The sequence below is a fragment of the Flavobacterium frigoris genome, from assembly GCF_900111075.1.
GTDB classification, from domain to species: Bacteria; Bacteroidota; Bacteroidia; order Flavobacteriales; family Flavobacteriaceae; genus Flavobacterium; species Flavobacterium frigoris.
Genome location: NZ_FOFZ01000013.1, coordinates 1 through 92,249 on the forward strand (window position 1 = coordinate 1; position 92,249 = coordinate 92,249).

Here is a 92,249-nt window from a genome sequence, read left to right on the forward strand (position 1 = left end):
TGCTTTGTATGCTGCGATGTTTTTGGATAGCGGGTACGGATCAATCATTGACCAAAAACAAAATGAGTCCTTTGTAGGTTATAATCCAACATCAGTCACTGATAGAAAAGCAAACGGATTGTATAGCACGGACAAAGATGCAACAATCAAACCCGTTGCATTTGGTTTAACATTGGGATTGAATTTTCAATAAAGGAACATACTTTTTTAAATAGGTTTTAAGGTCTTGAGCAATCAAGGCCTTTTTTGTTTTTGACAAGCATTAGACGACTTAAATAATGCGCCATAGATTTTTTATAAATTTTACGTAATCACATCAAAAATAAAATGGCACTTAGGTAATTCAGGTTTTGGCTTTATTGTAAAGAAATATAGTTTTTTTAGAAAAAAAATTCTGATAATACTCTGTTTTAATAAGTTTAAGCTTTGTAAGACTCTTGATTTAGTTTTTACATCCATGGTAAATGCTGCACTTAGGTTTAGGTTTTTAAATGTGATTTTGTAAAGTGTTGTTCCAATTACGTAGGTAAGGAGATTAAAGAAATGATCCTGATTTTTTTAACTGTAAAGACACAGCATACTGAGTAAGATATCCTCTCTCGAAGTTCTTTTAATACGCTGTAATTGGGGTTGTTTTTAATAATATTTGAAGTTGCTATAGTGCGTAATTCATAAAGATTGTTTATACATTGTATAACAAATATAAATAAAAATTTATGAATTTAATGTATAATATTTGCCCTAGAATTAAAAGTCTAATCATTAATACAGCAATTATGGATACAAATGCATTAACAAAATCGGAAAAAATTAAGCAAAAATTTCAATTGGTAAAAGGAGATTTTACTCCTTCTGAAGCTTCAGATGTAATGATGTCTTTGATTGATGAAAAAATTAATTTTCATCAAAAACAAAGGCTTCAAAAATGGGAACAAAATCACAAATCTAATTCAGATGAAATAGATGACCGCATCAATCAGCTTGAAAAAGAAAAACAAGCTATCAAAGAGTTTATTACTAGCGCCAGAAATTCAAAAAGCAATTTAAATATAAATGGGATTCTTGAAATCACAATCGTAGATAATCAACAATAAAAACTAAAAAAAATGATATTAAAAAATCATCTATCCCTATTTGTTAACAAGATAACCAACTACTTATTATGGTTATTGTTTTTAGGTAATCTGACTTATTTAATATACAACTTTCCAAATGTTCCAGAATGGTACTATGGGAATGTTTTAAAAATTAATGGCTTTACTATACTTATTTGGACACTTGTAACATTCTTTAGTGCGATTATAAGTAGCTATGGAAAAAATTATTTAAAAGGATTTGAATATCACTCTAAATTTTCACTGTTGTGTTTAGGGTTTACGTTTTCCATCATGATTTTTGTAATGTCTAATCATGTATCACTTTTGTTAACGATGTGGCTATTAATGGGGATTTTTATGTCTCAGTTAATAGGAGTAGATTCTCGATGGGGTGAAGCAAGAGAAGCGTCAAAATTTGCTCTTAAATATTTTGTAGCTGGGAGTTTGTTTTTAGGTGCTGGAGTGTTATTATTGGCTTTTCAAACGGAAGCTTTTACCCTAAGCGAGATTATTTCTAAGTTAAGCGATGTGCCTCAAAGCATCACCCTTATCGCGGGTTTGTGTATCATTACGGCCGCTATAATTCAATCGGCAATATATCCTTTCCATCGTTGGTTGCTTTCTGCGATGACAGCACCAACTCCGGCCTCGGCATTGATGCATGCTGGTTTTGTAAACGGTTCGGGAATTTTATTGGCCTTATTTTCCACTGTATTATTTGCTTCGAATACTTTAATTATCCTTTTTATTATTGGAGGTTTGACCGCAGTTATTGCCCAATTTACTAAACTGCTTCAGGTTAATGTGAAACAAAAATTAGCCTGTTCCACCATTGCCCAAATGGGTTTTATGATTATGCAATGTGGTTTGGGATTTTTCAATGCGGCCGTTGTTCACTTACTACTTCATGGGTTCTATAAAGCCTATTTATTTCTATCTGCAGGTGAGGAAATAGGGCATTCGAAACCGCAAAAACCAACGCCAATTAAAATCAAACCGTTACAGGCTATAATTGTACTTTTCTTTGGTATTCTCGGCGCTTTTCTTTTTGCCTATTTAACAGGAAAAGGCACGGAATTGAATAGCAGTATTTTTCTAACACTTATTGTCGCTATTACTGTTGGTCAGGCTACTTACAATATTGTTAAAGAACAAAGTCTAAACCTGTTCCAAAAATCATTTTTGCCGCCACTTTTGTTTGTCTCTGGTATGGTAACTTACGCCTTAATCTATAAGGGAGTAACAGTATTAATGAGTGATATGCCAATGGTAGTTGTGCCTTTATCATTATCTGTATTTGAAATAGCGTTTGGGATTCTATTCTTAGCAGGCTTTTTTATAATGAAGTTAGGTGTCTACCGCAACTATCCATGGCTTTATGCGAAATTGTTAAATATATCTCAACCCTACAAAAAAACTGTTTTAATGTATAAATCGAAATCATTATGATCAATCCAATCATTCAAAAAAGTATAGAAGAAGCATCTCAAGTCGTAGGAAAGACTTGGCCTTTGTATTCTTTTGTAACTTCGAATCCGTTATCAGGTTATGAGGGAATGCCTTTTAAAAATGCAGTAAATCAAGCACGAAAATTTCTTAATGCTAATGTATTTCCAGAAACCAATTTATTCCGTCAAGCATGGGAAAAGGGTGAAATTGATGAAAAGGTACTTTTAGAATTGCTTAAAGAAAACCAACTGTTAGAATCTCCTGAGTATTACTTAAAACAGATGGCAACTTACAAAAAAAGCGATGCTACAAACAACCATCATGATTTAGATAGAATCATGGCTAAATGGCTCGCCGCCTTTATGGATGAAGGTTTGGCAGAATGGGAAATGCCTAATAAAAGCGAAGGGTTTTATAGCGCTTGGCGCAAACTGGCGGTATATGATACTGATCTGCCCAAAATGACAATTGGAGAAATCCCAAAAACAAATACTGAGGCACTAAATGAAGTATTGAATGGTTATTCCGCTGCTGATTTCACTAAAATATTTACCTACCACTTAGCTGCATTACCAGGCTGGACGGGATACATAAACTACCGAAGCAAATCCAATTCACAATGGCAACAAGAATATCCTATCACCTTAGAAGATTATCTAGCAGTTAGATTGTGGATCGCCCAAAAAATAGGGGCTGAAATTTATCCGGAAGGCAATGATAGTTTAACAATTTCATCCCTATCTAGCTTGCAATACATTTGGTTAAAAGCATGGGAAAAAAGCTGGCAAAAAGAACTTATAAATGTATTAGACAACCAACAGATAAGTAGTTCAACTGCCAAAAAAGAAGAACAAGTTCCAGACGCTCAACTCGTGTTTTGTATTGATACTCGATCAGAGTTAATACGAAGACATGTAGAGAGTAAAGGGCATTATGAAACTTTTGGATATGCTGGTTTTTTTGGGATAGCAATGGATTATGAAAGTTTAAAAGATGGTTTAACACGCAAATCATGTCCTCCTATTTTAAACTCTGCCTACCATGTTTCAGAAGTTCCGCAAGTGAGTCATACTGAGAAAGCACAAGCATACAAGCAAAGCAATGATGTTTCAAACTTCAAGGAATATTTTCTAAAAAGAATGAAAAACATGCTTCCTTCTGCCTTTGGATATGTTGAAGGCGCGGGATTCTTTTATGGGATGTCTTTAATAGCAAGAACACTCATGCCAGGTTATTTATATAGACTTAATAATAAGAATAGAGCTGATTATGAAGCTGTTTTTGAACCGCAGATTAGGAATACGTGTACTACTGAACAGGCACATATTACGATTCCTCTAGAAGAAAAAGTAGCGATTGTAAAAGGCGCTTTTGATTTAATGGGATGGGAAAAACTTGCGCCATTAGTTCTTTTTATAGGTCATGGAAGCCATTCTGCAAACAACCCTTTTGGTTCCAGTTTAGATTGTGGAGCTTGTGCTGCAAGTCCTGGCAGGCATAATGCAAGAATGCTAGCCAAAATAGCAAATATCCCCAAGGTGCGACAAGCTTTGAAAGAGAATCATAATATTGAAATCCCAAACAGCACCATTTTTATTGGAGGCGAGCACAATACCACTACAGATGCCATTTTGCTGTTCGACTCAGAGATTCCAGACTCTCACAAAGAACAATTGCAAAAATTGAAATTAGATTTGCTAAAAACACAACAAACGGCAACACAAGAAAGGCTGGGTGTTGCCAATAACAGTGTTTCTTTTGCTAATAAAAAAGCGAATAACTGGGGAGAAACCAGACCTGAGTGGGGCTTGGCTAAAAATGCAGGGTTTATTGTTGGACCGCGAGAATTAACAAAAAACAACAATCTAGACGGGCGTTGCTTTCTACATTCGTATAATTGGGAGACAGATAAAAGCGGGAAAGCACTAGAAGCCATCATGCAAGGACCCATGGTAGTAACCCAGTGGATAAACAACCACTATTATTTTTCAACTGTTGATAATGAAGTTTTTGGCGGAGGATCTAAAATAACCCATAATATCACAGGAAAATTTGCGGTGGTTCAAGGAAATGGTGGCGATATAAAAATGGGACTTCCGCTGCAATCTGTAAAACAATCTGATGAAGAAATGTACCACCAACCTTTAAGATTATCAGTCATAATAAATGCGCCATTAAAAAGAGTGAGTGAAATTCTAGAAAGAAACGAACACCTCAAAAACTTACTCGATAATGAATGGATTTATTTGATGGTGATGGATCCATTAGATGGAAACAAGATACAGCACTATCAACAAAACCTCAATTGGGATTCTACTAGTCAAAAAAGTAACACTAACAATGTAGTAGAAATGATGACTACGTAGTAATTCACTATCAAACAAATAAAGCCGTTTCATAATTTGAAACGGCTTTATTGTTTTTATCAACCCCTCTTTTTTCAAAGGAGTCAAAATAGTTATCTTTAAATTTCTTAATTCTAAGGTAAATAAAAGACTATTTAAAAAAAAACGATAAAGTTGAATATATAAAAACAGGTCTAAAGCCAAATTTATGATTTGAATTTGGTACGTATAGAAAAGAATAATTCTGTTTATATTTCTTTTGATTGTTGATAACTTAGCTATTTATTTACCCCAAAAAAACCTAAATTTGGAGTTCTATTTTTGCGATTACTACTAATTTTAAAGTGTTAAAAACCAGTTAAATACACGGTTTAAATTTAAAGATTTAGACTCCCTCCCCTTCGGGGAGGGTTGGGGAGGGAACTTATGTACTTAATATTCGATACCGAAACTACAGGATTACCAAAGCGTTGGGATGCACCCATCACTGATACTGATAACTGGCCGCGTTGTATACAAATTGCATGGCAGCTGCATGATGATATGGGGAAACTCGTAGAGCATCAGGATTATTTAGTAAAACCAGATGGATTTAATATTCCGTATGATGCAGAACGAATTCACGGTATTTCGACTGAATTAGCGGCAGAAAATGGAATTTCCCTAGCGGAAGTTTTGGAGAAATTCAATGAGGCATTGGGTAAAGCGAAGTTCATTGTAGGTCAGAACCTGGGTTTTGACTTGAATATTATGGGTTGTGAGTTTCATCGTTTAGGGGTAGAAAGCCAAATGAGTACTATGCCAGTTCTCGATACTTGTACGGAAGTTACTGCTTCCTTATTAAAATTACCTGGTGGTCGTGGAGGTAAATTTAAACTACCTACGTTAACGGAATTACATAGTTTTCTTTTTAATAAAGCATTTGGAGAAGCGCACAACGCGACTGCCGATGTTGAGGCAACAACACGTTGTTTCTTAGAATTAATTCGAAGAGAAAATTATACCAAAGAGCAACTGGATGTGCCAGCTGGTTATTTTCAGGAATTTCAGAGTAAAAATCCAAGGGAGATTCAGCTTATTGGGTTAAAGCACATCAATTTAAAAGAAGCTTCTGATGCCATCCGTCAGCAATTTGGCGAAAAGCAAACAGCCACGGTTTCAAAACAGGAACTTTCAGAGAATAAAAAAGTACTGGTTGATACGGATTTTGTCCATTTACACAACCACACTCAATTCTCTGTTTTACAATCTACAATAAGTATTGCGCAGTTGGTAAAAGCAGCTTCGAAAGAAAAAATGCCTGCAGTTGCAATGACGGATCATGCTAACTTGATGGGGGCTTTTCACTTTGTTCGTGATGTTTTAAACCATAATAAAGCGGCTGAAGCCAAAAATGCAGCCTTGGTTGAAAACGGTGAGGAACCTACAGAAGTTTCGATGAAACCTATAGTAGGGTGCGAGTTTTTTGTTTGTGAAGATCATAAAGACAAATCCCGTAAAGATAATGGCTACCAAATAGTACTTTTGGCGAAGACCAAAAAAGGCTATCATAATTTGGCTAAAATGTCTTCAATAGCCTATACTCAGGGTTTTTATTATGTGCCCAGAATCGACAAGAAAGTTATTCAGCAATACAAAGAAGATATCATTGTGTTGTCTGGAAACCTTAATGGAGAAATTCCGAATAAGGTTTTAAATCTTGGTGAAAACCAAGCCGAAGAAGCCTTGTTGTGGTGGAAAGAAGAGTTCAGGGAAGACTTCTATATTGAAGTGATGCGTCACAATCAAGAGGATGAAAACAGAGTGAATACTACTTTGATTTCTTTGGCTAGAAAGCACGAAGTGAAAATAGTGGCTACTAACAACACTTTTTACATCGATAAAGAAAATGCCAACGCACACGATATTTTATTGTGTGTTCGTGATGGTGAGAAACAAACTACGCCTATAGGTCGTGGTCGTGGATATCGTTTTGGGTTGCCCAATCAAGAATACTATTTCAAGACAGGCGATGAGATGAAGCAACTCTTTACGGACTTGCCTGAAGCGATTTCAAACTTGTCTGAAATTGTCGATAAAATCGAAATATACAATTTAGCAAGGGAAGTTTTGTTACCCAAGTTTGAAATCCCTGAGGAGTTTTTCGTTCCAGAAGATGCTTTAGATGGCGGAGTGAGAGGAGAAAATTCCTATTTACGTCATCTTACTTACGAAGGTGCAAATAGAAGATATCCTGAAATTACAGAGGAAATACGAGAGCGTTTGGATTTTGAATTACTGACTATTTCTAACTCCGGTTATCCGGGATATTTCTTGATTGTACAGGATTTAATTGCCGAAGCCCGAAGCATGGGTGTTTCGGTAGGGCCAGGGCGTGGATCTGCTGCAGGATCAGTAGTGGCTTACTGTTTGAAAATTACAAACATTGACCCATTGATGTATAATCTGCTTTTTGAGCGTTTCCTGAATCCCGATCGTGTGTCACTACCCGATATTGATATCGATTTTGATGATGAAGGACGAAGCAGTGTAATGGATTATGTGATCCGGAAATACGGTTCAAAACAAGTGGCACAAATTATCACTTATGGTAAAATGGCGACTAAATCTGCAATTAGAGATACGGCCCGTGTACTAGATTTACCTTTATTTGAAGCTGATAAAATAGCCAAATTAATTCCGGGGATGATGCCTGGAAAATGGAATCTAGCCCGATTTTTAAATGAAGACGAAGCATTAATAAGGAAAGCGGTTCGTCCAGAAGAGTTTGATAAAATTAAAGAATTAATCGCTCTAGCTGGTGAAGATGATTTGGGAGGCGAAACCATTCAGCAGGCTAAAGTGTTGGAGGGGAATTTAAGAAATACAGGAATACATGCCTGTGGGGTGATTATTACGCCTAGTGATATTACTGATTTTGTTCCTGTGGCTACCGCCAAAGATTCTGATTTGTATGTGACACAGTTTGACAACTCGGTGGTGGAAACCGCAGGTTTGTTAAAAATGGACTTCTTGGGTTTGAAAACACTAACACTTATTAAAGACACGGTCAAATTAGTAAAATATAGAAATGGAATTGATCTCGATCCAGATACCTTTCCTATTGATGACTTAAAAACGTACGAGCTTTTCCAACGTGGAGAGACAGTGGGGATTTTTCAATATGAATCTGCCGGAATGCAGAAATACATGAAGGAATTGAAGCCAACGGTTTTTCCCGATTTGATCGCCATGAATGCGTTGTACCGTCCGGGTCCGATTGCTTATATCCCAAGTTTTGTAAAAAGGAAAAATGGAGAAGAGGAAATTATTTATGACCTTGATGCCTGTGAAGAATTATTGAAAGATACTTATGGGATTACCGTTTACCAAGAACAGGTAATGCTTTTGTCCCAAAAACTGGCTGATTTCTCAAAGGGTGATGCCGATGTTTTGCGTAAAGCGATGGGGAAAAAGCAAAAAGATGTCCTTGACAAAATGAAGCCTAAGTTCATTAGTCAGGCTGCGGCCAAAGGGCATCCGGAGGACAAGTTAGAGAAAATATGGAAAGACTGGGAAGCCTTTGCTGAATACGCGTTTAATAAATCGCACTCTACTTGTTATGCGTGGATTGCCTATCAAACGGCTTATCTAAAAGCCAATTATCCTGCTGAATATATGGCTGCGGTATTGTCTAATAATATGAGTGACATCAAGCAAGTTTCTTTCTTTATGGAGGAATGCAAGCGTATGGGACTAGAAGTATTAGGTCCAGATGTAAATGAGTCCTTCTATAAGTTTACTGTAAACGATAATTATGCCGTTCGATTTGGGATGGGTGCCATCAAAGGAGTAGGAGCAGGAGCAGTAGCTACCATTGTCGAAAACAGAAAAGACGGAAAATACAAGTCGGTTTTTGATTTGACCAAACGTATAGATTTGAGAGCTGCTAATAAAAAAGCATTAGAAAATCTTATACTAGCAGGAGGATTTGACTCCTTTTCGGGCACCTTGCGTTCGCAGTATTTTCATGATGATGGCGACGGAATTACCTTTTATGAAAAGGCGATAAAGTATGGCGCTAAATTTCAAGAAAACGAGAACTCGTCTCAGGTGAGTTTGTTTGGGGAAAGTAGTGATGTGCAAATTGCTGAACCTATCATTCCGCCTTGCGAGGACTGGAGTACGATGGAAAAATTGGCAAAAGAGAAAGAAGTTGTAGGAATCTACATATCAGGACATCCATTAGATGATTACAAATTTGAGATGAAGTATTTTTGTAATGCCAAGTTGGAAGCACTAAGGAGTTTAGAGCTTCATGTGGGCAAGAGCCTGACTTTTGGCGGAATTATAAATAATGTGCAGCACAGGGTAGCTAAAAACGGAAAAGGCTGGGGAATATTCACTTTAGAAGGATATGACGAAAGTTATGAGTTTAAGATTTTTGGAGAGGAATACCTAAAGTTCCGTCATTTCTTTATTCAGAACAATTTTACCTATATGAAAGTTTTGGTCAAAGAAGGATGGGTGAATCAAGACACCGGTAAAAAAAGTGAGCCAAGAATACAGTTTATGTTGGTGCAATATTTACAGGACGTATTAGATGATTTTGCAAAAAAACTAATTGTTTTACTAAATATAAGTGACTTGGATCCTGATTTTATTCATAAGCTGGGGCATCTTTTTTTCGAAAATAAAGGAGATGATCAGGTGACTTTTGAAATCATGGAATTAGAAAAAGTCAAGAAAATAGTTGAGGCTACACCAATTACTGCAGATGGTGAAACGGACGATTTTATTGATGAAGCTGATGCATTGGAAATCTCTGAATCTGTAGAAACAGAAACTGCTGCTGTTGTGGAAGTCGAGGAAATTAAAGTAGTCACTAAATTAACGATGGCAAGTAGGAAACTGAAAATAAAGATTTCAAATGAGTTGTTGTTTGAATTAGAGAAAATGCAAATTAACTTTAAGCTGAATTAAAGTATTAAAATTCGAGATTTAGAATCGCATAAATGGCCGCCTGAATTGAGCGCGATAACGTTTGAAAAACGTCTTTTTCTGTAATGAAAAGGACATTTTTTTATTTTTAAAACTGGTTTTTAAAACTTTAACAGTTTGTTTTTTCTTTGTAACTCGTTGATTTTTATATGCATGCATAATATTTTTTTAATAAAGCATAATTTGTTAGTAAATACAGAATATAAACACAGTAAAACCTTGTATTTTTGTTAACATTAACAAAAAAAAATATTATGAAAAAGAACCTATTTTTATTAGGATTAATGGCTTGTTCTATGACTATGATGGCGCAAACTGACAAAAATGAAAGCAAGAAAGAAAGCTGGTATTTCAAAGCGGGTGGGTCGTATTTTACTCAAACTGCTTCAACTGAATTTCCAGTTGTTGGAGGTCAATTGCCAAATAGAGATGTTTATGTTGGGACTTTAGGAGCTAATAAATTAGCTTCAAGAGAAAGTGTAACTGGTTCTTTTGGGGAAGGTTTTAGAACTGGAATCACTGCTGGTTATAGATTTAATACTCGTTTGGGTCTTGAAATGGGAGTTAATTATTATTCTAGTAATGATAAAACTATGGCGCAAACAACGAATAGACTTATTTCGTATAATCCAGCTACTAGCCCAGCAGCAACGTATTTAAATTTTACTGCTAAAGGACAAATTACTGCTTTTGATTTAGCTCCGGCTTTGGTTTTGTTTTTAGGTGAACATGCAGGTTTTGAGCCTTATACTAAAGTTGGTGTTATTGTTCCAGTTCACGGTACATTAGATATTGAGACAAATCGAGAATACATAACATTTGTAGGTGCTAATCAAGTAGCAAAAACGGATGCTTATTCAAAAGATGTAGTTAAACCAAATCCAACTCTAGGTTTTATGTCAGCGATAGGTACTTCATACAAACTAGGAAAACATATTTCTGCTTATGCGGAGTTAGAGTATCGTAACTTTACTGTACATGGGAAAACTAAAGAAACTGAAGTTTATACTGAAAATGGTGTAGATAAGCTTAATGCTACTACATCTTTTAGAAAAGCATCATATGCTGCAATCCATACTGATTATGTGAGTAGTTTAAATGGAAGTTCGAACAATGAAACTTACAATAGTGCTGGTTATGATGAAACAAAACCAATGAACGAACTAAGTTCTTACGTAGGTATTAGTGGTTTAGGATTAACTTTAGGATTGAAATATAGCCTATAATTCTAACAACCATAAATTATATAAAGACCTTCTGAAAAGAGGGTCTTTTTTTTGGGTCATAAGTTTTATGATAGTCGAATTGCCCTAGCCCTGATCGTAGCGGCATCCTTTTTATGCTGAATTTTATTCAGGATAAAAAGATATAGCGAAGAGCGGGAATAGCTTCTAATTAAAAAAAACATTATTTTAAACTGTTTTTTATAAATGTTGACAATGCACTTATAGCCAAAACTAATTTGGGAATAGTGTTTCATTTGGTTTTAATGCTTAAATTTGTATCCAAGTTTTGAATGAGATTAGAACTTTAAATTTTAAATATAAAAATTATGGCTTTAGCAATAACAGATGCTACTTTTGAAGAAGTAGTTTTGAAATCAGATAAACCAGTAATGGTAGATTTTTGGGCAGCATGGTGCGGACCTTGTAGAATGGTTGGACCAATCATTGACGAATTGAGTACTGAATACGAAGGAAAAGTAGTTATCGGGAAAGTAGATGTTGATGCAAACCAAGAATTTGCTGCAAAATACGGTGTGAGAAATATACCAACAGTATTGGTTTTTCATAACGGTGAGGTAGTAGGGAAGCAAGTAGGAGTGGCTCCTAAGCAAACTTACGCAGATAGTTTAGACGCGTTGTTGTAATCAGTAGATTGCAATTTATATAGAATTTATTTTAAATTCAGATTAAAGGTTTGGCGAAAGTCAAACCTTTTTTTTGTTTTAACTTGATTTTTTTGAGCTTTTAAATTGTGATTGTGTTTTGTAATCTTTTAATTTTTAAATCATTCAATCTTTTAATAACTTTGAAAGATGAAGATTGAATCGCAAATAGAGAAAGTTTCGAGTTTCCAACATCTTGAATTGTTGGCAAATCAGGTTGTGGAAGGATTTATCTCCGGGATGCATAAGAGTCCGTTTCATGGGTTTTCGGCTGAATTTGCAGAGCATAAAGTGTATAATGTTGGCGAAAGCACGAAGCATATCGATTGGAAGTTGTTTGCTAGAACAGATCGCTTGTATACAAAGCGTTTTGAAGAAGAAACTAATCTAAGGTGTCATATCATTATTGACAACTCCTCCTCCATGCATTACCCTGAGTTAAAAGCGAATCAAAATTTTTATGAAAATAAAATTGGCTTCTCAGTTTTGGCTTCTGCGGTTTTAATGAATCTCCTTAAGAAACAACGAGATGCCATAGGGCTTAGTGTGTTTTCAGATACCTATGAGTATTATGCTCCTGAAAAAGGCAGTGATCGCCATCATAGAATGGTGTTGGATGCTCTTGAAAATACTTTGATTAGACCTGTGGTTAAAAAAAACACAGATACCATAACTTTTTTGCATCAGATCGCAGAGAAAATGCACAGGCGTTCTATGATCATATTGTTTACAGACATGTTTCAATCAGGATCAGGAGATGAAGCATTGTTGAGTGCGCTACAACATTTAAAGCATAACAAGCATAAAGTAGTTTTGTTTCATGTTGTAGACGCTAAAACAGAACTCAATTTTGACTTTGATAATGTTCCCAGAAAGTTTATCGATGTGGAGACTGGGGAGTCGATTTCAGTTTTTGCAGATAATGTGAAGAAAGAATATGAAAAGCAAGCTGCTTTGTATTTTAAAAAACTAGCGTTAAGTTGTGCTCAAAATAAGATTAAGTATGTTCCAGTAAATGTTAGTGATAATTTTGAAAAAGTTTTACTAACATACTTAGCTGAAAAACAAAACTTTGGATAATGAATTTAAAAAAATAGCTTTTTTTAATTGCAAACGCTTGTGTAAGTCGAAATGAATTGTATCTTTGCAACCGCAATAACGTTGAGGTCTGGTAGTTCAGTTGGTTAGAATACCTGCCTGTCACGCAGGGGGTCGCGGGTTCGAGTCCCGTCCAGACCGCAATATTGGGGAAAGCCTTTCTTAACGGAGAGGCTTTTTTGCCCCTTTAAAGTATCTAAAGTTAGTTGTGTTGTTTGGTCGAGTTGGTAGCAACGAGACCGGGTTTAGTAGTTAGACCAATGAAAAGCTTTCCATGTTTCTGAATTTATTCAGAACCTACGGATGGCTTTTTTGATTTTCTACAAGTTGGGTTTGTTTGTTGGGAATCATAGGATTAAGTCGAAAACCTGTGGCCTAGGTATACAATTTAGCTAATTTAAAAACAATGTTCTACGTTTATATTTTATACTCAGAATCACTTAATGTGTACTATAAAGGCTTTACTTCAAATGTGGAAGGAAGACTAGAGTCTCATTTATTGGGTAAAAGTGATTTTACTTCTAAGGCAAAAGATTGGAAATTGGTTTACACTATGGATTTTGAGACAAAGCGCTTGGCTTTGGTTGAAGAGAAACGACTTAAGAAACTCAATAGGGCTTCAATAGAGAAAATAATAGCGAAGTAAGTAGGTTTCGAGTCCTCTCGTTCCAAAAAACGAGACAATATTGGGGAAAGCCTTTCTTAACGGAGAGGCTTTTTTGCCCCTTTAAAGTATCTAAAGTTAGTTGTGTTGTTTGGTCGAGTTGGTAGCAACGAGACCGGGTTTACTAGTCTCGTCCGTAAGACGAGATGAAAAGCTTTCCATGTTTCTGAATTTATTCAGAACCTACGGATGGCTTTTTTGATTTTCTACAAGTTGGGTTTGGTTGTTGGTGTCTAAAAAATGGGATTAAGTCGAAAAAGTTCGATTTTTACCATACAAGGTATCGTGATTATTTATAAGAGCGACTTAAAAAATTTGATTCAGATAGAATTTATAGGGATAGTAAAACCACTAGGTTGGAGATTTTTTCGTTCTAATTCCAAGTTTTTGCCGAGTAGAAAAGAGGGAATAGTGAATTTATAGGGCGACTAAACTTATAATTTTTTAAATACTAGACTGATGTTTAGTATTTTGTAAAAATGTCACTTTATTAAGGATATTTTTTTAATTTTAGTGTTGGTTTTAAAGTAAAATGTGTTGTATATTTGCAACCGCAATAACGCTGAGGTCTGGTAGTTCAGTTGGTTAGAATACCTGCCTGTCACGCAGGGGGTCGCGGGTTCGAGTCCCGTCCAGACCGCAATATTGGGGAAAGCCTTTCTTAACGGAGAGGCTTTTTTTATTTTATAATTGATTAACTCAGGAATCTGTGGAGTCGCAAAAATTACGATTAGAATCAAAGCAGCTCTAATCGATATTGCCATACTATTGTGATAAATAATCCAAAAAATGCTATAGAAATTAAAAACTGCATAAAAGTGGAAGCAAGGAAACCAATAAAAGAGCCTGTGGCAGCTTTTAAAGCGCGTTTGTGATTTTTAGAATCATACATAACTCTCCAATAAAAGCACCTGCAAAAGCACCAATAAGAAATCCAAAAGGAATGGGAGAAAGAAGGCCAATAACCAATCCGATATTTGTTCCCCAAATTCCATATTTACTTCCGCCAAATTGCTTAGTTCCCTTAGAGGGAATTATATATTCCAATAATGAAATGATAATGGTAACCGTAAAGGTGATGCCAAGAATCCAATAGTTATCAGGAACAGCGTTGGTAAAATAAAGAAAAACAAGTCCGAGCCAACTAATCCCAGGACCTGGTAAAACAGGAAGTACACTTCCTAGAATTCCAACAAGCATGCAACAAAAGCCAAGGATTAACAGAAGAGTATCCATAAAATTTTATTTTTGTATTTTTGAAAAAATAAATGCAGCAGTCATTTATCAAATGAATATGAGAAATTTAGTTTCAATGCTTTTTATAATCCTTTTTTTGAATTCGGCTTTGGCTCAAGACAAGGGTGATGTCAACTTGAAAGAAAAAATATATAACGAGAACAAAGCAAAAGTATTGAATTTTTCGATGAAAGATTTTGACCGCCTCTTTTTTGAGTTTTTAGATAAAAAGGCAATGCCAGATTTGATCCTTACAAAGGAAGAATTTTATAAATTTACAATTCAAATTGCCGCTTTTTCAGATCGATTAGAGTCTTTGTATCCAGATCAAAAAGAAATGGCTGAAGCGAGCAAGAAAAAGTGGTTTGTTGAAACCTACGAAGATTATTTGCTTTCGAAACAATCTCAAAAATAATAATTGTATTTTTATAGCATATTATTCCAATTCAAAAACAAAACATTGAAGCACTATTACTTTTTTTTAGTATTCTTACTTTTTAATTCCTGCCAGTACTTCGAAAAGCAAGTGCCTTCGGAAAAGGAATTATTGCAAAAAGAGTTGAAATCAATCAATTGGAAAGAAGTGGATGAGTACCCTTCGTTTGTCGATTGTGATAAATTAGACAATAAAACAAAACGGCAACGATGTTTTTTTGAGTATTTAACCGAATTAATTCAGCAAAAATTGAGTAGTGATACGCTTTCGATTCTGTATCCTGAATTGGACACCATCGAGGTTAAAGTGACCATTTTTCCTAATGCAAAAATGCAATTTGAGCCGCAATTTCCCAAAGATTCAGTTGCTTACGATACCATTAAAATCGATAGTATTCTACATGCCAGATTGATTGATTTTCCAAAAGTCAACCCTGCCATCAAGCGCGGAATTCCAGTAAAAACACAGTTTATACTTCCTGTGATTCTTAAAGTAGAATAATTTAAAATAAAATAATTTGTACTAAGGAGCTATTCCTACGTTCCTTTTTATCTTATGTACAACTCTGGTACGCAAGGATGTCATTTCCATTAGGGCTGTGGCTTTAGCGTAAATAGTATATTTTGTTCAGACAACCATTTAAAAGCTAAAATGATCTTCCTTTCCACTCATATTTTCCAAACAAAGAATACAAGGCCACACTAACGCTAAAAAAGGGATATAAAATACTGCTCAAAATCACAAAACGCATTCTCATAGGAGTTAAAAAGTGATTTGACTGTGAAAGTAAAATAAAATCAACTAGAAATTTTATTACTACCAAAAGAGCAAAATCCAACAACGAAATCAGGCCAAAAAACCAAAATAGGAATCCTAAAACCCAACACAAATTTCCAGCAAAAACAATCAATCCTAATGCTTTCCCGAAAGTACTTTGATAAGAAGTTGTCTTTGACGCCCAGCGTGCTCGTTGGTAAAATAAAGATTTCCAGTCATCTAAAGGTTTTGTTGTGATGATGTTGCTTTTTGATTTCACATAATGCACATTGTCAGGAAACCGCGCCATCGCTTTTTGCAGCAGGAAAACATCATCTCCGCTTGCGATGGTATCATTGCCGCTAAAACCATTCAGCTCTTTAAACAGCGATTTCGTATAAGCTAAGTTGGCACCGTTGCACATAAAACCTTTTCCAATTCCAAAACTACCTATGGTAGCTCCTTGCAGACTCGCTAAATCTAATTGTTGGAAATGATTCAAGAACGTATTTTTGCAGTCATACGTTACTGCTCCAGCAAGCATACTTACATTATGGTTTTGAATGTAGTTGTCCAATGTTGCAAGCCAGTTTTCGGGGACTACACAATCTGCATCGGTGGTGATGATCCAATCGCTCTTTACGATTTGCATGGCGGTGGTGATTGCATCTTTCTTTGGAGAATTAGAAGCTCTAATGTTGTCTATTATTCGAACTGAAAACTGAAAGCTAGAAACTGAAAACTGTTCTTCTGACTCGTCATCGACTAAGATAACTTCAAATAATTGATTTGGGTAATTCAACTTAGAAAAACTGTCTAAAAGTAGCGGTAGGTTAGTCGCTTCATTTCTAAAAGGAACTACGATAGTGAATTTTGTACCGATGACTATTGGGATTGGCTTTAAGCCAATAATTTCAAAGGAATTAATTTTTGTAAAACCATAACTAAGCCACACAATAGTAATGCAGTAAATAATTATAATAATTATGAAAACATATAGCATAAACACACTTTTAGGTTTCGTCTCCCTCTTTTTTGTAGAGGGCTGGGGTGAGGACTTTAAAATTCAGCACATAATAACTTCCTATAATAACTGGCAGAACGACATTTAGAAACCACATTAAGGTCGAAATAAAAACGACAATCCACTCGTTGACCCCTAGAATTCCAAACAAATAAATAGCTACGCTCCCTTTAACAGCAAAGTCTAGAAACTGAAATGTAGGCAATGAAGAAGCTAAAAAATAAACGCAAGTTACTGCAGAAATCAATGTTAAATAGGGTAAATCGACATCAAAAGCGAGAAACAAAAAGTAGTACTGATGCGAAAAAACGAGATAGCGAAAAATGCCTAAAAAGATATTTTTTTGGTGAATCCGTTTTGGAATCTCATTGATTTTATGAATTAGTTTTTCAATCGAATAACCTTTTATTGTAATTTTTTTTATGGAGAATAATATAATAAAAGTAAGGATTAAAATGCCAAAAAGGATTGCGGCTGTTTTTGTTGTAATCACATGATATTGTGCATTAAAATACAATAAACCAAATAGTCCGATGATTACGGTTAACACCATTTGGATTCCGTTGCAAATCAAGTTTAGAAATACCACTGTTTTAGTTTCTGACTTATCAAAGAACATGGCTTTTCCGGCATAGTCGCCTACGGCATTTGGGGTAAAAACCCCTCCTGTTAGTGCTGATAGAACTTGTTTAGTCGCTTCGCTTACAGAAATGGGTTTGAGATAAGAGACTAAGTTTTGCCATTTTAAAATTTCTAAATACCTATTGATTACACTCAATAATAAAATGAAACCAATTCCGGCAACCGACTGATTTTTCTTAAATAAAACGAGAAACTGAGCCCAATCGAGTTTGTCGTTATTTGCCAGCTGGTTGTAAATAAAATAAAAGGCACCGCCTACAATCAAAAGTTTGATTAGAACTACGAGGAATTGCTTAGTTTTGTGAGGAATCGAAATCATTGAGGCAAAGAAAAGAAAACTATTGTGAAAATGCTATTTCGTAATGGTTTGCAAATACTTTGTGTAACGCGAAAAATCTTCCGCAAAGATTCGCTAAGTTATTAAAGTAATTTTGCGATTCTCTGAGACTTCTTTGCTAGGCTCTGCGTAAGGAAAAAAACTTTGTGTCTTTGCGCCTTCGCGGCAAAAAAAAACGAACTAAAAAAATGGCAAACGAACGCATCATATTAGGAATTGACCCAGGAACCACTATAATGGGTTTTGGTTTGATACGAGTTATCAATAAAAAAATGGAATTTATTCAGTTAAACGAATTGCAGTTGAATAAAATGGACGACCATTATATGAAACTGAAACGTATTTTTGAACGCACCATTGAATTAATAGATACGCATCATCCAGATGAGATTGCGATTGAAGCTCCTTTCTTTGGTAAAAATGTACAATCGATGTTGAAGTTGGGTCGCGCGCAAGGTGTTGCTATGGCAGCGGGACTTTCGAGAGATATTCCCATTACCGAGTACGAACCGAAGAAAATAAAAATGGCTATTACCGGAAACGGAAATGCAAGCAAGGAACAAGTCGCCAAGATGCTACAACAATTGTTAGGTTTAAAGGAATTACCTAAAAACCTAGATAGTACTGATGGATTGGCAGCTGCTGTTTGTCATTTTTTCAATTCTGGAAAAGTGGTTGGAACGAAAAGCTATACTGGTTGGGATGCTTTTGTGAAACAAAATGAAGAGAGAGTGAAGAAGTGATGGGTATTCAGATTTTTAGTGGTCAGTAGGAACTATAAAAAAGACAGGATTTAGTTAACAGTTCTGAGTTCTGAGTTACAGTTTTAAAATAATATTCAGTGATCAGTTTTTTAGTAATCAGCGTAAGTAATTAAAAAATAGTATTCAGTTTATAAAATGTAAATATGAGATTTCAAGATTTATTAGCTTATAAAAAATCATTTGCATTAGCAATGAAGATTTTTGAAATTACAAAAGCTTTTCCAAAAGAGGAAACCTATTCGTTAACGGATCAAATTCGGCGATCATCTAGAAGTGTTCCCGTTACAATGGCCGAAGCATATAGAAAAAGAATTTACCCAAAACATTTTTATAGTAAATTAACTGATTCTGACGGAGAAAACTCAGAAACACAAGTTTGGTTAGAATTTGCTTTGTCTTGTAAATATATTTCAGTTGACATTTATCAGGAACTTATTTCTGAAAGTATTGAGGTTGGAAAGCTAGTTAATTATATGATTTTAAATCCCGAGAAGTTTGGAGTAAAAAAAGAGTAGTTAGTAGATATAGCTGAATACTAAAATTCTGCTCACTGAACACTTCTCTCAGACTGAACACTAAAAACTGAATACTATTTATGAGCGGAATCTACATACATATTCCTTTTTGCAAGCAAGCTTGTCATTACTGTGACTTTCATTTTTCGACTTCGATGAATAAGAAAGAAGAAATGGTTTTGGCTTTGGCCAAGGAAATTCAAATGCGCAAAAGTGAATTTAAAAACGATACAATAAGGACTATTTATTTTGGTGGAGGAACACCTTCGGTATTGACTTCAGACGAAATTAATTTTCTGATTGATGCAGTTTATGAAAATTATGAGGTTGCGGATAACCCAGAAATCACACTTGAAGCCAATCCGGATGATTTGTCCAGTGAACGGATTTTGGAACTTTCGAAAAGTAAAATTAATCGTTTGAGCATCGGAATCCAGTCTTTCTTTGAAGATGATTTGAAGATGATGAATCGGGCGCATGATTCGGCGGAAGCCCAAAACTGTTTAGAAGAAGCCACGAAGTATTTCGATAATATTTCGCTTGATTTGATCTATGGAGTTCCGGGAATGAGCAATGAGAAATGGAAGCAAAACATTAAAAAGGCGTTGTCTTTTGGGATTCCGCATATTTCTAGTTACGCTTTGACGGTAGAGCCTAAAACGGCTATGAATAAAATGATTCAAACCGGAAAAATGGAAGCACCCAAAGACGAAGTGGCTCAGGAACATTTTGCGATTTTAGTAGAAACACTAGAGATGAATGGTTTTATTCATTACGAATTATCAAATTTTGGAAAAGAGAATTACTTTTCAAAAAACAATTCTGCTTATTGGTTAGGGAAAAAATACATGGGCATTGGCCCTTCGGCACACAGTTATGATGGTGTATCCCGCAGTTGGAATATTGCGAATAATCCTTTGTATTTAAAAGCAATTCAGGTTGGTAAATTACCAAACGAAATTGAAATCTTATCAGAAGCGGATCGTTATAACGAATATATTATGACCGGTTTGCGAACCATTTGGGGGGTTTCACTGGATAGAATTCAAGCGGAATTTGGACAAATGTATTTGGATTATTTGATGAAACAAGCTCAGAAATTCCTGAATGATGAGTTAGTTTTTATTGAGAATAACATTTTGAAACCAACAAAAAAAGGAAAGTTTCTGACAGATGGTATAGCGTCTGATCTATTTTTGGTAAATTTGGAATAATATAAATACTAAGCACACAAAGGAAGCGGCATGCTCACAAAGCTTTGTGGACTTTGCGGTTAAGGAAACTATGATAGCAACAATAAATAATTTTCAAGTAGACTTATCAAAACCCATTGATATTTCGATTCCGTTATCTAATACAGATGCGAACCCTATTGCTTGGTATATTGAAAAGCCAGTAATTGACCCCGTTCGTTTTGGAGAATGGGTCGGAAAAGTATCCGAAGGGATGTCTTCGACTAATTTTAACAACATTCTTTTTAATCCGCACGGACATGGGACCCATACGGAATGTCTGGGTCATATTACACGTGAATTTTACAGCATCAATCAATTGTTGAAACAATTTTTTTTCATTGCTGAACTAGTTTCGATAGAACTGGAAGATCAGGATAGGGATTTTGTTGTTACCAAAGAGGCTCTTGTTAGTGCTTTAGAAGGGAAAACGCCGGAAGCAATAGTTATTCGAACCTTACCAAACGCCGAGGATAAATTATCCCGAAAATATTCACATACAAATCCGCCGTTTTTGGATGAAGATGCTGCTTTGTTTCTTCGCGAAAGCGGAATCCAACACTTACTAATCGATTTGCCTAGTGTAGATAAAGAAAAGGACGAGGGGAAACTCTTGGCACATAAAGCATTTTGGAATGTGACTCACGTGAATAATTTAAATTCAGATGCCCGATTAGACGCTACTATAACTGAGATGATTTACGTTTCAGAGGATATTCCAGACGGGACTTATTTACTAAATTTACAAATTGCTTCTTTTGAAAATGATGCGAGCCCGAGCAAACCTGTTTTATATGCTATTGTGAATACTGAAATTTAGATATGATAACTGTTTCTACCGATAAAAGTAAATTAGACATTTCTTTTATTCAGCATTTTCTAAAAGATATTTATTGGGCAGCTGGACGAACAATCGAGGAGGTACAGACTACAATTGACCATTCATTTTGTTTTGGAATATATCTTGATGAGCAACAAATTGGCTTTGCAAGAGTAATTACAGATTATGTAGTTTTTGCTTATGTGATGGATGTATTCATTACTGAAGAACATCGCGGAAAAGGATATTCCTCCATTTTAGTTGATGCAATGATGAAGGAGCCGCAATTAAAAGAAGTTCAAATATGGAGATTGGCAACTGCTGACGCACATTTTTTGTACAAAAAATTTGGGTTCACTGTTTTGGCAAAACCAGAGAGAATGATGGAAAAAACCAATAAATAATTTTTTAACGGAATTATACATGAACCTAGAAACCTATTACGAATATTGTCTTTCTAAAAAAGGAGTGACTGAACACTTTCCTTTTGATGAAGATACGCTGGTGTTTAAAGTAGGAGGTAAAATGTTTGCTTTGACTTCTTTGACAAAATGGGAATTAGGAGCGCCCGCTATTAATTTAAAATGTGATCCTGATCGTGCGCAAGAACTTCGGGCACAATGTGATGACATTAAGCCAGGGTTTCATATGAGTAAAATACATTGGAATACCGTTTCTATAAATAAGGACGTCCCAGATTCACTTATTAAAGAATTGATCGATCACTCGTATAAATTAATTTTTAAAAGTTTAAAAAAGAAAATACAACAGGAGATAGAGAACTCTTAACGCCATTCGTCGACACTTATCGTCGACTCAACTATAGCAATAGATTAATTACCGAATAAGGAATTGTTTTTATTATATTCGGAATATATTTATTTGTAAAAATTATATCCCAAAAAAACATGAGCAAGGCGCTAAATATATTGTTAATTGAAGACGACGAAATTGAAGTGATGAAGTTTAATAGGGTTTTGAGTGCCTTAAAATTAAGTCATAAAATTTTTGAAGCCAATAATGGAGAGGAAGCTATTGAAATATTAAAAGTGAAAGAGGTTGTTCCAGATATTATCGTTTTAGATTTAAATATGCCAAAGATTAATGGAATTGAATTTTTGAGAATCTTAAAAGCAGATGATTATTTGAAGTATATTCCAGCTATTATTTTAACTACTTCAAGTAATCGTAAAGATATTTTAGAATGTTATAGAATAGGGATTGCGGGTTATGTTATCAAACCTTTGAAATACTCTGATTATGTCGATAGAATCACGAAACTAATTGAGTATTGGAGTTCAAATGAATTAATTACCAACTAGAATATATGTACGGAATAGTAAATAAATCAATAGAAGACTTAGTTATTGCTAACTTTGGAAGAGATAAATGGGAAGCTGTTCGCGAAAGAAGTGGTGTAGACATTGATTTTTTTTTAAGCAATGAAATCTATGATGATGAGGTTACCTACAAAATAGCTACTGCCGTTTCTGAGGAAATGAATATGACATTAAGTGAAGTTTTGATTGCCTTTGGTGAATGGTGGGTGGTCAAAACTACAAAAGAAAAATATCCCGGATTAATGGAATCTGGAGGGAATAATTTACGAGATTTTTTAATAAATTTACCTAACTTCCATAACCGAGTAATGTTGATTTACCCTAAACTCACTCCGCCAGAATTTAAAGTAAGTGATATTTCTGCAAAAGGGTTGAATTTGCATTATTTTTCAAAAAGGGAGGGTCTTCAAGATTTTGTTAGGGGTATTATTCAAGGATTAGGAATTGTTTACAAAACCCCTGTTGTCCTTGAGTTAATTCAATCTAGAAATGAGGGAAGTTCACACGAAATATTCAAAGTAAATTGGTAGACAGATGAGTGGATTAGGACTATATTTTAATGAAGAAAGCTTTAATAGATTATTTCCCTTTTATTTCCAGTTAAGTCCCGATTTTCGGATATTAAATTTTGGAAAAAGCCTTGCTAAAGTATGTCCAGACCTTGAAAAAGAAAATTTATTTACAGATTTTTTTGAAATAGTGAGGCCTCATATAAAAACTATTTCTTTGGAAGAAATTATTAAAAATAGCGACCAACATATTTTATTAAAGTATTCCAAAACGGAGCTCTTGCTAAGAGGTCAGTTTGAACAAACGGGAGACAGCTTGTTATTTGTTGGCTCGCCCTGGTTCACTTCTATGAGTGAAGTAATTGATAGGAAATTGACCTTCGAAGATTTTGCTCATAACGACGCATTGTTAGATTTGCTCCATGTTCTAAATAATGCAGAGAATACTTCAAAGGAGTTGAAGGAGTTGTTACTCACAATCAATACTCAGAAAAATCAGCTTAAAAAAGATAAGGAGGAACTCAATAGACTTTCTTATGTAGCTAGTGCTAATAAAAACGGTGTTGTTTTTACTAAATTAGACGGAAGTATTTTTTGGTGCAATGATGCTTTTTTAGCATTAACGGGCTACTCTAAATCAGAAATCATAGGAAGAACCCCCATTGAATTAGGGAGAACTATGGATACAGATAAAGAGGAAATAAAAAAGATGATTGATTCGTTTTATGCAGGTAAGTCCTTTGAAGTCGAGTTACTACATGCTCGAAAAAATAGTACCCCTTTTTGGTCACGAGTAAAAGCACAGCCTATCACTGATTCCCAAGGAAATGCTATGCAATATTTTGCAATGCTGGAAGATATTTCACTTAAAAAGAGATATGATGAAAGCCTAGAGATTGAAAAAGAAAAATACAGAGGCATTATTGCTAATATGAATTTGGGTTTATTAGAGGTAGATCTCAACGATAAGATTCTCATGGCAAATCAAAGTTTTCTAGACATGAGTGGTTATGCTATTGAGGAAATGGTAGGGCATAAAGCAAGTGGATTGTTTTTGACCCAAGAGAGTAAAAAAATACTTCAATCAAAAGATCGGTTGCGATCTGAAGGCATCTCTGACTCATATGAGATGAATGTCAAGGATAAAAATAATGAAGATAAAACTTGGCTCATCAGTGGAGCGCCTAATTATGATGTTCAGGGTAATTTAATAGGCTCAATAGGAATTCATCTAGATATTACGGATCAAAAAGAGCAAGAGCAACAACTCTATCTTCTTTCTTTAATAGCTGAAAAAAATATAAATGCAGTAATTATTTGCGATCCTAGTGGCAATATTGAATGGGCTAACACCAGTTTTCTGAAAATGTCGGGCTATACAGAAAACGAAATTTTAGGTAAAAAACCAGGAAAATTACTTCAAGGAGCCGACTCTAATAATGAAACAGTGACTTACATGAGCGAACAAATTGCGAAAGGCTTGCCGTTTAATTGTGAGCTTGTCAATTACTCTAAAAACAAAGAAAAATATTGGGTACGAATTCAAGGGCAAGCCTTGTATGATAAAAACGGAGTTATCATTAAATTTTTCGCTATTGAAGAGGATATAACAGCTTGGAAAGTACTTGAGGAGCAAAAAGAAAATTTAATAAGCGATTTAGCAAAAACTAACAAAGAATTAGAAGATTACGCGCAAATTGTTTCGCATGATTTAAAATCGCCTTTGCGAAGTATCAATTCGTTAATTTCATGGATTAAGGAAGAGAATGAAAAAGATTTTGATGAACAAACAATGAAATATTTTTCATTAATTGAACACAAGGTTGAAAAAATGGATCATTTGATTGAAGGGATTTTAACCTATTCAAAAATTGATAAAGAAGTGTCTAAGGGGGAGAATGTGAATACCAATGATATTGTAAAAGGTATTATTGATATGATTCATGTTCCAGAACATATAAAAGTCACAATTAACAACCCACTACCCATTATAAAAGCAGATCGATTTAGAATTCAACAGTTGTTTCAAAATTTAATTGGAAACGCAGTGAATTATATCGATAAAGAAAGTGGATTGGTTGAAATAGCCTGTGAGGAATTCAGCTCTCACTATGTATTTTCCGTAGCAGATAATGGAGTAGGAATGGCAAAAGAAATTCATTCTAAAATTTTCGAAACTTTTAAAGCATATACTACTAGCAAACACTCAACGGGGTTAGGATTGTCTATTGTGAAAAAAATAGTTCTCTTCTATAAGGGAGAAATTTGGCTAGACAGTGAAGAAGGAAAAGGGACTACCTTCTTTGTGAAACTAAAAAAATAACTATGAAAATTATTCAAGCTTATAAAGAAGCCAATAAAGATTGGCAGTATTTTCAAGAAAAAGCAATCCTTAAGAATCCTTTAGTTTTGATTTTTGGGAATAGATATTTATTAGAAAACCAGGAGGTAATTGCAGCTATTAGGAAAGAGTTTCCTTATCAAGATCTTGTATTTGGATCTACTGCTGGTGAGATAATTTGTTGTAATGTTTATGATGAATCTATTTCTGTTACTGCCATTGAATTCGAAAAATCAAGTTTTATCGTAGAGCGTGAAAATATAGTGCACTATGGTAAAAATGCTAGGGATTTAGGCGAAGCACTGTATAATAAAATACCTAAAGACAATTTAAAACACTTGTTTGTTCTGTCAGAGGGGAGTTTTGTTAATGGAAGTTCTTTGATCAACGGTTTAGAAACTAATATTGATTCTAAAATATCAATTACAGGAGGAATGTGTGGTGATGATGCTCGTTTTGAAAAAACGCTTGCTTCTTATAAAGAAGATCCTAAAGAAGGGGAAGTGATTTTGATAGGTTTTTATGGAGATAGTTTAGAAATCTCGTATGCCAGTTTTGGTGGCTGGATTCCTTTTGGACCAGAACGGGTAATAACGAAATCAGAAGGTAATATTTTATATGAAATTGACGGTCAACCCGCTCTGGATTTGTATAAGAAATATTTAGGTGAAAAATCGAATGAATTGCCTCAGGCTTCACTGTTGTACCCATTAAGCGTGACTCCCGATGGTAAGACGGAACCAGTAGTACGTACTATTTTGAATATTAATAATGATGATCAATCGATGATTTTGGCGGGAGATGTTCCTGTGAATTCTAGAGTACAATTAATGATGGCCTCTGTTGACGGAATTGCGCAAGGAGCTCATACTGCTGCAAAATTTGCCATGGCAAATAGAAGCAGCAAACCTGAATTGGCTCTCTTAGTGAGCTGTATTGGTCGTAAATTAGTGATGAGTCAAAGAGTAGAAGAAGAAGTAGAGCAGGTGCGGGAAGTTATTGGAGAGCGCGTGCCTATGGCGGGCTTATATTCCTATGGGGAAATGGCGCCTTTTAACGGAAGTACTTCTTGTGAATTACACAATCAAACTATGACATTAACCCTAATTAGCGAATAATGCATTCATTATTAAAAAGGCAGATCGATAAAAAACTCAAAGGCGGTTTGAATGATTTAGATATTTTTTTGGACGCTGTAAATGAGTCTTATGGAAACTATGAAAGTCAAATTGAGATGCTTCAACGTGCAATGAAATTAAGCTCAGATGAATTATTTGAAGCTAACCAAAGATTACGAGACGAAGCAGAGAGTTTGAAAGATGTTAATAAAAACTTACAATCTATATTGGAATCTATGAGTTTAGATCCAGAATTAACTTCAAAAAACGAGAATTTTGATTCCTCAGAATATATCAAACAACAATCCATTGAAATTATTAAAATTAATAAGCAGCGGGAAGAGCTCTTAGTCAATTTAGAGAAACAAAATATTGCATTGAATGAATATGCGCACATGGTTTCGCATGACCTTAAAGCACCATTAAGGAGTATTGATACGCTTATCAACTGGTTTATTGAGGATAATCTGGAAATGATGAATGAGAACAACCTGAAATCTTTAAATCTAATCCTTTCTAATGTTGAGAAGATGGATTTATTAATTAAAGGAATTTTGAATTATTCGTCAGTTGAAAGCCAGCCAGGTGACGAGAGGCTAATTGATTTGAATGTCTTGATTCAAGATGTTTTAAATATTATTGAAGTTCCTGATCATGTTGCAGTTACTGTGAAAAATAAGTTGCCTAAAATTGTTGGAAATGATTTTAGATTCAAACAACTGTTCCAAAATTTAATTCAAAATGCGATTAAATACAATGACAAAGAAAAGGTAATTGTCGAAATAGGGTGCTTAGAAAATGAAAACGAAATTATTTTTGACGTCAAGGACAATGGAATAGGGATTCCGAAGGTGTATCAGAATAAAATTTTTGATGTTTTTTCTAAGTTACACAATGATGGGAAATCATCAGGCATAGGCCTTGCGATAGTAAAAAAAATAATAGAATTTTATAGAGGAAAAATTTGGCTTGAAAGTCAAGAAAGCATTGGAAGCACTTTTTATTTCACAATACCAAAAGACAATGGAAACACCTAATTTAAATTACATTAATGAATTATCAGGAGACAATGAAGAATTCAAAATTAAAATCATTGATATTCTAAAAAGAGAGCTTCCAGTGGAAGTGCAAGTTTATCAGGAAGAAATAGAAAAGGCTAATTATACGCAAGCTGCAAAAGCAGTTCATAAATTAAAGCATAAAGTTTCTATCTTAGGTCTCGAAAAAAGTTATTATATTGCTTCAGATTATGAAGATAATTTAAATGGTAACTCAGTAGCCTTAAAAAATGATTTTGAAGCAATTCTAAAGGCTATGCAAGAGTTTGTTATACAATTGTAAAAAACAGCTTTAAATGAATTGCATTATTATAGACGATGAGGAGATGGCAAGAGCCATAATGATTCAATTCATAGCCAACTATACAGATATTGAAGTTGTAGCTGATTTTTCTAATGCTATTGAAGCAATTAAATTTTTAAATCAAAACGAGGTTGATTTGATTTTTTTGGATATTCATATGCCTAATTTTACCGGTTTTGATTTTATTCAAACGATAAAAAACCCACCTCATATCATTTTAGTAACTTCCGATAGAAATTTTGCTATTGAAGCATTTGAATATGAATGTATTGTGGATTATTTAGTAAAACCCATTACCAAAGATCGTTTTATTAAAGCAGTTCAAAAAGCAATTTTTATGAAAACAAACGCTTCTTCAAAAGAAGTTAACCCAAAAGGAGAGGACAATGTGAATGAATTTTACATCAATATTGATCGAAGGTTAATAAAAATTGAAATGGCCTCAGTAAATATTGTGGAAGCAAAGGGAGATTATATTCATATCAAAACAGACGGTAAAAATTATATTGTTCATTCTACCCTCAAGAAGATCGAGGATAAATTACCTAAAGATTTATTTTTAAAAGTGCATCGTTCTTTTATTATCAATACTAAAAAAATTATTGATATCGAAGATAACAGCGTCTTAATTGCTAAAGATGTAATTCCCGTAAGCCGGGCAAATAGACCGGAGTTAATGAAGAGATTGAATTTGCTGTAATTATAAGTAAAATCTTATAATAGTTAATAAAGATTGTATTTCGTCGATTAAAAATGTATTTCGTCTAAATTATTACTACTTTAGTAATGTGTTTAAAAACGATAAGATGGAGCTAAAATTACCAATTACAGATTCTACAAATATAGATTCTATCGCAGATGAAATTACAGGTTGTTATTTAGTGTCTGCGCGATGGACTATGATAAATGATAAGAATGTTACTTTTGTAAGAAATAAAGCATTTGGCTACTGTTATAATCTAAAATGGGCAGGGCCATTGAGTAAATTTGATGCGGATATAGCCTGTCAAAATAGTAAAACAACTTTTGTTATAAGTCATTCATTGTTAGAGCCATTTTTAGTTCATTTAAATGATGAGCTCAGCTTGCCAAACTCGATTGAAGTTCGTAAACTTATTGGACTGGATGATAATGAATTACAATTAGCCAAGTAGAAATCATAAAAAAACCTAAACATATAAATTAACTGTTTTTATCGCTCTAATATAACCATTGGTCGTAGGGAAATTGAATCTCACCGAAAATTTCTGATTACCTATACACTTGCAAGTATATTTGGACTGCGAAACAAAATAAAACAACTCTGTTTCTAAATAAAAAAAGAATACGATTAGTCTTTGAATTTTATGGCGGTTTAGCTGTTGTGAATTTAGAGATAGTAAAACAAATTTTTCTAAAACAAATTTTCTGATACCTTAAGTTTAGTTAATACAAAAAACTGCTACCACGAGCAGTTTTTTTTTGTTATGAATATAGAGTTGTAATTTGAAAAGCGTTCGTTGTATTTAAATTTCTTTTATACCTTATTTTTAAATCCTGTAATTTCAACGTTTTAGTAGGAAGAACCTCTGTGTTAATGCTTATTTGTATCTGAATTTGCCAATGGTATTCCAGCATTTAAGGTCTAATTAATTTTTGGATGGAATTTATATTTCGCTCTTGCTGAGAAATTATAGGTTTTGCGGCGGTCTTAGGGGTTGTGTCTTCCGTTTTCCTGTATTGTAACTCGTGTTATAACGCGATTAAGTAGATGTGGGAATTCAAATTGATGTAAGAGTTGCTAGGGCAGTGGCTTTAAGTTTATAAAACACATAATGAATCTTTTCTTCAACTGTAGGCATTTGTTCTTTCTTTGTTTTTTTATAGTTTATGGCCTAATTTGGATTTTTAGAAATTCCAATGCTTTATCAAACATATTTTGTGATTTATGTCTTTCTCTACCTACATAATTAAGTTCTTTTTCAAGTTTACTAGGGTAGTCTTTTTTTTTAATTCAATATTGGTGTCTAATATTTTTTTAGTTCGAATGTTAAGGCCATTGGCAGCTTTGCACTACAGACATGCTGTTTTACTTTTAGGATAGTCTTCTTAGATATTTTAAAAAAGAACAACCTTGTTAATTAATTTAATGTTGTTCAAGTTATTGATTTATATAGAGATACAAGTTGAGGTTAAAGGATTGATGTTTCATCTACACTAACATGCAGTTCGTCGAAGAATTAAAGACAATCAAATCAAAACTGAGGATATTTGCATCAGTATTAACAACTAAATAGAAATAGTATGGCGATTCAAATAACTTATAATACAGGTATTTATGAAATTAAGGGTTTGTTGAATTCTCAAAACAGTGTCTATTTAGAGAATCATTTGAATACTTTGATGGCAGACTCAAGTGGTATCGTAGTTTCATTAGAAAAACTGATTGCCATTGACCAGTATGCTGCCAAAAGTGTGGTCGCACTTCAAGTAAAAGCAGAAAAAAAGCATAAAATGTTTTATATTATTGGAAGAAAGAATAAAAATGTTGTAGATCAATTTGATGCCTTACACCATAGTGACCTGCTACTTTAATGGGTTTTTTTATTAAAGAAATCAAAGACATAAAGATTGCGTCAAATCTAATTGGTTAAATAATTGAGAAACATAGGGACTGAATCGCTCTAATTATTTACCATTTTATGACGAGTGTGAATTAAGGTTCGTATTAGGTGCAAAGTGTTCTTAACTAACGGGTTGCATTGTCTCTATTTCCTGATGTAGCTAGTTCAATTATCGTAGCTCTAGGGATTGTGTTTTGGGTGTTCTTCCTTTCCAAAACAATAACTTTTAAAGGGAATGAGCATTTAGAATTGCTGAGATAGATACTCGTTCTACAACCACCTTTTCCCCCTATTTGCTTTCTATGAATAGCGTCTCTAATCATTAGAGACTATAGTGATATCATTTAGTGAAAGACTTTATGAAAAAAAATGAAGTTTCAGATTTTTTTCTCAGATAAAAATTCCAGAAGCAAAGGAACTTGATTATGAAAATAATCATAAGATAAAGATTAATGAATGTTGGTCTTTTAATAGTTTGACCATATTTTGTCTTTTAATTCACTCATTCGAGAAGAAAAGCCAGATGCAGTAGCGATTAATCTATAATTCATGAAATTGGGAGATAAGAAAATACCAGATGTTTTAACGCTTGTTTTTTGATGTTCATAAATTTCATAATAGAGTATGTTTTAAAAGCTTAATCTTTTTTTTGTAAAAAAAATAAATAAAATAGGCTTGTCTATATATCGTAATTTGGTATTACTTTTGTATCAGAAAAAACAAAGTTGCTGCATAAAGCTCCGTATAATAAAGTTCAGTACAACATGAAAGAACAGATCAAGAAATTTTTAAACGAGGAACAAGATCCTAAAGCAATTGAAAAGATTACTTCAAAGCTGAATGATCTATTGATGAGAAATGAAGAAATTGGGTATATAGCGGTTCAGAAAAAACCGGCGCTTACCGTTTTTCCGGATAGTATCGTTTTGACAAATAAGCGAATTATTATTTGTCAGCCTAAAAACTTCGGGCTTTCTATGGATTTTACAGACTATACCTGGGATCAAATCGAAGGAACTTTTGTAAAAGAAAACATATTAGGTTCTGAATTTTCGTTTTCGACGAAGACGGATATGGCTGTTTCCATCGATTATATACCAAAAATTCAAGCTAGAAAAATCTTTACTTATGCTAAGGAACAGTTGGATATTCTGAAAAACGGTGCGGTGTCAAATGCAATGGCGATTGATGAAATTTCAGTTGAGGATACTGATGAATTTGAGATTATTGAAGAAATGGAAACGGAAGAAGTGACCAGTTTTAGTGAGTTAATGCCTGTCACTCCGCCGCCTTTGCCTATTAGGAACGCCGATTTTGCAACTCCTTCTGAAACACCCAAAGAAAATGGATTAGCTGGATTATCTCAAGATGAGTTGTTTGAAAAATTACAGAATTATAAGAAGCTACTGGATAACGGACTTATTCTGCAGGGTGAATATGATAATTATAAAAAAGAGATTTTAAGCTTTATGTAATAAAGTGTGTATACAAAGTAAAAAGGTCAAATGGTAGTTCTTATCATTTGACCTTTTTTAGTATTATAAAGTGCTCTTTTGCTTTTCTACAAAATTAGTAGCTTGTAATTCCAGTAACTCTGTTGCTTTTTTTCGTTGTAAGTCATAGAGACTTTTGTCTTGCGCAATGTCTTCATAGACCTTATCATGCATCATGGCGCTTGTTTTGACTAATAAATTGCGCTGGTATTTGTCTTGTTCTAAAGTAGCTTTTAAGGCTGTCTCTAGATCTTCGAGTTTAAAATCGTACTCTCCTTTTGGAGACAGCAATTTAGCGATAATAGGAGACGTTTCAATTGCTAAAAATAATAGCATGATAAAGAATGAGGGAAGCGACGGCAATTTGTTTAAGGCATTTATACGCGCCATCAAACCGTCAAATCCATCAATTATCGGTTGTGTTTCGGTTACTTTTTTATCTAAATCGGCTTGAAGTACTGCTGCCGTTTTTTCTTTTTCGGCAATTTTTTCCAAGTTGTTTTTTCGAATGGTATCCAGTTGTGCAGAAGCAAGATTGTGTTTGGCTATTTTCTCTTTAAAAACGGGGCCTTTGCCAAGTTTTAAGGTGCCTTTTGTTCCTTCTGCTTCGGTGATATAAGTTTCGTACAAGGTATTGACCTCTTTTTCTTTTTTCGAAATATCCGATTTTAAGCTTGCAATTTCGGCTTTATTTTTATCTAAATCCGATTTGAAGTAATTAGCTACTTCTTTTTTGTTTTCGAGTGCCATAGCGTTTTTCTCTTTCAATAGAACGGTGTTGATTTCTTTCTCAAAAATTTTAATTTCTAATGGCTTCGATATTACGATGGCAATAATAATGGCTAAAATAATTCGGGGAGTGGCCTGTAGAAACTCACTTCCAAATTTGTCTCTTTTTCGAATAGTAGAAACAATGAATCGATCCAGATTGAAGATGAGTAAACTCCATACTAATCCAAAAAGTAGGGCGGGGTAAACACTATCGAAAACAGTAAATAGGGCATAAGCACTGGCGATAAAGGCCATGACTGCAGTAAAGAAAACGGTGGCGCCAATACCTGCGTATTTGGTTTGTTCTCCTTGGGAACAGCCTTCCAGAATCTCATTGTCAGCTCCTGAGCAGAGGATGAAGAATTGTTTTAACATGATTGATTTTTTTGATTGATGGATGATTGCAAATTTAACGCCAAAAAATCAATAATGTTATAAATCCCTCATGTGTTTTTCGTTAGGAGGTTTTTAAAATCAAAAAGAGCTGTTCGGTTAGAACAGCTCTTTTCTTTTTTGAATTATAATTAACTTATGCGTTTGGTGCGCCTGCCATAATTTCGGCATTGGCAAACTCTTCAAATTTGGCAAAATTAGCTTTGAATTTCTGTCCTAATTCGATTGCTTTTTGATCGTATAAATCTTTGTCTTCCCAAGTGTTTCTAGGATTTAATATTTCGCTAGGTACGTTAGGACAGTTTTGCGGAATAGCAATTCCAAAGACAACATGGTTTCTATAATCTACTGCATCCAGTTCGCCGTTTAAAGCGGCAGTAATCATGGCGCGAGTGTATTTTAATTTCATTCTGCTACCTGTTCCGTAAGCTCCACCGGTCCATCCGGTATTAATTAACCACACTTTCACATCCGCTTCTTGAATTTTTTTACTCAACATTTCAGCATATCTTGTTGGGTGAAGCGGCATAAATGGCGCTCCAAAACAAGCAGAGAAATTAGGTTGAGGTTCTGTTACTCCAGCTTCAGTTCCAGCTACTTTTGCGGTATATCCTGAGATAAAGTGGTATGCAGCTTGTCCTGGTGTTAATCTTGAAATAGGAGGTAGAATCCCGAAAGAATCTGCCGTTAAGAAAAAGATGTTTTTAGGATTTTTTCCAATAGAACCTGGTTGAATGTTGTCAATATGGTAAATAGGGTAACTGACTCTTGTATTTGGTGTTATCGAAACATCGTCGAAGTCAACTTCATTTGTCCCCTGTTTAAAAATAACATTTTCTAAAACTGCTCCTTTTTTAATTGCTCTAAAGATATCTGGTTCGTTTTCTTCAGAAAGATTGATCACTTTAGCATAACATCCACCTTCAAAATTGAAAACGGTATTTTCGTTAGTCCAACCATGTTCATCATCTCCAATCAATTTTCTTTGTGGATCTGCTGACAAAGTTGTTTTTCCCGTTCCTGACAAACCAAAGAAAATAGCGGTATCTTCTTTGTCTCCTACATTAGCGCTACAATGCATAGGCAATGCATTTTTGTCTACAGGCAAGATGAAATTTAAGGCAGAAAAGATTCCTTTTTTTACTTCACCAGTATAACCGGTACCTCCAATAAGAACTACTTTTCTTGTGAAATCCAATATAGCAAAATTGCTTTGACGCGTTCCGTCAGTTGCAGGATCTGCCATGAAACTTGGAACACATAATAAGGTCCATTCTGGTGTGAATTCCTCAAGTTCTTCTTGTTCTGGTCTCAAAAACATATTGTAACAAAATAAATTTGTCCAAGGTGTTTCAGTAACTACGCGAACATTTAATCTGTAATTAGGGTCGGCACATACATAGGAATCTCGAACGAATATTTCTTTATTAGACAAGTAAGAAGTTACTTTTTTGTATAATGCTTCAAAAGCAGTAGGCTCAAAAGGAATATTTACTTTTCCCCACCAAACTTGGTTCTCAGTAATGCTATCTTTTACAATAAATCGATCCAGAGGGGAGCGTCCTGTGTATTCTCCAGTATTCACGGCTAAAGCACCAGTCGAAGTTTCGATTCCTTGGCCTGACGCGATGGTCATGTCATGTAATTCGTTGGCTGATAATTGATAATGAATCTTTGCGTTTTCGATTCCCAAGTCTTTCAACGAAATCGATTGCGTAAACGGTGTGTTATTATTCATAAAATTATGTATTGTGTAGTTAAATTATTCGAATACAAAAGTAGAGCTAATATTTTAGATACGATTTAATTATCTAATTTTTGTTGGCTTTTTCTTCAAATAGTGTGACAGTAATACGCCCCAGGCTAGTATTAGCAGGAGTCCACCGATAGGTGTTACAAAACCGATGACTTTAAAATCAAAAGAAGTTAAGGTGTTTGTAGCCAATAAATAGATGGATCCAGAAAATAAAGTGACACCAAAAACGACTAAATAATTAATAATGTTTTTTGTTTTAGCACTTAAGTCAGTTAACATTCCAATAAATAGTAAAAACAAAGCATGGTACATTTGATAGCGTACTCCTGTTTCAAATGTAATTAATTGTTCAGGCGGTAGTACTTTTTTTAGGGCATGTGCTCCAAATGCACCTAATATTATTGCAATCATGCCAAAAAGGGCTGCTGTTGAAATTGATTTATTATTCATTATTCAGTGTTTTTCTTTGTAAAAGTATTCTTTATAGGATTAACAGAAAAGATTTTTGGTTATAATATTTATAGTTTTTGCTCAAAGAAAAATGGGGCTATGCCTCTGTATTTATTTTGTTGAAAACATAAAATGGTTTTTAACAAAGAGTACTTGTTATAAATATAACAATTATATATATTTGTGTTATATTTATAAAACACATGAGAACCATTTTAATTATAGGTGCGGGTAGGTCAGCATCCTCGTTGATACACTATCTTTTAAATAAATCAGAAAAGGAGAACTTACATCTTGTTATTGGTGATTTATCGTTGGCTTTAGCCCAAAAGAAAACAAATAATCATCCCAATGCTACTGCAATAGCTTTAGATATTTTTGATGCCAATCAAAGAAAAGAAGCGATAGTAAAAGCAGATATCGTTATCTCGATGTTGCCAGCTCATTTGCATATTGAGGTTGCCAGAGATTGTGTTGTTTATAAAAAAAACTTGGTTACCGCTTCTTATGTTAGTGATGCCATGCAAGAACTGGATGAAGCTGTAAAGGAAAATAATTTGATTTTCATGAATGAAATTGGTTTGGATCCTGGCGTGGATCATATGAGTGCCATGAAAATCATTGATGAAATAAGTGATAAAGGCGGAAAAATGCTTTTATTCGAATCGTTCTGTGGAGGTCTTGTCGCTCCAGAATCAGATACGAATCGTTGGAATTATAAATTCACTTGGGCTCCTCGTAATGTGGTGCTTGCTGGACAAGGTGGTGCTGCTAAATTTATTCAAGAAGGAACGTACAAGTACATACCCTATTGCAATTTATTTAGAAGAACAGAATTCCTTGAAGTAGAAGATTATGGCCGCTTTGAGGCTTATTCTAACAGAGATTCATTGAAATACAGAAGCGTTTATGGTTTAGATGACGTACTAACCTTATACAGGGGAACTATTCGCCGAGTTGGTTTTTCTAAAGCGTGGAATATGTTTATTCAACTGGGAATGACAGATGATAGCTATGTGATGGAAGATTCGGAAAACATGAGCTACCGACAATATGTAAACTCATTCTTGCCGTATCACCCTACAGATTCGGTTGAAATTAAGACACGCTTGATTTTAAAAATTGATCAGGACGATATCATGTGGGATAAACTATTAGAGTTGGATTTATTCAATGACAATAAAATAGTGGGTCTTAAAAATGCCACACCAGCACAAATATTGGAAAAAATATTAAGTGATAAGTGGACGTTGGAGTCAGACGATAAGGATATGATAGTGATGTACCATAAATTCGGGTACGAATTAAATGGTGTTAAAAAACAAATCGATTCAAAAATGGTTTGTATTGGCGAGGATCAAACCTATACAGCGATGGCAAAAACTGTTGGTTTACCAGTTGCAATGGCAACTTTACTTATCTTAAACGGTAAGATTACTACGCCCGGCGTACAACTTCCTATTCGTAAAGAGGTGTATTTACCAATATTGAAAGAGTTAGAAGAATATGGGGTTGTTTTTAAAGAACAGGCCATGACTTATTTTGGTTATAAACCAGATGCTACTATTTAGATAATAGTTTTTTAGTTTGTAGTAAAACAAATCCGCTTCGTGAAGAAGCGGATTTGTTGTTTTTACATTGTCCTTATGGCGTAGATTGAATTGTTATAGGTAAACTGTACATTACTCGGGCGACTTCACCATCAACTGTTCCGGGAGTCCAATTTGGACTTAGTTTTAATACACGAATAGTTTCTTCTCCCGTTCCATATCCCATGTCTCTTAAAATGGTAAACTCTGAAAGGGAACCATCTTTCTCAACCATAAAGGTTACATACACTTTGCCCTTTATTTTGTTAGCTGTAGCCTCTTTTGAAACTTTAAAATTTGCAGCGACAAATTTGTAAAACTCATTCATTCCTCCAGGAAATGTGGGTTGTGTTTCAGTATCCGCAACTTTGTACGCTTTATTGTCTTCCTTGTCATAAGCACTTAATTCAACCCATTTTGGGCCTTCTGCCTCTTTGAGATTGGCAGATTGTTCGCTTGTTGCTTGTTTTGCTACTGGAGGCGGAGGAGGCGGAACATTTTTCTTCTCTTGATTAGATAGTTCGCTGAATCTCTTTTCCGCTACAATTTTTCCTTTTTCATCGCGGATCTTAAAAATAGTATTTTCAAAATATTTCTCCACTCCGGTAAGTTGATTCTTCGTCTGCTCAGCCTTTACTACTTTTTGTTCTTGTGCTACTACCTTTGTGCATAATGAAAATAGCAATACAGTCAATAAAGGAATAATAAGTCCTTTTTTTAATAATGCTCTTGATATAGATGTGGTTTTTGTCATCATAATTAATCGTTTTTTAGTTACTGAATAGTTTAAATTACTGGCCAAGTAATAGGTTGGGTTCGCGTTTGCCTTCGAGATTAATAAATTCTGGTAAAACGGAATATTATGGTGTGCTTTGACCACTTTCTCATCCGCTAAGAATTCGTGATTGAGTTGGATTGCTTTTTTGTAGAAAATGAAAATAGGGTTGAACCAAAACAGGGCTTTGAGTGTCTCTATAACCAAAACGTCTAGCGTGTGTCTTTGGGTTACATGTATTAACTCATGTGTGTATAGTTCTTTTTCAATTTTCCTGTTGTAATACGCTGCTTCGTTGATAAAAATAGTGTTCAGGAAGGTGTAGGGCAAGGTTTCCTCTTTTAATAAAACTAATTTAGAATTTTTATAATCTATTGCTGTATTCGATTTTGTTTTGGTGTTCAACTTTATAATGTTTCTTGCAAAACGAAATAATAGGATTGCTGTTACCAAGGCATAAATGCTCCAGATTGAAAGTAACCAATAATTTGTTGCGTCTTGCACAACGGCTAAAGTTTCTCCATCTGTGTTAAGGTCGTTTTGTGCTAGTATTGGACTGGAATTTCTTGAATCACTTCAATAGTGATAAACGGAATCGAAAGTGAAAACACGATACTAAACAATAAGTAAAACCGGTTGAACTGATGCATTTTTTCTTTTTCCAATGCTAAATGGTAGACGGCTAAAAGTACGCACAATGAAATGGTCGATTTGAGGAGGAAGTCTATCATTTTTTCTTTTTTTGAATTGCGTTATCTACTATTTTTTTGAGTTCTTGTAATTCCTTTTCAGACAGATTGGTCTCATTGGTAAAGAAAGAAGCAAATTGCGAAGCGGAATCGTTAAAGAAATTCTTTATCAGTCCGTTGACGTGTTTTGAGAAATAGTCCGTTTTGGGTACTAAAGGGTAGTATTCCCTAGAGTTTCCAAACTCGGTGTAGGCGACAAAATCTTTGTCGATCATTCTTTTTAACAAAGTAGCAACGGTGGTTGTCTTGGGTTTTGGTTCTGGAAATGCTTCTAGTAAATCCTTCATAAAGGCTTTCTCCAGTTTCCATAGGTGTTCCATTAATTGTTCTTCGGAGTTTGTTAACTGTTGCATTTTTTATTTTTTATAGGTGTTGTGTTCTTCTGAGATTAAATCTCCTTTATTATAGTGGCGTGTTGTTGTTAAGTTGCCTTTGTTGTCATAATATTTCCATGTTCCGGAATAATACCAATGGATTTGCTTTTTGTCGTCTTCGATTTTTGTTGCTCCTTTTGCTTGTATTTTTCTGTTGTTATGATAGGATTTAGTAAAGCATGTATTGCCTTTGTATTTCTCTTTCTTGATTAATACGCTGTCTAAATAATAGCGCCACTTTTTTATAGGATCGTCATTTTTATATTTTCCAACTGATCTGTAATGGGCGCTGTCGATTGAATATTTTTCTATCCAAAGTCCTTCCCTTTTTCTATCTAAGGTTTGATTCATGGATTTGGTTTTGCACGAAAACAAACTAAAGATACAAATTAAGCTGATCATTAAATTTTTCATATGCTTTTTACTTCTACAAATACAAATCTTGCTCTACAAATGTAGAGATATATTTTAAATAAACAAGTTTTAAAGTGATTTATTTGAATTATAGTCATTTACAGCAGCGAAAGTCTGTATATAAGTACCGAGTAAGTACATCTAAGATGGTATAGAATCTGAGTTTTTATGAAGTGCCCGCAATCAGCTAGCGGAAATTCTTGTTGGATTCTGTTTTTGTGGTAGTAACTTAATGTTGTTGTATTTGCGTTAGGGTTAGCAGTGGAAATCCTCTTTTGTCTCGTTCTTAAAACGAGACAAAAGAGATTGAAGCGAATAGCCCGCCCTTGTTGCTGCAGTAGCGTGAGGGTTGAAATAGCTGTTGCTGCAACGAGGTAACGCCCAAAAAAAAATCCGCTCATTGCTGAACGGATTTTGTAGATGGATGTGGAGTGCGTTTATTTGCTTAACTCCACAAAATATTTGTAAAACAACGGAATAGTTTCGATTCCTTTAAGGTAATTAAAGATTCCGAAATGTTCATTTGGCGAGTGAATTGCATCGCTGTCTAAACCAAATCCCATTAGGATCGTTTTGCTTTTTAATTCTTTTTCGAATAAAGCGACAATAGGAATACTTCCGCCAGAACGAACTGGAATGGCTGGAACTCCAAAAGTTTCCGTATAAGCCATGTTAGCGGCCTTGTAGCCAATGCTGTCGATAGGGGTCACATAACCCTGACCTCCGTGATGCGGCGTCACTTTTACGGTTACTGAATCAGGAGCGATACTCATGAAATGTTTTGTGAATAATTCAGTGATCTGTTCCCATTCTTGGTTGGGTACTAAACGCATGGAGATTTTAGCAAACGCTTGACTTGCGATAACCGTTTTAGCTCCTGCACCAGTGTAACCTCCCCAGATTCCGTTTACGTCTAATGTAGGACGAATGGAGTTTCTTTCGTTAGTCACGTAGCCTTTTTCGCCATAGACGTCTTTTAAATCGAGTGCTTTTTTATATTTTTCTAAGCTAAAAGGGGCTTTTGCCATTTCGGCTCTTTCTTCAAGAGATAATTCTTCAACGTTATCATAAAATCCAGGAATGGTAATATGATTGTTTTCATCATGAAGTGAAGCGATCATTTTTGCCAAAATATTGATTGGATTGGCCACCGCACCACCGTATAAACCGGAATGTAAATCACGATTTGGTCCTGTAACCTCTACTTCTACATAGCTTAGTCCACGAAGACCTGTTGTAATAGAAGGTTGTTGATTTGAGATCATTCCAGTATCTGAAATTAAGATCACATCATTTTTAAGTTTTTCGATATTGTTTTCAACGAAGGTTTTTAGGTTTACACTTCCTACTTCTTCTTCTCCTTCAATCATGAATTTCACGTTGCAAGGCAAAGTATTGCTTTGAATCATGTATTCGAACGCTTTTACGTGCATGTACATTTGGCCTTTATCGTCACAGGCACCACGAGCAAAAATGGCTCCTTCTGGGTGAATATCGGTAGTTTTTATCACTGGTTCAAATGGGGGAGAAGTCCAAAGTTCCATTGGGTCTGCCGGCTGTACATCATAATGACCGTAAACTAATACTGTAGGCAAGTTTTTGTCGATTATTTTCTCACCATAAACAATAGGGTAACCATCAGTTTCACAGATTTCTACGAAATCGCAACCTGCTTTTTCTAGGCTTACTTTTACCGCTTCCGAAGTTTCGATAACATCTTGAGAGTAGGCTGCATCAGCACTTACAGAAGGCATTTTTAATAATTCAATTAATTCGTTGATGAAACGATCTTTGTTTTCTTGAACGTATGACTTGATATTTTCCATTTATTAACTAATTTTTTATAGTTTCAAAAGTACAAAAAATAGAATGAAAAAATTTTTAAAAAAAATACTTTGAAAGTTCAAACTTATGTCTATATTTGCACCCACAATTGCACGCGGATATGGTGAAATTGGTAGACATGCCAGACTTAGGATCTGGTGCCGCAAGGCGTGTAGGTTCGAGTCCTATTATCCGCACATCTTAAAAGACTTAAACAGCTGATTATCAGTTTTTTAAGTCTTTTTTGTTTTTTTACTTCTCAAAAAGTCGGGTAACATAAGACAATAACAACCCATATTGATAAAGTACTTGTTCCTATTTGCACTCAAACAGTCACTTAAATCCGTTTTTAAATTAAAATAAAAATAAATAATCTTTCGCCACAAAATTGATTACCCTCCTTAACCCTAAATTTATTTGCGTTATTTTTCTCTTCTATTCTTCCATTTACGGTTTTCCTGATGTAGGCCTGTTTTTAAAGTTGTTGAAAGGAGACATACCTATTTATTAAAGAAAAAATCAAAAAGGAGAAGTGTTTTGACTGCTTTTTAAACCAATAATCTCACTAAAACTGGGTATTGCCTAATCCTCAAAATCAGTGTTATTTTACATGTTAACTAAGAAAGAAACCCAAGCAGATAGAGCGTAATAAAATAAAACGGCCTAAAAAAGCAAAAAACTACGAATTACCTTATCTTACACCATATTAAATAAATTTGATTAATTACAATTAATGGCAGCCGAACAAAAACAAAAATTAGAACAACAACTCTGGAACATCGCAAACACCCTACGTGGTAAAATGGATGCCGACGATTTTAGAGATTACATACTAGGTTTCATCTTCTACAAGTACCTGAGTACTAAAATGGATTTGTATGCCAACCAAATACTACAACCAGACGGACTAACTTTTCAGGAGATTGAAGGACATGCTGATGAAGCATTGCTAATGCAGGAAGTAAAACAACTTGCCATTGATAAATTGGGTTTTTTCTTAGAACCGTCAGAGCTGTTTTCTGAATTGGCGCATAGAGGAAATGCCGGTGGAAAAAACAATTTCATTCTGGGCGACCTTGCCAAAGTACTCACGCACATTGAGCAAAGTACCATGGGATCTGAGAGTGAAGAAGATTTTGGAAACTTATTTTCTGATCTTGATTTAACCTCTCATAAATTAGGGAAGTCGGAAAGTGATAAAAACGAATTGATTGTAAAAGTGCTTACTCATCTGGACGAAATTGATTTTGATTTAGAAAATACAGACAGCGATGTTCTGGGTGATGCTTACGAATACCTCATTGGACAATTTGCCAGTGGAGCAGGTAAAAAAGCGGGAGAATTCTACACGCCACAACAAGTAAGTAGTGTTCTCGCCCAACTCGTAACCGTGGGCAAAGACAAACTAAAAAGTGTCTATGATCCTACTTGTGGTTCTGGTTCGTTATTATTGCGTGTTGCCAAAGAAGTCAAAGATGTTAGCGCTTTTTATGGTCAAGAAATGAATCCTACGACCTACAACTTGTGTCGTATGAACATGATTATGCACGATGTACACTACAAACGTTTTGACATCAAGAATGAAGATACCTTAGAACGCCCACAGCATATTGACCAGCGTTTTGAAGCCATTGTGGCCAATCCTCCTTTCTCGGCTAACTGGAGCGCGAGCCCTTTGTTCATGACTGATGAGCGTTTCTCGGCTTATGGAAAACTAGCCCCAAGTTCTAAAGCTGATTTTGCCTTTGTACAACACATGGTACATCAGCTAGACGATAACGGAACCATGGCTATTGTCCTGCCACACGGCGTTTTGTTTCGTGGCGGTGCCGAAGGTCACATTCGTAAATACTTGATTGAAGACAAGAATTATCTCGACGCCGTGATTGGATTACCTGCGAACATCTTTTACGGAACTTCGATACCGACTTGTATTTTGGTCTTGAAAAAAACACGCCAAAACCCCGAAGACGTCTTGTTTATTGATGCCAGCCAACATTTTGACAAGGTAAAAACCCAAAACGTATTGCTAGAAGAGCACATTGACAAAATCATAACGACCTACAGCAGCCGCAGCGAAGAAAATAAATACAGCCGTATTGCCACGCTAGATTTCATGGCGTCACAGGATTACAACCTGAACATTCCTCGTTATGTAGATACGTTTGAAGCTGAAGCAAGTATTGATATTAATGCTGTTGCAAAAGAAATAAAAGCCTTGGATACGCAAATTAACGAGACCGATAAAAGGATAGCCGCTTTTTGTACTGAATTAGGAATAGAAATGCCTTTTTAACCATGGAAAAACTAATACCACAAATACGTTTTCCTGAGTTTAGAGGGGAATGGGAGAATAAGAAATTAGGAAATGTTGCAGAATTCACTTCTAGTAAAAGAGTTTATTTGACTGATTATGTTAATGAAGGAATACCTTTTTATAGAGGTAAAGAAATATCGGAATTAAAATTAGGCATCACACCAAACGATATTTTATTTATATCCGAGCATTCTTATGAAATGTTTAAGAAAAAATATGGAGTTCCTCGAATAAATGATCTTCTAATTACTGCAGTGGGGACTTTAGGGAATGTATTAAGGATAAAAGACAATTCTAGATTTTACTTCAAAGATGGAAACCTAATTTGGATTAGAAAGATTAATCAGTTGTCGACTTTTCTGGAAATAGGATTCAATGTTTATAAATTAGATATTGAAAAAACATCAATAGGTTCAACACAAAGAGCATTAACAATGGTCGAATTGAGAAAACTTGTTTTTCCATTCCCATCCCTGCCAGAACAAACAAAAATCGCCACATTCCTAACCGCAGTCGATGAAAAACTCACCGCCTTAAAACAAAAGAAAACCCTTTTAGAGCAATACAAAAAAGGCGTGATGCAGCAAATTTTCTCGCAAGAATTGCGGTTTAAAGATGATAATGGGAATGATTTTCCGGATTGGGAGGAGAAAAAGTTGGGGGAATTGGGGAAATTTTCTGCTGGAGGCGATTTAATAAAATTAGATTATGAGAAAGAAAAAAACGGGAAATATATTTATCCAATTTATGCCAATGGAGCTGGAGAGGGAATTTATGGTTATGCAACAACATTTCAGTATCAATCAAATTGTGTTACAGTGAGTGGTAGAGGTAACTTAGGATTTGCTAATGCTCGTAAAGAAAACTTCAATGCGATTGTCCGGCTAATTGTTATAATTCCTAAACAAGAAGTTAATTCAAAATTTCTAGAAGAAGCAATTAACAATGTCAATTTCGCAATTGAAAGTACAGGTGTTCCACAATTAACAGTTCCACAAATTTCAGCTTATAAAATTTTTATTCCTTCTATAAAAGAACAAACCAAAATAGCCAATTTTCTATCGGCAATCGATGAAAAAATCAATCATTGTCAAGAACAAATAGAAAAGGCAGGGATTTGGAAAAAAGGGTTGTTGCAACAAATGTTTGTGTAAATACGTCCGTAGAGACGCGATTAATCGCGTCTCTACGGAATAAAACCAAAATATGAAAAAATTTCAAAATAAATACCGCATCCCATCCGCCCGATTGCAAAATTGGGATTACGGCAGCAATGGCGCGTATTTTATTACGATATGCACCCATAAAACGCAGCATTTTTTTGGTAAAGTAGCCACGCGATTAATCGCATCTGCACCTGACGACAGTAATAAAAAAAACGAAATGCAATTAAATGAATTGGGGAAAATTGCCCATTCGATTTGGGCAGAAATTCCCAATCAGTTTCCGTATGTCGAATTGGGAAATTTTGTTATTATGCCCAATCATATGCATGGGATATTAATTATTAATAAAAATGGCATCGCGATAAATGCGGCAATGGATCCCGCAATCAATGGTGGATTTGCAGGCAATCATAATCCGATGTTGCAAGAAAATATATCCCGTATTATTCGATGGTATAAGGGAAGATGTAGTTTTGAAATGCGAAAAATCCATGCCGATTTTAATTGGCAAAGTCGTTTTCATGATCATGTCATCCGAGATTCAAAAGCATTCGAGAATATTCAGAATTATATAGAACAGAATCCTGCAAAATGGGCAGCAGATAAATTTTATAATTTAAAAATATGAGCCATCAATCTGAAGCACAATTAGAAAACAACTTAATCAAGCAATTGCTGGGCGTAGGCTATGCCTCTGTGCGAATTCAGGACGGAGACGCCTTGGTAGATAACCTGAAAAGCCAACTGGAATTGTTTAACCAAACTAGCTTCAGTACTAAGGAGTTTGATGCCGTTTTGAATCATCTCGCCAAAGGTAATGTGTTTGAAAAAGCCAAAACCCTACGCGACCGTTTTCAATTGACCAAGGAAGATGGGACTTCGTTTTATGTTCGTTTTTTTAATAGTGAAGATACAACTGCTAATTTATACCAGGTAACCAACCAAATTAGTCTCGAAGGAAGCTACAAGAACCGCTTTGATGTGACGCTTTTGGTCAATGGTCTGCCTTTGGTACAAATAGAACTCAAACGTTCCGGTATCGAAATCAAAGAAGCCTTTAACCAAATTAATCGCTACCAAAACCATTCGTTCTGGAGCAATCATGGTTTGTTTCAATACGTACAACTTTTTGTAATAAGTAATGGTATAAATACCAAGTATTTGGCTAATAATAAATTGCAATCGGTCAAACAAACGTTTTTTTGGGCCGATGCCAATAACAAAAATATAACCGAGTTAAAAGAATTTGCAGCTTCCTTTTTAAACGCTAACCATTTGGGCAAAATGATAGCGCATTATATTGTCATCAACGAGACGCACAAAGTCATGATGGTGTTGCGTCCGTACCAATATTTTGCTACCGAAGCCATTATTCATCAGGTCAAACATGCTAGCGATAACGCTTATATTTGGCATACTACGGGTTCGGGTAAAACCTTAACCTCTTTCAAAGCGAGCCAAATTATAATGGATTTGCCAGCCGTGTACAAAGTGGTATTTGTAGTCGATAGAAAAGATTTAGATTACCAAACCATGAACGAGTTTAACGCCTTCAAGAAAGACAGCGTTGATGTGACAGACAATACACAATCCTTAGTACGACAACTCACGGATAATACCAAACTGGTTTTAACTACGATCCAGAAATTAAACAATGCCGTTTCAGATCGATTTAAGCACAGTATTGAACCACTGCGACACAAGAAAATTGTTTTTATTTTTGATGAATGCCATCGGTCTCAATTTGGGGAAACCCACGAACGCATTACTAAGTTTTTTGATAAAAGTCAACTGATTGGTTTTACCGGAACACCTGTTTTTGCCGAAAACGCCTCCAAAAACGACAAAGGAAAACGAACCACCAAAGATTTATTTGGCGACTGCCTGCATAAATATGTAATTACTGATGCGATTCGGGATGAAAACGTATTGCGTTTTGGAATCGAATATGTTGGGAAATACAAGAATAAGAGCAAAGCTTTTATCGATATTGAAGTAGAAGATATCGACAAGCAAGAAGTATTGGATTCGCCCAAGCGTATTGATAAAATTGTCGATTATATTATTGCCTATCACGGACAGAAAACATTTAACAAACAGTACTCGGCATTATTAACGGTGAGTAGTATTGACAATGCCGTGCGGTATTATGATTTGTTCCAGCAAAAGAAAGAAGCGGGAGAACACGATTTGCGCATAGCCACTATATTTACCTATGGTGCTAATGAAGATTCCGCTGAAGCACAAGATTATCTTCCTGATGATTCTGATTTTGATATGGCTGCCGAACCACAAAGCAGTTACTCCTTAAGTCACAGCAGAGACAAACTAGAAAGTTATATTAAGCATTACAACAAAATGTTTAACGGTAGTTTTACCACCAAAGACCCTAAATTATTTGAATCGTATTTTAAAGATATTTCCAAGCGATTAAAAGACCGCGAGAAGGAAAACTTTAATGACGAGAAAGACCGTTTAGATATTGTCATTGTCGTAAACATGATGCTTACGGGTTTTGATGCCAAGAAAGTAAACACCTTGTATGTAGATAAAAATCTAAAACAACACGGCCTAATTCAGGCGTTTTCAAGAACAAATAGAATACTAGGAGAACAGAAGTCACAAGGCAATATTTTATCTTTTAGAAATCTCAAAAAAGCCACAGACGAAGCTATTACTTTGTTTTCTAATAAAGAGGCGATAGAAGTAGTCACTATGCCAGATTATGACAAAATTGCGGAGAAATTTGATGAAGCTTTAAAAATCGTACGCGAAATTGCACCAACCTATCAAAGCGTAAATGATTTAGAAGATGAGAATGCCGAAGCACTATTTGTTCAGGCTTTCAGGAAACTGATGCGTACCATGAATGTGCTTCAATCGTACACTGATTTTGATTGGGATGATTTGCCAATTGATGAACAAGAATTTGAGGATTACAAAAGCAAGTACTTAGACTTGTACGAAAAAGTAAAGCGAGATACTGAAGTACAGAAAACATCGATTCTGGACGATATCGATTTTGAGTTGGAGTTAATTCATCGAGATAAAATTGGCGTTGCTTATATTTTGAAACTATTGGCACAAATGAAAGGAAAAAACACTCCCGATGCCAAAGCGCAACGAAAAGCCATTATCGATTTATTAGGTGGAGACATCAAACTAAGAAGCAAACGCGAATTGATCCAGAAATTCATTGACGAAAACATGCCACTCATAAAAAACGGTGATGACATCGAAGAAGAATTTGAAAAATACTGGCAAGAACAAAAGGTATTAGCCTTAGGCAAACTCTGCGAGGACGAACACCTAGATAAAGCCCAATTCAAAGCCCTAATCGATGCCTACATTTATAGCGGAAGAGAACCTATAAAAGATGAGGTTTTTCAATGCTTGGACAATAGACCAAGTATTCTACAAGCCAGAGTAATAGGGGATCGAATTATTGCGAAGATGAAAGAGTTTGTGGAGTTGTTTGAAAAGGGAATGGTGGCTTAATAATAAGTATTAGAATTTATAAATATTGACCAAGGAAATAAAAACCACTACACAATACGGTAATTCAACACTATATTTACCGCAAAAATGCGGTGCTATGTATATTTATCAAAAGAAAGATTGGCCAAATTTTATCTGGGATGCAGCTATCATTACGCCATTGCTCGGTAAAGTGAGACATCAGCAGGGTATTATACTTGGTGTTATGCAAGGTCTTGGATTTCGTCTTCAAGAAGAAAGAGTACTTCAAACACTGACTCTAGATGTAATTAAGTCAAGCGAGATTGAAGGGGAACAACTCAATCATGATCAGGTGCGATCTTCAATTGCAAAGCGGCTAGGTATTGAGATCGCCGCAGCGGTACCAGCTGATTATAATGTGGACGGTGTTGTAGAAATGTTGCTAGATGCCACACAACGGTACGACGAACTGCTAGACGAGGAGCGTTTATTTGGATGGCATGCAGCTCTTTTTCCAACAGGTAGAAGCGGAATGTATAAAATAAAAACTGCAGACTGGCGCGATGGTGCTATGCAAGTAACATCAGGTGCAATGGGGAGAGAAATAGTTCGCTTTGAAGCACCAGTAGCGGATAAAGTCCCCCATGAAATGGATGTCTTTTTTGACTGGTTTAATTCAGATCAATCACTTGATCCGGTATTAAAAGCGGCTTTTGCTCATTTATGGTTTGTTACCATACATCCTTTTGACGACGGGAACGGTCGTATTACCCGAGCGATTACTGATATGCAGTTAGCACGAGCCGATCAAAGTAAAAAACGATTTTACTCCATGTCAGCACAAATTCAAATTGAGCGTAAAACATATTATAGTATATTAGAAAAAATACAGAAAGGGGATCTAGATATAACAGACTGGTTGCAGTGGTTTTTAGACTGTTTATTGCGTTCTATGAAGCAAACAGACGAAACTATTGCAATGACTTTAAAACGTGCTCAATTTTGGGAAACTAATCACGCTATTGACTTTAATCATCGTCAACAGAAAGTTACTCAATTGTTACTTGATAACTTTTTCGGAAAATTGACCGTTTCTAAGTATGCAAAGACAACTAGCGTTTCTACTGATACTGCGTTAAGGGATTTACAAGATTTGATATCTAAAGGTGTTTTATTGCAGGAGGGTGCAGGAAGAAGTACTTCTTATGCATTAATTCATATAGCGTAAAAATTTGTTATTAAGCGAATTATCCTAATCAGTAATTAATACTATTGTAGTACTGCGTCTGAAGAATAAAAATATTCATTTTATATTAATGTCAAGTTTTTTGCGCCAAAAACTTGACATTTTTAAATTGATTAGCAATCGGTTTATTTTAGAAATATTTTGAATTCTCAAATACATCATCGATAATTTTATCAAGTTTCTTATTTATTAAGGTAGGCCTGTGTAGTTCTGATGTCTGTGTGGCCTAGCATTTCACTAAGAGCGTCAATTGGTGTATTTTCAAATTTTAAAAATGTTGCAAACGTATGTCGAGCAGTGTAAAAAGTGATACGCTTGCTAATTTTTAAAACCTCCATCATTTGTTTCAGAGCTGGATTTATTTGTCCACGTAATTTATGACCCCATTTGGCACTCGTTTGTCCTCTCATTCTGGTGCTTGCCTGCGGTGAGGATCCCCTTCAATTGAAAAGACAAATCCTAGCGTTTGCAAGGCGGTTGCATAAGAGTAATCCTTTCTTGACGTGCTAACTTAGCCCTATAGCTTGCTTGAACAGGCGAATCAATTACAGTTGCTAAAAGCTTCTTCAAAACTTTCAAAACAGAACAAATTTATTGAAACAAGATTAAGAATAAAGAACAAATGAAACTTGAGATCTGTGACTGTTTTGAAATTTGGCACAACAGAAAAAGAAGACATTCCTATGTAAAATACTGAACCATAGAATATTTTTGGAATCAAAAAAATAATTTTAAAAATGTAGCTTAGCTTTTTGTGCGGATTTCATTTGCATATCCAACCTGAGTAATTGTAAATCATTAACCTAAGCAAAGATGTATTTTCTTCATGTTTATTTATTCTACGAAAAATAGATATGATGTATTTGTAAGATATTAGGAAAATTGCACTTTAAGTGAGTATGCTTAAAATCAAGCTTATAGATTCCGAAAGGGCTTTACGAGCCATTTTGGAATCTATAGAGCTACAAATTTCCAATTTTTATTTTATTTCTAGCTTTGGTTTTATGGGTCTCAAATAGAGTTTAAAACTATGCACTTTTAGTGCATCTCGCTTTAGCTTCTAAAAATTTTATTACCGCAGATTCATAGATTTTAAAATATTTGAAATTTGGATAATTTGCGAATCTGCGGTGAAAATTTGCAATCCACTTTTGCAGACTTTTATTTTGGTCAGATGCTAATAAATATTTACAATTTATACTTCTGATATATAGGTTGTTGTATTGACTCTTGAATTTACTATAATTTTTTTATCTTTTTTTATTTGTATTTAGTCTAAATAAACATATATTTGTAAAAATTTTACATCACATTATATGTCATTTTCTCACCGTTTCATCTTTTTTTTATGCCTTCACTTTAGCGTCTCTATTTTCGCACAGACCTCTAAAATTAACGGTAGAATAAATTTCGAAGACAAGAAACCTGCAACTAGTATTTTACTTTTGCTCCAAGGAACACAAAATTCAGCGGTATCCGATACCAACGGAAATTTTGTTTTTGAAAATGTTCCCTATGGAAAGTATATTATTGAAACTATTTCTACAGAGACAGCTAAAAAAACTGTGGCTATTGAGGTAAATGGTAGTAATGTAACTATAAACATTATTGTAAATAAGGTTACAAGCGTTGACTTAAATGAAGTTGTAATAAATGTTAAAACTGAGAAAAATAAAATTGAAACAGAAGGTTTTGCAGTAAATATTATCGATACCAAAAAAGCTGCTGTGCGAAATATGCAAACTAATGAACTATTGAGCAGGACTGTTGGTGTTCGTATTCGTCAAAATGGTGGTTTAGGTTCTGATGTGAATTATAATATTAATGGAATATCGGGTAATTCCGTTCGAATTTTTATTGACGGTATCCCGATTTCAACTTATGGATCCTCTTTTGATCTAAATAGTATTCCCCCCTCAATCATTGAGCGTATCGAAGTTTATAAAGGTGTTGTGCCAGGTCATTTATCTGACGATGCTTTGGGTGGAGCTATCAATGTTATATTGAAAAAAGGAGTTAAAAATAATTTTAATGCGTCTGCTTCTTATGGTTCGTTTAACACTTCGCAGGTAAATTTTAACGGTTTATATCGTTTTAAAAAATCGGGTTTTACTATTAAAAGTTCTTTTTTTAATAATTATTCTGATAACGATTATGAGGTGTGGGGAAAAACAGTTTACAATATTTTACCTAATGGGAGATACGACTACATAAGAGCTAAGCGATTACAGGATGCATTTAAATCAACTGGAAGTATTACTGAGGTTGGATTTACAGACGTTAAATGGGCGGATAATATTTTTATTGGTTTCACCAGTTCGGACTCGTATAAAGAAGTGCAACATGGAACCTTTATGTCTACTCCATATAAAGGTAGATTTTTACAATCAGATGCAGCTTTAATTAACTTAACCTATAATAAGAAAGATCTCTTTGTAAAAGGTTTAGAGTTTAATTTTCATGGGATTTACTGTGAAAGAAATCGAATGATTAATGACACCGTCAAATGGAATTATGATTGGAATGGAAATCTAAGTTTAGATTTAAACGGGCAGCCAATTCCACGACCGTTAGGTGCGCAACAAGGTGCTCCGACACTAGCCAACATTAAAAGGAAAGTTGCTAGTATAAGAACTGGTATTTCTTATAAGATTAATGACAATCATAAATTTTTGTTGAACTACTCACTTTCAATTGTGAATAGGGAAGATGATGATGATCTGAAATCGGTATTAGAACGAAAATTTCTTGGAACAAGAGACTTAAATAAAAACATTGGGGCTTTGACTTATGAATTGACTGCTCTCGAAAGTAGATTAAAAGCTAGTGTTTTTAGTAAGTATTATCAACAACGCATTGAACGTATGAATCCGATAGTTCAAAATAATAATGGTATTGCAAGTAGGGTTGAAGATATTGTTACTAGTAATAAAGATGTTTTAGGTTACGGTGGTGCATTTTCTTATGCTATTTTGCCTTCTGTTACGCTCTTAACATCTGCAGAAAAAGCGGTCCGATTACCTAGCGAAAATGAAGTTTTTGGAGATTCGGGAGATAACATATCAGAAAATCCTAGCATTAAGCCAGAAATCAGTAAGAACTATAATTTGGGCTTTAGATTTGGAAAATTTAAATTGAGAAAACATGATATAACGTTTTCTACTAATGCTTTTATCAGAAACATAACGGACAGAATTGGTACACCTGTACAAACAGCAATTAATACTAATGTTCAAACTCTTCCTTTTTTAAATCAAGGTAATGTGAAGTCAAAAGGTATAGATCTAGAGGTAAGCTATTCCTACAATAATAATCTAAATATTACAATGGGTGTTTCAAAATTTGAACTAACAACGGTGACAGGTGGTGTCAAATATGACTTGCCAAATGAGCCTTTTTTTAATGCTAACTTAAGTACACAATATTCCTTTAATGATGTGTTAGCTGATAAATCACAATTGAATATATTTTATAACTTCATGTTTGTAGATACTTTTAATTACAACCGAAAATTATATAGCAACACAGCAGGAACAGATTTTTTCAATATCCCTGAACAATTTATACAAGATGCTGGTTTAAGTTATGTTTTTCCAAAGAAAAATTTCATAGTCAGTTTTGATGCGAAGAACATGTTTAATAAGCAGAATTACGACAATATGGGAGTGCAAAAGCCGGGAAGAGCATTTTACCTAAAAATTAATTACATAATCAATAACTTTTAAATACATAAATAAAATGAAAAATAGATTTTTAAAATTAGGGGCTTTTGCCGTACTTATTGGAGCTATCTCTTTAGCATCAAGTTGTAATAGTGATGAAAATAACACTAGTGGAACTTCTGAACCAGTGATTACGGAAGGCAGGTACATTACAGTAGCTGGTGCCGTTATGGGAACTACAAATCCTACGCCTGGTGATGGAAATGGAGGAACAATTGTATATGCTATAAGTAAAGAAAATGCGAAAGATCCTTCTAAAACTTATGATGTTTTTGAAAATGGATTCGCAGTACCTTCTAACAGAACAGCACGTTTGCAATCTTCACAAGACGGTTCTACGATTTTTAATATTGCTTATACAGGAACAAATGGGGGTGAATTTTCTAAATATACAGTAAATGGTGGACAAAATTTTATTCCAACGGGTGGTGTTGTAAACATCTCACAATATGCAGGAACAAGCCCAAGATGGGCAAAATTATTTGATGGTGACAAAACAGGAGTTTCTGTGAATGTAACGTCTCCTTTAATAATGACTAATGCAGATGCTTCCTACAAACATACAAGAGGAACCGCTACAGTTTTGACATTAGATTTAGTTAATTCCTTAATTGCACAAACGAAGTCATATGAGATTCCCTTAACTAATACGGAGGAAGCACAAGGACATCATATTTTTAGATTAGATGCTCCTGTCTTGAGTCGTGCAGGTAACAAATTAATTATTGGGACATGGATGCGAAAAACAAATCCAGAAACGGGAACCAACGAAAGTACTTTTACTCGCTTAGGAGCTAAATCAGTTGTTGTAGATTACCCTTCATTGGAAAACCCAATAGTAATCACCTCTACTGTAGGTTTTGGAGATACTAGTGGTTATAGAAGTTTTAATAGTTTCGTAGGTGATGATGGTAATATTTACCAAGCAACCCAAAGAGAAGCTTCTGGATCGCATATTTTAAGAATTAATTCAAGTAATCAATATGATAATTCTTATGTGTTTAATTTAGATACTGCATTAGGCTTATCAGGAACTTATATTGAAAACTGGAAGTATGCTGGTAACGGAAAAGCAGTAGTGGCTTATACCCATAGTGGTTCAGCAGTTTCTGCTCTTTCGGGACAATCTCAAAGTTTTTTGGCGCTTGTGGATCTTAACGCAAAAACAGCCAAAACATTAGATTTACCTTATAACGCAGATATGTATTTCTTTCAATATCAAGGTTATGTGGTTGATGGTTTTGATGTTTATGTAACTGCTGCGCCAGTAGGTCAAGATGGACGTATTTATATCATTAACAGTGTTACAGGAGTTGTTACTCTTGGTGCTAAGTTAATAAATAAACCAGGGAACCATTTTATTGGAGCATTTTAAGGACTGACAGAAAATTTCGTGCTATTATTTTTTAGCACGGAATTTTTAAAATTTTATTGAGCATATTTATTTATCACAAAACAAAACAGCAATGAAAAGAATATTGTTTATTACACTACTGCTAATTACTAGTATTTCAAATGGACAGAACATACTTTTAAGCAGTGATTTTTGGAAAAAAAATCCAGATTTAAATACGATTAAAGAAACAATAGCAAAAGGGAATAGTCCCTCTGAAGCAAATGGTGGTAATTTTGATGCCGTTACTATGGCTATTAATAATGATGGGGCATTAGAAAGTATACGATTTCTTATCCAACAAGATGGGAATAGTATAAAAAAATTAACGCATGATGGTCGTACTTATTTGCATTGGGCAGCTAATAAAGGAAATGTAGATTTAGTAAAATTTTTATTAGAAAAAGGAGCAGATATTAATCTTTCTGATGATAAAGGAGCAATTCCAATTGCATTTGCTGCGGCTAACGGACAGGCTGATCCTAAATTATATGAATTGTTTTTCAACGCTGGAAACAATCCAAAACAAAAATTTAAAAACGGAGCCAATTTATTACTCTTATCCATTCCAAACGACAAAGAACTAAAATTAGCCGATTATCTTACTACCAAAGGTTTGTCGTTAAGGGATACGGATGATACAGGTAATACTGCATTTAATTATGCTGCAAGAAGTGGTGATATAACACTTTTGCAAAACATATTAAAAAAAGGAATCAAATATGATGGAAGAGCCTTAGTTATCGCTTCTCAAGGAACTAGATCTTCTGCAACAACTTTAGAAGCTTATAAATATTTGGTTGAAGATTTAAAGATCAGTCCAAATTCAGTAGGTGATGAAGGTGAAAATGTTTTACATAATTTAGTTAGAAAGCAAAAACAAGAAGATATTATTGCTTATTTCTTAGCTAAGGGTGTTGATGTAAATCATCAAGATAAAGCAGGAAATAGTGTTTTAATGTACGCTACACGTGCAAAAATAGATATTATAAAATCATTTATTTCTACAGTTAAAGATATAAATACTAGTAATTTAAATGGACTTACTGCTTTGTCTTTTGCGGTTGAAAATGGTTCTCCTGAAATTGTTGAGTTTTTAGTTGCAAACGGAGCAAAAAGTGATGTGCTTGATGCAAAAGGAAATAATTTAGCTTATTATTTGATTCAATCGGTAAGAAAAGATGGGAAGGATGGTTATGACGAAAAATTAAGTTTGTTGAAAAATTCCGGATTTGACATTACAATTCCGCAAAAGGATGGCAGTACATTATACCATTTGGCAGTTGCAAAAAATGATTTAAATCTATTTAAGAAAATAAGTGCAATGAATATAGATATCAATGTTAAAAATGATGAAGGTATGACAGCTTTACACAAAGCAGCATTAACAGCAAAAGATGAAACGATCTTAAAATATTTAGTTGCTGAAGGTGCTAAAAAAGACATTCTAACAGAATTTGATGAAACTGCTTATGATCTGGCAAAAGAAAATGAGTCATTAACAAAAGCTGAGATATCAGTAGATTTTTTAAAATAATAATAGTAGATAATGAATAAAATATTAAAATTTACATTAGTAGGCATATTTGGTCTACTATTTATTCCACAAGCAAATGCCCAACAAGCCAAGTATAAATGCATGTTGCAAATGACAAATTATGAAGGTTTAGAAGCTTATGTTGTTGTTTCTTTAATTGATCCTAAAGGGAATTATGAAAAAACATTGTACGTAATGGGACCAGATAAACAATGGTACAATGGTTTCAAAGAATGGAACAAGACCTTAGGAAAGAGAAAACAAAATTTAAATGGTATTACCGGTGCCTCTATTGCAGCTGGTGATAGAAGTATTACTACTTTTTCTATAGATGAGTCTAAATTAAACAAGGGCTACAAACTTCGTTTTGAATCGGCTGTGGAAGACAATAAATATCATGTTGGAGATGTAGAAATTGCATTATCAACAGCTGAAATCACTAAGAAAACGGAAGGAAAAGGTTTTATTAGATACGTAAAGCTTAATAAACTTTAAAAATAATACATCATGATATTGTCTATTTGGCGGCATGCCCATTTGGTTTTAGCTCTTTTGGCATCACTTGTACTTATTATTGCTTCTTTAACAGGTATTGTTCTTGCTATTGATGTGGCTAGTGAGAAAACAAATCCGTATCAAATAGACAATTTTAATGAAGTAACTCTTGTTCAGTTTTTACCAGAACTACGTAAAGTTTATCCCGAAATTTCAAATATTTCAGTTGACCATAATCAATTTGTGACTTTGGAAGGTTTTGATCAAGAAGGTAATGAAATTAAAGCTTACATAGATCCAACTACCGGAAAAAAATTAGGGATTCCGAAACAAAAAAATCAGTTTATCCAATGGAATTTGGCTTTACATCGTTCGCTTTTTCTTCATGAAACTGGAAGATTTATTGTTGGTTTTGCCTCTTTCCTGTTTTTTTTAATTGCAATTTCTGGAACAATTCTACTTATTAAACGTCAAAATGGAATTAAGAAATTCTTTTCAAAAGTAAATAATGATTCACTGGCCCAATATTTCCATGTGGTAACTGGAAGAATTATGTTACTTCCTGTTTTGATTATTGCTTTAACTGGAACGTATTTATTTCTACTTCGATTCGAAATTATTCCTGTCCAAAAAGCAAATGCGATTACTTATTCACAGGATGCAAAACTGAAAGAAGTTCCATTGACTGATTTTTCTGTCTTTAAACAAACGAAATTGTCTGAAGTTATAAAGATTGAATTTCCGTTTATGGATGATGATCCAGAGGAATTTTACGTTTTAAAGTTAAAAGATAGTGAAATAACAGTAAATCAAATAACTGGCCAAATCGTAAAAGAAATTAAATATCCTTTCACACAAGTATTAGAAAAGTTTAGTTTTGACTTGCATACCGGCCAAATAAATTGGGTTTGGGCTATAATTTTGGCTTTCGCTTCTATCAATATTTTACTTTTTATTTATTCTGGTTTTACAATTACTCTAAAACGAACTAAAACAAGAATTAAGAATAAATATAAGGCAAATGAGTGCGAATTTATACTTTTAGTAGGTTCTGAGAATGGCTCTACTTTAGGATTTGCGAGTAAGATCCATAAACAATTGCAGGCAAATGGAAAGAAATCGTATCTAACTGATATGAATAATTATTCCCATTTTGCAAGTGCAAAACAACTCATTATTTTCACCTCTACTTATGGTTTAGGTGAAGCACCAATAAATGCCAAAAAGTTCAAAAAATTAGTTTTTGAATTTCCACAAAAACAAAAAATTCAGTTTTCAGTTGTAGGATTTGGATCTAAATCTTATCCCGATTTCTGTGCCTATGCAAAACAAGTTGATGTACTTTTGTTTGAACAAAGTTGGGCAGAAAAATCAGTAAACCTTCATACTGTTAACGACAAATCTGCAGATGAATTTGCAGAATGGGTTTCGGTTTGGGCTACTTTGAATAGCCTAGCTCTAGCAACAGCGGCTTCTTTATACAGTCAAAAAGCACCAAAATTAAAAGTTTTAAAAGTTGTCGATCGTGCTGAAATAAATTCGGATGAGGTTATAACTTTTAAGTTAAATTTGAAATCTAATTCTTTCACCAAATTCAAATCGGGCGATTTATTAGCTATTTACCCAAAAAATGATGCTGTAGAACGTTTTTACTCCATTGGGAAAGTTGCTAATTCGGTACAATTAATTGTTCGATTGCACCCAAATGGTTTAGGGTCTGAATTTTTATATACTTTGCAAAAAGGAGCCACAATTAAAGCAAGAATTATTAAAAACGCTCATTTTTATTTTCCAAAAAACGCTTCGCAAGTGGCTTTGATTTCAAATGGAACTGGAATAGCGCCTTTTTTAGGAATGCTAGCTGAAAATAAAAGTAGGATAGAAACTCATTTGTATTGTGGTTTTCGAAGAAATGATGTACTCACCAAGAAATATGCAGAAATAGCGCAAAACCATATTGTTGATAAAAAACTTTCTACCTTTAATTTAGCTTTATCACGAGAAGAGGCACCACAATATTTGATGGATTTGATAAATGAAGACCAAAACTTCTTTCTAGAATTATTAAAAAATAACGGCGTTATAATGATTTGTGGCGCTCTTAAAATGCAAAAAGATGTAGAAGCTGTTTTGGCTACAATTTGCAAAAACAATGGAGAAAACTTCGATATTTACAAAGAAAACAATCAGATTTTAACGGATTGTTACTAATTCCCAAATTATGAGATTCAAGTCGGTCGTTTTAAAAATAGCTTTGCTTTTCGTTAGTACCTTTTCATTTAGTCAAGTGGAACAAACGAAGACTGTAAATTTGATGGGAAGTGTTTTCCAAATTACTTTGGTTGATTCGGATAGTATTTCGGCAGATCAAAACATCAATAAAGCTATTTCAGAAATAGAACGCATTGAAAATTTAATTTCTGAATGGCGACCACAAACCCAGATTTCGCAAGTAAATCAAAATGCAGGCATAAAACCAATTAAAGTAGACAAAGAAGTTTTTGAACTCACGAAAAAGGCTATTTGGTTTTCTGAAATTTCAAATGGTGCTTTTGACATTAGTATTGTTGCGATGGACAAAATTTGGAAATTTGATGGAACGATGGAAAAGTTACCTTCCAGAAAAGTTATAAAAAAATCAATTCGTAATGTAAATTATAAAAACATCGTTTTGGATAGTATCAATTCCACAATTTTCCTGTCAAAAAAAGGAATGAAAATTGGTTTTGGTTCTATCGGAAAAGGATATGCTGCTGACAAAGCAAGAGAACTAATGCTAGAATTAGGTATAAAAGCAGGGATTATAAATGCTGCAGGTGATCTCGCAACTTGGGGAACACAGATCAATGGCAATCCTTGGCGCATTGGCGTAAATAATCCGTTAGAAACGGGCGAAACTATAAAAATTTTAGAATTTTCAACTAATAATGCTGTTACTACTTCGGGAAATTATGAAAAGTACGCCGAGATTGAGAACAAAAGATATTCACATATTATCAATCCAAAAACAGGCTATCCTTCAACAGAATTAATTAGTGTTACAATAATTGGGAAAAATGCAGAAATGTGTAATGGTTTTAGTACTTCAATTATGGTTTTAGGATTAGTAAAAGGATTAGAATTGATTGAAAAATATCCCGATTATCAGTATTTAATTGTAAATAGTAAAGAAAATATTATTACAAAGATATAGGTTCGAAAGAGAAAAATAATTTATCCAAGCAGACGCTATATGTATTTCTTCTGTAATATGGCTGTGTACATGCTAACTTAGCCCGCAGATTAAGTTAAGCATAAAAGGTCTTTAAATAGAAAGAGAATCATGTATTTTGACCTAAACTACTTTCTTAATGGAATAGCTATATTAGGGTAATCAGTGATAATACCGTCAACATTCATTGTTAGTAAACGAATCATATCCTCTTTATTATTCACCGTCCATGGAATAACTTTCATATTTTTTTGATGAATCTTTTCTACCTCAGTATCATTTAATAGCACATGATATGGACTGTAAATGCTCGGTATAAAACTGAGTGCTTTCATATTCGTGTCAAAATCATCTTCAAAAGTTAAAAAAGAAAGTTGATAGTTTGGGTAAATTTTGTGAAAGTATTCTAAGACTCTAGGATCAAAACTTTGAATAGTAATTCGGTTTAGCGGTAAATTGCTTTTTTTCAATTCTGAAATTAGAAGATCTGAAAATTCCTTTACACTTGGTTGGTATCCATTTGCTTCTTCATCAGGCGTGCTTTTAATCTCTATATTATAAAGAATAGCTGGATTTCTAGTCTCTGCATATTTTATGACCTCAGCCAATAATGGTTTGTATGTTTTTAGCTTTTCTTGTTCTGGAAACTTAGGGTTTCCAATGGCGCCTACATCGTATTTCTTTACGTTTTTATATTTATTTTTGTAAATATTGAAGGCTAATGCAGCTTCTTTCGTAATGGCGCTTCCTTTAGCATCTGAAGTAATTTCGTAATTCAACCATGGTTCATGAGAGACTACGACTTGGTTATCTAGGCTAATTACCACATCTAATTCTAAAGTGTTCACGCCAATATCTAATGCTTTTTTAAACGCAGGAAGTGTGTTTTCTGGCGCTAAACCTCTAGCACCGCGATGGCCTTGAAGTTCAAAATCAAATTTGCGTTCCTCTTTTAGAATGATAGCGTCTATAAATGAAGTGCTTTGATTGTAAACATTTTTCCAATCATTAGATCTCAAGTCGCAAGCAATAACATGGTTTCCTGCATCTGGAAAAGCTACTTTCGTCTTCTGATCAAGAGCTGTTCCTAGGCTTTCAAACATTTTTAAAATAGCAGGAACGGAGACAGTTTCATCTTGCTCTTTTTCATTTTTATAATAATACCCAACAAATACGGGGATTTTAACTTTCTCAAATGTTTGTACTGTCATGGTACTTTTTAGCATTTTTATTAAAGCTTCGTACCCATCAATGTGGTAAGAAGTAGACCAGTATTTTTGTTCCTCTTCTGGCCTGCTTTGTTTTGTGATTTCGCCGCCGTTCATTTTGATAATAGCTGCTTTCCCTTTAGGAGTAAGAATAGAGGCAAAGGAAGGATTTTTTAAATCGATAAAAGGGGAGTACATAATTAAACCGGCAATAGAAGGGTCTTCAGAAGCTAACTTCAAGCTTAAGGTTCCGCCCGTAGAAGTACTCACTAGAATAACTTTTTTTCCTATTAGTTTCCCAATTTCTAGTGCCTCTTTTGCAGACGCAATATAATTTTCGGGAGTTAGATTTTTAAAATTATCATCTCTACTCAATCCATGCTCTTTTAATCGAGACAAATAAACATTAGCATTATATGCCTTTGACAACATCGACATGATGGGTTGGCCCTCTCTATTGCTGGCGCCAAAACCGTGGAGGTACACAAATGCAATAGCCGATTGTTTTTCCTTAAAATCTTTAGCCCAGATTATTCTAGCTTCGTTATCGAGTTTCAAACTTTCAAGATTTTGCTCAGCGGTTTTAATGGCATTTTCAATAGTATAAATCGTAGTTTTAGACGTTATTATTTGTGCGTTACTTACATTTATAAATAATGTTAAAAGTAATACTAATAGATATTTTTTTTTCATAGTGATATAGTTGAAAACTAGGTTAATAATGCTAATGTAGCTTTATATTTTTTTGTAAATTTTTAAAAATCTGCTCGAAGTTGGACTCCATAGAATCTAGGAGCACCACCTATAAAAGTAGGTATTCCAAAAGCGCCACCTGTATTTCCAGCATCAATAATATATTTTTTATCTAATAAATTATTCATGAAAAGAGTGATCTCATATTTCTTACCTATATTTAATCCTGTTCTCAAGTTTACAATGCCGTAGCCGTCTTGGGAAATTTTAGGTAAATTGGTTTCCTCAAAAAACACTTTAGATTTATAGGTATAAGTAGGTCTGAAAAATAATTTTAAACTGTTATTAATTTTTTGATTAAGGTTAAATCCAGCTGAAAAAGAATGTTTGGGCGTCAGTCTAAATTTATTTCCAGCAAGAGCTTGCTTGTTCCCGTTTGAATCCGTTTCGTCGAAACTAGCATCAATATAACCGTAGTTCGCAAAAAAGCTGCTGTTTTTTGTAAAGGCATATTGTGTAGCAAGTTCATAACCAAAAGAGCTAGCGCTACCGCTGTCTTCGGGTCTGGATGTTAATACACCATTTTCAAATTTAGATATGGTCGTTTGAAAATTGGAGTAATCATAAACATACGCATTGGCATCAAATTGTAGTCTATTATTTAAAAACAACGATTTGGCACCCACTTCATAAGACCAAACGGTTTCTGCCGAAAGTACATTCGTATTTGTCGAAGAAATATTGATAACGTTAGGGCGCCTACCTTTAGATGTAGTTCCAAAAAGTGATATATTTTGGTTAATATTGTAGCTCAATGCTAAACGACCTACCGCAGATAAAAAGTTTTCACTTGCTTGGATTTTGCCATTTGTAGGAAGATTTAAAATATTTGTTCCGCTACCAGGAGTTAAAAGAGCGAGGTTTGATTTTTTCTCAATATCATCTACTTCAAAACCTGCGTTGATGTTTTCCCAAGTCGTTCTTAGTCCTAATGTCAAAGATAATTTTTCTGTTAAATCATAAGATCCATCTGCAAACAAATCGCCCGAGTAGTTTTTACCATAGTTGGTAAAAGTTTCGCTATTACTATCTAATAATGGTGCTCCAGCTAGTGGGCCAAAACTATCAGGATCATTAGGAATTGTAGGTAGTAAGGTAGGAATTCCGTTAATAACTAATTTTGGTGTGTCTAAGAATAAAACGGCTAGACTTCTCTCATCAATAATAAATGGAACTTTTTGAGTACCATTTTCGTAGAAAAAATTACCACCAAAGAATCCTCTAAACTTTTTAGAGTTATCAAAATTAAAGCGTAATTCTTGGCTGAATTGTTTTCCTTTTGCTATTTCTCTAAAAAATAATGCAGGAGCAGCTGTACCGTCAGCATCAAAAGCTTCATCAGAATTAAATTGTCTGTAGGCCGTCGTTGATGTTAAATCCCAAACCGGATTAAAGTTGTGTTTTAATATACCAGTGGCACCAGATACATTTCTGTTTACGCCAAGTTCTCTTCCTCGTTCTAGATCAGCAAAGGTATTTGGATCTAAGTCTCCGCCCAAAGGAGCAAAAGTTCCACTCTTAAATGATGTTCCTGGAGGTGTGTCTTGCTGCCAATTAGCGATAACATCTAAAGTTGTTCTGTCGCTAATTAAATATTTCAATGCAGTTCTAAAGGCTAAAGTTTCTTTACCATTCAAATTTCCCCCTGAACGATTTTCGATATAACCGTCTCTTCGGTTGTAAATTCCGGCAACACGCAAAAATAATTTGTCTGCAATTAAAGGGGTATTAGCGTATCCTGTAGCTAAAAATTGATTGAAGTTTCCATACCCTAGCTTTACTGATCCTGAATTTTCATTTTTTGCTTTGTTTTGAATAATATGCATAGCTCCTATTTGAGCTCCTCGTCCAAATAAAGTTCCTTGAGGTCCTTTTAAAACTTCCACTCGTTCAATATCATATAGTTCTACAACCGAACCGCGTGATTTGCTAATAGAAACTCCATCTTGAAAAATAGAAACTCTTGGTTCAACTCTAGAGTCTCCGCTGTCACTGGTTATACCCCTTATGACTACGCCAGGATTATTTACACTCTGAATTTGAACTTGAAAACCGGGAACATATTCAGATAAAGCATCATATTCAAAAGTACCTTGATTGTTAATGAACTCACTACCATAAGAAGTAATAGCTATAGGAACTTCCTTGTTTTTCTGCTCTCTTTTTTGAGAAGTTACTATAATTCCTTCTAGCATATTAGAGCTTTCATTTAAAATAAAATCTAGAATGGTTGTATTTGATTTTATAAATATGTTTTTTTGAATGGTGTTGTATCCTAAATAAGAGACTTCTATACTGTATGTTTTTCCTTCTAATAATTTTATTTCATAGGTCCCATCAGAATCTGTTGTTGTGCCTTTGTTTGTGTTTTTAATTATAACATTCGAGCCTATTATAGGTTCGCCTTGTTCGGTTTTAATAGTGCCTTTTAGTGTTCCTGTATTTTGTGCGCTAGCGATAAGCATACCGCAAATCGATGTTAGCACCGTAATAAAAATTTTAAATTGCATTTTCGTTTTTTTAGTGATACGTTAGATTAGATTACAAATGTATTATTGGTGCTTCGAAGCACTGTTAATTCATGGTTAGTTTATAGTTATTTTTATTATGGGATAGACATAGATTTGCTTGTAAAAACGGCAGTATGGACAAGCTAACTTAGTCTGCAGAGTTATTAATGGGTAAAAAAGTGGATGCGCTGTTTAATGAGTTGAAATCGCATTACGATTATATCATTGTCGATACCGCTCCCGTGAGTTTAGTGACAGATACTATGTTAGTCGCTAAACATGCCGATTGTTTTATATATGTGGCACGTGCTAATTTTTTAGAAAAACGAATGTTGGATATCGCCAATACCTTATATAAAGAAGGAAAGCTGCCCAATATGTGTATGCTTCTTAATGATACTGATTCCACAAAAGGCTATGGCTACGGCTACGGCTACGGCCATAGTTTAAAGCAGGAGCCCTGGTATAAAAAGGTATTTAAAATGTAATCAAGAACATTTGTCTGGATACTATTAAAAAAGGCTACACAATAATTTTATTTTGTAGCCTTTTTTATGGGTGCTTCCTTTGCGAATAATCATAGCGGCAATACCTAGGTGATCGTTCCGCCCCCGATTTTGAAATGAGGGTATTTAGTAGTGAATTAGAAGGAGCATTGAAGGAATTTAGTAAAGCTAGAAACGCCGTTCTGAATTGGCATAGTGGTGTTTGTAGTTCGAAGCTATTTTAAATGGGCTAATCTGTGATTTTTATAGGAACTAACCCCTGAAATTTTGTTCCTTTGCGGTATCATTTTTAAAAACAAAGTAGTGTTTTTCTTTTCTAAAAATAAGCCAGTTTTAAAAGACCTCATACCAGAAGGTCATATCGATATTCACTCCCATTTATTACCGGGAATCGATGATGGCGCAAGAACGTTTGAAGATACCTTGCTACTTACCCAGGCGCTTCAAAGTTTTGGAGTAACACAGTTCATCACTACCCCTCATATTATTCAGCATATTTGGGAGAATACCCATGAAATAATCGTGTCCAAAAAAACAGAAACAATACAGCAGCTTAAAAATAACAACATTACAATTCCTTTTCAAGCTGCTGCAGAATACCTAATGGACGACCAATTTGTTCGGCTTTTTCAATCTCATGATTTGTTGACGCTGAAAGACAACTACGTCTTAGTAGAGATGTCATACATCAATGCGCCAATGCAGTTGTATTCTATACTTTTTGATTTACAGGTGGGGGGTTATGTTCCTGTATTAGCGCATCCGGAACGGTACTTATTTTACCACAATAATTTTAATGAGTATGTCAAACTAAAAAGAGCAGGTTGCTTGTTTCAATTGAATTTATTGTCAGTAGTGGGGTATTATGGTACTGCAGTCTCTAAAATAGCAGAACAGCTGCTGACAAAAGGAATGTACACCTATGTGGGTTCTGATGTGCATCATGACAATCATATTACTGCTTTCAATCAAAAAGTTAAACTGAAAGATGTGGCACCCTTAAAAGAAGCGATAGCCAATAATCAGTTTTTTAAGATAGAATAATCGCATGTCCTTTCTTTACGTTAGCGCTGTTTATCCATTACTTGTTTCAGGAAGTGATTTTATAAAAATGCGATGAGGTTTTTTTTTAAAATAGTATTGAAAACCGTTGTATAAAAAAAGCTTCTCATTTGAGAAGCTTTTTTTATGAATTAGAAAGTGGATATGAATTTTGTCATTTCAATAATGCTCTTTTCGTTTTTTAAAGAAAAGGAGTTGTTTTTAAAATAGAGTGCAATATCTTCTTTTTTTGTGGGGAAAAGTGTTTGAAGCTCTTTCTTGTTCTTGGGCATTGGTATTGCCGTTTTATTTTTTATACTCAAATAATATTCGTCGCTTACTCTAACATACCTTGCAGGTACAGCAGTTTGATATGAATTAACTGCTTCTTTGCCTTTTTGAAGAGTGATCTTATCTCTCCTAAATAAAGAAATATCTTTATTACTAAATAATTCCACTAAGTATCCATTCATGTATCCCTCATCTGATTTGTAATTTAAAAGTTTTATTTTTTCATTAGATTCAATAATTGTTATGGTGCTATAAGGTTCGTTTTTTATTAACGAAAAAACTTCTTTTTTTTCATTTTGAACTTCTATCATATCTGTAACTGCATCGTAACGAATCATAATTTGTTTCGAAACACCAGAAATCTCCGCAAATCTAAACTCATTGACTAGATATTCAGACCCTTCTATTTTTTGTGCTAGTTGTTTATTTAAGACATTATTTCTATATAAAGCACCAGAGCCATCTTGATCCAGATTGTCTAATACTCGTTGAGCATTCGAAGTCAATACTACAAAAGATAATAATAATGTGTTTAGCAATAATTTTTTCATAGTTTTTTATTTTTAATTATTTGGATTCATTTATCCAAGCGTCAATCTTTTTTTCTAATAAGGCCAGTGGCATTACTCCAGATTCCAACACTTTTTCATGAAATTTCTTAATATCAAATTTGGTGCCCATTTTGTCTTGTGCTCTTTTGCGCAACTCCATTATTTTCAATTGACCAATTTTATACGATAAAGCTTGTCCGGGAATCGCCATATAGCGTTCGATTTCTGTAGTAATTCCAGCTTCACTTTCGGCCTCATTTTCCATTGAAAATTGAATGGCTTGTTCTCTGGTCCATCCTTTACTATGTATTCCTGTGTCAACAACTAAGCGTACTGCTCTATGCATTTCATTTCCTAACATACCAAAATATTGATAAGGATCTTTATATAAGCCTAATTCTTTACCCAAGCTTTCTGTATATAAAGCCCAGCCTTCGCCGTAAGCGCCAAACCAATTGTATTTTCTAAAATCAGGTAATGCGTTGTTTTCTTGTTGTAAAGAGATTTGAAAATGATGCCCAGGGATTGCTTCGTGCAAAAACAAATCTTCGTCCCCATACATATTGTATTCTTTGATGTCTGGTATTGGTACATAAAACACTCCTGGGCGTGAACCGTCTGATGTTCCTTGACTGTATTCTGCACTAGCCGTTTTCTCTCTAAAGACTTCCGTTCTTCTAATTTCAAATTTTGTTTTGGGTTGTAGGGAGAACAATTTGTCTACATTTGGTTTTATTACAGCGTAGATTCTTTCAAAGTTAGCAATTACTTGCTCTGGTTTTTTGAATGGTTTTAACTCTGGTTTGTTTCTTACATAATCAAAAAATTCAAGTAAGCTACCTTTAAAACCAACCTGATTTTTTACTTTTTCCATTTCGGCATTCAATCTCGCTACTTCGTTCAATCCTAATTCATGAATTTCGTCAGGAGTCATTGTGGTTGTCGTCCATTGTTTTGCATAAGTGGCATATAGTTCTTTTCCAAAAGGCAAACTTCCTATTCCGCTGGTTGATCTTGATGCAGCCAGGTATTCGTTTTTAAGAAAAGCAGTCATTTTTTTAAACTTAGGGATCAGTTTGTCATTGATTTCCGCGGTATATTTTGCCGTTAAATCCTTTTTTGTTTCTTCAGAAAATGTCGAGGGCATTAATTTTATGGAAGAATAAAATAGATTGTCTTCAATATTAGCAGTTGGCATATCTTCGAACTGAGGAATTACTTTCACGGTTAATGATTTTGGTAATACGACTCCTTGTTCGATGCCTTTTTTCATGTAAACCATTGCCGAGTCGATCCAAACGCTATACCGATCCATTCGTTGCAGGAAATTGGTATAATCTTTTTCTGTTTTAAAAGGCTGCGCGCTAGTTCCGCCGGCATATTGCCCCATCGTTAAATGAGTTCCCCAAAACTGATGAACAGGCATTAGATTGGTAGGCTGTTTCAATAATTCTTTACCTACTTCAACTTCCCATTTTATAATTTCATAACTGTTTTTTTCTTCTGGGCTAAGTTCCGCTTCCTTTACTTTATTTAAGGCCGTTTCATATTTAGTATAGAAAGCCAATTGATCTTTTCTGAAACGGTCAGTCATCTCTAACTGTAACTGATCGTTGTATTGGTTTTGACCATTTTGAGTTGCAGCCAATGGGTCTAGTGCATTTTTATCATCAAAATAGCTTTTGGTTATGGTGCTAAAGTTTTCTTTGTCGTTTTTTGTATTATTTTCTTTTTTGCAATTCAGAAACAATAAGGAAAAAACAGGGACTAAAATAAAGACGAATGTTCTTTTCATGTAAATTGGTTATTAGGTAATTGAAGCTAATTTACTCAAAAAAAACGAATTCTTGAGGATTTGTATTTTACGTCGAAAAGGGAGTAGCTGATTTAATGGCTTTAGATGTAAAACAAAAAAAAGAGGTTGCCTTTTGTAGACAACCTCTTTGGTGGTTTTTTGAACAGTACTGTTTGATTAAAATTGGTAATTCAAACTTAGGCTTATTGTGGCTCCTTTTTTGTAAGAGAGAACATTTACATCACCAGTTGTATTTGCTTGTACTCTATTGATCGCGGGGTTTAATAGGTTTTTTGCTACTAGCCCTAATCCTAATTTTTCAGTTAGTTTAGCTTTCGAAATAAAATCTAATGAACCAAAAGCTTTGTCAATTAAGTCTCCTTTGTTGCTTGTCCCGATTGCATTGACTCTATCTGAAAAGTAAGTGTAAGCTACAGTTGTTGTAAGGTTGCTGTTGCTGCTCCATTCGTTGAAGAAAGTTAAGTCGGCATTTAACAATAAATCTGAAGCTCCTGTGAATTTTCCTTTTTTGTTTGTGAAATCAACTTGAAAATCTGTTTCTCTTTTTACTTTTTCTGAATTTAATTCTTGATTGCTATATAAATAAGAAGCGTTGATACCAGCAGAAAGTTTTTTTGCATTGTCTGAATCGATATTTAAAAGTTGTTTTCTATATTCTACTTCAGCCCCAGCAACATAACCATAGTCTCCTGTGTTTATAAACGAGATGTCATTTGAGGAAGACAATATCGTTACCTCATTCATTGGGTTTAGGATGTATTTTCCAAAAGCAGTTACCGAAATTAGCTCGTCACTTTTTGGGAACATTTCCCATTTTAAATCTAAATTATAATCATCAGATTCATATAAATCTTTATTACCTACTTTTACTTGTAATACTTCTTCGTAAATAAACGGCGCTCTTTCTTTAAATTGAGGTAAAGTATAGGTTTTGCTTAATCCTAAACGTAAATTTTGTTTGTCGTTCAATTCATATTTCATAACTAAACTGGGTAAGAAGGCCGTTTTTTCTAATTGATCTTCTCCAATTGCTCCTAGTTGTGTGTTCCATTGTACTTTTTGAGTAATTTGTTCTCCTCTAAGACCTAATACAGCAGTTAATTTTTTGAATTTGTATTCCGTGTTGGCAAATGCGGCATGAATCAATAGGTCTCCTCCGTACGTTTGTGGATCTAAAGCATTAAACACTTGAGAATTTCCTCTAAAAGTTGCTATTCTAAAATTATCGTTGTTAAAATTATCTTGATTATAAAATAAATCTAAGTTATTAGGGTCAACAATGGTATTCGTATTACCACTTGTGGCTTTAATATTGAATTGAGTAGCTTGAAATCCTCTTGATTTAATTCTTTCGTTTAGACCAAAAGTAATTTTTCCTAGGAAGTCACCATCTGCATTTTTATTAAATTTGTAATCGTATGAAGCGTTTGCAGCTAGTTCATCTTCTTTTAATTTTTGAAAGTATCTGTGGTTATCAGGAAGGGATATACTTGACAATTGGTAGCCAGTAGCTTCTTTTCTAAAAATGTTTTGTACCCTGTCTGGCATACTTGCATCAATGATGTTGTAGGAAACGCCCCAATTCAATTTAGAACGATCTCCTATTTTGTGTTCTCCTAATATTTGGTTAACCCATAAACTGTTTTTTTCATAGTTAAAACGTCGTATTAAACCGTTGCCATCATTTGCAATATCGACAATGTATCCGTAGTACTCTTCTTTTGATTGTGTTGAGGTATTGATGTATAAAGTATTGAAGCTTACTTTGTTATTGTTGTTTATTTTGTAACCAATATTAGCCATTCCGGTAGTATTCGTTTCGTATTTTAATTCATTATAGTTTTCAAAGATTTTATTGGCAATTCCATTACCGTTAACACCTGCTTTTGCGGTTCCATTATTTTTAGCTGAGAAATCGTTATTGAATGAAGCTGTTGCAAAAAAACTAAGTTTCCCTTCTGACCCTACGTCAAATGATTTTCCTCCAGAGATACTAAAAGAAGTAGCTATTGGAGTATAATCTTTCATTTGAAGAGAGCTAAAGTTGAACTGTGTAAGAGGATTGTTTGGAATTGATTTTTTTGTAAAACCCAATCCGTCAAATCCTTTTTGCAATTTAAAATTGTCTTCTGCAATTGCATTCGTGTTTACTTTAGAACCAATGTCAATTTTTAAAAATCCGTTTCCTTTGTAGTCTTTCGAAATAATATCAACGTTACCGCCTGCAAAGTCGCCATATACATTTCCGCCATATACTTTGTCAATGGAGATGTATTCAACAATGTCTGTAGAGAAAATTTCAAGGTTTAAGTTTTTCTTTTCTGGATCATTTGATGGAATTGGTAGACCATTCATCGTGGTAGAATTGTATCGGTCGCCTAGACCTCTTACAAATATATTTCCTGAACCTTCTTGTTTTGTAATACCACTAGTTTTTGTTACAGCAGTTGCGACATCACTAACCCCTTTTCTAGATAATTCTTGAGTCCCAATGCTTTGTTGAATTCCAACAGCATTTTTCTGGTCTAGTAGCAAGGCGGTTTCTTTTTGTTTATTAACAGTAGTTGTTATAACTACATCATCTAGTTTATAACTAGAAGATCCTAATGCTTTGCTTAGTGTTATTGTTTCTCCGCTTTTTACTATAATAGGAGTCTCTATAGATTCATACCCGATGAAACTAAACTGTATTATGTAATTTCCTGCTGGAGCATTAAGTGAATATTTACCGTCAATATCTGTTGTTCCGTTTATTTGTGTTCCTTTTAATAATACGTTTGCAAAAGGTAGCGTTTCGTTGTTTGAATCCTTATCAGTTAGTACTCCAGAAATAGTACCTTTAGTTTGAGAAAAAGCAAGGGTACTAATAAAAAGCGTTAAAATGAATAATTTAAGTTTCGTAGTTTGTTTAATTTTTTGCAAAGTAATGGTGTCTTTGTAAAGTTTGCGTTATTGGCAGGTTGCCATTACGTTTGTTAAATATTACTAAATAGTTACTAAATTAATTTACGGTTAATACTACTTTTTTGCTATTCATTTATTCTTATATTTACAACTGCAAACGTAAATTTGCTAAATATGAAAAAGAAACACACCAAGATTTTATTAGTTGATGACGAGCCAGATATTTTAGAAATCGTTGGTTATAATCTCACACAGGAAGGATATCAAATTTTTACGGCTACTAATGGAAAAGAAGCTATTGCTAAAGCTAAAAAGGAAGTACCGGATTTGATAATTATGGATGTGATGATGCCGGAGATGGACGGAATGGAAGCGTGTGAAAATATTAGAAAAATTCCGGAGTTAAGTAATGTGATTATTACTTTCTTGACTGCTAGAAGCGAAGATTATTCGCAAGTTGCTGGATTTGATGCCGGAGCGGATGATTATATTACAAAACCGATTAAGCCAAAATTATTAGTTAGCAAAGTAAAAGCATTGTTGCGCCGCTTAAAAGAGAGCGAGAAAGATAGTGAAACCTTAAACGTAGGCGGGATAGAAATCAATCGCGAAGAATATAAAATAGTTAAAGATAATATCGAAATTTCCTTACCTAGAAAAGAGTTTGAGTTGTTTTATTTGTTAGCCTCTAAACCAGGAAAAGTGTTTAAGCGTGATGAAATTCTGGACAAAGTTTGGGGAAATGAAGTAGTGGTAGGTGGAAGAACAATCGATGTTCATATTAGAAAGCTACGAGAAAAAATAGGCGAAGATCTTTTTAAGACTATTAAAGGGGTTGGTTATAAATTTGAAGTTTAAATTAGATATAATAAATGTTGTTTATGGAATGTAAGGCCATCCTCAAAAGGCTAAATTTTATAAGCAACGGACGTACTTAAAAATGAAAATAAGTTTTAAAAAAACCTATAAGTTTGCCGTAAAATCAGCATTATATATCAGTATTTTTTCTACAGGATTCGTGGTCTTGTTGGCTAGAAATTTATTTCAGTTTACTACAAAAGATATGTCGTGGTTTGCTGTAATATTTGGTTTTGCGATGGCAATTTTTTCGTTTATTGTCTTACAGTATCGCGTAGAACGCTTTATATACCGACGTGTAAAAAAAATCTATGACGATGTTTCATTATTAGAATCTAGTACATTCATTAATAAGCCCATTACTACTGACATGGAAACGCTGACTAGGGAAGTAAAGAAATTTGCAACCGATAAAAAGCTGGAAATCGAAATGTTGCAAGTGCGAGAAGAGTACCGCAGAGAATTTTTAGGGAATGTTTCGCATGAATTAAAAACACCTTTATTTACCGTACAAGGTTATATTTCGACTTTATTAGATGGGGCGATGGAGGATAAAGTGATTCGAAAGAAATACTTGAAACGTGCCGAAAAAGGAGTGGAACGCCTGATCTATATTGTTGAAGATTTAGATATGATCACCAAGCTGGAAGTGGGGGATCTGAATTTAGATTATTCAGAGTTTGATATTGTAGAATTGATTCAGAATGTCTTTGACTTATTAGAAATGAAGGCGGAAAAAAAGAAAATCACCCTAGCATTTGAAAACTACCACATCTTACCTAATTATGTAATAGCAGACAGAGACCGTATTCAACAAGTTATTGAAAATTTAATCGTCAATTCAATTAAATATGGAAAAACTGGCGGGACAACCGAAGTGGCTGTAGTGAATTTAACTAAGAAAAAAGTACTAGTTCGCATAAGTGATAATGGGGAAGGAATAGAGAAACAAAATATCCCAAGGCTTTTTGAACGTTTTTATCGCGTTAATAAAAGCGGCTCTCGATCAGAAGGTGGTTCTGGATTAGGATTGGCGATCGTCAAACATATCATAGAAGCACATAAAGAGAAAATTTATGTGGAAAGTGAATTTGGCATTGGCTCAGAATTTTCATTCACGCTCGAAAAGCAAACGGGGAATAAGCAGCAAAAGACTGTTTCTAGTGTTATAGAAACAGCCTTTGAACTTTAGCTAATCGCTTATGTTTTTAAATGTTCCTGCTTACTAACTACATAAGACTATGGAAAGATAAATAGGCATTCCAAATGTTATATTGAAAGCAAAGGTAATGGCTAAGGCCATAGGGAGGAAAATTCCAGGATTTGCCTTTGGAACTGCGATTTTTATGGCAGGGGGGACTGCAATGTCTTATGCACTCGAAGCTAGGGCTGCAAAAATAAATCGGTTACCCATGTCAGCTGTTATAAAATGACTAAGGTATGCAACGAGGATTCCGTTTATCAATGGGATAATGATTGCAAAGAAGAAGCTGAACCATCCACTTTTAAAAAAGTCATTTAGTTTTCTACCGCTTACAATTCCCATGTCAAGTAAAAATAGGGCTAGAAATCATTTAAACATATCTGTGGTAAAAGGCTTGATGCCTTAGACTTGTTGATCACTAGCTAAGAAACCTATAATTAAACTTCCCGTGATTAATAGCACGCTACCATTGGTAAAAGAGCGTTTAATGAGGGAATTCATCTTAGTGCTGTGTACAGTGTTTTTATTGAATAATCGAATTAAAATCACAGCAACTATAATGTATGGAGCTTCCATTAGCGCCATAACGGCAACCATATGACCGCTAAAAGTATAGTTTTACATTTCTAAGAAAGTAGGAAGTTACAAATGTAACAGCACTAACAGAGCCATAAGCTGCAGTAATGGCACCTGAATTCTCGATACTAAAATGTTTTTTAAGAATAAAAAAACTATAAAGAGGGATAATGAGTGCGATTAAAACTCCGAAGGCAACAGACCAAATGATATCAAGTGTAAAATGACTGTGAGCTAATTCTTGTCCGCCCTTAAAACCAATTGAAAAAAGAAGATAAAGTGAAATGAATTTAGAGGATTTTTCGGGAATTTCTAAATCACTTTTTAGACGAACAGCGATGAGATATCAAGTAGAAAGGATAGTAAGGCCGGATTTATGATGTTTTTAAGGATTAAATCGAAGTTCATTATTTATTTTTTTGTTGCCCTTTCGAGTCTGTCGTTAATAGTTCTTCCTAAACCATAATCAGGAAATCTTTCGGCGATAATTACATCCAGCTTTAATTGATCTAATTTGTGTAAGGCGTTGTATAAACGGGAGGCGGCTTCCTTTAAATCTCCAGTAGGGGATAAAACCTCATTTGACACTATGTGCTGATGGTGAAAATGATTTTGATAGCTTAGTAATCCTATTGTTTTGGTGCTAAATAATGCCAGTTCTGTAGTTATATTTTCTGTTAATACGGTTTTTGTTTTTGGTGCATAATGTTTTGAAAGCATGCCTGGTGCTGAAGGTGTTTCTTCATCGTGTGTTTTTATTTTTAGGATACCAATAACAGCTTCGATTTCTTCAATAGTTATGGAGCCCAATCGATATAAAACAGCTGACCCTTCCTCAAAACCAATTATTGTAGATTCTATTCCGCTCTGGCATTCGCCACCTTCTAGTATGGTTAGTGGAGAATTAGTAAAATAGTCTGCAACATGTTGTGCTTTTGTGGGGCTAATGGAGCCAAATGGATTTGCACTTGGCGCAGCCAGTGGGAAATCTAATTGTTCTAAAAGTGCTAATGCTACTGGGTGATTAGGAACCCGAACTGCGACAGTATTTTTTCCCCCAGTGACTAAATCTGGAATGGTGTTTTGTCTTTTTAATACTAAGGTCAAAGGGCCGGGCCAAAAAGCATCCGCTAATAGCAGGGCTTTTTCGGGAATTTCAGTAGCGATCTGATTCAGATCAGCAACCGATTTGATATGAACGATCAGTGGGTTGTAAAAAGGTCTTTTTTTTAATTCGAAAATCTTTTTGATTGCTTTTTCATTGAAAGCATTTCCCGCTAATCCGTAAACCGTTTCCGTGGGAATGGCCACGATATCATTTTGATTTAAAAGTGCTGCGGCATCGTGAGATGAAGTGCTGATTAAAGCCATTTTTTTTAAATTTTAAGCTATGGGTTCTAATTTTTTTGCTGGAACTAAGGATATCTGGATATTCCCTTCTATTTTAAACTGCATATCGTTTAGAAGGGAGTAAGCAATTAAATCTGAAATGTTTGCTGAAGCATTAGTGAGCAATTCAATTCTGATTTTGGAATGAGTAGATTTTTCGTTAAATCGGATCTCGTTGCTGAAATTCTCTAACTGATGGAAGTTAATTTTGCTGTTTATTAACCCCAGCAGGATCTTTTGAGCTTCTAGTGATGTGTATTGCCCCTCCACTAATTTGAATTGATAGTCTTTCTCTTTTTCCATTGTCTTTTTATGCAAATGTAGGACGGTTAAATCATGTGTTTTTATTTATATTTGTAATGTGATCTATAAAAATATTTTATGAACTATACTTTGCATCAATTGTATGTTTTTCTTAAAGTTACTCAGAATAAGAGTATTACTAAAGCGGCTGTAGAATTACATCTTACGCAGCCCGCAGTTTCTATACAATTAAAGAATTTTCAGGATCAATTTGAATTTCCATTAACGGAGGTTATCGGTAGGAAGCTGTATGTGACAGATTTTGGTAAGGAAATTGCCATTGCTGCCGAGAAAGTTTTAAATGAAGTCGAGGCGATTAACTATAAAACTTTGGCTTACAAGGGAGAACTAAGCGGGCGTTTAAAGATCTCAATTGTATCTACGGGTAAATACGTAATGCCTTATTTTCTTTCTGACTTTTTAAAATGGAATCCAGGAGTAGATTTGATTTTGGATGTCACCAATAAGAAACAAGTTTTAGAGAGTTTAGAGAATAATGAGGTTGACTTTTCTTTAGTGTCGGTTTTGCCAGATTCTATACAAATTAATACCGTAGAGTTATTGCCTAATGCACTGTATATGATGGTAAATGCGGAACAATCATTCGAAAAAAAGATTCACAAGGTGTCTATTTTAGAGAAATTAGCGGTTATTTATCGTGAGGAAGGTTCTGGAACACGTTATATAATGGAAAAGTTTATCGAAAATAATAATTTGACTGTCCCTAAGAAGGTAGAACTTACAGGAAATGAAGCAGTAAAACAAGCTGTTTTGGCTGGATTAGGGTGTTCCATTATGCCTTTAATAGGAGTGAAGAACGAGCTTAATAATGGTAGTTTGCAGATTGTACCCGTAGAAGGTTTACCAATTAAGTCGAACTGGAATTTAATTTGGTTAAAAGGCAAGAAGTTTTCGCCGGTAGCAACTGCTTATTTGGATTTCATTCAAAATGAAAAAGAAAGAATTATTGACACGTCTTTTAAATGGATTAAGGATAAAAATAGTGGTACTAGAAATGAAGAGCATAAATTTTAACGGCATTGGTAGGACTTTTTTTTTTGAATCACATATGGAATTGGAATATAAACGAACTTGATACTCTTTTTTTATATAATGTAGTTTAGCTGTTTTTCAAGATGCTTGAATAAATACAAGTGATGTAGCCGGTCTAGTCTCTGTTTTCGTGGCTATAATTAAAGAACAGTTGCCAATGGACTGTGCTTTTTCTGTTTAATATACTTATTGTACTAGGGTGTAGAAACTAAGTTTTGTCGTATTTGTAAAAAAAACTATTTGTATAAGTAGGATTTTGAATAAATAAAACAGTATACTTCTTATCTCGTGTTAAAGTATTGTTTTTGAAATAATTACGATGTTGTAGTGTCAAAAAAAGAGCGTATATTTATTTCCTAATACTAAATTAAACAAGACGAGATATGCAAACGGACTTGATTTTCTGGATTGGATTTAATGTATTTGTATTGTTGATGCTTGCTTTGGATTTAGGTGTTTTTAATCGGAAAGCACATGAGATAACTATTAAAGAAGCCTTGATTTGGACGGGAGTCTGGATAATTTTGGCAATGTGTTTTAATGGACTTATTTATTATTGGCAAGGAGAAGTAAAAGCTTTAGAGTTTCTTGCAGGCTACGTAATTGAAAAAGCATTAAGTGTAGACAATATATTTGTGTTCGTTCTAATTTTCTCTTATTTTAAAACACCAACTATTCATCAACATAAAATTTTGTTTTGGGGAATTATAGGAGCTTTGATAATGAGAGCTGCTTTTATTTTTGCTGGAGTAGCCTTACTCGAAAAATTTCATTGGACAATCTACGTTTTTGGGGCTATATTGATTTATACTGGATATAAAATGCTCACTCAAAAAGAGAAAGTAATTGAGCCAGAAAAAAATCCATTAATTAAAATTATCAGAAAAATTATTCCCGTAACAAGTGAATATCACGGGGGAGATTTTTTTATGAAACAAAATGGAAAACTATTTGCAACACCTTTGTTCTTAGTGCTAATATTAATCGAAGTTACTGATTTGATTTTTGCAGCAGATAGCATTCCCGCAATATTGGCAATTACTCAAGACCATTTCATTGTTTACACTTCAAATGTTTTTGCGATACTTGGACTACGTTCTTTGTATTTTGCACTAGCAGGAATGATAGATAAGTTTCGGTATTTGTCTAAGGGACTTGCTTTGATTCTAGTTTTCGTTGGCTTAAAAATGTTGCTAGTTGATTTCTATAAGGTACCAATACAAATTGCCTTGTTAGTAATTATTGTCATTTTGATTGTAAGTATAGTAACGTCATTAAAGTCTAGTAAAAAATTATAGGACAGCCTTTAATAGTGTTGAAATGTAAAGTGTAGTTGGCAGACAATCTTTAAATGATTTAAAATAGTTGATACAAAAACGATAAATATTTAGCTATGATGGATAAAATTCTTGTTACTACCGATTTTTCTTCTAATTCAAAAGCAGCTTGTCGCTTTGCTATTCAATTGGCACTGCAACATAAGTGTGAGTTAACTTTTTTTCATTCCTATTATATCGCAAATCTAGGTTTGATTACTGGTGAAGACCTTGTTGATTTTGAAAATAATGCAGCTCATAAAATTCAAAAGAAGCTTAATAAATTTGTCGAAATTTTATATAAAGACATCGATGAGAGTCAGTTTATTAAAAAGTGTGTGATTAAAAGTGGAGTTCTCGTAGACACTAACATCAGAGAGTATGCCCGTGAAAATAATTTTAGTTTTATATGCATTAGTACCAGAGGATCTGGAAAATTAAAAAAAATATTTGGATCAAACACTTCAAATTTAATAAGACACTCAATAGTTCCGGTTATTGCTGTGCCTTTCAATTATCGCAGTAGTGAAATAAACAAAATTATTTATGCTTCTGATCTTTTGAATTTTCAAACTGAGATGAAAAAAGTAAGTGCGTTTGCAAAGCCTTTAAAGGCGCAAATCGAAATTTTGCATTTTGAGTTCCCGACTGACGTTACAGTGAGTCCGATTAGCCTAGATGCGATGATGATGACAAATGCAGCTTTAAATGTAAAAATGCATTTCGAAAAAATTAATTTAACGGAAAGCTTGGTTTTAAATATTCAAAGGGTAATTAAGAAATCAAAGCCATCAGTGGTAATTATGTTCACGGAGCAAAGTAGAAGTTTTTTTGAGAAGATATTTCACCCCAGTAAATCGGTTAATTATTCCTTTAATGCTAAATTTCCATTGCTTGTGTTTAATAAAACATAATGTGGTAGTTCTTTTGTCAATTTAAAAGTGCCGATAGTTTATAGCTTATTGTTTTTACAGGTTATTTTTCCATTTTTATATTGTTAATAAAATGTAAAACAAAGGTTAATTTTTTAATATTTTGTTAACGTTAACTTAACCTTGCCGTTTCATCTTTGCCAAAAATATAGTAACCCATTTAACTATGAAAAAAGTTTTAATTGCACTTTTTATAATTAGTACAGTAGTACTTCAGGCGCAAGACGTTAACAAAGACGCAATTTCAAAGGAAGTCGTCCGCGTTTTGGATTCCATAAACAAAGTAAAGGCAGCTGAAGAAAAAGTAAAGCCAAAAAAAGAGTCTCAATGGTATGATAAAATCAGTATTAGAGGATATGTTCAAACCAGGTATAATGGTTTGTTTTCTTCCAATGATAAAGTGTCCTGTGAGCAATGTGATAAATCATGGGGAACCACTATGACTGGCGATGATGTAAAATCAAATAATGGTTTTTTTATAAGAAGAGCTCGAATTGTCTTTTCAGGTCAAATACATCCAAATGTATATTTCTATATTCAACCAGATTTCGCAAGTTCACCAGGAACGGGAGTTAATAATTTTGTTCAGTTACGAGATGCTTACTTCGATTTGTCATTCGATACAAAAAAGGAATTTAGAGTTAGGATAGGGCAAAGTAAAGTTCCTTTTGGTTTTGAAAACTTGCAATCGAGCCAAAACAGGTTGACTTTAGATCGTAATGATGCTTTGAATAGTGCTGTTGCAAATGAAAGAGATCTTGGTGTGTTTTTCTATTGGGCACCTAGTAAAATAAGAGCGTTTTGCTATGCTTATTAAAGATGGGTACAAAGGATCTGGAGATTATGGTGTATTTGCATTTGGAGTCTATAATGGTCAAACCGCAAATAAATCGGAAGCAAATAAAAATCTGCACGTTGTAACTAGAGTAAGCTATCCTTTTATGATAGGAAACCAAATTATTGAGCCAGGGCTTCAAGCGTATACTGGTAAATGGGCTTTTGGAAGCGAAATTTCTTCTGGAGTTTCTGTAAAAGACAAACAATATACTCTTGATCAAAGAGTAGCAGCTTCTTTTATACTTTATCCAAAACCATTTGGTGTTCAAGCTGAATATAATTTAGGTAATGGGCCTCGATATAATAAAGTTACAAATTCTGTAGAAGTATCTAATTTACAAGGAGGTTATCTTACTTTAAATTATAAATGGGATTTACCAAAGAACCAATTACTGTATCCGTTTGCTAAATTTCAATACTATGATGGTGGAAAGAAATTCGAAAAAGATGCAAGAAGTTATACAGTTAGGGATTATGAATTAGGTATCGAATGGCAACCTTATAAGGCTTTTGAGTTAACTGCAACCTGGGTTATCGCTGATAGAACTTTTGAAGACAGTGTGCTTAAGGACAACAGACAGCAAGGAAATTTATTAAGATTACAAGTTCAGTTTAATTTTTAGTACTATATAACGATATAAGTTGAAAACCATCATGTATTTTTAAAGAGTATTTGATGGTTTTTTTATTTCTTACGTTAAAAAGTTGTAAATTAGACTTAAGTATCTAAAAATTAATAGTTTATAGCATTACGTCGCTTTAATTTATCGTTTTGTTAACCTTTCCATAACCTTAAAAGGTTTTGTTAACATTAATTTTGCGCTGCAATAACATAACAATAACTAATTATTAAAATGAAAAATATTTTTTTGAGTATCGTGCTAATGTTTACTTTGATAACAATGGCGCAAGAGCAAAAAGTAAATAACGAAGTACCTGTAAAAAATTCAGAACTAAACCAATATCTGAGCGCATCGAAAAAACTAGGTTTTACAGAGAAAGATAGTCTGTTTCAGGTCAACATTGGTTTTAGAGTTCAAAGTAGAGCCGGTTTTCAAAAAACAGATGGTGAAACTGGGGTGATAGAAGGAGAGATTAGAAGAATGAGATTGAAGTTGGATGGTTTTATTTACAATCCAAAATTTGGGTATAAAGTGGAACTTGGTTTTTCGGCTAGAGATTTAGGAGTGATTAAGCAAGGAGAGAATGAAAATGTTATTTTAGATGGAGTTCTTTTTTATAAACCAACAAAGAGTTGGACAATTGCTTTTGGTCAAACTAAGTTGCCAGGAAACAATCAACGCGTGATTTCGTCAGGATCTTTAGAATTTACAGATAGAACCATCAATAATGCTAAATTTAATATTGATCGTGATTTTGGGGTGTTTTTTGATTATGCAAAGGAGAATCCAAATCGTTTTGCTTACGCTTTAAAAGGGGCTATTACTAAAGGAGAAGGAAGAAATTGGACGAAAACGAATGACGACGGTATTGCTTTAACTGGTAAAGTAGAGTTGTTTCCTCTAGGTTCATTTACAAAACATGGTTCGCTTTCTGAAGGAGATTTAGTAAGGGAGAAAACACCTAAGTTGATGATTTCTGGTGCTTTTAACCAAAATAATAATTCTCGAAGATCACAAGGAGAATTAGGAAGTGATTTGTTTGAGGCTAGAACTCTTAAGTCATTGTTTTTTGATGCGATGTTGAAGTATAATGGTTGGACAGGTAGTGCCGCTTATATGTCAAGAATGGCAGATAATCCTATTACAGTGAATTCTTTAGATCCCACAAAAACACAGGCGGTTTTTGTAGGTAATGGAGTCGATACTCAATTGAGTTATGTTTTTCCTTCAAACTATCAAGTTGCTTGTAGGTTTTCTACGCAAAAAGTAGATAGCGAAATACATTCTTTCACTCCTGATACTAATGAGTACGCCGTGAGTCTTTCAAAATATATTATGGGACATAAGTTAAAAGTACAAACAGAATTTTCTTATGAAGACAACAAGTATATTTCTGGAGATACAACAGGAAGTTGGTATGTTCGTTGTCAAGTAGAGATCGGTATCTAAGGAGCACTTTTTTTAACTGGATTTCAATTTCTAAAAGCGTAAAAAATAAATATTGCATAATAATAGCTTAACGCGGAGTTAACATTCAATTTGTACTTTTGCAAAAAATTAATAAAACCTAATAAAAAATAAAATGAAAACATCTAAATTATTTTTAATCTTACCTTTAATAGGTATGTTGAGTTGTGGTAAAGCAAAAACCGAAGATAAAGGAACAGAAGCTGCTACTACTGAAGTCTCTGTAACAATCAAAGGAAGCGATACTGTTTTGCCTTTGGCACAAAAAGAAGCTGAAGAATTAATGAAAACAAACTCTGGCGTAAGTATTACTGTTGTAGGTGGTGGTTCAGGTGTTGGTATTACTGCATTGATTGACGGTACTACTGATATCGCAATGGCTTCAAGAGACTTGAAGACTGAAGAAAAAATGAAATTTGTTGATGAAAAAGTTGATATTGAAGAAGTTATAATTGCATATGATGCATTAACAGTAATTGTTAATCCAGCAAATACCGTTTCTAAATTAACTCGTGAGCAGTTAGAGAAAATCTTTACAGGAGCAATCAAAAACTGGAAAGAAGTTGGTGGTGCTGACGAAAAAATCGTTGCTTATTCAAGAGAATCTTCATCTGGAACTTATGAGTTCTTTAAAGAAGAAGTTATGGACAAGAAAAACTACGCTACAGATATTTTGAACTTACCTGCAACTGGTGCAATCGTTCAAGCAGTAGGTCAAACTAAAGGAGCTATTGGTTATATCGGATTAGCATATGAAACTAAAGAAGTAAAACAATTGGCTGTGTCTTATGACCAAGGAAAAACTTTCATTGAGCCTTCTGTAGAAAGCGCTAAAGATAAAACATATCCAATATCTAGACCATTGTTCTACATGTACGACAAGAAAAATGCTGCTAAAGTAAAAACAATTGTTGATTTTGCGCTTTCTGCTGAAGGACAAAAAATTGTTTCGGAAATAGGTTATGTTCCGTTGAATTAATAAAGGTTAATTTTATGGATACGGAAAAGGTTGTCTCATTGGGGCAACCTTTTTTATTTGTAAGTTTGTCGTAGTTTTATAATCCCAATACTCGCTTAACATTAAGTTAACATAAGGTTAACGATGGGAACACATTCGGCGTGTTTGCCTGATGTAATTTTGCTAAAAATAAAAAACACTCTTTTGAAAACAAATTTTAAACAGATTAAAGAGAAGGTGATTGAATCTATTTTAATGTTAAGTAGCGCCGCTACTAGTATTACAGTAGTTTTAATTGTCTTTTTTCTATTTATAGAAGGTGCTGGGGTTTTTACTAAAAAACCTATAGACAAGGGGTTTTTATTGGCGGTAAATGAGTCAAATCCAGTAGGTAAATTAGAGCCGTCCCAAATAAAAGATATTTTTGATCAAAAAATTATAAATTGGAGTGAGCTTGGTGGGAAAGACGAGCCTATCGTTTTGTTTAGAACTGGAGATATAACGGATTATTATACAGAGGAAGAGCTTGGGGAGAATTTTGTTAACTTCCCTGACAAAATAAATGAGCTTATCGCTAAAACACCTGGAATCATAGCGTTTTTTTCAGATAAGTATGTGAATAAAGAGTTTAAAGGAAAGGAAGTAGATATAAATAAAATTAGCGTTTATAAATTCTTATCTGGTGAAGAATGGTTTCCTACTGCTGAACCTGTGGCTCAAATGGGTGTTAAACCATTAATTTATGGTACATTATGGGTGAGTTTAGGAGCTATTCTATTGGCTTTGCCTATTGCTTTGGCAGCAGCCATCTACTTAAGTGAAATCGCAAAGAAGAGAACACGTAATTTATTAAAACCCCTTATCGAACTTTTGGCGGGAATTCCGTCCGTTGTTTATGGTTTTTTTGGATTAGTGGTTATAGTACCCTTAATTCAAAGTGTTTTTAATCTACCGGTAGGTGAAACAGCATTGGCGGGAAGTGTAGTGCTTGCAATTATGGCTCTGCCTACGATTATCACTATTTCAGAGGATGCGATGCGTAACACGCCACGTGCGATGAAAGAAGCTAGTTTGGCTTTAGGTGCATCTCATTGGCAAACGATTTATAAAGTGGTAATTCCCTATTCTGCATCTGGGATAACTGCTGGTGCAATTTTAGGAATTGGTCGGGCTATTGGTGAAACCATGGCTGTATTGATGGTAACTGGAAATGCTGCGGTAATACCTCATTCGTTTTTAGCGCCTATTCGAACAATTCCGGCTACTATTGCAGCGGAGTTAGGTGAAGCTCCAAACGGAGGTTTGCATTATGAAGCTTTATTCGCATTGGGTTGTATTCTATTCATAATTACTTTTGGAATCAATATGTTAGTAGAATTAGTGACCAATAGAAACTCCCATAAAAAACACTAATATGAGTATTGAAAATAATTTAGCAAAGAAAAAAAGAAGAAGTCAAAAAATTGCCTTTGGGCTTTTTACAGCTACAAGCTATGCCATAGTAGCACTTCTATTTGTAATATTAGCCTTTATAGTAACGAAAGGGATTGGTGTTATAAGCTGGGAATTCATCAGCGCGATGCCAAAAAACGGGATGACCGAAGGCGGTATTTTTCCTGCCATTGTTGGAACGCTTTGTTTGGTTTTGGCAAGTATGGTATTTGCGTTTCCTATAGGTGTACTAGCGGCTATTTATATGAACGAATATGTAAAGGACGGCTGGCCTAAAAAAATAATTAAGCAAATGACAAATAATCTTGCGGGAGTTCCATCCATCGTATTTGGACTTTTCGGGATGTCATTATTTGTAAATAAGTTGGAATTTGGAGATTCGATATTAGCGGGTGGATTGACATTGGGTTTGTTAGTGCTTCCGGTTATCATTCGAACAACAGAGGAATCATTAAAAGCAGTAGATGACACCTTTAGACAAGCAAGTTTTGGGTTGGGAGCAAGTAAATGGGAAACGACAAGTAAAATTGTATTTCCAATCGCATTTCCTAATATCGTTACGGGATTAATATTATCCGTAGGAAGGGTTTCTGGAGAGACTGCGCCTATTTTATTTACTGTTGCGGCTTATTTTTTACCTAAATTGCCTACTTCTATCTTTGATCAGGCGATGGCATTGCCTTATCATTTATATGTAATTGCAACTAGTGGTACTGATATTGAAAAATCAAGAGCAATGGCTTATGGTACAGCGCTTATATTAATTATTATTGTATTAATTTCTAATTTATTGGCGAATGCACTTCGTAAATATTATGGAAAAAAAGTAAAAATGAATTAATACCGTTTGCTAATTCATACTAGTCTAATGATCTCAGGCATCGGTAGGATTAAATGAATTATACAATTGTATTACAGCGGAATAATTAGATTTAAAATAAAAATATAACATGCATAAAATAGAATCAAATAACGTAAATTTTTACTACGGGGAAAATCATGCTTTGCGTGATATTTCTTTGTCAATGAAAGAAAATACGGTTACAGCATTAATTGGACCATCAGGGTGTGGTAAGTCAACTTACCTTCGTTTATTAAATAGAATGAATGACCTTATAGACGGTACTAAAATGACTGGAAGTATTGTTATTGATGGAGCAGATATTTACGAAAAAAACACAAATGTGGATAATTTGCGTAAAAATGTTGGAATGGTTTTTCAAAAACCAAATCCTTTTCCAAAGACTATATTTGAAAATGTAGCCTATGGATTGAGAGTTAATGGGATTACTGACAAAAATGAAATTGAAGAACGTGTCGTTACGACGATTGAACAAGTGGCACTTTGGGATGAGGTAAAAGACAAACTGAAAAAATCAGCTTTTGAACTTTCTGGAGGACAACAGCAAAGGTTATGTATCGCTCGTGCTCTAGCAATAAAGCCTTCTATATTGTTGATGGATGAACCTACATCGGCTTTAGATCCAATTTCCACTTCAAAAATTGAAGAACTGATTTATGAGCTAAAAAATAAGTATACCATTGTTATCGTTACGCATAATATGCAACAAGCTGGTCGTGTGAGTGATACTACCGCTTTTTTCTACATGGGCGAGTTGATTGAGTACGATAAAACAAAAACTATTTTTACAAAACCGGCTATAAAGCAAACAGAAGATTATATAACAGGAAGATTCGGATAAGAATGATTTTGATTTGTATTCAAAATCTATTAACTTTAAATCTTCAAATCTTTAGAAAAAAATGGCATCACACTTAGAAACAGAACTTGGTAAACTTAGAGGCATAATTATAAAAATAGGAGGCCTAGCTGAAAGTCAGGTTGCTGAAGCTGTTAAGGCAGTCCTTTCAGAACCCGTTTTAGAAAGTAAAGAAGTAAAGAAAACAGAAAATAAGATTGATAAATTAGATGTGAAAATCGATGATATCTGTCAGAGTGTTTTCGCTTTGCAACAACCTGTTGCTTCCGACTTACGATTTATCATATCGGCAATGCAAATTAGCAGAGAGATAGAAAGAATTGGCGATTTGTCAATGAGCATCATCAAACTGACCAAAAGTATTAAAGAGAAGCATGAACTTATATCAAAATTTAATATTGCTGATATTGTAAGAGGTGCAGAAGATATTACAGCGAAGACTAATGAGTGTTTCCTTAATATGGATGAAACTAGCGTTGAAGAAATTTTCAAATTAAACACTGATGTTAAAAGTAAGAGCAGCGATGCAATTGATAATATCATTGGGGAAATGAAAAATAATTCAAAAACAGTGGTGTCTGGTACCAACTTAATTATTGCATTGAAACACTTTGAAAGAATTGCTGATCACAGCACAAACATTGCAGAATCTGTTTTTTTTATGATTAATGCGAAGACTATCAAGCACGAAAAATTTTCCGACAAGAATTAATTAATCCATTCTTTAAGTACATTTTAAAGTTGGTTTTCATATCAAATAACGGTATGAAAACCAGCTTTTCTATTGAGATTTTAAATTTCAAAAACCTCAAATAGTTTTATCCAATCGGGAGTATTGTCAAAGTACTGTAAACCGGAATATTTTTTGATCTCGGGCAAGTGATCTATTTTAAAATCATCTTGTTCTGCATATGGAACCATGCCATCTTCTTTTAATTTTTTGGCCAAATATAATTGTTCGTATTGTCCCGGAGTAGGGATAAAGAAAGCTTTTTTACCTAGTTTTACCAAGTCCATAATTGTAGTATAACCGGAACGTGCTAGGATAATGTCACTTTCATTAAAAGTTTGTTCCAGTTGACGACTAGTCATAAAGTTAAAATAGGTAATGTTTTTTAGCTGTTCTTTTTTTTGTTCCTTTTCTACAATCCCTTTAATGAATACCACGTTACCTCTGTAACGCTTTAATTCGGTTTTTAGGATTGATTCTAATAATCCTCGTTGTGGTTCAGGACCAGAGAGAATAACCATTAAGTCGTACTGTTTTGTGATTTCTTTTTTATGCATACGGCTTAATGGGCCGATGTATTTGGGCGCAAAAGGCAAGTTAGTCGAGTGACTTAATTGCCCAGCAAGATTTGGTTCGCCTGCAACATCAGGAACCCAACATTCTGCATATTTTTTGATGATTTTTTGATGCAATTTACTTGTTAGCCAAGTCGTATTCCCCGTCATCACATTGAGCTGATGTGTTATAAATACACAGGGAACATTTTTGTTATGAACACCCAGTCTGTTGTCAGAGATAATGCCGTCGATATCGTATTGTTTGATCCATGAAGCTACCAGTTTTTTTTCATGCCAAATGGCTTTCAACATCTTAGGAGTATTTTTTAATAACTTCCATTTGAAATTTTTACCGTTTTTAGCATACTCGATTTCGTAAGAAGGCAATTCGAGTGTTTGTAGATAAGGAAATTCTTTGCGTAACATAGCAAGGGCTATTCCATCAGAAGCGATTATAGGAATGTGATTGCTTTCTTGCAATGCCTTTATTATAGGAATGCAACGCGTGGCATGACCCAAGCCCCAATTTAACGGAGCAACCAATATATTTTTGTTGGTAGCATTTGATTCCATAGTTGTGAAAGCTGTTTTTTTATTGTTAAAGATAGCGTATGTTACAATTTTTATATGTTTTTAAAGTATTACCAAACCAACAAATAATTATTGTGTAGTCTGGTTGTCATTAGAATATCATTTGCTCCTATTTTAAGGTTTATTAGGAGATACTCAAAAATGCCATTTTAGGAATGTTGGTAATTTTTGCACAACGTTAATTTGTAAAAGGTGTACCAGATATACTTTTATTCTGTGACAAAATTCTCGTTTTTTACTTAATGATTTTAATTTTTTTTGCATTGATATTCAATATGTTATTCTGGTATTTCTGAATAAATCCTAAAATAATCATTAAGTAAATACATATAATCTAGAAGGTTGATTGTATTTTGTCTGTGAAAAACAGCATTTAGACGATTAATAGATAATTTAATGAATTTTATTTTTTTTATTCTTTGAGATTTGTATACTTTCGTGAATGTACTTGATGTTTTTTACTACAATTTGTGTACAGAAAATCGTTTTGCTGTTAAAAATAATTAATTTTTTTGTGTAAAAATTACATTTAGAAGGTAGTAGAAATAGTCTGTTTTTGCGATGCCTTTTTTTAAAGATGGATTTATTTAGTGATGATTATATTTTCAAATTTAATAAAAACATACATTTTATTTTTGCATGGGTTTCGTTAGTTAATCTATTCAATTGAAAGGTCGCTATAGGCTTAATTTTAAGTGATTATTACAATAATGCAAGCTTTTATACAAAAAGAAGTATAATGGTAAAAAAAATCTATAGAATAGGCTTTTTTTTACTATTATTTAATTTAAACTAATGTTGTTAATGCAGTATTACAAAATTAACGTTAATTTTGTCAACAAGTTATGAACAAAAAAAATATATTAAGATTCTTTGCCCTAGCAAAAATCTGCCATGTTTCACCTTTAAATCGCTATGTATGGAATTAATGTTACTCCTCCCGCTGTTTAAAACCTATTTTTCTAAAATCTCGTAGATGAAGTTAGAAAATAGATTCAATTAGCAGTTTTGCAGCTTATTTATCACATTAAAACTGATAAATAAAAGCTTTTTAAGTCACTCTATATTTTATCGAAAATATTAGGAATAAATATATCCAAAAGACATTTTTGCCACCAAAAATACAGCTCACTTATGAATAAAATTACTTTAAAAACACCAAAATTCGGAAAAATATTATTTTTTGTTTTGAGTCTTTTATTTTCACTAAATTCTTATTCACAATTTTATGACAAGCATTACATTGCTCCTGCTCCGTGGCAATATTTATCGAATGCTAATGTTATTGTAATAGCTACTGAATCTACAACTGCAGTTAATGTTACCATTGCGAAAAGTGATGGTACATTTGTGGCAAATGGAAGTGCAATAGCAGGTGCGCCTTTAGTTTATAGATTTACTGGTGTTCCAAGTTCTTTTCCAATGCATCCCATGAATTCTGTTATCAATGGGGGTGGTCTAATAATTACGGGAGATAAACCGATTTCAGTTAATGTAAGAAATATTGCTTCCGATAACAGTACGGTAGGAGATTCATTCATTAAAGGGAATGCATCATTAACTAGTTTTGGTAATCCAGGGATAGGTGTTAGTTTTAGAATTGGCTATTATAGAAATGATTCAACGGGTAATGGAACTCCAATTTACAGTGCGATGGCATTGTATAATAATACAGTCGTAAGCTTAAATGGAACCGTTGTAGCTACCTTGCAGGCTGGTCAAAGCTGGCTTTTTAAAACGACTTTAGGTGCTTTAATTACCTCTTCAAAAGGGATTGTAATGAATACTGGTGCTGCTATAGATGCACCTTCTGGCTGTGGTGATGGAACGTTTGATCAAATCCCACCCATTAGTGTTTTAGGGAAAGAGTACATTATAGTAAAAGGTAATGGTAATGACAAAGCTGAGCAAACAACTGTTGTTGCAACAGTAGCAAATACATCTGTTCAAATTGACACCTATACAAGTACAGGTGCTTTTTCTTCGACAGTAACTAAATTATTGACAAATGCAGGAGATTTTTATACTTTTATCAATGGTGTCGTTGGGAATAATAAATATTCTTCTTCAAGGATTGTAGCTACAAAAAATGTTGTTGTATATTCTGGAACAGCAGATGGTTGTGAGGTAGATATTTCTACTGTTGCACCTGCTCAAGTTTGTTCAGGCTCGCTCGTTGTAGAGACTACTCAGTTTTTGGGTTATACTAATCAAATTTTGCCTTATTTTGGTTATGTTTTGTTGAATAGTGCCACAGATAAAGTGTATCTTAATGGTATTGATATTCAAACTTTAGGAGGAGGAGCGATAACTAGAAAACAATTAGGAACGACTGGATGGTATCTAATAACTTTTACGGATACTAATATTTCCTCACCAGTTGTTGTGAAATTATCGAGTGCTTCAAGATTGTCAGTTTCGTTTGTCGAACAAGGGGGTGGTTTTTCAATGTCTGGATTTTTCTCTAAATTCGTTGATCAGCCAACCGAGCCTAATTTAGCTTATGTAGCAGGAGGTTCTTGTGCTGCTCAGTCTGCGATTTTAACTGTGAACTCAGGAATTGCTCCTTATCAATGGTTTTTAAATGGAACTGCAATAGCTGGTGCAATTTCATCAAGTTATACCGCTACAACTTCTGGCTCTTATTCTGTTTCATCAACAACCGTTTGTGGGCCATCAATACTTTCAAATTCAATTCCTGTTGCATTGTGTACTGATTTATCAATTACTAAGAGTGTTGATAATATGAGGCCAATATTTGGTAATAATGTAACGTTTACTATTACCGCTACAAATAATGGGCCGAATACAGGAACAGGTGTTATTGTTTCTGATGTATTGCCGAGTGGTTATACTTTTGTAAGCGCAACTCCGTCAATAGGAACTTATTCTAATGGAACAGGTGTCTGGGCTATAGGTAATTTAAGCAATGGAGCGAGTGCTGCTTTAACTGTTGTGGCAACGGTAAAAAATACGGGTGTTTATATTAATACTGCATCAGTTTCAAGTGACGAAACTGATGCAACGCCAGCTAATAATACCGCTTCGATAACTCCCACGCCAATTTCATGTGCTTCAGCACCAACAACTACAGGAGCTACTATTTGTCCTGGGGGATCCGGGTCGTTGACTGGTACAACTGCTAATCTAACAACATTATCGGGAGCTTGGACAGCAGGAAGTCCTAGTAGTAATCGACCTAAAAATAACATCAAATCAACTGATGGTTGTGGTTTTGATAATAAGACTAGGAATTATGTGGCAATAGACTTTCAAGTTAGTGTTGCAGGAATTTATGTTTTCACAATGGCTGATAATGCTAATTATGATGGTATGGGGTATATTGTTTCGGGAGCATATTCTCCAGGGACATGTCCAGGAACAGGAGTATGGTTGAATGGAGATGATGATAGTAATGGGGGAACTGACGGAAGTAGTGAGCCTAAGATAACAACTTCAAGTTTAGCCGTTGGTACTACTTACACTTTAATTTCGACCACAAATGGTAATAATGCAACAACTAATGACACCTTTAATTGGAGTATTACCCCACCTGCAGGAGGAGAAATAATCCCAACGATAAATTGGTATACAGTTGCTAGTGGAGGATCTCCAATAGGTTCGGGTTCACCGTTTAATCCAGTTGGTGTATCTGGTTCAGGATTGGCAGATACAAATATTTCTGGAACTACAACTTATTATGCTGCCAGTTCTGATAAATTAGATTGTAGAACTACCACTCCATTTGTTATAAATAAAAACTCTGTTGCTCCAACTGGAATTGCTGGATCTACCACCATATGCCCGGGTGACTTTACTACACTTACCGTTTCTGGGGGTACTTTAGGGACAGGCGCAATAGCGGAGTGGTTTTCAGGATCGTGTGGGACAACAGCGGTAGGAACAGGGAATAGTATTACGGTTTCTCCATTGGCTAACACTACTTATTATGTGCGATACAAAGGTACTTGTAACACTACTACCTGTTTTTCTGTTCCAGTACTAGTAAATACAACGGCACCTCCGGCTGCAAGCGCACAAAGTTTTTGTAGTATAGATAGTAAAAAAGTATCTGATTTAGTGGCTACAGGCACTACAGTTAAATGGTACGATGCGGCTACTGCTGGTACGCTTTATACGGGAAGTGAAACCTTAGTTACAGGAACCTATTATGCAAGCCAGACATTAAATGGTTGTGAGAGTTTGAGAACATCTGTTGGAGTAACAGTAAATGCAACACCATCAGCACCTAGTGCTTCTGCACAAACATTTTGTACAGTAGATGCTAAAAAAGTAAGTGATTTAGTTGCTACAGGTACGGCTATCAAATGGTATTCAGCAGCAACATCAGGCACCTTATATACAGGTTCAGAAACCTTAGTTACAGAAACCTATTATGCAAGTCAAACCAC

The 92,249-nt window shown here is 34.3% G+C and carries 74 protein-coding genes, 3 tRNA genes and 3 pseudogenes; 58 read left to right on the forward strand and 22 right to left on the reverse strand.

Features of this window, described 5'->3' with window-relative positions; translation table 11 throughout:
• The 11 genes from BMW63_RS18195 to BMW63_RS14350 all read left to right on the forward strand — a co-directional run.
• Positions 1–193, forward strand: a 193-nt coding sequence (locus tag BMW63_RS18195; protein ID WP_175460299.1) for a hypothetical protein, incomplete at its 5' end; no start/stop codon positions are given.
• Between the two features lie 523 nt (positions 194–716).
• The gene (locus tag BMW63_RS14300; RefSeq protein WP_083380514.1) at positions 717–1,094 is read left to right on the forward strand and encodes a hypothetical protein; all 378 of its coding nucleotides are present in this window, start codon (positions 717–719) and stop codon (positions 1,092–1,094) included.
• Positions 1,095–1,106: 12 nt separating this feature from the next.
• A complete protein-coding gene (locus tag BMW63_RS14305) occupies positions 1,107–2,546 on the forward strand; it encodes a proton-conducting transporter transmembrane domain-containing protein (protein ID WP_074724159.1) in 1,440 nt (479 codons plus the stop codon).
• Positions 2,543–4,912, forward strand: a complete 2,370-nt coding sequence (locus BMW63_RS14310; RefSeq protein ID WP_074724160.1) for a DUF2309 domain-containing protein — start codon at positions 2,543–2,545, stop codon at positions 4,910–4,912. The genes BMW63_RS14305 and BMW63_RS14310 overlap by 4 nt, the downstream gene beginning before the upstream one ends.
• A 405-nt stretch (positions 4,913–5,317) precedes the next feature.
• Positions 5,318–9,853 (forward strand): DNA polymerase III subunit alpha, encoded by a 4,536-nt coding sequence (dnaE, locus tag BMW63_RS14315; protein WP_074724161.1) that lies wholly within the window; start codon positions 5,318–5,320, stop codon positions 9,851–9,853.
• A 272-nt stretch (positions 9,854–10,125) separates the two neighbouring features.
• A complete protein-coding gene (locus tag BMW63_RS14320) occupies positions 10,126–11,097 on the forward strand; it encodes an outer membrane beta-barrel protein (protein ID WP_074724162.1) in 972 nt (323 codons plus the stop codon).
• Positions 11,098–11,423: 326 nt separating this feature from the next.
• A complete protein-coding gene (gene trxA / locus BMW63_RS14325) occupies positions 11,424–11,741 on the forward strand; it encodes a thioredoxin (protein ID WP_072945763.1) in 318 nt (105 codons plus the stop codon).
• Between the two features lie 168 nt (positions 11,742–11,909).
• On the forward strand, positions 11,910–12,839 hold the full coding sequence (locus BMW63_RS14330; protein WP_074724163.1) for a DUF58 domain-containing protein: 930 nt from the start codon (positions 11,910–11,912) through the stop codon (positions 12,837–12,839).
• 85 nt (positions 12,840–12,924) lie between these two features.
• Positions 12,925–12,998 (forward strand) — tRNA-Asp (locus BMW63_RS14335).
• Between the two features lie 265 nt (positions 12,999–13,263).
• On the forward strand, positions 13,264–13,503 hold the full coding sequence (locus tag BMW63_RS14340; RefSeq protein WP_074724164.1) for a GIY-YIG nuclease family protein: 240 nt from the start codon (positions 13,264–13,266) through the stop codon (positions 13,501–13,503).
• Positions 13,504–14,087: 584 nt separating this feature from the next.
• A tRNA-Asp gene (locus BMW63_RS14350) sits at positions 14,088–14,161 on the forward strand.
• 96 nt (positions 14,162–14,257) lie between these two features.
• Here the strand turns inward: BMW63_RS14350 and BMW63_RS14355 are convergent.
• Positions 14,258–14,757: pseudogene (locus tag BMW63_RS14355) on the reverse strand (DUF456 domain-containing protein).
• Positions 14,758–14,815: 58 nt separating this feature from the next.
• Between BMW63_RS14355 and BMW63_RS14360 the strand changes: the two are divergent.
• A complete protein-coding gene (locus BMW63_RS14360; RefSeq protein ID WP_074724166.1) occupies positions 14,816–15,172 on the forward strand; it encodes a hypothetical protein in 357 nt (118 codons plus the stop codon).
• A gap of 45 nt (positions 15,173–15,217) precedes the next feature.
• Positions 15,218–15,694 carry a hypothetical protein gene (locus BMW63_RS14365; RefSeq protein WP_074724220.1) on the forward strand — a complete coding sequence of 159 codons (477 nt, stop codon included), beginning with the start codon at positions 15,218–15,220 and terminating at the stop codon, positions 15,692–15,694.
• 145 nt (positions 15,695–15,839) lie between these two features.
• Here BMW63_RS14365 and BMW63_RS14370 read toward each other — a convergent pair whose 3' ends face one another.
• Together BMW63_RS14370 and BMW63_RS14375 are read right to left on the reverse strand one after the other, a co-directional pair.
• Positions 15,840–16,952, reverse strand: a complete 1,113-nt coding sequence (locus BMW63_RS14370; protein ID WP_074724167.1) for a glycosyltransferase family 2 protein — start codon at positions 16,950–16,952, stop codon at positions 15,840–15,842.
• A gap of 10 nt (positions 16,953–16,962) precedes the next feature.
• Positions 16,963–17,934, reverse strand: a complete 972-nt coding sequence (locus BMW63_RS14375) for a lysylphosphatidylglycerol synthase transmembrane domain-containing protein (RefSeq protein ID WP_074724168.1) — start codon at positions 17,932–17,934, stop codon at positions 16,963–16,965.
• Between the two features lie 206 nt (positions 17,935–18,140).
• Between BMW63_RS14375 and ruvC the strand changes: the two genes are divergently transcribed.
• The 16 genes from ruvC to BMW63_RS14455 all read left to right on the forward strand — a co-directional run bounded on the left by ruvC (position 18,141) and on the right by BMW63_RS14455 (position 32,031).
• Complete coding sequence (gene ruvC, locus BMW63_RS14380) at positions 18,141–18,695, forward strand: crossover junction endodeoxyribonuclease RuvC (protein ID WP_074724169.1); 555 nt, start codon at positions 18,141–18,143, stop codon at positions 18,693–18,695.
• A 164-nt stretch (positions 18,696–18,859) separates the two neighbouring features.
• On the forward strand, positions 18,860–19,231 hold the full coding sequence (locus BMW63_RS14385; protein WP_074724170.1) for a four helix bundle protein: 372 nt from the start codon (positions 18,860–18,862) through the stop codon (positions 19,229–19,231).
• A gap of 80 nt (positions 19,232–19,311) precedes the next feature.
• On the forward strand, positions 19,312–20,445 hold the full coding sequence (gene hemW, locus BMW63_RS14390) for a radical SAM family heme chaperone HemW (protein ID WP_074724171.1): 1,134 nt from the start codon (positions 19,312–19,314) through the stop codon (positions 20,443–20,445).
• A gap of 70 nt (positions 20,446–20,515) precedes the next feature.
• Positions 20,516–21,283 carry a cyclase family protein gene (locus BMW63_RS14395; protein ID WP_074724172.1) on the forward strand — a complete coding sequence of 256 codons (768 nt, stop codon included), beginning with the start codon at positions 20,516–20,518 and terminating at the stop codon, positions 21,281–21,283.
• 2 nt (positions 21,284–21,285) lie between these two features.
• Complete coding sequence (locus tag BMW63_RS14400; protein WP_074724173.1) at positions 21,286–21,687, forward strand: GNAT family N-acetyltransferase; 402 nt, start codon at positions 21,286–21,288, stop codon at positions 21,685–21,687.
• Between the two features lie 19 nt (positions 21,688–21,706).
• On the forward strand, positions 21,707–22,072 hold the full coding sequence (locus BMW63_RS14405) for an MmcQ/YjbR family DNA-binding protein (RefSeq protein ID WP_074724174.1): 366 nt from the start codon (positions 21,707–21,709) through the stop codon (positions 22,070–22,072).
• A gap of 119 nt (positions 22,073–22,191) precedes the next feature.
• Entirely contained in the window at positions 22,192–22,605 is a 414-nt protein-coding gene (locus tag BMW63_RS14410) for a response regulator (protein ID WP_074724175.1), read from the forward strand.
• A gap of 5 nt (positions 22,606–22,610) precedes the next feature.
• Entirely contained in the window at positions 22,611–23,153 is a 543-nt protein-coding gene (locus tag BMW63_RS14415; protein ID WP_074724176.1) for a heme NO-binding domain-containing protein, read from the forward strand.
• A 4-nt stretch (positions 23,154–23,157) separates the two neighbouring features.
• Positions 23,158–25,455, forward strand: coding sequence for a PAS domain-containing protein (locus BMW63_RS14420; protein WP_074724177.1), 2,298 nt, complete (start codon positions 23,158–23,160; stop codon positions 25,453–25,455).
• A gap of 2 nt (positions 25,456–25,457) precedes the next feature.
• Positions 25,458–26,591 (forward strand): FIST signal transduction protein, encoded by a 1,134-nt coding sequence (locus tag BMW63_RS14425; protein WP_074724178.1) that lies wholly within the window; start codon positions 25,458–25,460, stop codon positions 26,589–26,591.
• Entirely contained in the window at positions 26,591–27,628 is a 1,038-nt protein-coding gene (locus BMW63_RS14430) for a sensor histidine kinase (protein ID WP_074724179.1), read from the forward strand. The genes BMW63_RS14425 and BMW63_RS14430 overlap by 1 nt, the downstream gene beginning before the upstream one ends.
• Complete coding sequence (locus BMW63_RS14435) at positions 27,615–27,932, forward strand: histidine kinase (protein WP_074724180.1); 318 nt, start codon at positions 27,615–27,617, stop codon at positions 27,930–27,932. Before BMW63_RS14430 ends, BMW63_RS14435 begins: the two co-directional genes overlap by 14 nt.
• A gap of 13 nt (positions 27,933–27,945) precedes the next feature.
• Entirely contained in the window at positions 27,946–28,653 is a 708-nt protein-coding gene (locus BMW63_RS14440; protein ID WP_074724181.1) for a LytR/AlgR family response regulator transcription factor, read from the forward strand.
• 106 nt (positions 28,654–28,759) lie between these two features.
• Entirely contained in the window at positions 28,760–29,107 is a 348-nt protein-coding gene (locus BMW63_RS14445) for a hypothetical protein (RefSeq protein ID WP_074724182.1), read from the forward strand.
• Between the two features lie 1,129 nt (positions 29,108–30,236).
• The gene (locus BMW63_RS14450) at positions 30,237–30,527 is read left to right on the forward strand and encodes a hypothetical protein (RefSeq protein WP_074724183.1); all 291 of its coding nucleotides are present in this window, start codon (positions 30,237–30,239) and stop codon (positions 30,525–30,527) included.
• 793 nt (positions 30,528–31,320) lie between these two features.
• Positions 31,321–32,031 carry a PH domain-containing protein gene (locus BMW63_RS14455; RefSeq protein ID WP_074724221.1) on the forward strand — a complete coding sequence of 237 codons (711 nt, stop codon included), beginning with the start codon at positions 31,321–31,323 and terminating at the stop codon, positions 32,029–32,031.
• 63 nt (positions 32,032–32,094) lie between these two features.
• Here BMW63_RS14455 and BMW63_RS14460 read toward each other — a convergent pair whose 3' ends face one another.
• The 3 genes from BMW63_RS14460 to BMW63_RS14470 all read right to left on the reverse strand — a co-directional run bounded on the left by BMW63_RS14460 (position 32,095) and on the right by BMW63_RS14470 (position 35,419).
• Positions 32,095–33,195 (reverse strand): DUF4407 domain-containing protein, encoded by a 1,101-nt coding sequence (locus tag BMW63_RS14460; protein WP_074724184.1) that lies wholly within the window; start codon positions 33,193–33,195, stop codon positions 32,095–32,097.
• Between the two features lie 154 nt (positions 33,196–33,349).
• Positions 33,350–34,951 (reverse strand): phosphoenolpyruvate carboxykinase (ATP), encoded by a 1,602-nt coding sequence (gene pckA / locus BMW63_RS14465; protein ID WP_074724185.1) that lies wholly within the window; start codon positions 34,949–34,951, stop codon positions 33,350–33,352.
• A 69-nt stretch (positions 34,952–35,020) separates the two neighbouring features.
• Positions 35,021–35,419, reverse strand: a complete 399-nt coding sequence (locus tag BMW63_RS14470; protein ID WP_074724186.1) for a DUF423 domain-containing protein — start codon at positions 35,417–35,419, stop codon at positions 35,021–35,023.
• 203 nt (positions 35,420–35,622) lie between these two features.
• On the opposite strand from BMW63_RS14470, the gene BMW63_RS14475 reads away from it, so the two are divergent.
• Complete coding sequence (locus BMW63_RS14475) at positions 35,623–36,990, forward strand: saccharopine dehydrogenase family protein (protein ID WP_074724187.1); 1,368 nt, start codon at positions 35,623–35,625, stop codon at positions 36,988–36,990.
• Positions 36,991–37,063: 73 nt separating this feature from the next.
• Here the strand turns inward: BMW63_RS14475 and BMW63_RS14480 are convergent, their stop codons facing one another.
• The 5 genes from BMW63_RS14480 to BMW63_RS14495 form a co-directional block, all read right to left on the reverse strand.
• Positions 37,064–38,287 (reverse strand): M56 family metallopeptidase, encoded by a 1,224-nt coding sequence (locus BMW63_RS14480; RefSeq protein WP_074724188.1) that lies wholly within the window; start codon positions 38,285–38,287, stop codon positions 37,064–37,066.
• Between the two features lie 41 nt (positions 38,288–38,328).
• Positions 38,329–38,514, reverse strand: coding sequence for a hypothetical protein (locus BMW63_RS18460; RefSeq protein ID WP_245744978.1), 186 nt, complete (start codon positions 38,512–38,514; stop codon positions 38,329–38,331).
• Positions 38,511–38,885 carry a BlaI/MecI/CopY family transcriptional regulator gene (locus BMW63_RS14485; protein WP_074724189.1) on the reverse strand — a complete coding sequence of 125 codons (375 nt, stop codon included), beginning with the start codon at positions 38,883–38,885 and terminating at the stop codon, positions 38,511–38,513. Before BMW63_RS14485 ends, BMW63_RS18460 begins: the two co-directional genes overlap by 4 nt.
• 3 nt (positions 38,886–38,888) lie before the next feature.
• Positions 38,889–39,257 (reverse strand): hypothetical protein, encoded by a 369-nt coding sequence (locus tag BMW63_RS14490; RefSeq protein ID WP_083380516.1) that lies wholly within the window; start codon positions 39,255–39,257, stop codon positions 38,889–38,891.
• A gap of 500 nt (positions 39,258–39,757) precedes the next feature.
• Positions 39,758–41,146 (reverse strand): dipeptidase, encoded by a 1,389-nt coding sequence (locus BMW63_RS14495; RefSeq protein ID WP_074724191.1) that lies wholly within the window; start codon positions 41,144–41,146, stop codon positions 39,758–39,760.
• A 113-nt stretch (positions 41,147–41,259) separates the two neighbouring features.
• On the opposite strand from BMW63_RS14495, the gene BMW63_RS14500 reads away from it, so the two are divergent.
• The 6 genes from BMW63_RS14500 (at position 41,260) to BMW63_RS14525 (ending at position 49,314) form a co-directional block, all read left to right on the forward strand.
• Positions 41,260–41,341 (forward strand) — tRNA-Leu (locus BMW63_RS14500).
• A gap of 536 nt (positions 41,342–41,877) precedes the next feature.
• Positions 41,878–43,440: a type I restriction-modification system subunit M gene (locus BMW63_RS14505; RefSeq protein ID WP_074724192.1), complete on the forward strand. Its 1,563-nt coding sequence runs from the start codon at positions 41,878–41,880 to the stop codon at positions 43,438–43,440.
• 2 nt (positions 43,441–43,442) lie between these two features.
• A complete protein-coding gene (locus BMW63_RS14510; protein ID WP_074724193.1) occupies positions 43,443–44,615 on the forward strand; it encodes a restriction endonuclease subunit S in 1,173 nt (390 codons plus the stop codon).
• A gap of 52 nt (positions 44,616–44,667) precedes the next feature.
• Entirely contained in the window at positions 44,668–45,255 is a 588-nt protein-coding gene (locus BMW63_RS14515) for a transposase (RefSeq protein ID WP_074724194.1), read from the forward strand.
• Entirely contained in the window at positions 45,252–48,125 is a 2,874-nt protein-coding gene (locus tag BMW63_RS14520) for a type I restriction endonuclease subunit R (RefSeq protein ID WP_074724195.1), read from the forward strand. The genes BMW63_RS14515 and BMW63_RS14520 overlap by 4 nt, the downstream gene beginning before the upstream one ends.
• A 97-nt stretch (positions 48,126–48,222) precedes the next feature.
• Positions 48,223–49,314: a Fic family protein gene (locus tag BMW63_RS14525; protein WP_074724222.1), complete on the forward strand. Its 1,092-nt coding sequence runs from the start codon at positions 48,223–48,225 to the stop codon at positions 49,312–49,314.
• A 200-nt stretch (positions 49,315–49,514) separates the two neighbouring features.
• Here BMW63_RS14525 and BMW63_RS14530 read toward each other — a convergent pair whose 3' ends face one another.
• Positions 49,515–49,742, reverse strand: coding sequence for a tyrosine-type recombinase/integrase (locus tag BMW63_RS14530; RefSeq protein WP_074724196.1), 228 nt, complete (start codon positions 49,740–49,742; stop codon positions 49,515–49,517).
• 906 nt (positions 49,743–50,648) lie between these two features.
• Here BMW63_RS14530 and BMW63_RS14535 point away from each other — a divergent pair.
• From BMW63_RS14535 to BMW63_RS14560, 6 genes are all read left to right on the forward strand, one after another.
• Positions 50,649–53,057 (forward strand): TonB-dependent receptor, encoded by a 2,409-nt coding sequence (locus BMW63_RS14535; RefSeq protein ID WP_074724197.1) that lies wholly within the window; start codon positions 50,649–50,651, stop codon positions 53,055–53,057.
• 13 nt (positions 53,058–53,070) lie between these two features.
• Positions 53,071–54,429 (forward strand): hypothetical protein, encoded by a 1,359-nt coding sequence (locus tag BMW63_RS14540; protein WP_074724198.1) that lies wholly within the window; start codon positions 53,071–53,073, stop codon positions 54,427–54,429.
• 91 nt (positions 54,430–54,520) lie between these two features.
• Positions 54,521–55,984, forward strand: a complete 1,464-nt coding sequence (locus BMW63_RS14545) for an ankyrin repeat domain-containing protein (RefSeq protein WP_074724199.1) — start codon at positions 54,521–54,523, stop codon at positions 55,982–55,984.
• A 12-nt stretch (positions 55,985–55,996) separates the two neighbouring features.
• Positions 55,997–56,479 carry a DUF2271 domain-containing protein gene (locus BMW63_RS14550; RefSeq protein ID WP_074724200.1) on the forward strand — a complete coding sequence of 161 codons (483 nt, stop codon included), beginning with the start codon at positions 55,997–55,999 and terminating at the stop codon, positions 56,477–56,479.
• Between the two features lie 12 nt (positions 56,480–56,491).
• Complete coding sequence (locus BMW63_RS14555; RefSeq protein WP_074724201.1) at positions 56,492–58,690, forward strand: PepSY domain-containing protein; 2,199 nt, start codon at positions 56,492–56,494, stop codon at positions 58,688–58,690.
• A 10-nt stretch (positions 58,691–58,700) separates the two neighbouring features.
• Positions 58,701–59,672: an FAD:protein FMN transferase gene (locus BMW63_RS14560; protein ID WP_074724202.1), complete on the forward strand. Its 972-nt coding sequence runs from the start codon at positions 58,701–58,703 to the stop codon at positions 59,670–59,672.
• Between the two features lie 146 nt (positions 59,673–59,818).
• Here the strand turns inward: BMW63_RS14560 and BMW63_RS18275 are convergent, their stop codons facing one another.
• Together BMW63_RS18275 and BMW63_RS14570 are read right to left on the reverse strand one after the other, a co-directional pair.
• Positions 59,819–61,591, reverse strand: coding sequence for a glycerophosphodiester phosphodiesterase family protein (locus BMW63_RS18275; protein ID WP_217643736.1), 1,773 nt, complete (start codon positions 61,589–61,591; stop codon positions 59,819–59,821).
• Positions 61,592–61,653: 62 nt separating this feature from the next.
• Positions 61,654–64,161: a TonB-dependent receptor gene (locus BMW63_RS14570; RefSeq protein WP_074724203.1), complete on the reverse strand. Its 2,508-nt coding sequence runs from the start codon at positions 64,159–64,161 to the stop codon at positions 61,654–61,656.
• Between the two features lie 155 nt (positions 64,162–64,316).
• Here BMW63_RS14570 and BMW63_RS14575 point away from each other — a divergent pair.
• Both BMW63_RS14575 and BMW63_RS14580 read left to right on the forward strand, forming a co-directional pair.
• A pseudogene (locus BMW63_RS14575) lies at positions 64,317–64,649 on the forward strand (tyrosine-protein kinase family protein); the annotation flags it as partial.
• 321 nt (positions 64,650–64,970) lie between these two features.
• A complete protein-coding gene (locus BMW63_RS14580) occupies positions 64,971–65,711 on the forward strand; it encodes a tyrosine-protein phosphatase (protein ID WP_074724224.1) in 741 nt (246 codons plus the stop codon).
• A gap of 149 nt (positions 65,712–65,860) precedes the next feature.
• On the opposite strand, the gene BMW63_RS14585 is transcribed toward BMW63_RS14580, so the two are convergent.
• The 3 genes from BMW63_RS14585 to BMW63_RS14595 form a co-directional block, all read right to left on the reverse strand.
• Positions 65,861–66,550, reverse strand: coding sequence for a hypothetical protein (locus BMW63_RS14585; RefSeq protein WP_074724204.1), 690 nt, complete (start codon positions 66,548–66,550; stop codon positions 65,861–65,863).
• 16 nt (positions 66,551–66,566) lie between these two features.
• Positions 66,567–68,345 (reverse strand): DUF885 domain-containing protein, encoded by a 1,779-nt coding sequence (locus tag BMW63_RS14590; RefSeq protein ID WP_074724205.1) that lies wholly within the window; start codon positions 68,343–68,345, stop codon positions 66,567–66,569.
• Between the two features lie 177 nt (positions 68,346–68,522).
• Positions 68,523–71,288 carry a TonB-dependent receptor gene (locus tag BMW63_RS14595; RefSeq protein ID WP_245744980.1) on the reverse strand — a complete coding sequence of 922 codons (2,766 nt, stop codon included), beginning with the start codon at positions 71,286–71,288 and terminating at the stop codon, positions 68,523–68,525.
• A gap of 156 nt (positions 71,289–71,444) precedes the next feature.
• Between BMW63_RS14595 and BMW63_RS14600 the strand changes: the two genes are divergently transcribed.
• On the forward strand, positions 71,445–72,128 hold the full coding sequence (locus BMW63_RS14600; protein ID WP_074724206.1) for a response regulator transcription factor: 684 nt from the start codon (positions 71,445–71,447) through the stop codon (positions 72,126–72,128).
• Positions 72,129–72,210: 82 nt separating this feature from the next.
• Positions 72,211–73,320 (forward strand): sensor histidine kinase, encoded by a 1,110-nt coding sequence (locus BMW63_RS14605; RefSeq protein ID WP_074724207.1) that lies wholly within the window; start codon positions 72,211–72,213, stop codon positions 73,318–73,320.
• Positions 73,321–73,353: 33 nt separating this feature from the next.
• Here the strand turns inward: BMW63_RS14605 and BMW63_RS18705 are convergent.
• The 4 genes and pseudogenes from BMW63_RS18705 to BMW63_RS14620 all read right to left on the reverse strand — a co-directional run bounded on the left by BMW63_RS18705 (position 73,354) and on the right by BMW63_RS14620 (position 75,600).
• Positions 73,354–73,929 (reverse strand): annotated as a pseudogene (locus BMW63_RS18705) (sodium-dependent bicarbonate transport family permease).
• 7 nt (positions 73,930–73,936) lie between these two features.
• Positions 73,937–74,248 carry a sodium-dependent bicarbonate transport family permease gene (locus BMW63_RS18710; protein ID WP_394333766.1) on the reverse strand — a complete coding sequence of 104 codons (312 nt, stop codon included), beginning with the start codon at positions 74,246–74,248 and terminating at the stop codon, positions 73,937–73,939.
• 71 nt (positions 74,249–74,319) lie between these two features.
• Positions 74,320–75,279, reverse strand: coding sequence for an L-threonylcarbamoyladenylate synthase (locus tag BMW63_RS14615; protein ID WP_074724208.1), 960 nt, complete (start codon positions 75,277–75,279; stop codon positions 74,320–74,322).
• Between the two features lie 12 nt (positions 75,280–75,291).
• A complete protein-coding gene (locus tag BMW63_RS14620) occupies positions 75,292–75,600 on the reverse strand; it encodes a hypothetical protein (RefSeq protein WP_074724209.1) in 309 nt (102 codons plus the stop codon).
• Between the two features lie 78 nt (positions 75,601–75,678).
• Here BMW63_RS14620 and BMW63_RS14625 point away from each other — a divergent pair, with 78 nt between their 5' ends.
• The 11 genes from BMW63_RS14625 to phoU all read left to right on the forward strand — a co-directional run bounded on the left by BMW63_RS14625 (position 75,679) and on the right by phoU (position 86,671).
• The gene (locus BMW63_RS14625; RefSeq protein ID WP_074724210.1) at positions 75,679–76,635 is read left to right on the forward strand and encodes a LysR substrate-binding domain-containing protein; all 957 of its coding nucleotides are present in this window, start codon (positions 75,679–75,681) and stop codon (positions 76,633–76,635) included.
• 401 nt (positions 76,636–77,036) lie between these two features.
• Complete coding sequence (locus BMW63_RS14630; RefSeq protein ID WP_074724211.1) at positions 77,037–77,951, forward strand: TerC family protein; 915 nt, start codon at positions 77,037–77,039, stop codon at positions 77,949–77,951.
• Positions 77,952–78,046: 95 nt separating this feature from the next.
• Positions 78,047–78,883: a universal stress protein gene (locus tag BMW63_RS14635; RefSeq protein WP_074724212.1), complete on the forward strand. Its 837-nt coding sequence runs from the start codon at positions 78,047–78,049 to the stop codon at positions 78,881–78,883.
• Between the two features lie 184 nt (positions 78,884–79,067).
• On the forward strand, positions 79,068–79,718 hold the full coding sequence (locus BMW63_RS18565; RefSeq protein WP_262488785.1) for a porin: 651 nt from the start codon (positions 79,068–79,070) through the stop codon (positions 79,716–79,718).
• Entirely contained in the window at positions 79,708–80,361 is a 654-nt protein-coding gene (locus tag BMW63_RS18570; RefSeq protein WP_262488786.1) for an OprO/OprP family phosphate-selective porin, read from the forward strand. The genes BMW63_RS18565 and BMW63_RS18570 overlap by 11 nt, the downstream gene beginning before the upstream one ends.
• Before the next feature lie 231 nt (positions 80,362–80,592).
• Entirely contained in the window at positions 80,593–81,810 is a 1,218-nt protein-coding gene (locus BMW63_RS14645) for a porin (RefSeq protein WP_074724213.1), read from the forward strand.
• 133 nt (positions 81,811–81,943) lie between these two features.
• Positions 81,944–82,807: a PstS family phosphate ABC transporter substrate-binding protein gene (locus tag BMW63_RS14650; RefSeq protein WP_074724214.1), complete on the forward strand. Its 864-nt coding sequence runs from the start codon at positions 81,944–81,946 to the stop codon at positions 82,805–82,807.
• A 183-nt stretch (positions 82,808–82,990) separates the two neighbouring features.
• On the forward strand, positions 82,991–84,199 hold the full coding sequence (pstC, locus tag BMW63_RS14655; RefSeq protein WP_245744982.1) for a phosphate ABC transporter permease subunit PstC: 1,209 nt from the start codon (positions 82,991–82,993) through the stop codon (positions 84,197–84,199).
• A 1-nt stretch (position 84,200) separates the two neighbouring features.
• Positions 84,201–85,079: a phosphate ABC transporter permease PstA gene (gene pstA / locus BMW63_RS14660; protein WP_074724215.1), complete on the forward strand. Its 879-nt coding sequence runs from the start codon at positions 84,201–84,203 to the stop codon at positions 85,077–85,079.
• 109 nt (positions 85,080–85,188) lie between these two features.
• Positions 85,189–85,941: a phosphate ABC transporter ATP-binding protein PstB gene (gene pstB / locus BMW63_RS14665; RefSeq protein WP_074724216.1), complete on the forward strand. Its 753-nt coding sequence runs from the start codon at positions 85,189–85,191 to the stop codon at positions 85,939–85,941.
• A gap of 61 nt (positions 85,942–86,002) precedes the next feature.
• Positions 86,003–86,671 (forward strand): phosphate signaling complex protein PhoU, encoded by a 669-nt coding sequence (gene phoU / locus BMW63_RS14670; RefSeq protein ID WP_074724217.1) that lies wholly within the window; start codon positions 86,003–86,005, stop codon positions 86,669–86,671.
• Between the two features lie 80 nt (positions 86,672–86,751).
• Here phoU and BMW63_RS14675 read toward each other — a convergent pair whose 3' ends face one another.
• The gene (locus tag BMW63_RS14675) at positions 86,752–87,819 is read right to left on the reverse strand and encodes a glycosyltransferase (RefSeq protein ID WP_074724218.1); all 1,068 of its coding nucleotides are present in this window, start codon (positions 87,817–87,819) and stop codon (positions 86,752–86,754) included.
• 1,152 nt (positions 87,820–88,971) lie between these two features.
• Here BMW63_RS14675 and BMW63_RS14680 point away from each other — a divergent pair.
• A partial coding sequence (locus tag BMW63_RS14680; protein ID WP_139174257.1) for an Ig-like domain-containing protein occupies positions 88,972–92,249 on the forward strand: 3,278 nt, incomplete at its 3' end.

What these genes read in the sequence shown, in the direction of transcription:
- BMW63_RS14300 (WP_083380514.1), top strand. Translation starts at nt 717, where the DNA reads ATGAATTTAATGTATAATATTTGCCCTAGAATTAAAAGTCTAATCATT.
- BMW63_RS14305 (WP_074724159.1), top strand. Translation starts at nt 1,107, where the DNA reads ATGATATTAAAAAATCATCTATCCCTATTTGTTAACAAGATAACCAAC.
- BMW63_RS14310 (WP_074724160.1), top strand. Translation starts at nt 2,543, where the DNA reads ATGATCAATCCAATCATTCAAAAAAGTATAGAAGAAGCATCTCAAGTC.
- dnaE (WP_074724161.1), top strand. Translation starts at nt 5,318, where the DNA reads ATGTACTTAATATTCGATACCGAAACTACAGGATTACCAAAGCGTTGG.
- BMW63_RS14320 (WP_074724162.1), top strand. Translation starts at nt 10,126, where the DNA reads ATGAAAAAGAACCTATTTTTATTAGGATTAATGGCTTGTTCTATGACT.
- trxA (WP_072945763.1), top strand. Translation starts at nt 11,424, where the DNA reads ATGGCTTTAGCAATAACAGATGCTACTTTTGAAGAAGTAGTTTTGAAA.
- BMW63_RS14330 (WP_074724163.1), top strand. Translation starts at nt 11,910, where the DNA reads ATGAAGATTGAATCGCAAATAGAGAAAGTTTCGAGTTTCCAACATCTT.
- BMW63_RS14340 (WP_074724164.1), top strand. Translation starts at nt 13,264, where the DNA reads ATGTTCTACGTTTATATTTTATACTCAGAATCACTTAATGTGTACTAT.
- BMW63_RS14360 (WP_074724166.1), top strand. Translation starts at nt 14,816, where the DNA reads ATGAGAAATTTAGTTTCAATGCTTTTTATAATCCTTTTTTTGAATTCG.
- BMW63_RS14370 (WP_074724167.1), bottom strand. Translation starts at nt 16,952, where the DNA reads ATGCTATATGTTTTCATAATTATTATAATTATTTACTGCATTACTATT.
- BMW63_RS14375 (WP_074724168.1), bottom strand. Translation starts at nt 17,934, where the DNA reads ATGATTTCGATTCCTCACAAAACTAAGCAATTCCTCGTAGTTCTAATC.
- ruvC (WP_074724169.1), top strand. Translation starts at nt 18,141, where the DNA reads ATGGCAAACGAACGCATCATATTAGGAATTGACCCAGGAACCACTATA.
- BMW63_RS14385 (WP_074724170.1), top strand. Translation starts at nt 18,860, where the DNA reads ATGAGATTTCAAGATTTATTAGCTTATAAAAAATCATTTGCATTAGCA.
- hemW (WP_074724171.1), top strand. Translation starts at nt 19,312, where the DNA reads ATGAGCGGAATCTACATACATATTCCTTTTTGCAAGCAAGCTTGTCAT.
- BMW63_RS14395 (WP_074724172.1), top strand. Translation starts at nt 20,516, where the DNA reads ATGATAGCAACAATAAATAATTTTCAAGTAGACTTATCAAAACCCATT.
- BMW63_RS14400 (WP_074724173.1), top strand. Translation starts at nt 21,286, where the DNA reads ATGATAACTGTTTCTACCGATAAAAGTAAATTAGACATTTCTTTTATT.
- BMW63_RS14405 (WP_074724174.1), top strand. Translation starts at nt 21,707, where the DNA reads ATGAACCTAGAAACCTATTACGAATATTGTCTTTCTAAAAAAGGAGTG.
- BMW63_RS14410 (WP_074724175.1), top strand. Translation starts at nt 22,192, where the DNA reads ATGAGCAAGGCGCTAAATATATTGTTAATTGAAGACGACGAAATTGAA.
- BMW63_RS14415 (WP_074724176.1), top strand. Translation starts at nt 22,611, where the DNA reads ATGTACGGAATAGTAAATAAATCAATAGAAGACTTAGTTATTGCTAAC.
- BMW63_RS14420 (WP_074724177.1), top strand. Translation starts at nt 23,158, where the DNA reads ATGAGTGGATTAGGACTATATTTTAATGAAGAAAGCTTTAATAGATTA.
- BMW63_RS14425 (WP_074724178.1), top strand. Translation starts at nt 25,458, where the DNA reads ATGAAAATTATTCAAGCTTATAAAGAAGCCAATAAAGATTGGCAGTAT.
- BMW63_RS14430 (WP_074724179.1), top strand. Translation starts at nt 26,591, where the DNA reads ATGCATTCATTATTAAAAAGGCAGATCGATAAAAAACTCAAAGGCGGT.
- BMW63_RS14435 (WP_074724180.1), top strand. Translation starts at nt 27,615, where the DNA reads ATGGAAACACCTAATTTAAATTACATTAATGAATTATCAGGAGACAAT.
- BMW63_RS14440 (WP_074724181.1), top strand. Translation starts at nt 27,946, where the DNA reads ATGAATTGCATTATTATAGACGATGAGGAGATGGCAAGAGCCATAATG.
- BMW63_RS14445 (WP_074724182.1), top strand. Translation starts at nt 28,760, where the DNA reads ATGGAGCTAAAATTACCAATTACAGATTCTACAAATATAGATTCTATC.
- BMW63_RS14450 (WP_074724183.1), top strand. Translation starts at nt 30,237, where the DNA reads ATGGCGATTCAAATAACTTATAATACAGGTATTTATGAAATTAAGGGT.
- BMW63_RS14455 (WP_074724221.1), top strand. Translation starts at nt 31,321, where the DNA reads ATGAAAGAACAGATCAAGAAATTTTTAAACGAGGAACAAGATCCTAAA.
- BMW63_RS14460 (WP_074724184.1), bottom strand. Translation starts at nt 33,195, where the DNA reads ATGTTAAAACAATTCTTCATCCTCTGCTCAGGAGCTGACAATGAGATT.
- pckA (WP_074724185.1), bottom strand. Translation starts at nt 34,951, where the DNA reads ATGAATAATAACACACCGTTTACGCAATCGATTTCGTTGAAAGACTTG.
- BMW63_RS14470 (WP_074724186.1), bottom strand. Translation starts at nt 35,419, where the DNA reads ATGAATAATAAATCAATTTCAACAGCAGCCCTTTTTGGCATGATTGCA.
- BMW63_RS14475 (WP_074724187.1), top strand. Translation starts at nt 35,623, where the DNA reads ATGAGAACCATTTTAATTATAGGTGCGGGTAGGTCAGCATCCTCGTTG.
- BMW63_RS18460 (WP_245744978.1), bottom strand. Translation starts at nt 38,514, where the DNA reads ATGATAGACTTCCTCCTCAAATCGACCATTTCATTGTGCGTACTTTTA.
- BMW63_RS14485 (WP_074724189.1), bottom strand. Translation starts at nt 38,885, where the DNA reads ATGCAACAGTTAACAAACTCCGAAGAACAATTAATGGAACACCTATGG.
- BMW63_RS14490 (WP_083380516.1), bottom strand. Translation starts at nt 39,257, where the DNA reads ATGAATCAAACCTTAGATAGAAAAAGGGAAGGACTTTGGATAGAAAAA.
- BMW63_RS14495 (WP_074724191.1), bottom strand. Translation starts at nt 41,146, where the DNA reads ATGGAAAATATCAAGTCATACGTTCAAGAAAACAAAGATCGTTTCATC.
- BMW63_RS14505 (WP_074724192.1), top strand. Translation starts at nt 41,878, where the DNA reads ATGGCAGCCGAACAAAAACAAAAATTAGAACAACAACTCTGGAACATC.
- BMW63_RS14510 (WP_074724193.1), top strand. Translation starts at nt 43,443, where the DNA reads ATGGAAAAACTAATACCACAAATACGTTTTCCTGAGTTTAGAGGGGAA.
- BMW63_RS14515 (WP_074724194.1), top strand. Translation starts at nt 44,668, where the DNA reads ATGAAAAAATTTCAAAATAAATACCGCATCCCATCCGCCCGATTGCAA.
- BMW63_RS14520 (WP_074724195.1), top strand. Translation starts at nt 45,252, where the DNA reads ATGAGCCATCAATCTGAAGCACAATTAGAAAACAACTTAATCAAGCAA.
- BMW63_RS14525 (WP_074724222.1), top strand. Translation starts at nt 48,223, where the DNA reads ATGTATATTTATCAAAAGAAAGATTGGCCAAATTTTATCTGGGATGCA.
- BMW63_RS14530 (WP_074724196.1), bottom strand. Translation starts at nt 49,742, where the DNA reads ATGAGAGGACAAACGAGTGCCAAATGGGGTCATAAATTACGTGGACAA.
- BMW63_RS14535 (WP_074724197.1), top strand. Translation starts at nt 50,649, where the DNA reads ATGTCATTTTCTCACCGTTTCATCTTTTTTTTATGCCTTCACTTTAGC.
- BMW63_RS14540 (WP_074724198.1), top strand. Translation starts at nt 53,071, where the DNA reads ATGAAAAATAGATTTTTAAAATTAGGGGCTTTTGCCGTACTTATTGGA.
- BMW63_RS14545 (WP_074724199.1), top strand. Translation starts at nt 54,521, where the DNA reads ATGAAAAGAATATTGTTTATTACACTACTGCTAATTACTAGTATTTCA.
- BMW63_RS14550 (WP_074724200.1), top strand. Translation starts at nt 55,997, where the DNA reads ATGAATAAAATATTAAAATTTACATTAGTAGGCATATTTGGTCTACTA.
- BMW63_RS14555 (WP_074724201.1), top strand. Translation starts at nt 56,492, where the DNA reads ATGATATTGTCTATTTGGCGGCATGCCCATTTGGTTTTAGCTCTTTTG.
- BMW63_RS14560 (WP_074724202.1), top strand. Translation starts at nt 58,701, where the DNA reads ATGAGATTCAAGTCGGTCGTTTTAAAAATAGCTTTGCTTTTCGTTAGT.
- BMW63_RS18275 (WP_217643736.1), bottom strand. Translation starts at nt 61,591, where the DNA reads ATGAAAAAAAAATATCTATTAGTATTACTTTTAACATTATTTATAAAT.
- BMW63_RS14570 (WP_074724203.1), bottom strand. Translation starts at nt 64,161, where the DNA reads ATGCAATTTAAAATTTTTATTACGGTGCTAACATCGATTTGCGGTATG.
- BMW63_RS14585 (WP_074724204.1), bottom strand. Translation starts at nt 66,550, where the DNA reads ATGAAAAAATTATTGCTAAACACATTATTATTATCTTTTGTAGTATTG.
- BMW63_RS14590 (WP_074724205.1), bottom strand. Translation starts at nt 68,345, where the DNA reads ATGAAAAGAACATTCGTCTTTATTTTAGTCCCTGTTTTTTCCTTATTG.
- BMW63_RS14600 (WP_074724206.1), top strand. Translation starts at nt 71,445, where the DNA reads ATGAAAAAGAAACACACCAAGATTTTATTAGTTGATGACGAGCCAGAT.
- BMW63_RS14605 (WP_074724207.1), top strand. Translation starts at nt 72,211, where the DNA reads ATGAAAATAAGTTTTAAAAAAACCTATAAGTTTGCCGTAAAATCAGCA.
- BMW63_RS14615 (WP_074724208.1), bottom strand. Translation starts at nt 75,279, where the DNA reads ATGGCTTTAATCAGCACTTCATCTCACGATGCCGCAGCACTTTTAAAT.
- BMW63_RS14620 (WP_074724209.1), bottom strand. Translation starts at nt 75,600, where the DNA reads ATGGAAAAAGAGAAAGACTATCAATTCAAATTAGTGGAGGGGCAATAC.
- BMW63_RS14625 (WP_074724210.1), top strand. Translation starts at nt 75,679, where the DNA reads ATGAACTATACTTTGCATCAATTGTATGTTTTTCTTAAAGTTACTCAG.
- BMW63_RS14630 (WP_074724211.1), top strand. Translation starts at nt 77,037, where the DNA reads ATGCAAACGGACTTGATTTTCTGGATTGGATTTAATGTATTTGTATTG.
- BMW63_RS14635 (WP_074724212.1), top strand. Translation starts at nt 78,047, where the DNA reads ATGATGGATAAAATTCTTGTTACTACCGATTTTTCTTCTAATTCAAAA.
- BMW63_RS18565 (WP_262488785.1), top strand. Translation starts at nt 79,068, where the DNA reads ATGAAAAAAGTTTTAATTGCACTTTTTATAATTAGTACAGTAGTACTT.
- BMW63_RS18570 (WP_262488786.1), top strand. Translation starts at nt 79,708, where the DNA reads ATGCTTATTAAAGATGGGTACAAAGGATCTGGAGATTATGGTGTATTT.
- BMW63_RS14645 (WP_074724213.1), top strand. Translation starts at nt 80,593, where the DNA reads ATGAAAAATATTTTTTTGAGTATCGTGCTAATGTTTACTTTGATAACA.
- BMW63_RS14650 (WP_074724214.1), top strand. Translation starts at nt 81,944, where the DNA reads ATGAAAACATCTAAATTATTTTTAATCTTACCTTTAATAGGTATGTTG.
- pstA (WP_074724215.1), top strand. Translation starts at nt 84,201, where the DNA reads ATGAGTATTGAAAATAATTTAGCAAAGAAAAAAAGAAGAAGTCAAAAA.
- pstB (WP_074724216.1), top strand. Translation starts at nt 85,189, where the DNA reads ATGCATAAAATAGAATCAAATAACGTAAATTTTTACTACGGGGAAAAT.
- phoU (WP_074724217.1), top strand. Translation starts at nt 86,003, where the DNA reads ATGGCATCACACTTAGAAACAGAACTTGGTAAACTTAGAGGCATAATT.
- BMW63_RS14675 (WP_074724218.1), bottom strand. Translation starts at nt 87,819, where the DNA reads ATGGAATCAAATGCTACCAACAAAAATATATTGGTTGCTCCGTTAAAT.